107 protein-coding genes, 1 tRNA gene and 1 riboswitch are annotated in these 94,913 nt (G+C 64.8%); of the genes, 15 read left to right on the top strand and 93 right to left on the bottom strand.

The window, feature by feature from the left end; genetic code table 11:
• A partial coding sequence (locus BT264_RS31845; RefSeq protein WP_143156751.1) for a transposase occupies window positions 1-245 on the bottom strand: 245 nt, incomplete at its 3' end.
• Window positions 246-385: 140 nt separating this feature from the next.
• On the opposite strand from BT264_RS31845, the gene BT264_RS31840 reads away from it, so the two are divergent.
• A complete protein-coding gene (locus tag BT264_RS31840) occupies window positions 386-2,464 on the top strand; it encodes a hypothetical protein (protein ID WP_072443920.1) in 2,079 nt (692 codons plus the stop codon).
• Between the two features lie 82 nt (window positions 2,465-2,546).
• On the opposite strand, the gene BT264_RS31835 is transcribed toward BT264_RS31840, so the two are convergent.
• Window positions 2,547-3,122, bottom strand: coding sequence for a recombinase family protein (locus BT264_RS31835; RefSeq protein ID WP_072443930.1), 576 nt, complete (start codon window positions 3,120-3,122; stop codon window positions 2,547-2,549).
• A 199-nt stretch (window positions 3,123-3,321) separates the two neighbouring features.
• Here BT264_RS31835 and BT264_RS31830 point away from each other — a divergent pair, with 199 nt between their 5' ends.
• The 4 genes from BT264_RS31830 (at window position 3,322) to BT264_RS40200 (ending at window position 7,694) form a co-directional block, all read left to right on the top strand.
• Entirely contained in the window at window positions 3,322-3,822 is a 501-nt protein-coding gene (locus BT264_RS31830; protein ID WP_072443919.1) for a DUF4365 domain-containing protein, read from the top strand.
• Window positions 3,819-4,943, top strand: a complete 1,125-nt coding sequence (locus BT264_RS31825; protein WP_072443917.1) for a hypothetical protein — start codon at window positions 3,819-3,821, stop codon at window positions 4,941-4,943. The genes BT264_RS31830 and BT264_RS31825 overlap by 4 nt, the downstream gene beginning before the upstream one ends.
• 241 nt (window positions 4,944-5,184) lie before the next feature.
• Complete coding sequence (locus BT264_RS38695) at window positions 5,185-6,777, top strand: DUF6883 domain-containing protein (protein ID WP_143155786.1); 1,593 nt, start codon at window positions 5,185-5,187, stop codon at window positions 6,775-6,777.
• Between the two features lie 566 nt (window positions 6,778-7,343).
• Window positions 7,344-7,694: a helix-turn-helix transcriptional regulator gene (locus BT264_RS40200; RefSeq protein WP_256260745.1), complete on the top strand. Its 351-nt coding sequence runs from the start codon at window positions 7,344-7,346 to the stop codon at window positions 7,692-7,694.
• Between the two features lie 48 nt (window positions 7,695-7,742).
• Here BT264_RS40200 and BT264_RS31805 read toward each other — a convergent pair.
• From BT264_RS31805 to BT264_RS31775, 7 genes are all read right to left on the bottom strand, one after another.
• A tRNA-Thr gene (locus BT264_RS31805) sits at window positions 7,743-7,818 on the bottom strand.
• 19 nt (window positions 7,819-7,837) lie between these two features.
• Window positions 7,838-8,359: a ClpXP protease specificity-enhancing factor gene (locus BT264_RS31800; RefSeq protein WP_072443913.1), complete on the bottom strand. Its 522-nt coding sequence runs from the start codon at window positions 8,357-8,359 to the stop codon at window positions 7,838-7,840.
• A gap of 71 nt (window positions 8,360-8,430) precedes the next feature.
• Window positions 8,431-9,042 carry a glutathione S-transferase N-terminal domain-containing protein gene (locus BT264_RS31795; RefSeq protein ID WP_006400565.1) on the bottom strand — a complete coding sequence of 204 codons (612 nt, stop codon included), beginning with the start codon at window positions 9,040-9,042 and terminating at the stop codon, window positions 8,431-8,433.
• Window positions 9,043-9,136: 94 nt separating this feature from the next.
• On the bottom strand, window positions 9,137-9,895 hold the full coding sequence (locus BT264_RS31790; RefSeq protein ID WP_072443911.1) for a cytochrome c1: 759 nt from the start codon (window positions 9,893-9,895) through the stop codon (window positions 9,137-9,139).
• A 21-nt stretch (window positions 9,896-9,916) separates the two neighbouring features.
• Window positions 9,917-11,299, bottom strand: coding sequence for a cytochrome b (locus BT264_RS31785; RefSeq protein ID WP_072443909.1), 1,383 nt, complete (start codon window positions 11,297-11,299; stop codon window positions 9,917-9,919).
• Window positions 11,299-11,919 (bottom strand): ubiquinol-cytochrome c reductase iron-sulfur subunit, encoded by a 621-nt coding sequence (gene petA, locus BT264_RS31780; RefSeq protein WP_034183663.1) that lies wholly within the window; start codon window positions 11,917-11,919, stop codon window positions 11,299-11,301. The genes BT264_RS31785 and petA overlap by 1 nt, the downstream gene beginning before the upstream one ends.
• 218 nt (window positions 11,920-12,137) lie before the next feature.
• Complete coding sequence (locus BT264_RS31775) at window positions 12,138-12,884, bottom strand: Nif3-like dinuclear metal center hexameric protein (protein ID WP_072443907.1); 747 nt, start codon at window positions 12,882-12,884, stop codon at window positions 12,138-12,140.
• Between the two features lie 21 nt (window positions 12,885-12,905).
• Between BT264_RS31775 and BT264_RS31770 the strand changes: the two genes are divergently transcribed.
• Complete coding sequence (locus tag BT264_RS31770; RefSeq protein WP_072443905.1) at window positions 12,906-14,111, top strand: Do family serine endopeptidase; 1,206 nt, start codon at window positions 12,906-12,908, stop codon at window positions 14,109-14,111.
• 196 nt (window positions 14,112-14,307) lie between these two features.
• Here BT264_RS31770 and tatC read toward each other — a convergent pair whose 3' ends face one another.
• The 29 genes from tatC to BT264_RS31625 form a co-directional block, all read right to left on the bottom strand.
• Window positions 14,308-15,096: a twin-arginine translocase subunit TatC gene (tatC, locus tag BT264_RS31765; RefSeq protein ID WP_072443903.1), complete on the bottom strand. Its 789-nt coding sequence runs from the start codon at window positions 15,094-15,096 to the stop codon at window positions 14,308-14,310.
• Between the two features lie 41 nt (window positions 15,097-15,137).
• A complete protein-coding gene (tatB, locus tag BT264_RS31760; protein WP_072443901.1) occupies window positions 15,138-15,668 on the bottom strand; it encodes a Sec-independent protein translocase protein TatB in 531 nt (176 codons plus the stop codon).
• 26 nt (window positions 15,669-15,694) lie between these two features.
• Window positions 15,695-15,925 carry a Sec-independent protein translocase subunit TatA gene (tatA, locus tag BT264_RS31755; RefSeq protein WP_034183658.1) on the bottom strand — a complete coding sequence of 77 codons (231 nt, stop codon included), beginning with the start codon at window positions 15,923-15,925 and terminating at the stop codon, window positions 15,695-15,697.
• Window positions 15,926-16,019: 94 nt separating this feature from the next.
• Complete coding sequence (locus tag BT264_RS31750) at window positions 16,020-16,385, bottom strand: histidine triad nucleotide-binding protein (protein ID WP_072443899.1); 366 nt, start codon at window positions 16,383-16,385, stop codon at window positions 16,020-16,022.
• Window positions 16,386-16,416: 31 nt separating this feature from the next.
• A complete protein-coding gene (locus BT264_RS31745) occupies window positions 16,417-16,809 on the bottom strand; it encodes a DUF4870 family protein (RefSeq protein WP_072443897.1) in 393 nt (130 codons plus the stop codon).
• Window positions 16,810-16,880: 71 nt separating this feature from the next.
• A complete protein-coding gene (locus tag BT264_RS31740) occupies window positions 16,881-17,246 on the bottom strand; it encodes a phosphoribosyl-ATP diphosphatase (protein ID WP_006485344.1) in 366 nt (121 codons plus the stop codon).
• Window positions 17,243-17,659, bottom strand: a complete 417-nt coding sequence (gene hisI, locus BT264_RS31735) for a phosphoribosyl-AMP cyclohydrolase (RefSeq protein ID WP_072443895.1) — start codon at window positions 17,657-17,659, stop codon at window positions 17,243-17,245. The genes BT264_RS31740 and hisI overlap by 4 nt, the downstream gene beginning before the upstream one ends.
• Window positions 17,659-18,432 carry an imidazole glycerol phosphate synthase subunit HisF gene (hisF, locus tag BT264_RS31730; protein WP_034183654.1) on the bottom strand — a complete coding sequence of 258 codons (774 nt, stop codon included), beginning with the start codon at window positions 18,430-18,432 and terminating at the stop codon, window positions 17,659-17,661. The genes hisI and hisF overlap by 1 nt, the downstream gene beginning before the upstream one ends.
• A 107-nt stretch (window positions 18,433-18,539) precedes the next feature.
• Window positions 18,540-19,295 (bottom strand): 1-(5-phosphoribosyl)-5-[(5-phosphoribosylamino)methylideneamino]imidazole-4-carboxamide isomerase, encoded by a 756-nt coding sequence (hisA, locus tag BT264_RS31725; RefSeq protein WP_072443893.1) that lies wholly within the window; start codon window positions 19,293-19,295, stop codon window positions 18,540-18,542.
• A gap of 163 nt (window positions 19,296-19,458) precedes the next feature.
• Window positions 19,459-20,100, bottom strand: coding sequence for an imidazole glycerol phosphate synthase subunit HisH (hisH, locus tag BT264_RS31720; RefSeq protein ID WP_072443891.1), 642 nt, complete (start codon window positions 20,098-20,100; stop codon window positions 19,459-19,461).
• Window positions 20,097-20,717: a MarC family protein gene (locus tag BT264_RS31715; RefSeq protein WP_072443888.1), complete on the bottom strand. Its 621-nt coding sequence runs from the start codon at window positions 20,715-20,717 to the stop codon at window positions 20,097-20,099. The genes hisH and BT264_RS31715 overlap by 4 nt, the downstream gene beginning before the upstream one ends.
• 62 nt (window positions 20,718-20,779) lie before the next feature.
• Window positions 20,780-21,367: an imidazoleglycerol-phosphate dehydratase HisB gene (gene hisB / locus BT264_RS31710; RefSeq protein WP_011546606.1), complete on the bottom strand. Its 588-nt coding sequence runs from the start codon at window positions 21,365-21,367 to the stop codon at window positions 20,780-20,782.
• Window positions 21,368-21,432: 65 nt separating this feature from the next.
• The gene (gene hisC / locus BT264_RS31705; protein WP_072443886.1) at window positions 21,433-22,506 is read right to left on the bottom strand and encodes a histidinol-phosphate transaminase; all 1,074 of its coding nucleotides are present in this window, start codon (window positions 22,504-22,506) and stop codon (window positions 21,433-21,435) included.
• A gap of 130 nt (window positions 22,507-22,636) precedes the next feature.
• A complete protein-coding gene (hisD, locus tag BT264_RS31700) occupies window positions 22,637-23,953 on the bottom strand; it encodes a histidinol dehydrogenase (protein WP_072443884.1) in 1,317 nt (438 codons plus the stop codon).
• Between the two features lie 24 nt (window positions 23,954-23,977).
• Entirely contained in the window at window positions 23,978-24,631 is a 654-nt protein-coding gene (gene hisG, locus BT264_RS31695) for an ATP phosphoribosyltransferase (RefSeq protein ID WP_034183648.1), read from the bottom strand.
• Window positions 24,628-25,977: a UDP-N-acetylglucosamine 1-carboxyvinyltransferase gene (gene murA / locus BT264_RS31690; protein WP_072443882.1), complete on the bottom strand. Its 1,350-nt coding sequence runs from the start codon at window positions 25,975-25,977 to the stop codon at window positions 24,628-24,630. The genes hisG and murA overlap by 4 nt, the downstream gene beginning before the upstream one ends.
• A gap of 14 nt (window positions 25,978-25,991) precedes the next feature.
• The gene (locus tag BT264_RS31685) at window positions 25,992-26,231 is read right to left on the bottom strand and encodes a BolA family protein (protein WP_006477131.1); all 240 of its coding nucleotides are present in this window, start codon (window positions 26,229-26,231) and stop codon (window positions 25,992-25,994) included.
• 55 nt (window positions 26,232-26,286) lie between these two features.
• A complete protein-coding gene (locus BT264_RS31680) occupies window positions 26,287-27,126 on the bottom strand; it encodes an ABC transporter permease (RefSeq protein WP_239483364.1) in 840 nt (279 codons plus the stop codon).
• A complete protein-coding gene (locus BT264_RS31675) occupies window positions 27,123-28,049 on the bottom strand; it encodes an ABC transporter ATP-binding protein (RefSeq protein ID WP_072443878.1) in 927 nt (308 codons plus the stop codon). The genes BT264_RS31680 and BT264_RS31675 overlap by 4 nt, the downstream gene beginning before the upstream one ends.
• Before the next feature lie 192 nt (window positions 28,050-28,241).
• A complete protein-coding gene (locus tag BT264_RS31670) occupies window positions 28,242-28,517 on the bottom strand; it encodes an STAS domain-containing protein (RefSeq protein WP_072443876.1) in 276 nt (91 codons plus the stop codon).
• Window positions 28,514-29,143, bottom strand: coding sequence for an MlaC/ttg2D family ABC transporter substrate-binding protein (locus tag BT264_RS31665; RefSeq protein ID WP_072443928.1), 630 nt, complete (start codon window positions 29,141-29,143; stop codon window positions 28,514-28,516). The genes BT264_RS31670 and BT264_RS31665 overlap by 4 nt, the downstream gene beginning before the upstream one ends.
• 111 nt (window positions 29,144-29,254) lie before the next feature.
• Window positions 29,255-30,220: an MlaA family lipoprotein gene (locus tag BT264_RS31660; protein ID WP_072443926.1), complete on the bottom strand. Its 966-nt coding sequence runs from the start codon at window positions 30,218-30,220 to the stop codon at window positions 29,255-29,257.
• 31 nt (window positions 30,221-30,251) lie between these two features.
• Window positions 30,252-30,812, bottom strand: coding sequence for an outer membrane lipid asymmetry maintenance protein MlaD (gene mlaD, locus BT264_RS31655; protein WP_072443874.1), 561 nt, complete (start codon window positions 30,810-30,812; stop codon window positions 30,252-30,254).
• A 24-nt stretch (window positions 30,813-30,836) separates the two neighbouring features.
• Window positions 30,837-31,604: a lipid asymmetry maintenance ABC transporter permease subunit MlaE gene (gene mlaE, locus BT264_RS31650; protein WP_072443872.1), complete on the bottom strand. Its 768-nt coding sequence runs from the start codon at window positions 31,602-31,604 to the stop codon at window positions 30,837-30,839.
• Window positions 31,601-32,422 (bottom strand): ABC transporter ATP-binding protein, encoded by an 822-nt coding sequence (locus tag BT264_RS31645; RefSeq protein ID WP_006477138.1) that lies wholly within the window; start codon window positions 32,420-32,422, stop codon window positions 31,601-31,603. Before BT264_RS31645 ends, mlaE begins: the two co-directional genes overlap by 4 nt.
• Before the next feature lie 84 nt (window positions 32,423-32,506).
• Complete coding sequence (thiE, locus tag BT264_RS31640) at window positions 32,507-33,631, bottom strand: thiamine phosphate synthase (protein ID WP_072443870.1); 1,125 nt, start codon at window positions 33,629-33,631, stop codon at window positions 32,507-32,509.
• A complete protein-coding gene (locus tag BT264_RS31635) occupies window positions 33,628-34,443 on the bottom strand; it encodes a thiazole synthase (RefSeq protein WP_059232578.1) in 816 nt (271 codons plus the stop codon). Before BT264_RS31635 ends, thiE begins: the two co-directional genes overlap by 4 nt.
• Before the next feature lie 38 nt (window positions 34,444-34,481).
• Window positions 34,482-34,679 carry a sulfur carrier protein ThiS gene (thiS, locus tag BT264_RS31630; protein WP_027783340.1) on the bottom strand — a complete coding sequence of 66 codons (198 nt, stop codon included), beginning with the start codon at window positions 34,677-34,679 and terminating at the stop codon, window positions 34,482-34,484.
• Between the two features lie 32 nt (window positions 34,680-34,711).
• Complete coding sequence (locus BT264_RS31625) at window positions 34,712-35,857, bottom strand: FAD-dependent oxidoreductase (RefSeq protein WP_072443868.1); 1,146 nt, start codon at window positions 35,855-35,857, stop codon at window positions 34,712-34,714.
• Between the two features lie 233 nt (window positions 35,858-36,090).
• Window positions 36,091-36,213, bottom strand: a riboswitch (TPP riboswitch).
• 270 nt (window positions 36,214-36,483) lie between these two features.
• On the opposite strand from BT264_RS31625, the gene BT264_RS31615 reads away from it, so the two are divergent.
• The 4 genes from BT264_RS31615 to BT264_RS31600 all read left to right on the top strand — a co-directional run bounded on the left by BT264_RS31615 (window position 36,484) and on the right by BT264_RS31600 (window position 41,728).
• Window positions 36,484-38,256 carry an ABC transporter ATP-binding protein/permease gene (locus tag BT264_RS31615; RefSeq protein ID WP_072443866.1) on the top strand — a complete coding sequence of 591 codons (1,773 nt, stop codon included), beginning with the start codon at window positions 36,484-36,486 and terminating at the stop codon, window positions 38,254-38,256.
• Between the two features lie 18 nt (window positions 38,257-38,274).
• The gene (locus BT264_RS31610; protein WP_072443864.1) at window positions 38,275-39,021 is read left to right on the top strand and encodes an SDR family NAD(P)-dependent oxidoreductase; all 747 of its coding nucleotides are present in this window, start codon (window positions 38,275-38,277) and stop codon (window positions 39,019-39,021) included.
• Between the two features lie 135 nt (window positions 39,022-39,156).
• Complete coding sequence (locus tag BT264_RS31605) at window positions 39,157-40,419, top strand: MFS transporter (RefSeq protein ID WP_034183636.1); 1,263 nt, start codon at window positions 39,157-39,159, stop codon at window positions 40,417-40,419.
• 25 nt (window positions 40,420-40,444) lie between these two features.
• Window positions 40,445-41,728, top strand: a complete 1,284-nt coding sequence (locus tag BT264_RS31600) for a D-amino acid dehydrogenase (protein WP_072443862.1) — start codon at window positions 40,445-40,447, stop codon at window positions 41,726-41,728.
• Window positions 41,729-41,813: 85 nt separating this feature from the next.
• Here BT264_RS31600 and thpR read toward each other — a convergent pair whose 3' ends face one another.
• From thpR to BT264_RS31570, 5 genes are all read right to left on the bottom strand, one after another.
• Window positions 41,814-42,380, bottom strand: coding sequence for an RNA 2',3'-cyclic phosphodiesterase (thpR, locus tag BT264_RS31595; protein ID WP_072443860.1), 567 nt, complete (start codon window positions 42,378-42,380; stop codon window positions 41,814-41,816).
• Complete coding sequence (locus BT264_RS31590) at window positions 42,377-43,867, bottom strand: alanine/glycine:cation symporter family protein (RefSeq protein WP_072443858.1); 1,491 nt, start codon at window positions 43,865-43,867, stop codon at window positions 42,377-42,379. The genes thpR and BT264_RS31590 overlap by 4 nt, the downstream gene beginning before the upstream one ends.
• Window positions 43,868-44,186: 319 nt before the next feature.
• Window positions 44,187-45,653, bottom strand: a complete 1,467-nt coding sequence (locus BT264_RS31585) for a glutamate synthase subunit beta (RefSeq protein ID WP_072443856.1) — start codon at window positions 45,651-45,653, stop codon at window positions 44,187-44,189.
• A gap of 85 nt (window positions 45,654-45,738) precedes the next feature.
• The gene (locus BT264_RS31580; protein WP_072443854.1) at window positions 45,739-50,442 is read right to left on the bottom strand and encodes a glutamate synthase-related protein; all 4,704 of its coding nucleotides are present in this window, start codon (window positions 50,440-50,442) and stop codon (window positions 45,739-45,741) included.
• A 289-nt stretch (window positions 50,443-50,731) separates the two neighbouring features.
• Window positions 50,732-51,445 (bottom strand): transposase, encoded by a 714-nt coding sequence (locus tag BT264_RS31570; protein WP_027783329.1) that lies wholly within the window; start codon window positions 51,443-51,445, stop codon window positions 50,732-50,734.
• A 193-nt stretch (window positions 51,446-51,638) separates the two neighbouring features.
• On the opposite strand from BT264_RS31570, the gene BT264_RS31565 reads away from it, so the two are divergent.
• On the top strand, window positions 51,639-52,370 hold the full coding sequence (locus tag BT264_RS31565) for an OmpW/AlkL family protein (protein ID WP_072443852.1): 732 nt from the start codon (window positions 51,639-51,641) through the stop codon (window positions 52,368-52,370).
• A gap of 164 nt (window positions 52,371-52,534) precedes the next feature.
• Here BT264_RS31565 and ugpQ read toward each other — a convergent pair whose 3' ends face one another.
• The 12 genes from ugpQ to BT264_RS31505 all read right to left on the bottom strand — a co-directional run bounded on the left by ugpQ (window position 52,535) and on the right by BT264_RS31505 (window position 64,676).
• Window positions 52,535-53,299, bottom strand: coding sequence for a glycerophosphodiester phosphodiesterase (gene ugpQ, locus BT264_RS31560; protein WP_072443851.1), 765 nt, complete (start codon window positions 53,297-53,299; stop codon window positions 52,535-52,537).
• A gap of 28 nt (window positions 53,300-53,327) precedes the next feature.
• Entirely contained in the window at window positions 53,328-54,413 is a 1,086-nt protein-coding gene (locus BT264_RS31555) for a sn-glycerol-3-phosphate import ATP-binding protein UgpC (RefSeq protein ID WP_072443850.1), read from the bottom strand.
• A 32-nt stretch (window positions 54,414-54,445) separates the two neighbouring features.
• Entirely contained in the window at window positions 54,446-55,291 is an 846-nt protein-coding gene (gene ugpE / locus BT264_RS31550) for a sn-glycerol-3-phosphate ABC transporter permease UgpE (RefSeq protein ID WP_072443849.1), read from the bottom strand.
• Entirely contained in the window at window positions 55,288-56,172 is an 885-nt protein-coding gene (gene ugpA / locus BT264_RS31545; RefSeq protein WP_072443848.1) for a sn-glycerol-3-phosphate ABC transporter permease UgpA, read from the bottom strand. Before ugpA ends, ugpE begins: the two co-directional genes overlap by 4 nt.
• Before the next feature lie 96 nt (window positions 56,173-56,268).
• The gene (gene ugpB / locus BT264_RS31540) at window positions 56,269-57,603 is read right to left on the bottom strand and encodes a sn-glycerol-3-phosphate ABC transporter substrate-binding protein UgpB (RefSeq protein ID WP_072443847.1); all 1,335 of its coding nucleotides are present in this window, start codon (window positions 57,601-57,603) and stop codon (window positions 56,269-56,271) included.
• A gap of 90 nt (window positions 57,604-57,693) precedes the next feature.
• On the bottom strand, window positions 57,694-58,902 hold the full coding sequence (locus tag BT264_RS31535; RefSeq protein WP_072443846.1) for a deoxyguanosinetriphosphate triphosphohydrolase: 1,209 nt from the start codon (window positions 58,900-58,902) through the stop codon (window positions 57,694-57,696).
• A 41-nt stretch (window positions 58,903-58,943) separates the two neighbouring features.
• A complete protein-coding gene (aroB, locus tag BT264_RS31530; RefSeq protein ID WP_072443845.1) occupies window positions 58,944-60,023 on the bottom strand; it encodes a 3-dehydroquinate synthase in 1,080 nt (359 codons plus the stop codon).
• Window positions 60,020-60,574 carry a shikimate kinase AroK gene (gene aroK, locus BT264_RS31525; protein ID WP_072443844.1) on the bottom strand — a complete coding sequence of 185 codons (555 nt, stop codon included), beginning with the start codon at window positions 60,572-60,574 and terminating at the stop codon, window positions 60,020-60,022. The genes aroB and aroK overlap by 4 nt, the downstream gene beginning before the upstream one ends.
• A gap of 40 nt (window positions 60,575-60,614) precedes the next feature.
• Window positions 60,615-62,249, bottom strand: coding sequence for a type IV pilus secretin PilQ (locus BT264_RS31520; protein ID WP_072443843.1), 1,635 nt, complete (start codon window positions 62,247-62,249; stop codon window positions 60,615-60,617).
• Complete coding sequence (locus BT264_RS31515; RefSeq protein ID WP_072443842.1) at window positions 62,246-63,112, bottom strand: pilus assembly protein; 867 nt, start codon at window positions 63,110-63,112, stop codon at window positions 62,246-62,248. The genes BT264_RS31520 and BT264_RS31515 overlap by 4 nt, the downstream gene beginning before the upstream one ends.
• Window positions 63,109-63,741 carry a fimbrial protein gene (locus tag BT264_RS31510; protein WP_177318428.1) on the bottom strand — a complete coding sequence of 211 codons (633 nt, stop codon included), beginning with the start codon at window positions 63,739-63,741 and terminating at the stop codon, window positions 63,109-63,111. The genes BT264_RS31515 and BT264_RS31510 overlap by 4 nt, the downstream gene beginning before the upstream one ends.
• Before the next feature lie 11 nt (window positions 63,742-63,752).
• Window positions 63,753-64,676, bottom strand: a complete 924-nt coding sequence (locus BT264_RS31505) for a type IV pilus biogenesis protein PilM (protein ID WP_072443840.1) — start codon at window positions 64,674-64,676, stop codon at window positions 63,753-63,755.
• 226 nt (window positions 64,677-64,902) lie between these two features.
• Here BT264_RS31505 and BT264_RS31500 point away from each other — a divergent pair, with 226 nt between their 5' ends.
• Window positions 64,903-67,296: a penicillin-binding protein 1A gene (locus tag BT264_RS31500; RefSeq protein ID WP_083534274.1), complete on the top strand. Its 2,394-nt coding sequence runs from the start codon at window positions 64,903-64,905 to the stop codon at window positions 67,294-67,296.
• 92 nt (window positions 67,297-67,388) lie between these two features.
• Here BT264_RS31500 and cyaY read toward each other — a convergent pair whose 3' ends face one another.
• Window positions 67,389-67,715, bottom strand: a complete 327-nt coding sequence (cyaY, locus tag BT264_RS31495) for an iron donor protein CyaY (protein ID WP_047899594.1) — start codon at window positions 67,713-67,715, stop codon at window positions 67,389-67,391.
• 36 nt (window positions 67,716-67,751) lie between these two features.
• Here cyaY and BT264_RS31490 point away from each other — a divergent pair, with 36 nt between their 5' ends.
• Window positions 67,752-68,030, top strand: a complete 279-nt coding sequence (locus tag BT264_RS31490; protein ID WP_072443836.1) for an LPS translocon maturation chaperone LptM — start codon at window positions 67,752-67,754, stop codon at window positions 68,028-68,030.
• Window positions 68,031-68,105: 75 nt separating this feature from the next.
• On the opposite strand, the gene msrQ is transcribed toward BT264_RS31490, so the two are convergent.
• From msrQ to BT264_RS31460, 5 genes are all read right to left on the bottom strand, one after another.
• Window positions 68,106-68,792: a protein-methionine-sulfoxide reductase heme-binding subunit MsrQ gene (gene msrQ / locus BT264_RS31485; protein ID WP_072443834.1), complete on the bottom strand. Its 687-nt coding sequence runs from the start codon at window positions 68,790-68,792 to the stop codon at window positions 68,106-68,108.
• Between the two features lie 20 nt (window positions 68,793-68,812).
• Complete coding sequence (gene msrP / locus BT264_RS31480) at window positions 68,813-69,808, bottom strand: protein-methionine-sulfoxide reductase catalytic subunit MsrP (protein WP_072443922.1); 996 nt, start codon at window positions 69,806-69,808, stop codon at window positions 68,813-68,815.
• Window positions 69,809-69,967: 159 nt separating this feature from the next.
• Window positions 69,968-71,158, bottom strand: coding sequence for a c-type cytochrome biogenesis protein CcsB (gene ccsB, locus BT264_RS31475; protein ID WP_072443831.1), 1,191 nt, complete (start codon window positions 71,156-71,158; stop codon window positions 69,968-69,970).
• 4 nt (window positions 71,159-71,162) lie between these two features.
• On the bottom strand, window positions 71,163-73,379 hold the full coding sequence (locus BT264_RS31470; protein WP_072443828.1) for a cytochrome c biogenesis protein ResB: 2,217 nt from the start codon (window positions 73,377-73,379) through the stop codon (window positions 71,163-71,165).
• 122 nt (window positions 73,380-73,501) lie between these two features.
• Entirely contained in the window at window positions 73,502-74,155 is a 654-nt protein-coding gene (locus BT264_RS31460; protein WP_072443826.1) for a c-type cytochrome, read from the bottom strand.
• A gap of 214 nt (window positions 74,156-74,369) precedes the next feature.
• Between BT264_RS31460 and yihA the strand changes: the two genes are divergently transcribed.
• Window positions 74,370-75,029 (top strand): ribosome biogenesis GTP-binding protein YihA/YsxC, encoded by a 660-nt coding sequence (gene yihA / locus BT264_RS31455; RefSeq protein WP_034183610.1) that lies wholly within the window; start codon window positions 74,370-74,372, stop codon window positions 75,027-75,029.
• A gap of 253 nt (window positions 75,030-75,282) precedes the next feature.
• Complete coding sequence (gene hemB / locus BT264_RS31450) at window positions 75,283-76,281, top strand: porphobilinogen synthase (protein WP_034183609.1); 999 nt, start codon at window positions 75,283-75,285, stop codon at window positions 76,279-76,281.
• A gap of 153 nt (window positions 76,282-76,434) precedes the next feature.
• Here hemB and dsbD read toward each other — a convergent pair whose 3' ends face one another.
• The 32 genes from dsbD to tuf all read right to left on the bottom strand — a co-directional run.
• Entirely contained in the window at window positions 76,435-78,291 is a 1,857-nt protein-coding gene (dsbD, locus tag BT264_RS31445; protein WP_072443824.1) for a protein-disulfide reductase DsbD, read from the bottom strand.
• Window positions 78,284-78,610 (bottom strand): divalent-cation tolerance protein CutA, encoded by a 327-nt coding sequence (gene cutA / locus BT264_RS31440; RefSeq protein WP_072443822.1) that lies wholly within the window; start codon window positions 78,608-78,610, stop codon window positions 78,284-78,286. The genes dsbD and cutA overlap by 8 nt, the downstream gene beginning before the upstream one ends.
• A gap of 201 nt (window positions 78,611-78,811) precedes the next feature.
• A complete protein-coding gene (gene rplQ, locus BT264_RS31435; RefSeq protein WP_006477175.1) occupies window positions 78,812-79,207 on the bottom strand; it encodes a 50S ribosomal protein L17 in 396 nt (131 codons plus the stop codon).
• Window positions 79,208-79,344: 137 nt separating this feature from the next.
• Window positions 79,345-80,322 carry a DNA-directed RNA polymerase subunit alpha gene (gene rpoA, locus BT264_RS31430; RefSeq protein ID WP_006477176.1) on the bottom strand — a complete coding sequence of 326 codons (978 nt, stop codon included), beginning with the start codon at window positions 80,320-80,322 and terminating at the stop codon, window positions 79,345-79,347.
• 124 nt (window positions 80,323-80,446) lie between these two features.
• Window positions 80,447-81,070, bottom strand: coding sequence for a 30S ribosomal protein S4 (gene rpsD, locus BT264_RS31425; protein ID WP_012362893.1), 624 nt, complete (start codon window positions 81,068-81,070; stop codon window positions 80,447-80,449).
• 154 nt (window positions 81,071-81,224) lie between these two features.
• Window positions 81,225-81,626, bottom strand: coding sequence for a 30S ribosomal protein S11 (gene rpsK, locus BT264_RS31420; RefSeq protein WP_004197937.1), 402 nt, complete (start codon window positions 81,624-81,626; stop codon window positions 81,225-81,227).
• Between the two features lie 28 nt (window positions 81,627-81,654).
• Complete coding sequence (gene rpsM / locus BT264_RS31415; RefSeq protein WP_006477178.1) at window positions 81,655-82,020, bottom strand: 30S ribosomal protein S13; 366 nt, start codon at window positions 82,018-82,020, stop codon at window positions 81,655-81,657.
• 38 nt (window positions 82,021-82,058) lie between these two features.
• Entirely contained in the window at window positions 82,059-82,175 is a 117-nt protein-coding gene (gene rpmJ / locus BT264_RS31410) for a 50S ribosomal protein L36 (protein ID WP_004199844.1), read from the bottom strand.
• Between the two features lie 20 nt (window positions 82,176-82,195).
• The gene (gene infA / locus BT264_RS31405; RefSeq protein ID WP_004521905.1) at window positions 82,196-82,414 is read right to left on the bottom strand and encodes a translation initiation factor IF-1; all 219 of its coding nucleotides are present in this window, start codon (window positions 82,412-82,414) and stop codon (window positions 82,196-82,198) included.
• An 8-nt stretch (window positions 82,415-82,422) separates the two neighbouring features.
• Window positions 82,423-83,772, bottom strand: coding sequence for a preprotein translocase subunit SecY (gene secY, locus BT264_RS31400; RefSeq protein WP_072443819.1), 1,350 nt, complete (start codon window positions 83,770-83,772; stop codon window positions 82,423-82,425).
• A gap of 42 nt (window positions 83,773-83,814) precedes the next feature.
• Window positions 83,815-84,249 (bottom strand): 50S ribosomal protein L15, encoded by a 435-nt coding sequence (rplO, locus tag BT264_RS31395; protein ID WP_006482880.1) that lies wholly within the window; start codon window positions 84,247-84,249, stop codon window positions 83,815-83,817.
• Between the two features lie 26 nt (window positions 84,250-84,275).
• Window positions 84,276-84,458 (bottom strand): 50S ribosomal protein L30, encoded by a 183-nt coding sequence (gene rpmD, locus BT264_RS31390; RefSeq protein WP_006400644.1) that lies wholly within the window; start codon window positions 84,456-84,458, stop codon window positions 84,276-84,278.
• 15 nt (window positions 84,459-84,473) lie between these two features.
• Entirely contained in the window at window positions 84,474-84,992 is a 519-nt protein-coding gene (gene rpsE / locus BT264_RS31385) for a 30S ribosomal protein S5 (RefSeq protein ID WP_006482895.1), read from the bottom strand.
• Window positions 84,993-85,006: 14 nt separating this feature from the next.
• Window positions 85,007-85,372 (bottom strand): 50S ribosomal protein L18, encoded by a 366-nt coding sequence (gene rplR, locus BT264_RS31380; protein ID WP_006477183.1) that lies wholly within the window; start codon window positions 85,370-85,372, stop codon window positions 85,007-85,009.
• A 12-nt stretch (window positions 85,373-85,384) separates the two neighbouring features.
• Window positions 85,385-85,915: a 50S ribosomal protein L6 gene (gene rplF, locus BT264_RS31375; protein WP_006758786.1), complete on the bottom strand. Its 531-nt coding sequence runs from the start codon at window positions 85,913-85,915 to the stop codon at window positions 85,385-85,387.
• 18 nt (window positions 85,916-85,933) lie between these two features.
• Window positions 85,934-86,329: a 30S ribosomal protein S8 gene (rpsH, locus tag BT264_RS31370; RefSeq protein ID WP_034183605.1), complete on the bottom strand. Its 396-nt coding sequence runs from the start codon at window positions 86,327-86,329 to the stop codon at window positions 85,934-85,936.
• 14 nt (window positions 86,330-86,343) lie between these two features.
• Entirely contained in the window at window positions 86,344-86,649 is a 306-nt protein-coding gene (rpsN, locus tag BT264_RS31365; protein ID WP_006482884.1) for a 30S ribosomal protein S14, read from the bottom strand.
• A gap of 7 nt (window positions 86,650-86,656) precedes the next feature.
• Window positions 86,657-87,196 carry a 50S ribosomal protein L5 gene (rplE, locus tag BT264_RS31360; RefSeq protein WP_006482882.1) on the bottom strand — a complete coding sequence of 180 codons (540 nt, stop codon included), beginning with the start codon at window positions 87,194-87,196 and terminating at the stop codon, window positions 86,657-86,659.
• 16 nt (window positions 87,197-87,212) lie between these two features.
• Window positions 87,213-87,521 (bottom strand): 50S ribosomal protein L24, encoded by a 309-nt coding sequence (gene rplX / locus BT264_RS31355; RefSeq protein ID WP_006477187.1) that lies wholly within the window; start codon window positions 87,519-87,521, stop codon window positions 87,213-87,215.
• 9 nt (window positions 87,522-87,530) lie between these two features.
• A complete protein-coding gene (gene rplN, locus BT264_RS31350) occupies window positions 87,531-87,899 on the bottom strand; it encodes a 50S ribosomal protein L14 (RefSeq protein WP_006482918.1) in 369 nt (122 codons plus the stop codon).
• A 309-nt stretch (window positions 87,900-88,208) separates the two neighbouring features.
• A complete protein-coding gene (rpsQ, locus tag BT264_RS31345) occupies window positions 88,209-88,481 on the bottom strand; it encodes a 30S ribosomal protein S17 (RefSeq protein WP_006752928.1) in 273 nt (90 codons plus the stop codon).
• Window positions 88,478-88,672 (bottom strand): 50S ribosomal protein L29, encoded by a 195-nt coding sequence (gene rpmC / locus BT264_RS31340; protein ID WP_006400652.1) that lies wholly within the window; start codon window positions 88,670-88,672, stop codon window positions 88,478-88,480. The genes rpsQ and rpmC overlap by 4 nt, the downstream gene beginning before the upstream one ends.
• 9 nt (window positions 88,673-88,681) lie before the next feature.
• Window positions 88,682-89,098 carry a 50S ribosomal protein L16 gene (rplP, locus tag BT264_RS31335; RefSeq protein WP_006482873.1) on the bottom strand — a complete coding sequence of 139 codons (417 nt, stop codon included), beginning with the start codon at window positions 89,096-89,098 and terminating at the stop codon, window positions 88,682-88,684.
• Between the two features lie 2 nt (window positions 89,099-89,100).
• Window positions 89,101-89,901 (bottom strand): 30S ribosomal protein S3, encoded by an 801-nt coding sequence (gene rpsC, locus BT264_RS31330; protein WP_006482899.1) that lies wholly within the window; start codon window positions 89,899-89,901, stop codon window positions 89,101-89,103.
• Window positions 89,902-89,912: 11 nt separating this feature from the next.
• Window positions 89,913-90,242, bottom strand: coding sequence for a 50S ribosomal protein L22 (rplV, locus tag BT264_RS31325; protein ID WP_004199272.1), 330 nt, complete (start codon window positions 90,240-90,242; stop codon window positions 89,913-89,915).
• A 12-nt stretch (window positions 90,243-90,254) separates the two neighbouring features.
• Window positions 90,255-90,530 carry a 30S ribosomal protein S19 gene (rpsS, locus tag BT264_RS31320; RefSeq protein ID WP_004199273.1) on the bottom strand — a complete coding sequence of 92 codons (276 nt, stop codon included), beginning with the start codon at window positions 90,528-90,530 and terminating at the stop codon, window positions 90,255-90,257.
• Window positions 90,531-90,540: 10 nt separating this feature from the next.
• Complete coding sequence (rplB, locus tag BT264_RS31315; protein ID WP_006482900.1) at window positions 90,541-91,368, bottom strand: 50S ribosomal protein L2; 828 nt, start codon at window positions 91,366-91,368, stop codon at window positions 90,541-90,543.
• A gap of 2 nt (window positions 91,369-91,370) precedes the next feature.
• The gene (gene rplW, locus BT264_RS31310) at window positions 91,371-91,685 is read right to left on the bottom strand and encodes a 50S ribosomal protein L23 (protein WP_004199275.1); all 315 of its coding nucleotides are present in this window, start codon (window positions 91,683-91,685) and stop codon (window positions 91,371-91,373) included.
• Window positions 91,682-92,302, bottom strand: coding sequence for a 50S ribosomal protein L4 (rplD, locus tag BT264_RS31305; RefSeq protein WP_040143046.1), 621 nt, complete (start codon window positions 92,300-92,302; stop codon window positions 91,682-91,684). The genes rplW and rplD overlap by 4 nt, the downstream gene beginning before the upstream one ends.
• The gene (rplC, locus tag BT264_RS31300) at window positions 92,302-92,952 is read right to left on the bottom strand and encodes a 50S ribosomal protein L3 (RefSeq protein ID WP_006482922.1); all 651 of its coding nucleotides are present in this window, start codon (window positions 92,950-92,952) and stop codon (window positions 92,302-92,304) included. The genes rplD and rplC overlap by 1 nt, the downstream gene beginning before the upstream one ends.
• Window positions 92,953-93,130: 178 nt before the next feature.
• The gene (gene rpsJ, locus BT264_RS31295) at window positions 93,131-93,442 is read right to left on the bottom strand and encodes a 30S ribosomal protein S10 (RefSeq protein WP_004199280.1); all 312 of its coding nucleotides are present in this window, start codon (window positions 93,440-93,442) and stop codon (window positions 93,131-93,133) included.
• Window positions 93,443-93,728: 286 nt separating this feature from the next.
• Window positions 93,729-94,913 (bottom strand): elongation factor Tu (gene tuf / locus BT264_RS31290; RefSeq protein ID WP_256260743.1); only part of this gene is annotated, 1,185 nt, incomplete at its 5' end.

Below are 94,913 nucleotides of genomic sequence, written 5' to 3'. Positions count from 1 at the left end.
TCCCACACGCCTGCAGCCTGCCAATCGCGTAGCCGTCGCCAACACGTCACGCCCGAGCCGCATCCCATCTCGGCGGGCAGGTCGCGCCAGCGAAGTCCGGTCTTGAGAACGAACAAGATACCGGTCAGCGCGGCGCGATTCGAAACAGGCAGGCGGCCCGGATTCTTCTCGCGCCGCGGCTTGGCTGGCGGCAGTAACGGCTCGATCAGTGTCCACAATTCATCGTCGATGATCGGCTTGCCCATCTCCTCGGCCTCGGTTGTTCCGATGCCTGAGGTTAACAGCTCGCCGCACAAGTTAACAGCCCCAAACAGCCTTTTTGAAACCGTCTCTAAGTTCGCATTGCAATTGCGCGCACTGCTAGATAAGCAAGGAAGCAAACGATATGGCCGGCAAGCGCCAACACTATGTCCCCCGGTTTTTGCAACGAGGTTTTTTGAATGACCCACTTGACGAAGCTCAGCGCACATGGCTGCATCGACGTGGCGCAAAAGAGCGTCTAGTCGGAATTCGCGATGTTGGCGTCGGCGAATATTTCTACTCGAAGCTCAGCACCGACGGCACGGCAACTTTGGATGATCTGATTACGGAGGTCGAAGGCGATCTTGACCGCGAGCTTTCCATCCTAAAAGGCGCTCAGCTTGGAGAACGCATCGACCCATGTGTCGCAGCGCGCCTGACAGCGCACCTTATGATGAGAACCGCACACGTGCGATCAGTTTTTGAGCTCGGTGCGACACTGATCATTGACTCAGCCAGGTCTCTGTATGGCGACCCGAGCTCTGCGCGAAGCCAATTAGGTGTGGACGGAGTCGGAACGGCCTTCGAGAAAGAAATGGAGAGTGCCCTGGAAGCACGCTCTACGGCGGCACTGCCCGTCCCGCGCCCGCTCGTGCGCAGAATGACCTCCTTCTTGGCTCGCGAGCGCTTCGATGCGCTTCATGAGGAACTTGCCTCGACGATCACGCATGTGCTGAATGAAATCACTAGGAAGCTCTCTTCGTCGATTCGGGAAGCTCACAACAAAGCATTAGAAAGCGCTCGGCAAAGTCACTGGGAAGAAGAGCTAGCGCAGCTGTCGTGGCAAACACAAGCCGTCTCCGGTGCGATTCTGCCCGACTGTATCGCGCTAGTGCGCGTGAGAGGCCAAGAGTTCGCCCCACTATTATTGCGCGAGCAGGATCAGGTTGAGCTTGTTGTCCTCCCCATTGCGCATGATCGATTGCTGATCGGTTCCAGTAGCATCGAAGCGACCATTGACGTGGCGTCTCTTAATGCAGCAAGTGCTGCTTGCAGCAGCAGCTTTTTTATCTCGGCCAACGCCGCCGACGGCATCGGGCTTTCTGATTCGATTGGACAGAGGTCCGCGCAGGTGATCGACAACAGCGTCAGAGACGTGCTGTCGACCTTGCGGCAGCCGGTCGGCAACGATATGAACCGACCACATGTCGAGCCGACTGTTACTGAATTGGAAACGCTGCCGTCGTTCTCTTTCTCACTTACATGCTCCGGCTTTGCCGACAACGAATTGGCGGAGAGGCTAGGAAAAATCGTCGCTACCATAGTGCGAGAGGCAGGCCGCGATCTGCCCATCTCAATCCTAGACGGCATCACCTTTGCGGCTGACTATCCCGCAGCCCTCAAGGGTCTCGATAGAGGCGACCCCGCCTTTGGTATCGCTCAAACCCAGCCCCGCGAGTATGGGCGACCCGTCGCCCAGGCGGTCGACGTCATTCGCGAAGGGAAAGCAAAATGTCATATCGTTATAGATGCTGACATCGCAATCGGATTGCTCTCAGAAGATGTGGATTGCAGAGCCCAATCGACGCACATGATCCTCAGCATGTTGGCGAACTTATCGCACGCCATGCGTTATGAGACCGGCCTTAACGAGCATCGACCTGTAACAGCCGACGCGATTAATACAATGCTCCACCCGTGTGTTTCCGGTGCTCCTAGCGGTTACTACTGCGCGAGGGAGAGCGCCTTCTCGGATCCGAGCGCCGGGCAACGATACTCAGATTTGGTCAAAGATAGTTTGGCAGGGGCGCAAGAAGCGATTCTGAAGGCAAGGTTGGCCTATCGAACCCACAATGATCTGGACACGTTGCTTGGCGTTGCTTTGCCGCGCATCTCGTTTGTATTGAGGCACGTCGCCGAATGGCTGGGCCATCGAGACGGCCTGCCCCCACAAGACACATTCCCGGGCTCGAAACTACCGGCGGAATTGAAGGCGCATGGCCTGGATCTATGGTTGGAACTGTTTGGTCGAGACCTTCGGAATCTATATGATGCGGAGGGTCAATTCACGGCAGGCAACATCTTCGCGCTCGACAGACATGTAGAACGCCTTCTTTGGACGGTCAACATTTGCCCGTGGCCAATGGAAGATGGTCGCGTCTATGTCAGCGTGCCCGGCAACGACGAGGCACTATTGATGGAAAATCCGTCGAGGAATGCATGACGGCCGGGGCAGCGCTCCCCGGATTCACGTGTAGCCTTCGATCAAGTTTCGTGTCGCGCTGCTGACTTCCGTAAGCAGCGAATTAGACTGACGCACGTATCCGCATGATGGTCTGACGACTTGTACTGTACCGTTTCGCGAGTCCCGCAACACTCGCTCCTTGGTCCAGCTCGCGGCGAACCTCGGCCCGCTGTTGCATCGTCAGCGCAGACGGACGACCCAGTGCTTTCCCTTCCGCCTTTGCTCGCGCGATACCGGCTTGCGTCCGCTCGATCAATAGGTCTCGCTCAAACTCAGCAACGGCGTTCAACACCTGCATCGTCATTCGGCCAGCCGTACTAGTTAGATCGACTCCGCCAAGCGCAAGACAATGAATCCTGATGCCACGATTTGCCAGCATATCAACGGTTGCACGCACATCCATCGCGTTTCGGCCAAGACGGTCAAGCTTCGTCACAATGAGCACATCGCCCTCTTCCATCCTCAGGAGCAGCTCTGCGAATCCAGGTCGCTGGTCCGCACTTACGCTACCAGAGATGCTTTCTGTCACGACGCGACGTTTGTCGACCGCAAAGCCGGCCGCTTCTATCTCACGCAGCTGGTTCGCTGCGGTCTGATCCGTTGTGCTGACGCGTGCGTATGCGAAGGTCCTGGACATGCTGGGCTCCATATATGTCCGAAAAGCATGTCCGAATTATAAGGTATGTACGAAACAAAAAAAGCTTACTTTCGTACACACCTACAGCACCATGTCCGTAAGGGATCGGTTTTGGACAGGCGCATTGGATTGGAGGCCGATTTCGGCGGCGGGAAACCATGCTACTGTGCGACCATATAAAAAATGAATACACACGCGCATGGACCCGCAGAAGCAGAAGGAGGAGTTCAACTACGCCTACGTATGCGCGCTCGCCGCGCATGCAGGACTGAACCGTACCTCGTCATCCGTTGACGACGACAGCATTGATGTTGCTTTCAGGAGTAAGGGGTACCACGGGCACCTCGTTCGCAGCCCTCAAATCGAGTTTCAGCTCAAGTGCACCTCGCAAGATTTTGTCGATGGTGAAGTGATCAAGTTCCCACTTCCCCGCAAGAACTACGACGACCTCCGGGGCTCTGACTTCGCCTCCCCGCGCTATCTCGCGGTGCTGCTTGTACCTGAAGATGTTGAGCACTGGATCGGCCACAACGACGAACACATAGAGCTTCACAAAAACTGCTACTGGCTTTCGCTGCGCGACTACGAGCCGACCGACAACATGTACACGGTGACGGTCTCGATTCCGTTGAATCAACGGCTAACGACCGAGACCCTAAAGGCTATGATGGATCGCGCTAGCGAGGGGGAGTGGCTATGACTAGCTCCGATCGCCGCCTAGACCGTGAGGTGTCCTCCTACCAGCTAAGGGCATACCTAGAACACAAGCAGTGGTTCGAAGACGGGAAGATTCGCAACGTCGCAACGACCTGGCACCGGCAGGACAATGAAGACGCCGAGGTGGTCCTGCCGTTCTCGTACGTCAAGGACTACCGTCAGCGGATTCGGGACGCTCTCGCGTCGATCGCGTCCTTTGAAGGACGCGCAGTCCATGAGGTCCTGAACGAAGTCAAACGGCTGTTCGCGAATGTCATCACTATTCGTGTGGTGCATGACGACACGAACGACGGAACGATCCCCATCAACGACGGCGTTCTCCTGATCGCAAAGGCTAAGGATCTTTTGTCTGCGGCAGCGCGGTCGCTTTACGCGAAGCGGAAGCAATTCACCCGAGGTGCTCCAAAGGAGGCGAAGGAATACCTTGAGACGCTGTTGCTAGGGCAGACCGAGATTGGTAGTTACGTCGTCAATGTTATCGCTCCAGTGCAGATGGTTGGCGATGGGTCAAATAACGTGACCACGATCCCGCTCGCGCAAGCAATCACTTCGAACCTAGTCGCCGGCCTGAGTGCTCTAGAGAAGGCGACTGCGACCTACGAAGAGAAGGGCGACCTCGGCGCTTTTGACGAGGCTGTTCTCGCTGGTGCAAGTTCTAACATGTGCGATGCGTTGCTAGGCTTCAGCGGTGAAAAGCACAACCGGAACTTCGAGATCACAGTGACGGCAGCTCCAAGCCCACTCTTCGAGACCGAGCCAGCAAAGTTTATGTTCAATGGCAGGTACGTTGAGGCGTTGGAAAAGGCGACGGGCTACTACAAGGGCGATTACATCCTTCCCGAGCGCAGGCTGACTGGCTACATCACGAAGCTGAGCAGGCCGAAGGACGAAACGTCAGGCACGATCACCATCGACTCAACCGTTGGTGACGTCGAGCGCAAGGTGCAAGTCGAGCTGATGGGCGATGACTATCATCAGGCAGTCGTGGCGCACGACAACTCGAAGATGGTTCGGGTTGAAGGTGACGTGCACATCAAGAGCAAGTCCGCCCAATTGTTGAACCCGAAGAACTTTGGGGTTATCGAGATCGAGGACCTCCTATAGGCGAGCGCCGGCAAGCGTTCATCGACGTAGCCTCAGCCCGCGCCTAATTCTCTGCGCCGGAGTGTCCGCTTGTTTACCGCAAGCCGCCAGACGACTGCGAGGCTCAACCATCTGAGCTCAGCCTGAAAGCAGTTCCTCGTGCAAATGCACCGGCCGACCGCTCATGGCCGCCAGCGTCGGCCAACGAAACCTTCTTCATTGGAGGTCATCGGAATGAACACTATGTCGCGGACGAGCGAATATGACCGAGAGCAATACGAACTACCTCGCACGGAATACTGGAGAACAACAGAAATTGGAGGCAGCTAGCCAGTTTGCGTGCTTGCTTTTTGCTGCTGATCATCCAAACCTTGCGCACGGCAATTACGCGTCGCCATGCGAGCAGCAACTGCTAGACGCGTTGGCAAAAAACAATAGTGCTGTTACGTATCCAATCCGCATTCTCCGAGGAGACCTTCTTCCACACTCCCTTGCTAGTCGCGTAGTCGCGGTCGACATTCCCGTCCGGGATGCCACGAAGAGGTCATACACTCATTCTCAAACTAAACAAGTCAATATCCGTTCGCTTGCGACGGTTATAGGTGATCTATGCGATTCGCTTAAGGACGGCCCGACAACAGCCAACTTGGTCGAACTGGCCGACCTCCTCGGACGCGCAAATATCTTTTGCCTCACACTCAATCCGTTGAGCGCCGGGGACATCAATTTCCTTGACCGCCATCTCCGTCAGTTCCCGCCATATCTTGGTGCTGTAGCGCTCGACCCCGGAAATCCTTTACACATCGAACTGTTCTCAGAAAAGTTGCTCGATTGTGTTTGGATCGAAAATGGATTAATACACGTATCCCGATGGGACACCGACGAAGGTGTGTATGAGTTTGGCCTGAAGCCGGAACTACAATTTAGAGTAATCGAAGTACCGTGGTATGAGTTTCAGAAGACCGCACCGCCGCGCCCACGACTGATTACGCCGACGAGGAGGGGCGCGATTTCTGCTCAGCGTCTACACGCGGCAACTGCGCCATCACATTTTGAACAAGTGGCTGCTCATCTAACGATGCAGACCCTACGAAGCTCACCGACGTTACCCATTGAGCTAAAGATTGTATTGCCTGCGGAAGATCAAATGTTAATTCCCGTGGCAAAGCTCATCGACTATGCGTTGAATGATCAGCACGACACGGGAAAGCACAAGGCCAAGTTGTTTTCGGAAGTCATGGCCATCGGAAAGGATGAATGGCGTTTTTTGGCGTACCAAATTAGGAATGAGCTTGATCATTCGCGACTTGAAAGAATTGAGGCGACCCAGTACGGCATTCAATACCGGGCACAGATGGAAGTCGTGGGCCTTAATGGTCGCATAGTGACCCTTGAAACGCGTTGGATCATTAGACAAGATGAGCCCGCGCAGCTTTCAACCGTCTTTGTGGCCGACAAAGCGAAACAACGGGGCGGCGTTGTAGAGCCCCCACCATGGGTTCCAGTTGCGGTTAAAGGTGAAGAGCGCTGGAACGCGATCGTTCATCTGGCGCTGAAGGCCGGAGAATTTGCCGCTGACCAGTGTGTGCCGATGCCAATGAAGATTGAAGGTTACCCAGTGATTATGGAGGGGGCCTGCGGAAGTGCGTACGTTTGCTTAGATGGGCGGCTTGCGTTCTCCCGGTGGCTTCGTGCGAACAACTACGCTGCGAACGCATATCCAAGTGGTATCGCTATAAGAGCTCGAATCGATAGCCAGTCGGTTGACCGCGCAAAAGCCTATTGCGAAGCATTTGCTCGCGTCCTTTGGCTGAACGGAATTGACGGCGCGAAAGTGGAGGTATACCTCAGCTGACGGTAGGGTTGTTATGGGCGCTGCACAGCCCTCGTTAGCCTGAGTCGGAAAGCCGTCATTCGCAGAAATTTGGCGCGAAACTAGTCGGTCCACTTTTGTCCGAACAGTGACACCATGTATTGCGGTCTTGGATAATCCGAGACGAATCTTTTATGGGGGCGGACCTTTCGATATAATTGCGATACTTGTTGGCACCTAATCGAACACGGCTCTAGGAATCTGTGGGCGATGCAAGGAAAAAAGGCGGGGAATGCTCAATCGTTGAGCATATTTCGTCGAGCTGACGAGAGGGTGCCGGGGGTGTGCTACCAACACATCCCACCGGCGATTTTTGGCTTGGCTGCCTGTTCCATAATTGGAGGAACGACAAGAGCCACCGCGCCTAGGAAACGCATAGCTCTTGTTAGGACGAATGATACCGCGCGCGGCGCGCCGTGCAAAGTAACTTTGCAGGATTACTTTGTGCCTCTTCCTCAACTTCATTGCGCCCGTACTTTGATAGTACGGCGCGGTTTATTGCCGCCGCTTTCCTCCTTCTTGCGGAACAGGCCATTTCTGAACAGAAAATGGCTCTTAAGATTCTTCGACTTATTGGTGTGCTGGATTGCGTCGGCGTCAAGAAAACAACGCTGTATCGCTGGATTCGCGAAGGCAAGTTTCCAGCGCCGGTCCAGTTAGGGGCCAGGAGCGTCGGCTGGCGCGCGACAGACGTCCAGCAATGGCTCGAATCCCGTCAGTCCACGCGGGGCAGGCATGAGCGCGCATGCCCCGCTGAGAGGTTTGGTTTTCATTGTTCGCCGGGGGTACGGCATACCCCCAAATCCGGGAAGTCATACCCCGAATCTTACCCCCAAATTTCCGGGATGCCCCGGTTCCACTCGGCACTTCCAGAAACAAAAAACCCGCGTCAGCGCTAGGCTGGACGCGGGTTTTGGGACTTCCGGGTACTACTTGAAACTAGTGTTTGGTGCCGGCTGCAGGACTCGAACCCGCCACCTGATGATTACAAATCAACTGCTCTACCAGATGAGCTAAGCCGGCGTAAGCGCGAGATTCTACCTCATTTCACGATCTTGAGGCGAGGTCTGGAGCCGCCTTTCGAGCCGTCGCCGTCGGTTTTCGGCGGTTCGTCGGCACCTTCGGAGGGTTCCTCGTTCGCGCCTCGCTCCGCAACCGGCGTCAGTGCGGCAGGCGACTCGTCGCGCTGCACGTCATCCGCCTGCGCGGCTTCTTCGTCGAACGTGCCCGAATCCTCACCTTCGCCCGCGACCGCATCGACCTGGAACGCCATCCCCTGCCCGTTCTCGCGCGCATAGATCGCGAGCACGTTGGCAACCGGAATCTCGATCTTGTGCGCCTTCCCGGAGAACCGGGCGGTGAACTCGATCCACTCGTTGCCCATCTGCAACTGGCTCGTCGCCTCGAAGCTGATGTTGAGCACGATCTCGCCGTCACGCACGAACTGACGCGGCACGCGCGTCGAGTTGTCGACCCTCACCGCGATATGCGGCGTGTAACCGTTATCGGTGCACCACTCGTACAACGCGCGCAGCAGATAAGGCTTCGTTGAAATCTCTTGCATCACAATCCTCGAACCCGGAGCGGGCGCGCGGCACGCCGCGCCGCCCTCTCCGTCTTGCCTTCATTGCATCATCAACGACGCATGACCTTTTCGGACGGCGTCAGTGCTTCGATATAGGCCGGACGGCTGAAGATCCGTTCGGCGTACTTCATCAGCGGCGCAGCGTTCTTCGACAGCTCGATGCCGTAGTGATCCAGACGCCACAGCAGCGGCGCGATCGCGACGTCGAGCATCGAGAACTCCTCGCCGAGCATGTACTTGTTCTTCACGAAGATCGGCGCGAGCTGCGTCAGGCGATCGCGGATCGCGAGGCGTGCCTTCTCGTGATTCTTCTCCGCTGCCTTGCCCTTCTCGTTCTCGAGCGTGCTGACGTGAACGAACAGTTCCTTCTCGAAGTTGAGCAGGAACAGGCGCGCGCGTGCGCGCTGCACGGGGTCGGCCGGCATCAGTTGCGGATGCGGGAAGCGCTCGTCGATGTACTCGTTGATGATGTTCGATTCGTACAGGATCAGGTCACGCTCGACCAGGATCGGCACCTGACCATACGGGTTCATCACCGAAATGTCTTCCGGCTTGTTGAACAGGTCGACGTCACGGATTTCGAAGTCCATGCCCTTCTCGAACAGCACCAGCCGGCAACGCTGGGAGAACGGGCAAGTTGTGCCGGAATACAGAACCATCATATTTGCGTTTCCTCAAAAAAGCCGAGGGCCGGCACGCGGCGAAACCCCTTTCACGGGTTCCGCGTTGCGCCGGCCCCACGCCGGTCAGGCGTGTTTACTTGATGTCTTTCCAGTACGCGGCATTGAGCCGCCAGGCCAGGAAAGTCAGGACACCGAGAAAGACCAGCACCCACACGCCGAGGCGCTTGCGGGTATGCTGGGCCGGCTCGGACATCCATGTCATATAGGCCACCAGGTCGGCAACCGCAGCATCATAGTCCGGTGACGACAACGTCCCCGGCGTGACCTGCTGGAAGCCGACGAGCGTGTGGACCTTCTCGCCCGTCTCCTCGTCCGTCTTGTCTTCGAATTTGGCGATGCGCTGCCCCTGCAGCTGCCACAACACATGGGGCATGCCGACGTTCTCGAACACCGCGTTGTTCCAGCCGGACGGCCGCGTATCGTCGCGGTAGAAACTCCGCAGATACGTGTACAGCCAATCGCGGCCGCGCGCGCGCTCCTCGACCGACAGGTCGGGCGGCGAGGTGCCGAGCCAATTCTTCGCGTCTTCGGGCCGCATCGCGACGGACATCGTGTTTCCGACCTTGTCGGTCGTGAACAGGAGATTCGTTTCGATCTCCTTCTGGGATATGCCCAGATCCGTCAGACGGTTGTAGCGCATCAGGTTCGCGCTGTGGCAGTTCAGGCAATAGTTTACAAACAATTGCGCGCCGTGCTGAAGCGAAACGAGATTTTCCGTGTTATCGGGCGCCCGGTCGAGCGGAAAATTACCTTCCGCCCGCACGGCCGGCGCCACCAGCAGCGCACACGCGGTCGCCCCGATCAGCGCGAGTGTCGAAAGCAGTTTCTTCATGTCGTTCTCTCCTCGCTCACGTTAATGGGGCTTGAAGCGCACCCGCTCCGGCGGCTTCTTGAACGTGCCAAGCGGCGTCCAGACGGGCATGCCGAGGAAGAACGCGAAGTAGATCAGCGCGCAGGCCTGCGCGATCAGCGTCGCAGCCGGCGATGGCGGCCGCGTGCCGAGGAACGCGAGGGTCAGGAACGCCGCGACGAAGATCCCGAGGAACACCTTGTGAAACAGCGGCCGGTAGCGGATCGACTTCACCGGGCTGCGGTCGAGCCACGGCAGGAAGAACAGCGTGATCACCGCCGAGCCCATCACGACGACGCCCCAGAACTTCGACTCCGTCAGGTACATGAACACGACGATCGCCGCGGCCAGCACGGGCAGCCCGACCTTCCACTTGCCGCGTGCGCGGATCAGCGCAAGCACGCCGAGCACCGCGATCGCGATCATCAGCACGATCTTGAACGGGTCGGTGGTCGCGCGCAGCATCGCGTAGAACGCGGTGAAGTACCAGACCGGCGCGATCTCGGGCGGCGTCTGCAGCGGGTTCGCCGGGACGAAGTTGTTCGCCTCGAGGAAGTAGCCGCCCATCTCCGGCGAGAAGAACACGATCAGCGCGAAGACCATCAGGAACACGCACACGCCGAGGAAATCGTGCACCGAGTAGTACGGATGGAACGGGATGCCGTCGAGCGGAATGCCGTTCTCGTCCTTCTTCGCCTTGATCTCGATGCCGTCCGGATTATTCGACCCCACTTCGTGCAGCGCGACGAGGTGCGCGATCACGAGGCCGACCAGCACCAGCGGAATCGCGATCACGTGGAACGCGAAGAAGCGGTTCAGCGTGACGTCGGACACGACGTAGTCGCCGCGAATCCACAGCGACAGGTCCGGGCCGACGAACGGGATCGCCGAGAACAGGTTCACGATCACCTGCGCACCCCAGAACGACATCTGGCCCCACGGCAGCAGATAGCCGAAGAACGCCTCGGCCATCAGGCACAGGAAGATCGCGCAGCCGAAGATCCACACGAGCTCGCGCGGCTTGCGATACGACCCGTACAGCAGCCCGCGGAACATGTGCAGGTAGACGACCACGAAGAACATCGATGCACCGGTCGAGTGCATGTAGCGGATCAGCCAGCCCCACGGCACCTCGCGCATGATGTACTCGACCGACGCGAACGCGAGCGTCGAGTCGGGCTTGTAGTTCATCGTCAGGAAGATGCCCGTGACGATCTGGTTGACGAGCACGAGCAGCGCGAGGGAACCAAAGAAGTACCAGAAGTTGAAGTTCTTCGGCGCGTAGTACTCGGAAACGTGCTTCTTCCACGTGGACGTGAGCGGGAAGCGCTGGTCGATCCAGCCGGTGAGACCTGTCGTGGAGACTTCCTTGTTGTCGGCGGCCATCACGCTTCTCCTTTCTCGTCCTTGCCGATCACGAGGGTCGTCGCCGACGTGAACATGTAGGGCGGGATGTCGAGATTCTGAGGCGCCGGCTTGTTCTTGAACACACGGCCGGCGAGGTCGTAGGTCGAACCGTGGCACGGGCACAGGAAACCGCCCGGCCAGTCGTCCGGCAGGTTCGGCTGCGGCCCCGGCGTGAAGCGTTGGCTAGGCGTGCAGCCGAGGTGCGTACATACGGCCATCACGACGAGAATGTTCTTGCGATCGGTCCGCGCGCGATATTCGTTCGCGCAATACGCGGGCAACGGCATCGAATACGGGGACTTCGTGGTCGGATCGGCCACTTCCTTGTCGGCCTTGACCACGTCGGCCAGCATCGAATCGGTGCGATTCAGGATCCAGACGGGCTTGCCGCGCCACGGCACGGTGACCATCTCGCCGGGCTTCAGGCTGCTGATGTCGACCTCGACCGGTGCACCGGCCGCTTTCGCTTTCGCGGACGGCGCAAGCGACGCCGCGAAAGGTATGACGGTGGCTACGCCTCCTACGCCACCTGCTACGGATGTCGCAATCAGCCAGGTACGGCGGCCGCTGTCGACGCGTTTCTCTTCCTTGTCTCGCATCACACGCCCCACTTCTGAGTTGGATTTTCCGTCACGACTTTCCATTCCGCCGCTAGTTTGCTCGAATGGAGTCGTCATTTACAAGGCCCGAAGATGAAAATCCCTTCGAAGTGATTGATAGTTAAGGGTTATCCCCCACTATCGGAGCGATTAAATCATTTCTCTTTTAAGCGCCTGCTACATTTCGGAATTTCGATGCGCTGCCGCAAATCCGGCGTTCAGACCGGATTATGAATATCGATAAAAAGGTGTTCGAGATCGAATTCTTCCGACAAGTGGGTCCCAAGCGCCTGGATTCCGTAGCGTTCGGTCGCATGGTGCCCTGCCGCAACGAACGCGACACCGCTCTCGGCGGCCGTGTGCGTCACGTATTCGGACACCTCGCCCGTCAGGTATACGTCCGCGCCGGCGTCGATCGCCGCGTCGAAATAGCTCTGCGCGGCGCCCGTGCACCACGCGATGCGGCGCAATTGCATGTCCGGATCGCCGAGCACGAGCGGCGTGCGGCCGAGCGTGCGCTCGACCTTCGCGACGAAGTGCTCGAGCGTGACGGGCATCGGCAGCGTCGCCATCCAGCCGAGGTCGCCGTCGCCGAAACGCTGCTCGCCGATCAGCCCGAGCTTCTCGCCGAGCTGCGCGTTGTTGCCGAACCGGGGGTGCGCGTCGAGCGGCAGGTGGAACGCGAACAGGTTCAGGTCGTTCGCGAGCAGCAGCTTCAGGCGCTGATACTTGCGGCCCGTGATCTGCGGCGCCTCGTTGCGCCAGAAATAGCCGTGATGAACGAGCACGGCATCCGCCCCCCATTCGAGCGCGGCTTCGAGGAACGCGAGCGACGCCGTCACGCCGGTGGCGATCTTCTCGATCTTGCGGCGCCCCTCGACCTGGAGGCCGTTCGGGCAATAGTCCTTGAAGCGCGCGGTTTCAAGGGTATTGTTCAAGTACAATTCAAGTTCGATCCGATCCATATAAACCTCTAATCCATTCAGATGCTTAGACGCTTCTGGCTGTTCTTCGCGCAGGCGGTTACCGTGCTGCTCGCGCTGATGTTCATCGTCGTGACGCTCAAGCCGCAATGGCTGCAACGGCAAGGACAGCTCGGCAAGCAGCTCGCGACGCCGATCGTTGCGCTGCGGGAAGTCGCGCCGGGCATCGGCGGTGCACCGGCGACCACGTCGTACGCCGACGCCGCGCAGAAGGCGATGCCGGCCGTCGTCAACGTATTCTCCAGCAAGGACGGCTCGCTGCCGCCCGACCCGCGCGCGAAAGATCCGCTGTTCCGCTACTTCTTCGGCGACCGCAACGCCCGCAAGCAGCAGGACGAACCGGCAGCCAACCTTGGCTCGGGCGTTATCGTGAGCCCTGAAGGTTACATTCTAACGAACCAGCACGTCGTGGACGGCGCGGACCAGATCGAGGTCGCGCTCGCCGACGGGCGCACGGCCACCGCGAAGGTGATCGGCAGCGATCCCGAGACCGACCTCGCCGTGCTGAAGATCAACATGACGAACCTGCCGACGATCACGCTCGGCCGCTCCGACCAGTCGCGGGTCGGCGACGTCGTGCTCGCGATCGGCAACCCGTTCGGGGTCGGCCAGACGGTTACGATGGGGATCATCAGCGCGCTCGGCCGCAACCACCTCGGCATCAACACGTTCGAGAACTTCATCCAGACCGACGCGCCGATCAACCCCGGCAACTCGGGCGGCGCGCTGGTCGACGTGAACGGCAACCTGCTCGGCATCAACACGGCGATCTACTCGCGCTCGGGCGGCTCGCTCGGCATCGGCTTCGCGATTCCGGTATCGACCGCGCGCACCGTGCTCGAAAGCATCATCACGACGGGTTCGGTCACGCGCGGCTGGATCGGCGTCGAGCCGCAGGACGTCACGCCGGAGATCGCCGAGTCGTTCGGGCTCCAGCAGAAATCGGGCGCGATCGTTGCGGGCGTGCTGCAGGGCGGCCCGGCCGACAAGGCCGGCATCAAGCCGGGCGACATCCTGGTCACGGTCAACGGCGAGGAAATCACCGATACGACGAAGCTGCTGAACGTCGTCGCGCAGATCAAGCCGGGCACGCCGACCAAGGTGCACGTCGTGCGCAAGGGCAAGGAGTTCGACGTGAACGTCGTGATCGGCAAGCGCCCGCCGCCGCCGAAGCAGACGCTCGACGAACAGGACAGCGATACCGAATGACGTTCACGGTTGGCGTGCCGACCGTGAACGGAAACGCAAAAGGGCAGCCGATGGCTGCCCTTTTGCTTTGCGTCGAAGACCGTGTTGCCGCGGATGTGACCTCAACGCCCACTTTGCTTTGCTCCCCAACGCCACCGGGCCGCACAGGCATGGCCGAAAGAAGGCCACCCGCCGCGCGCCGCCCGGCGCACCGTCGTCAACTCGCGGCTTCGCCGTTCTCCGCCTCACCCTCTTCGGCCGGCTTCTTCGGTACGAAGAACCGCGCGGCCAGGATCCCGGCCTCGTACAGCACGATCAGCGGCAGCGCGAGCATCAGCTGCGAGAACACGTCCGGCGGCGTGACGACCGCGGCGACGACGAACGCGCCGACGATCACGTACGGCCGGATCTCCTTCAGCTTCTTCACCGTCAGCACGCCCATCCGGACGAGCAGCACGACGACGATCGGCACCTCGAACGTGACCCCGAACGCGACGAACATCCCGAGCACGAAGCTCAGGTAGTTGTCGATGTCGGTCGTCATCTCGGCGCCGAGCGGCGCGTTGTAATGCGCCATCACGCGGAAGATCGTCGGGAACACGAAGAAGTACGCGAACGCCATCCCGCACAGGAACAGGAAGTAGCTGCTGCCGACGAGCGGCACGACGAGCTTCTTCTCGTGCTGGTACAGCCCCGGCGCGACGAATGCCCAGATCTGGTACAGCACGACCGGCAGCGCGATCACGAGCGCGACGAGCATCGTGACCTTCATCGGCACGAAGAACGAGCCCGTGACGTCCGTGACGATCATCTTGCCGTCCTTCGGCAGGTTCTGCATCAACGGCCGCGCGAGCAGCTTGAAGATGTCGGGCGCCCAGTAGACGAGCCCGAGGAACACGACGATCACGGCCAGCCCCGCGCGAATGATGCGATCGCGAAGCTCGACGAGATGGGAAATGAAGGTTTCTTCCGGGGCGTCGCCCGGGTTCTGCTGGGGGTCGCTCACACCGGCCCTCGGTAGGATTGACGAGCGAGCATGCGCTCGACTCAGAAGAAGCGCGTCGGCCGGCGCAGGCTGGCCGGCTGGTGGCGCGCGACACGCGCGGCGCCCGACTGCACGTGCGTGCGGCGAGTAATCGCGCGCTTGTACCAGACAGGCGTCGCCGCCTGCTTGACACGCCAGTTGCGGCGCTTCGGCGCGAGCGCGGCCGTACTGCCGCGCCACGACGGCGCCGCCGGCGTGTCGGAACCGTACGACCCGGCATCGCCCGAAGCTTCGTTAAGGCCCCCGACTGCGGAATGCCACGTGTCGTTCAGTTCCTTCTCGTGCTCGCGCAGGTTGTCGTGAATCGTCGTCTCGACATTGCGCGCGGCCGACTCGAAATCAGTCTTCATCGTCCGCAGCGCGTCGAGTTCGATTTCGCGCGAGACCTCGGCCTTCACGTCGTTGATGTACCGCTGCGCGCGGCCGAACAACGCGCCTGCCGTACGCGCGACGCGCGGCAGGCGCTCGGGGCCGAGCACCACGAGCGCGACGACGCCGATCAGCGCCATCTTCGAAAGACCGAGATCCAGCATCGAGAATGCCTGTCAGCGTGCCGGCGTTACGCCTTGTTCGAATCGGAACGCGTCGTTTCCTTCGCGTTGACGTCGACCGAGCCCGAGCGCGGCAGTTGCTGCGCGTCGGCCGGCGTTTCGCCTTCCTTCATGCCGTCCTTGAAGCCCTTCACCGCGCTGCCGAGATCGTTGCCGATGTTGCGCAGCTTCTTCGTACCGAAAACCAGCGCGACGATCAGCAGCACGATCAGCCAGTGCCAAATGCTCAATCCACCCATGATGAAACCTCTCCTCAACCACGCCGCTGCGCGGCGCAAATCGCCGGCGACGCGCCGGCTTCGACTATCGATGCGGGGAAAACGCCCCGCGCCGTCAACCCATCCGATGCCACGGACGCGGGCCGGCCAGGATATGCGCGTGCAGGTGGTAAACCTCCTGCCCGCCGCCGGGGCCCGTGTTGATCACCGTGCGAAAACCGGTTTCGCCTCCTGTATACGCGACGCCGAGCTGGTCGGCGAGGCGCGCGACGAGCAGCATCAGCCGGCCGAGCATCGGCGCATCGCCGTCGCCCACCGCCGACAGCGTCGGCAGGTGCCGGCGCGGAATCACGAGCACGTGCGTCTCGGCCGCCGGGCGGATGTCGCGGAACGCGACGAATTCGTCGTCCTCATGCACCTTCGTGCTCGGGATCTCGCCTGCCGCGATCTTGCAGAACAGGCAATTCGGATCGTGACTCATGTTGCTCCTGCGAAACGCCCGCCGCGGCCGGTCAGAACCACGCCTGCGGATCGAGCGTCTTGTTGTCGTTCAGGTACAGCCAACCCTTGATGATACGGTACAGCGTCCAGATCCATGTGACAAACATCACTGCGAATCCGACCACCACGAACATCAGCGCGAACCCGATCACGTAGGCGATCAGCGCGCGCCAGAACGTGCGGATCTGCCACTCGAAGTGATCGGCGTACGGCGTGCCGGCCACGTCGCCGCGCTTCACGTAGTTGATGATGATCGCGATGATGCCCGTGACGCCGCCCGTCAGCCAATGAAACGCATAGAGGCCATAGAGCACGTGAGTCAGCGTGCGCAACCCGTTCAGGCGTTCGGCGTCCGCGGCCCCCGGCACCGACGGCGGCGGAAACTGGCTTGGCGTATCGGTCATGATGCTACCCCCGTTAGATGACAATTCTTACAGCTTACCGCACTGTCGCCACCGCGGCGGGCCGATGCGTGTCACCCGCCGTTTTCCTCGCGCTCGCGGCGCTTGCGCAGCGCCTTCTCCTCGATGCCCGACAACCCTTCGCGACGCTCGAGCTCGGCGATCACGTCGGCCGGGCTCAAGTCGAAGTGCGACAGCATCACGAGGCAGTGGAACCACAGGTCGGCCACCTCGCCGACGAGCGCGGTCGGCGCGCCGCCCTGGCGCACGTCCTTCGCGGCCAGCACGACTTCCGTCGCCTCTTCGCCGATTTTCTTCAGCACCGCGTCGTCGCCCTTGTGGAACAGGCGCGATACGTACGATTGATCGGGATCGCCGCCCTTGCGGCTATCGATCACCGCCGCGAGGCGCAGCAGCGTGTCTTCGGTCGATTGCGTCATTTGTAGATGTGTTCGGGATCTTTCAGCACCGGTTCGACCGCGACCCAGTCGCCGTTATCGACGGTGCCCTCGAATTTCTGGAAGAAGCACGAATGCCGGCCGGTGTGGCACGCGATGCCCGACACCTGCTCGACCTTCAGCAGCACGACGTCCTCGTCGCAGTCGAGCCGCACCTCGTGCACGTGCTGCACGTGGCCCGACTCCTCGCCCTTGAACCACAGGCGCTTGCGCGAGCGCGAATAGTAGACCGCGCGCTGCGTCTCGATCGTCTTCGCCAGCGCCTCGCGGTTCATCCAAGCGAACATCAGCACGTCGTTCGTCAATGCTTCCTGCGCGATCACCGGCACGAGGCCGTTGTCGTCCCAGCGGACCTTGTCGAGCCACGCGGGCAGGGATTTCGTTTCCGTATTCATCACAGCCTCACCGGAATGCCCTGGTCGGCCATGAAGCGCTTCGCCTCGCCGACCGTGTGCTCGCCGTAGTGGAAGATGCTCGCGGCCAGCACCGCGTCGGCGCGGCCGTCCTTGATGCCGTCCGCGAGATCCTGCAGCGAGCCGACGCCGCCCGACGCGATCACCGGCACCGGCACCGCGTCCGACACGCCGCGCGTGAGCGCGAGGTCGAAACCCGACTTCGTGCCGTCGCGGTCCATGCTCGTGAGCAGGATCTCGCCCGCGCCGAGCTCGGCCATCTTGCGCGCCCATTCGATCGCGTCGAGGCCCGTGCCCTTGCGGCCGCCGTGCGTGAACACTTCCCAGCGCGGCGTCTCGCCGTCGGCCGACACGCGCTTCGCGTCGATCGCGACGACGATGCACTGCGAGCCGTACTTGTCGGCCGCGTCGCGCACGAGCTGCGGGTTCGCGACCGCCGACGAATTCATGCTGACCTTGTCCGCGCCCGCGTTCAGCAGGCGCCGCACGTCCTCGACGGCGCGCACGCCGCCGCCGACGGTCAGCGGAATGAACACCTGCGACGCAACCGCCTCGATGATCGGCAGGATCAGGTCGCGCTGGTCGGACGTCGCGGTGATGTCGAGGAACGTCAGTTCGTCGGCGCCCTGGTCGTCGTAACGGCGGGCGATTTCGACGGGGTCGCCCGCGTCGCGCAGCTCGACGAAATTGACGCCCTTGACGACACGCCCGGCGGTCACGTCCAGGCAGGGGATGATGCGTTTAGCTAGAGCCATGATGTTGCGCCAAATGCCGCGATGGGACGGCCGGTTACGGAAGCCTCGCGCGAGGCTTCCGGTCGGGGCCGCCCTGCGGGCAGCCCCGGCGAACGGGACAACCGCGCTTACGCGTTGTCGAGCTCGCCGTTCAGTTCGTCCGCGAGTTTTTGCGCGGCCGCGAAATCGAGATCGCCGGAGTAGATCGCACGGCCGCAGATCACGCCTTCGACGCCGTGCTCTTCCACTTCGCACAGATTCTCGATGTCCGTGAGGTTCGACAGGCCGCCGCTCGCGATCACCGGAATGCCGACCGCCTGCGCGAGCTTCACGGTCGCCTCGATGTTGATGCCCTGCAGCATCCCGTCGCGGCCGATGTCCGTGTAGACGATCGATTCGACGCCGTAATCCTCGAACTTCTGCGCGAGATCGATCACTTCGTGGCCCGTCAGCTTGCTCCAGCCGTCGGTCGCGACCTTGCCGTCCTTCGCGTCCAGCCCGACGATGATGTTGCCGGCGAACGCGGTGCACGCATCCTGCAGGAAGCCCGGATCCTTCACGGCCGCCGTGCCGATGATCACGTAGGACAGGCCCGCGTCGAGATACTTCTCGATCGTCTCGAGGCTGCGGATGCCGCCGCCGAGCTGTACGGGGATTTCATCGCCGACTTCGTCGAGGATCGCTTCGATCGCCTCGAGATTCTTCGGCTTGCCGGCGAACGCGCCGTTCAGGTCGACCAGATGCAGCCGCCGGGCGCCGAGATCGACCCACTTGCGGGCCATCGCCGCCGGGTCCTCGGAGAAAATCGTGGCCTGGTCCATATCGCCCTGTTTCAGGCGCACACACTGACCGTCTTTGAGATCGATGGCCGGAATCAGCAACATAGCAATCGGGTATCGTCGTGGAAGAAGAAAAGAATCCGGCGCGTACCGGCCAATCCGGTACCGCGCCGTCTCGCTAGTTTAGTACAACTCTTTCGGCGCATTGGCGCGCGAGCCCCGCAAGACGGGCCTCTCCGGCCCGCCGATTGTGGCACGCACGCGACGTTCACGGTTTCCAGTGTACGAAGTTGCGATACAGACGCAACCCGACCTCCGCGCTTTTCTCGGGGTGAAATTGGGTCGCGAAGAGGTTATCCCGCGCGACCGCGGACGTAAACGGCGCGCCGTAGGCCGTTTCGCCGACCGTATGCGCCGGGTTGTCCGGGCACACGTAATAGCTGTGCACGAAGTAGAAATACGCGTCGTCGGGTACGCCGTCCCACAACGGGTGCGGCTGCGACTGGCGCACGCGGTTCCAGCCCATCTGCGGCACCTTGAAGCGCGAGCCGTCGTCCTGCAACCGGCCGTCGAGCTCGAAACGCACGACCTTGCCCGGCAGCAGGCCGAGGCCCTTCGTGTCGCCTTCCGCGCTCCAGTCGAACAGCATCTGCTCGCCGACGCATACGCCGAGCAGCGGCTTCGTGCGCGACGCCTCGATCACGGCCTCCTGCAGGCCCGATTCGCCGAGGCAGCGCATGCAGTCGGGCATCGCGCCCTGGCCAGGCAGCACGACGCGGTCGGCCGCGCGAATCGCGGCCGGCGTGTCGACGATCGCCACGTCGGCGGCCGGTTCGGCCTTCTTGAGCGCCTGCGCGACCGAGCGCAGGTTGCCCATCCCATAATCCACAATCGCAATCGAAGTTTTCATCTCAGTGCAGGCAGTAGCGCCCTCAGTCCATTGACGATGAATTCCACCGCCAGCGCCGACAGCATCAGACCCATCAGCCGCGTGGCGATGTTGATGCCCGTGCGGCCGATCCAGTTCGCGATCGGCTCGGCGAGCCGCATCGCGACGAAACACAGCAAAGCCAGGACCGCGCCGATCGCGACCAGCCCGGCCCGCTCATACCAGTGACGCGAGTTCGCCGCATAGATGATCACCGTGCTGATCGAGCCAGGGCCCGTGAGCAGCGGAATCGCCAGCGGCACGACCGCGATGTTGTCCTTCAGCTCGGCCTCGTGGCGCTCCTCCGGCGTCGATCGCGTGTTGCCGATCTGCGCGTTCAGCATGTTGATCGCCATCAGCAGCATGATGATCCCGCCGCCCACTTCGAGCGAACCGACCGAAATGCCGAAGAAGTCGATGATCTGCTGCCCGAGCAGCGTCGTCACCGTCATCACGCAGAACACCGACACCGACGCGATCCGGATCGTGCGGCGCCGCTCGATGTCCGTCTGCTGCGCCGTCAGGCTCAGGAAGAACGGCACCGCGCCGATCGGATTGATCAGCGCAAGCAGCGAAATGAACGATTTGAGCAGATCCATCGCAAGCCGGCGCCGCGCGCCGAAGCCGTGAGGTTGTCCTTAGCGTCCGTCCGTTCGGAAGTTCAGAGGCTGCCCTTCGTCGACGGGATCTGCCCCGCCGCACGCTCGTCCAGCTCCACCGCCGCGCGCAGCGCACGGCCGAAAGCCTTGAACACCGTCTCGAGCTGATGGTGCGCGTTGATCCCGCGCAGGTTGTCGATGTGCAGCGTGACGCCCGCGTGGTTTACGAAACCGCGGAAGAACTCGATCGACAGGTCGACGTCGAACGTGCCGATCCGCGCACGCGTGAACGGCACGTGGAATTCGAGGCCCGGCCGGCCCGAGAAGTCGATCACGACGCGCGACAGCGCCTCGTCGAGCGGCACGTACGAATGACCGTAGCGGCGGATGCCCTTGCGGTCGCCGATCGCCTTCGCGACGGCCTGCCCGAGCGTGATGCCGACATCCTCGACCGTGTGGTGGTCGTCGATATGCGTGTCGCCATGCGCTTCGACCTCGAGATCGACCAGACCGTGTCGCGCGATCTGGTCGAGCATATGGTCGAGAAACGGCACGCCGGTGGCCAGCTTCTGCCGGCCGGTGCCGTCGAGATCGAGCTTCACACGGATCTGCGTTTCGCTGGTATTGCGAACGACTTCCGCCACACGCATGGCAATTCCTTGATTGAGTCTGATGTAAATGGGGATTGATCGTCGCGCGCCGCCGCGCCCTGGGCTCAACCGGGCAGCGCGAGTTTCAAAGCGGCCAGCAGGCGGGCGTTTTCGTCGGGAGAACCGACGGTCAGCCGCACGCATTCGGCCAGTAACGGATGCATTTTACTCACGTTTTTGACCAGCACCCGCTCGGTGAGCAGCGCGTCGAACACGGCGGCCGCGTCCGGCACGCGCACCAGCAGGAAATTGCCGGCGCTCGGGAACACCGTCGCGCCCGGCAGCGCGGCCACGGCCTGCGCGAGGCGCGCGCGCTCCGCGCGCAGTTCGGCCGCCTGCGCGTCGAGCACGTCGAGGTGGTCGAGCAGGAAATCGGCGGTCGCCTGGGTCAGCACGTTGATGTTGTAAGGCGGGCGCACCTTGTCGAATTCGGTCAGCCACGCGTGCCGCCCGACGAGATAACCGAGGCGGATGCCGGCGAGACCGAGCTTCGACACCGTGCGCATCACGACGACGTTGTCGAACTCGGCAGCGCGCGGCAGCCACGAGCGCTCGGCGAACGGCTGGTACGCCTCGTCGATCACGATCAGGCTGTGCCGCGCGGCCGCGACGATCCGCTCGACGTCGGCATCGTCGTACAGCGTGCCGGTCGGGTTGTTCGGGTACGCGAGATAGACGATCGCCGGGCGGTGCTCTGCGATCGCCGCGAGCATCGCGTCGACGTCGAGCGTCAGGTCGGCCTTCAGCGGCACGCCGACGAATTCGAGCTGCGCGAGCTTCGCGGACAGTTCATACATCACGAAGCCCGGCACCGGCGCGAGCACCTTCGCGCCCGGCTGCGCGCACGCGACCGAGATCATGCTGATGATTTCGTCCGACCCGTTGCCGAGCAGCACGTCGCATGCGGCCGGCACGCCCATCGCGTGGCGCAGCTTGTCGAGCAGCGCGGCCGGGCGCGGCGCCGGATAGCGGTTCAGCGCGACCTGCGCGAGACGCTCGCCGAGCGCCGCGGCGAGCGGTTCGGGCAGCGGATACGGGTTCTCCATCGCGTCGAGCTTCACGAATCCGCTCGCGTCCGGCACCGGGTAGCTCGTCATCGCGAGCACGTCGCGGCGGATGATGTCTTGTGGCGTCGTCATGGTTTCAAGCCGGCGTGCGTCGCGCCGGCATCAAATGGTCGGCAAGGCGGCGGCTGCCGCCCTGCGCTGCGTCTCCTCAACCGGGGGCGGCGCGTCAGCGCCCGCCCCGGCCCCGCGCGGAGCGCGCGGGTTACCCCTTCATCCGGAACTCGGCGCTCTTCGCGTGCGCCTGCAGCCCCTCGCCGTACGCGAGTTCGGACGCGATCTCGCCGAGCGTCTGCGCGCCTTCGGCGCTGACCTCGATCAGGCTCGAGCGCTTGATGAAGTCGTACACGCCGAGCGGCGACGAGAAGCGCGCTGTGCGCGACGTCGGCAGCACGTGGTTCGGGCCCGCGCAGTAGTCGCCGAGGCTCTCGCTCGTGTAGCGGCCGAGGAAGATCGCGCCCGCGTGGCGGATCTGCTGGCCCCATTGCTGCGGCTCCAGTGCCGAGATTTCCAGGTGCTCGGGCGCGATGTCGTTCGCGATCCGGCATGCCTCGGCCATGTCGCGCACCTTGATCAGCGCGCCGCGGCCTTCGAGCGACGCGCGGATCACGTCCTGGCGCGGCATCGACGGCAGCAGCTCGTTGATCGCCTTCTCGACGCGCTCGAGGAACGCGGCGTCCGGGCACAGCAGGATCGACTGCGCGAGTTCGTCGTGCTCGGCCTGCGAAAACAGGTCCATCGCGACCCAGTTCGGATCGGTCGTGCCGTCGCACAGCACGAGGATTTCCGACGGCCCCGCGATCATGTCGATGCCGACCGTGCCGAACACGCGGCGCTTCGCCGACGCGACGTATGCATTGCCGGGCCCGCAGATCTTGTCGACGGGCGGCACCGTTGCCGTGCCGTACGCGAGCGCGCCGACGGCCTGCGCGCCGCCGATCGTGAACACGCGATCGACGCCGCCGAGCAGCGCCGCGGCGAGCACGAGATCGTTCTTCACGCCGTCCGGCGTCGGCACGACCATCACGATCTCGCCGACGCCCGCGACGCGCGCGGGAATCGCGTTCATCAGCACCGACGACGGATACGCGGCCTTGCCGCCCGGCACGTACAGACCGACGCGGTCGAGCGGCGTGACCTTCTGGCCGAGCACCGTGCCGTCGCTTTCCGTGTACTGCCAGCTATGCGTGCCGCACTCGATCTTCTGCTTCTCGTGGTACGCACGCACGCGCGCCGCGGCCGCTTCCAGCGCCGCGCGCGCCTTCGGCGCGAGGCCGTCGAGCGCCGTCTGCAGCGCATCCTGCGGCAGTTCGAGCGCGGCGACGCTGTCCGCGTTCAGCCGGTCGAAACGGTTCGTGTACTCGAGCACCGCGGCGTCGCCGCGCGATTTCACGTCGGCGAGAATCTGCGCGACCGATTGCTCGATCGCCTCGTCTTCGCTCGCTTCGAATGCGAGCACCGCACGCAGCGCGGCGTCGAAGCCGTCGCTCGTCGAATCGAGTTTGCGGATGGTGATGGCCATGGGAGTTCCGTTACGGTGATGCGCTCAACCGCCATTCTGCGACGCGCGTTCGAACGCGTCGAGGATCGGCTTGAGCGCCGCGCGCTTCAACTTCAGCGCAGCCTGGTTCACGACGAGGCGCGACGAGATCGCCATGATCTCCTCGACCTCGACCAGATTGTTCGCCTTCAGCGTGCCGCCCGAGCTGACGAGGTCGACGATCGCGTCGGCCAGGCCGACCAGCGGCGCGAGTTCCATCGAGCCGTACAGCTTGATCAGGTCGACGTGCACGCCCTTCGCCGCGAAATGCTCGCGTGCCGTTTCGACGTACTTCGTCGCGACCCGCAGGCGCGCGCCCTGGCGCACCGCGTTCGCGTAGTCGAAGCCGGCCGGCACCGCCACCGACATCCGGCAGCGCGCAATGTTCAGATCGATCGGCTGGTACAGGCCCGAGCCGCCGTGCTCGACCAGCACGTCCTTGCCGGCCACGCCGAAATCGGCCGCGCCGTATTCGACATAGGTCGGCACGTCGCTCGCGCGCACGATGATCACGCGCAGGTTCGGGTCGGTCGTCGGCAGGATCAGCTTGCGCGACGTTTCCGGATCCTCGGCCACCTGCACGCCGGCTGCGGCGAGCAGCGGCAGGGTTTCCTCGAAAATCCGGCCCTTCGACAGGGCGAGGGTCAGCGGCACGCTCATGCTTGGCTCCCGGAGAGGCGGCGCACGTTCGCGCCGACGGCGGTCAGTTTGGCTTCCATGCGGTCGTAGCCGCGGTCCAGGTGATAGATGCGGTCGACGATCGTTTCGCCGTCGGCACGCAGCCCGGCGATCACGAGGCTCGCCGACGCGCGCAGGTCGGTCGCCATCACGTTCGCGCCCGACAGTTTCTCGACGCCCGTCACGAGCGCCGTGTTGCCGTCGATCGTGATGTTCGCGCCGAGCCGGTTCAGCTCCTGCACGTGCATGAAACGGTTCTCGAAGATCGTCTCGACGACCTGCGCGGTGCCCGTCGCGACCGTATTGAGGGCCATGAACTGCGCCTGCATGTCGGTCGGGAACGCCGGATATTCCGACGTGCGGATCATCACCGCCGACGGCCGGCGGTCCATCTTCACGCGCAGCCAGCTGTCGCCTTCCTCGATCGATACGCCGGCTTCGCGCAGCTTGTCGATCACCGCGTCGAGGATGTGCGGGCGCACGCCCGTCAACATCACGTCGCCGCCCGCCGCCGCGACCGCGCACAGGAACGTGCCGGCCTCGATGCGGTCGGGAATCACCGAATGGCGCGCGCCGTGCAGCCGCTCGACGCCCTGGATCACGAGGCGATCGGTGCCGATGCCGTCGATTTTCGCGCCCATCTCGACCAGCAAGTGTGCGAGATCGCTCACTTCCGGTTCGCGGGCCGCGTTTTCGATCACCGTTTCGCCGTCGGCGAGCGTCGCGGCCATCAGCAGGTTTTCCGTCCCCGTCACCGTGATCATGTCGGTCACGATGCGCGCGCCCTTCAGGCGCTTCGCGCGCGCTTCGATGAAGCCGTGCTCGATGCTGATCTCGGCGCCCATCGCCTGCAGGCCCTTGATGTGCTGGTCGACCGGACGCGCGCCGATCGCGCAGCCGCCCGGCAGCGACACCTTCGCCTCGCCGAAGCGCGCGAGCAGCGGCCCGAGCACGAGGATCGACGCGCGCATCGTCTTCACGAGCTCATACGGCGCCACGAGGTTGTCGACGCGCGACGCATCGAGCTGCACGCGGCAGCCGTCGGTCTCGCTCTTCACGCCCATCTGGTTCAGCACCTTCAGCGTGGTGCGCACGTCCTTGAGGTTCGGCACGTTGTCGAGCTCGACCGGATCGGCGGTGAGCAGCCCCGCGCACAGGATCGGCAGCGCGGCGTTCTTCGCGCCCGACACGACGATCTCGCCGGACAGGCGGCGGCCGCCCTCGATCGCGAGCTTGTCCATCCCATGTCCGTGCGATTCCCCGTTGGCGGCCGGGTGTGCCGTGGCGACGCTCTGGACGGCGTCGCGCTCGTTGACGGTGACTTGCACTCAGTGATTTCCGGTTATGCGTTCTGCCATTCGGCGGGCGTCAGCGTCTTCATGCTGAGCGCGTGAATTTCCTGCTTCATGCGATCGCCGAGCGCCGCATAGACGAGCTGGTGCCGCTGGATCGGCCGCTTGCCTTCGAAGGCCGCCGACACGATCGTCGCGAAGAAATGCTGGCCGTCGCCTTCGACTTCCAGATGCGTGCAGGCGAGACCGCCGGCGATGTATTGCTTGACCTGTTCGGGAGTCGGCAACATGGTGTAAGGCTCCTGTCGGCGCGCGCCGCCCCGGGGCGGCCGCTGCCTGTCGATATCAATGACGCAGTTTGTAGCCGGTCGCGAGCAGCCGCATCGCGACCATCGCGAGCAGCACGAAGAAACCGGCGACGATCGCGAGGCTCGCGAACGGGTTGATGTCGGACGCGCCGAAGAACCCGAAGCGGAAGCCGTCGATCATGTAGAAAAACGGATTGAGACGCGAGATCTCGCGCCACACGGGCGGCAGCGAGTGCGTCGAATAGAACACGCCGGACAGGAACGTCAGCGGCATGATCAGGAAGTTCTGGAACGCGGCGAGCTGGTCGAACTTCTCGGCCCAGATCCCGGCGATCAAGCCGAGCGTGCCGAGGATCGCCGAGCCGAGCAGCGCGAACGCAATGATGAACAGCGGCGCCGCGAAATGCATCGGGATAAACCAGATCGTCACGACGAATACGCCCGCGCCGACCGCGAGCCCGCGCACGACGGACGCGAGCACGTACGCGCCGAAGATGTCGCGGTACGACAGCGGCGGCAGCAGCATGAACACCAGGTTGCCGGTGATCTTCGACTGGATCAGCGACGACGAGCTGTTCGCGAACGCGTTCTGCAGCACGCTCATCATCACGAGGCCCGGCACGAGAAAGCTCACGTACTCGACGCCCGGATACACCTCGACGCGGCCCGACAGCGCGTGGCCGAAGATCGTCAGATACAGCAGCGCCGTCACGATCGGCGCGCACACCGTCTGGAACGACACCTTCCAGAAGCGCAGCAGTTCCTTGTAGAACAGCGTTTGAAAACCGCTTCCCGACACTCGCCGGGCCGCCCCAAGAGTGCCGGGCGCCCCCTCGGGGGGTAGCGAACGCAGAGAGCGTGGGGGTTCTTGTTTCATGCCAATCCCTCGATCACCTCGGCCCCGTTCATCACCTGGACGAACACATCCTCGAGGTCGGCCTTGCGGACCTCGATCTCGTCGAACGTGCCGCCCGCCGCGCGACACTGCGCGAGGATGCGTTCGACATCGTCGTAGCTCGTGAGGCGCAGCAGGTGCTCGCCCGGCGCGCGTGCGGCCGGATCGGTCTCCAGCCCGCGCAGCTCGGCCGGCAGCGCGCCGGTCGCCAAGCGCAGGTAGAGCTGCAGCCCCGCGAAGCGGCGCAGCAGCGCGTCGGTGCGGTCGAGCGCGACCACTTCGCCACGGCGCAGCATCGCGATGCGGTCGCACAGCGACTCGGCTTCCTCGAGGTAATGGGTAGTCAGCACGATTGTGTGACCCTCGCGGTTCAGGCGCGAGATGAATTTCCACAGCGTCTGGCGCAATTCGACATCGACACCGGCGGTCGGCTCGTCGAGCACGATCACGGGCGGCCGGTGCACGAGCGCCTGCGCGACGAGCACGCGGCGCTTCATCCCGCCCGACAGCGCGCGCATGTTCGCGTCGGCCTTCTCGGTGAGGTCGAGATTGGCCATCACTTCATCGATCCAGTCGTCGTTGCGGCGCAGCCCGAAATAGCCGGACTGGATGCGCAGCGTCTCGCGGACGGTGAAGAACGGGTCGAAAACGAGTTCCTGAGGCACGACGCCGAGTGCGCGGCGCGCACCACGGAAGTCCTTGACGACGTCGTGGCCGCGCACCGAGATACTGCCTTCGTCGGCCCGGGCAAGCCCGGCGAGGATGCTGATGAGCGTGGTCTTGCCTGCGCCGTTGGGGCCGAGCAGACCGAAAAACTCGCCTTCCTCGACCGACAGGCTGACGCCCTTGAGCGCCTGAAGCGACTTGTAGCGCTTCTTGACGTGACGGATTTCTATGGCTGACATGACTGTGCGCGACGCAACGGCCGCGACGCCTATTCTGTGCTTGCTGCGAAAGAAAATGGGGGCCGGACGCCGATTGGCTGCCCCGCAAAACGCTTGATTATAGGGCAAACCGGCTAGCGGAGCCGGCGCGGAAGGCGCGCGGCCTGAAGCTTGCGCGCGCCGGCTGGCGCGGCAGGCTCCGGTCGGACAGGGTCAATGTCGCTCGGCGCCTTCGATGAGTGCGTCGACGCCATAGGCGCGCGCGAGGCTGGCGAGCTTCGGGGGGAGATTGAGGATGTCGAGGGGCGCGCCGCGCGATTTGGCGGCACGTTGCCATGCAAGCAGCACGGCGAGCGCGGACGAATCGAACTGCGTCAGCGCCGCGCAATCGACGGCGGTCGCACCCGCGACGATGCGCGCCAGACCGTCCGCGAGCGCGGACTTCGCGCTCGCGACGGTCAGCGAGGAGCCGGCTTCGAAGCCGCTCACGACGCTTGCTTGCCGGAGGCAAGCTGCTGGTTGCGCTGCGTCAGGAACTGGATCAGGCCGTCCACGCCGCTTTGCTGGATCTTCTCGTTGAACTGCTGCTGGTACGTCTGGATCAGCCATGCGCCGAGCACGTTCAGGTCATACACCTTCCAGCCGCTCGCCGACTTGTACAGGCGGTAATCGATCTGGACCGGCTGGCCGTTGTTCATCGCGACCGTCTTGACCACGACGTCGGTATCGGCCGGATCCGCGCGGAACGGCGGGTACTGGATCTGCTGGTCCGGCTTCAGCTGCGCGAGCGCGCCCGAATACGTGCGGATCAGCAGCAGCTTGAACTGCTCCTGAATCTGCTGCTGCTGCTCGGCCGTCGCCGTGCGCCAGTTGCGGCCCATCGCGAGCTGCGTGGTACGACGGAAATCGGTGTACGGCAGGATGTCCTTGTTGACGATCGTAATGATGCGATTGGTGTCGCCCTGCTTGATCGTCTGCTGCTTGACTTCGTCGAGCACTTGCTGCGTCGCCGTCTTGATCAGCGCCTGCGGGTTCGACTGGTCGACTTGCGCGTGAGCTGCGCCGCCGAACGAGAACAGCGCCGCGAAAACGGGGATCAGGAACAGTTTTTTCATCATAGTGACCTGCATGAATGAGTCGATGCGAAGATTGGAGCAGGTAGCTTACGCGCAAGTTCGCGTGCGCTACCGACTGAATCGTTTCCGGCTGTAACGAATGTAATTCCGTCAGTGCAGCCGGATGCTCGGGAAGCGGAACCCGCCCGGAGACGGCGGCGCCACCTGCATCGCCGGCACGTTCGTTTCGCTGGCCGGGTTCGGCGAAACGGCCGTGCCCGATGCCGGGGCAGCAACCGCCGTGCCCGATGCGCCCGCCGGTGCCACCGCACCACCCACCGCCGCTGCACCCGCTGAACCGGCCGCGCCGGCGGCCGCCGGCGCCGCGCCGTCGTCCGGCAGGTCGTACTTCGGCAGCGCATCGTTGCTTGCCGTCGAGCCTGCCTCGCCGCGCGCGTTGTCGATCAGCATCTGGCGGCGCTGCAGGTATGCGTTGCGCACGAACGAATACTTGTCGAGCGCCGCGGCATCCAGCACGTCGCCCGCGCCGAGCAGGTTCGAGCGCGTGTTGACGAGATTCACGCCGAACAGGCCCCAGCTCAGGCCATCCGGCTTCACATAGGTCAGCGGGTTGCCGACGTAGTCGACACCGAGGCCGGCCGTGTCGCGCACCGTGCTCGGGCCGAGCAGCGGCAGCACGAGATACGGGCCCGACGGCACGCCGTAGCGGCCCATCGTGACCCCGAAGTCGGCGGTGTGTTTCGGCAGCTTCGCGATCGTCGCGACGTCGAACAGGCCGCCGACGCCGAACACCGTGTTGATCACGACGCGCATGATGTCGCCGACGCCGTCCGCGATCCGCAACTGCACGATGTTGTTCGCCGCAACGTAAACGTCGCCGATGTTCGAGAAGAAGTTCGTCACGCTGTCGCGCACCGGCTGCGGCACGACCTTCTGGTAACCCTGCGCGACCGGCTTCAGCGCGTACGTGTCGACCGTGTCGTTGAACTTGTACATCGTCCGGTTGAAGCCTTCGAGCGGATCGCCCTTGGTCGGCGTCTGCACGGTCGCGCAACCGCTCAACGCGGCGACTGCCGCCACCGCGAGCGCGGCGTGCCTGATGCGGATCGTCTGCATGGTCATTCCCCTCTTGTATTCTCTCGTGTGGTTATTGCGCTGCCGAACCGGGCGCGGCGGACACGGCGGACGCCGGCACCGCCACCGGTGCGGGTGCGGCCGGCGCGCCGGCCGCCGGCTTCGCGCCGCCCGCATCGGCGGCCTTGCTGTACAGGAACTGGCCGATCAGGTTCTCGAGCACGATCGCCGACTGCGTCATCGTGATCGTGTCGCCTGCCTTCAGCATTTCGGTGTCGCCGCCCGGATCGAGACCGATATATTGCTCGCCGAGCAGGCCCGACGTCAGGATCTTCGCCGACGAATCCTTCGGGAACTGATACTGGCCGTCGACATCGATCGTCACGAGCGCCTGGTAGGTGTTCGTGTCGAAGCCGATCGACTTCACGCGGCCGACCACGACGCCGGCACTCTTCACGGCCGCGCGCGGCTTCAGCCCGCCGATATTGTCGAATTTCATCCTCACCGCATAGGTCGGCTGAAACGACAGCGAGCTCATGTTGCCGACCTTCAGCGCCAGGAACAGCACCGCAAGGAAGCCCACCACCACGAACAGGCCGACCCAGAAGTCGAGAGCAGTCTTTTTCATCGTCATCCCAAAATATGGCTTGGCTGAGGCCTAGCTGAACATCAGCGCGGTCAGCAGGAAATCGAGGCCGAGTACGGCGAGCGACGCGAACACGACCGTCTTGGTGGTCGCGCGCGACACGCCTTCGGGCGTGGGCTTCGCTTCATACCCCTGGTACAGCGCAATGAAGGTCACGGCGAACCCGAACACGATGCTCTTCAGCACGCCGTTGCCGACGTCGGCCCAGACCTCGACCCCGCCCTGCATCTGCGACCAGAACGCGCCCGGATCGACGCCGATCAGCAGGACGCCGACGACGTAGCCGCCGAGCACGCCCACCGCGTTGAAGATCGCGGCCAGGAGCGGCATCGCGATGATGCCCGCCCACATGCGCGGCGCGATCACCGTCTTGATCGGGTCGACCGCCATCATCTCGAGCGCGGTGAGCTGCTCGCCGGCCTTCATCAGGCCGATCTCGGCCGTGAGCGACGTGCCTGCGCGGCCCGCGAACAGCAGCGCGGTGACGACGGGCCCAAGCTCGCGCACGAGCGACAGCGCGACCAGGAGGCCGAGCGCCTGCTCGGACCCGTAGCGGTTCAGCGTGTAATACCCCTGCAGGCCGAGCACGAAGCCGACGAACAGCCCCGACACGGCAATGATCACGAACGAATAGTTGCCGAGGAAGTGGATCTGCTTCGTGACGAGCCGCGGCCGGCGCAGCAGCGGGAAGAATTCCAGCACGAGGCGCACGAACAGGCGCGTGCCGTAGCCCGTGCGCTCGAGGCCGCCGATGACGTAACGTCCGATCGCGCTGATCATGCGCGCCCTCCGCCGAGCCCGAAATCCGCTGCAAGCGGCGGGCTCGTGTAATGAAATTTGAACGGGCCGTCCGGCGCGCCGTCGATGAACTGCCGCACGCTCGGGTCGGTCGACGCGCGCAGCTCGTCGGGCGTGCCCTGCGCGAGCACACCGCCGTTGGCCAGGAAATACACGTAGTCGGCGATCGCGAACGATTCCGGCACGTCGTGCGTGACGAGGATCGACGTCGCGCCGAGCGCCTGGTTCAGCGTGCGGATCAGGTTCGCGGTGATGCCCAGCGAGATCGGATCGAGGCCCGCGAACGGTTCGTCGTACATGATGAGCTGCGGATCGAGCGCGATCGCGCGCGCCAGTGCGATGCGGCGCGCCATCCCGCCCGACACCTCGGACGGCATCAGGTCGCGCGCGCCGCGCAGGCCGACCGCGTTGAGCTTCATCAGCACGAGGTCGCGGATCAGGTCTTCGGGCAGGTCGGTGTGCTCGCGCAGCGCGAACGCGACGTTCTCGAACACCGACATGTCGGTGAACAACGCACCGAACTGGAACAGCATGCCCATCTTGCGGCGCAGCGCATACAGGCCGTCGCGCGTTTGCGCGCCGACATCGGCGCCGTCGAACAGCACCTGGCCGCGGCGCGCGCGCACGAGGCCGCCGATCAGGCGCAGCACGGTCGTCTTGCCGCAACCCGACCCGCCCATGACCGCGACGACCTGCCCGCGCCCGAAGCGCAGGTTCAGGTTGGACAGGACGAGGCGGTCGCCGTAGCCAAAGTCGACGTCGCGAAGTTCCAGCAGGGTCTCGGTAGGAGTGGGGCTCACGGAGCGGACAGTCCTTTTACGCAGAACGCCGAATTATAGGGCCTGCATTGGAATGATGTCGTGACGCTGTTCCGGGCCCTGCGGTCAATGATTGTCAAATTGTCCGGGAAAACATTGCTGCAATGCAATAAGCGCGGTCCGATAGTCGGCTGCTCCTGTGACCGCACTGACCACCGCGACGCTGCCGACACCCGTCGCCAGCACGTCCGGCAGCGTATCGAGCCCCACCCCGCCGATCGCGACGAGCGGCGCCCGCGCGCCCGCAAAGCGCGCGTAGCGGGCGATCCGCGCGAGGCCCTGCGGCGGTGCGGCAACGGCCTTGGTCGCGGTCGCATACACGGGGCCGAGCGCGAGATAGCTCGGGCGCTCATGCAGCGCCCGCAACATTTCGTAATAACCATGGCTCGACAGCCCGAGCCGCAGGCCCGCACGCGCGATCGCGGCCAGATCGGCCGTTTCGAGATCTTCCTGGCCCAGATGAACGCCGTATGCACCTTCATCTGCAGCGATCTGCCAGTGATCGTTGATGAACACGCGCGCATCGAGATAACGACGCCCGGCCGCGACCGCACGCGCGATTTCCCGGCGCAACGCGTCCGGCGCCGCGCCTTTCACGCGCAGTTGCACGGTCCGCACGCCGCAATCGAGCACGCGTTCGACCCATTCGGCGTCCGGCACGACCGGATACAGGCCGAGCTGCGCCGGGCACGGCGCGAACGCGGGCTCGGGCGCGGCCGGCAGCCCGGCGACGCGCGGGAACCGCGCGGCGTCGACCGGCCATGCGTCGACCGCACGCGTCTCGTCGCCGTCGCGCCACGCCAGCGCGAGCACCAGCGCGTCGACCGGCGCGAAGCCGCAATCGAGAAATGCGGCGAGCGCTGCGATCCAGTCGTCCGCGAGCGGATGCGCGGCGTCGAGCGCGTAGCGCGCGCCCGCCGCATGCAGCACCGCGCCCTGCTCGCCGAATTCGATCGCGACCGCATCCGGCGACGCCGGCCGCGACGCGGCCGACGCGCGCGCCTGCGCGGTGCGGTCGCCGGCCGACACGATCAGCACGTCGCCGTCGGCCGGCACATCGGGCGCCGCCACGCAAAGCCGCCACGGCGCCGCCGTACCCGGCCAGTCGCCGAGCCGTGCGCGAATCCGCTCGGTCGCTTCGGCCAGTTCATCGGCCGGCGGCCAGAATGTGTCGGCGAAGCGCGCGCTCATGCGCCGCCCCCGTCCTGGTGCCAGAACGGCATCCCGACGACCGGCGTGCTCGCGTGCGCGGTCTCGCGCGCGTCCATCGGCCCGGCGAGATACGCGGCGCGGCCGGCCTCGACGCCCTGCGCAAAGGCGCGCGCCATGATCTCGGGGTGCGTGGCCTGCGACACCGCCGTGTTCAGCAGCACGCCGTCGAAGCCCCACTCCATCACCTGGCACGCGTGCGACGGCACGCCGAGCCCCGCGTCGACGATCAGCGGCACGTCGGGCAGCCGCTCGCGCAGCACGCGCAAGCCGTACGGGTTCACGACGCCCTTGCCCGTGCCGATCGGCGCGCCCCACGGCATCAGCGCCTCGCAGCCGGCGTCGAGCAGGCGCCGGCCGATCACGAGATCCTCGGTGCAGTACGGAAGCACCTTGAAACCGTCCTTCACCAGTTGCGCGGCGGCCTCGATCAGCCCGACCGGGTCGGGCTGCAGCGTGTAGTCGTCGCCGATCAGCTCGAGCTTGATCCAGTCGGTGCCGAACACCTCGCGCGCCATGTGCGCGGTCGTCACGGCCTCGGCGACGGTCTGGCAGCCGGCCGTGTTCGGCAGCAGCGGCACCGCGTGGCGCTTGAGCAGGTCGAAGAAGCCGGCTTCGGCCGTGCCGCCCGTCATCTGGCGGCGCAGCGCGACCGTCACCATCCCCGGCCGCGACGCGGCGATCGAATCGGACAGCGACTGCAGCGACGGATAGCGCGACGTGCCGAGCAGCACGCGGCTCGCGAAGGTTTCGCCATACAGCGTCAGCGCGTCGGCGGATGTGAGGGACGTCATGTCGTTTTCCTGGAAGTGCGGGGACGAACCGGCGGCGCTCAGCCGCCCGCGACGGGGTGCACGACGTCGAGCTTGTCGCCCGCCGCGAGCGCGCGCGCCGCATGCTGCGTGCGCGCGACGAAGTTGCCGTTCAGCGCGACCGCGTACGGCGGACGCGCGCCGTACGCGGCGAGCGCGTCGGCCACCGTCGCGCCGTCGGGCAGCGTCAGGGTCTGTTGGTTGATCTGGATATCCATGATGCTTCGTCGGATTCGGTCGGCGGCGCGCGTCAGGCCGGCTGGCGCGCGTCGTTGCGGTGGTGAAGGAGCGTCGGCCAACGCGCGGCGGCGCGCCACGCGGCGAACGCGTCGGCATCGCCGAACGCGCCGCCGAGCGCGGCTTCGGCGAACGCCGCCGCCGCGTGCGCGACTTCCGGCGCGATCATGAAGCCGTGCCGGTACAGGCCGTTGACGGCGAGCGTCGACGCGCCGTCCCAGATCACCGCCGGGCGATGATCGGGCAGCGTCGGCCGGCACTGCGCATTGAGTTCGAGGATGCGCGCCTCGCCGAACGCCGGATGCACGGAGAACGCCGCGCTCAGCAGTTCGAGCGCGGAGCGCACGCTGACGGGCGACATGTCCTCGCCCTCCACCTCGGTCGCGCCGATTACGTAGAGATCGTCCTGCTTCGGCGCGATATACAGCGGATAGCGCGGATGCAGCAGCCGCACGGGCCGGGTGAGCCCGATGCCGGGCGCATGCACGCGCGCGACTTCGCCGCGGATGCCGCGCAGCGCGGGCAGCGCGGATTTCGCGCCGAGCCCGCGGCAATCGATCGTGAAATGCGCGGCGGGAAGGTTCGCATCGTCGATCGCGACGTGCCAGTGCAGGTCGACGCCGCGTTCGGCGAGGCCCGCCGCGAGCGCGCGCAGCGCCTGACGGTTGTCGAGCTGGCCTTCGCGCGGCAGCAACAGGCCGCGCGCGAAGCGGCCCGCGAGCGCGGGTTCGGCCGCATCGACCTGCGCACCCGCGAGCGTGACGAAGCCGCCGTCGAACAGGTCGGCCGGCGCGTTCGCGCGCACGCGCCGCTCGAACAGCGGCGCCTCCGCGCGGTCCGCGTGATGCCAGACGACGAGCGTCCCGCGATGCTGGAAGAATACGGGTTCGGGCAGCTCGGCGAGCCACTGGGGCCAGCGCGCGAGCGACGCGACGCCGAGCTCGGTGATCAGCAGTTCCGCGCTCGCCGCTTCCGCGAGCGGCGCGAGCATCGCGGCCGCGATCCACGCGGCCGACTGCTCGCCGTCCGGGCCGCCGCGCTCGTAGAGCGCGACGCGATGCCCGTCGCCCGCGAGCCGCCATGCAATCAGGCGGCCGACGAGGCCGCCGCCGAGCACCGCGAAATCGGGCCGTGCGGGCCGTGAATCCTGGACGTTCATCGCGCACGCTCCTCGCGAACCGCGCGGGCGCGCACGACGAACGTCGACGCGCACGCGCCGTCCCGTGCGAACGCACGCGACATCGGGCCGGGAGCCATGCAAAAGACTGAAGATTGTGCGGTCATCATTCCTTCCGTAACGCGCATACGCGTACCCAAAAGGACGAAACCGGCAGCAAAGGCCGGCCGGGCGGGACTCGGGCGCTGACCATGTGGGATGGCAGCCAGCGCGGCCCGGCGGGATCAGAAACTTCCCTCGCCGGTATTACCCGGATCGGGTGCGAAGGGTCTTTCTCAGCCTCGCCGCACCGCGCTGAACTTCCGCCGGCCGCATGCAAAGCACCCCTGTTTCGTCGTCGGCCATTAGACCATAAAAGCGGAAAGCGCCGCAAACTGTCCCCCTGCGGCAAATTCGCCGGCGCGCTGCGCCGCTCTGGCACAATGCCCGCAGGCCGGCCGCACGAGCTGCCGGTTGCCGCGTCACCGCCGGCCCTTAAGCGCCGTTTAAGACGCGCGGGCGACCATCCGCAACGCCCGCCGTCAGTCGGCGCCTCGCCCCGGCATGCCGTATCGCGGCGCGCGCCCGGCCTCGCCCGGCCCGCGCGCCGGCTACTCATCAGGAAGCACATGACCCAATCGATCGACCCCGTCCGCTCCGCCGCCTCCGACGCGCCGCAGGACGAGCGCCCGGTATCCGCATGGAGCCTCATCAAGCCCTACTGGGTATCGTCCGAATGGAAAGTCGCGTGGGGGCTGCTGGTCACGATCATCGCGATCAACCTCTGCGTGGTGTGGATCAACGTCCGGCTGAACAAGTGGAACGCCGAGTTCTACAACGCGCTGCAGTCGAAGGACGTCCACGACTTCCCGCACCTGCTGATGCAGTTCTCCGCGCTCGCGTTCGCGTTCATCATCCTCGCGGTGTACGGCCGCTACCTGCGGCAGATGCTCGGCTTCCGCTGGCGCCAGTGGCTCACCGACCGTTTTCTCGGCCAGTGGCTCGGCGATCGCGCGTTCTACCGGATCGAACGCGACCGCCTCGCGGACAACCCCGACCAGCGGATCACCGACGACCTCCAGTCGTTCTCGACCACGACGCTCGCACTGTCGCTCGACCTGCTGTCGACGGTCGTCACGCTCGTGTCGTTCATCACGATCCTGTGGTCGCTCGCCGGTGCGCTGACGTTCACGCTCGGCGCCACGCCGATCTCGATTCCCGGCTACATGGTGTGGGCGGCCGCGCTGTACGCGGTGGTCGGCTCGCTGATCATCCAGAAGGTCGGCCATCCGCTCGTGTCGATCAACTACCAGCAGCAGCGCGTCGAGGCCGATTTCCGCTTCGGGCTGATCCGCGTGCGCGAGAACGCCGAGCAGATCGCGTTCTACGACGGCGAGAAAACCGAGACCGGCAACGCGCAAAACCTCTTCATGCGCATCCGCGACAACTGGTGGCGCGTGATGAAGTACACGAAGCGGCTCACGTTCGTGCTGAGCTTCTACGGGCAGATCGCGATCATCTTCCCGCTCGTCGTCGCCGCGCCGCGGTACTTCGCGGGCGCGTTCTCGTTCGGCGTGCTGATGCAGATCTCGTCCGCGTTCGGCACCGTCAGCGATTCGTTCTCGTGGTTCATCAACAGCTACTCGACCCTCGTCGAATGGCGCGCCACCGTCAACCGTCTGCGCGAATTCAAGCGCGTGATGGGCACGTCGCACCTGAAGGAAAGCCTGTCGCCCGCGACCGAGCACGGCGGCATCAACCTGCACTACGTCGACGCGGCGAAGCTGTCGACGTCGTCGCTCAAGCTCGCGCTGCCGAACGGCAACGCGCTCGCGGAGATCGGCAACGTGACGATCGAGCCGGGTTCGCGCTGGCTCGTGATCGGCAAGTCGGGTTCCGGCAAGAGCACGTTCATGCGCGCGCTCGCGGGCCTCTGGCCGTTCGGCGACGGCGCGATCGACGCGCCGGTCGGCGCGCGGATGATGTTCGTGCCGCAGACGAGCTATTTGCCGATCGGCACGCTGAAGGCCGCGCTCACCTATCCGGCGACGCCCGACACGTTCAGCGACGACGCGTGCCGCGACGCGCTGCGCGCATGCCGCCTCGAGGATTACGTCGAGCGCCTCGACGAAACCGCGCACTGGACGCGCGTGCTGTCGCCGGGCGAGCAGCAGCGCCTTGCCGGCGCACGCGTGCTGCTGCACAAGCCCGACTTCCTGTTCCTCGACGAAGCGACCAGCGCGCTCGACACCGACAACGAGGCACGCCTGTACCACCTGTTCGCCGAACGGCTGCCGAAGGCCGCGATCGTCAGCATCGCGCATCGCGAGTCGCTGGCCGCGTTCCACGTCGGCACGATCAACGTCGAGCGCGTGAACGCCGGCGACAAGGTGGCTGCGTGAGCCGCACGCGCCGCGCGCATCGTGCTGATCACCGGCGCAGGCTCGGGGATCGGCGCGGCGCTCGCGCGACGGCTCGCGGCGCCCGGCATCGCGCTGGCACTGCACGCGCGCGGCGCGGACGATGCGGCGCGGGCCCGGCTCGCCGAAGTCGGGCGCGCCTGCACGGCGGCCGGCGCGCAATGCATCACGCTCACCGGCGATCTCGCCGCGCCGGGCGTCGCCGCCACGCTCGTCGACGCAACCGCCACGCGCTTCGGCGGGCTCGACCAGCTCGTCGCGAACGCCGGCTTCGCCGCGCGGCAGGCCTTTTCCGATCTTTCCGCGGACACGCTCGCGTCCGCCTTCGCGGCGATGCCCGGCGCGTTCTCCGCGCTCGCGGGCCGCGCGCGGCCGCTGCTCGAAGCGTCGGCCGCGCCGCGGATCGTCGCGCTCAGTTCGTTCGTCGCGCACCGCTACCGTGCCGATGCGCCGTTCGCGGCCACCGCCGCCGCGAAAGCCGCGCTTGAATCGCTGGTGCGCACCGCGGCCGCCGAATTCGCCGCGCGCGGCATCACCGTCAACGCGGTCGCGCCCGGCTTCACACGCAAGGACCACGGGCCGAGCGCCGGCAACGCCGCCACGTGGGCGCAGGCCGAACAGGCGACACCGCTCGGCCGGATCGCCGAACCCGACGACGTCGCCGCATTGATCGCGTTCCTGCTGTCGGACGCGGCGCGGCAGATCACCGGCCAGGTCATCCACGTCGACGGCGGCCTGACGCTCTGAAGCGGCATCGCCCCCTCCTTCCCGCATACCCGCTTTCCCGCACGAACCTGCATCGGCCTTTTTGGCCGGCCGCATCGCGACCGTAAAATAACCGTCACGCGGCAGCGCGATACGAGACGAGAGAGGGCGGCAAGCATGCAGGCATTCCAGTGGTTCAACGAATTGTCGTCGCGCGAGCGCAAGACGCTGTACGCCGGATTCGGCGGCTACGCGGTCGATGCGTTCGACTTCATGATCTACTCGTTCCTGATCCCGACGCTGATCGCCACGTGGGGAATGACGAAGAGCGAGGCCGGGATGATCGCGACGAGTTCGCTGATCTCGTCGGCAGTCGGCGGCTGGGCCGCCGGCATCCTCGCCGACCGCTACGGCCGCGTGCGCGTGCTGCAGTGGACGATCGCGACGTTCGCGCTGTTCACGTGCCTGTCCGGTTTCACGCATTCGTTCTGGCAGCTGCTCGCGACGCGCACGCTGCAGGGCTTCGGTTTCGGCGGCGAATGGTCGGTCGTGACGATCATGATGGCCGAGACGATCCGCTCGCCCGAGCATCGCGCGAAGGCCGTCGGCACCGTGCAAAGCAGCTGGTCGTTCGGCTGGGCCGCGGCCGCGATCCTGTACTGGGCGTTCTTCGCGCTGCTGCCCGAGCAGGTCGCGTGGCGCGCGTGCTTCTGGATCGGCATCGTGCCCGCGCTGTGGATCCTGTACATCCGCCGCAACGTCAGCGATCCCGACATCTACACGGCCACGCGCCGCGCGCGCGACGAAGGCCGCGTGTCGGGCCACTTCCTCGAGATCTTCTCGCCGCCGCACCTGCGCGCGACGCTGTTCGGCAGCGCGCTGTGCACCGGGATGCTCGGCGGCTACTACGCGATCACGACGTGGCTGCCCACCTACCTGAAAACCGTCCGCCACCTGTCCGTGTTCAACACGAGCGGTTATCTCGTCGTGCTGATCGTCGGCTCGTTCGTCGGCTACGTGGTCGGCGCGATCCTGTCCGACCGGCTCGGCCGCCGCGCGTCGTTCATCCTGTTCGCGATCGGCTCGTTCTCGCTCGGCATGGCGTACACGATGCTGCCGATCACCGATACCGCGATGCTGCTGCTCGGCTTCCCGCTCGGCATCGTCGTGCAGGGGATCTTCGCGGGCGTCGGCGCGTATCTGTCGGAGCTGTATCCGGGCGCGATCCGCGGCTCGGGCCAGGGCTTCTGCTACAACCTCGGCCGCGGGCTCGGCTCGTTCTTCCCGATTCTCGTCGGCTCGCTGTCGCAATCGATGTCGCTCGTGAAGGCGATCGGCCTCGTCGCGGGCGGCGGCTACCTGCTCGTGATCGTCGCCGCGCTCGTGCTGCCGGAAACGCGCGGCAAGTCGCTCGTCGACGATCCGGCCGTCGCGTCGTGAGCGCCCTTTTCATTCCGGAAACCGCATGCACGTGATCGTTCTCGGCGCCGGCGTGATCGGCGTCACCACCGCGTGGCACCTGCGCGAAGCAGGCTGCGACGTCACCGTGATCGAACGCGAGGCCGACGTCGCGCAGGCGACGAGCCTCGGCAACGCGGGCGTGATCGCGCCCGGCTACGTGACGCCGTGGGCCGCGCCCGGGATGCCCGGCAAGATCCTCAAGTACCTGTTCAAGCCCGCGTCGCCGCTGATCTTCCGGCCGACGCTCGACACGGCGCAGTGGCGCTGGATCGCGCGCTGGCTGCGCGAATGCGAGTTCGAGCGGTTCCGCGTGAACAAGCAGCGCATGCAGCGCATCGCGTATTACAGCCGCGCGTGCCTGCATGCGTTTCGCGACCGTTATCCGTTCGACTACGGCGCGAGCCGCGGCTACCTGCAACTGTTGCGCGGCGCATTCGACGTCGAGATGGTGCAGCCCGCGCTGAAGGTGCTGCGCGATGCCGGCATCGCGTTTCGCGAACTCGACGCAGCCGGCTGCACGGCGATCGAGCCGGGCCTGCGCTGGGCCCGGCAGGCGCCCGTCGGCGGCATCTACCTGCCCGACGACGAAGCCGGCGATTGCGCACGCTTCACGCGCGAATTGCGTGCGCTGTGCGAGTCGAACGGCGTGACGTTCCGCTTTCGCACCGCGATCCGCACGCTCGACGTCGCGGGTGGCAAGGTGCGCGGCGTGCGGATCGATTCACCGGACGAAGGCGCCGCCGCACGAAGTGACGCCCCGCTCGCCGCCGACGCGATCGTCGTCGCGCTCGGCGTCGACAGCGCCGGCCTGCTGCGGCCGCACGGCATCGACGTGCCGCTGTATCCGGTGAAAGGCTACTCGGCGACGCTCGCGGTCGTCGACGATGCAAAGGCGCCGCGCGCCGCGCTGATGGACGAATCGCTTAAGACGGCGATCACGCGCTTCGGCCCGACGCTGCGCGTCGCGGGCACCGCGGAGCTCGGCAACCGGCACGCGGCGCTGCGGCAGCAGGCGCTCGATACGCTGATGAAGGTGCTCGACGACTGGTTCCCGCACGCGGCCGATCGCGCGTCGGCGCGCTTCTGGGTCGGCCGCCGGCCGATGACGCCCGACGGGCCGCCGCTGCTCGGCGCGAGCGGAATCGACGGGCTCTGGCTCAACGTCGGCCACGGCTCGACGGGCTGGGCGATGTCGATGGGTTCGGGCAAGGTGGTGGCGGATCTCGTTACCGGACGCGAGCCGGAGATCGACCTGTCGGGCCTGACGCTCGCGCGCTACGGACGGTAGACCCAGCGCCGGTCGACACCGTCGATGCGATGCACTGGCGCGATGCGCGCGGCACGCGGCCATCGCCATGCATCGTGAATGCCGCTCACCGCACCGCCCGGCCGTCCGCCCATGCGATCGGCGCCGATACGATCGGCCGATGCGACACGCCCTCGTGCGACAACCTGCTTTCGAACAGCGTCAGCGCTTCGATGCGCAGCACGACCGGCCGCCCGGGCGCGCCGCCGTGCGCGGGCTGTCCGACCGCGTCGCGCGGCAGCCGCGCGAGCGTCACGTGCGGCCGGAACGGCCGCCGGTCGACCGGGACGCCGAGTTCAGCCAGCAGCGCCATCAGCCCGGCATTCAGCGCGACGCAGGCCGGATCGGCCTCGAGTTCCGCGACGATCAGCCTCGCGCGCGGCAGGCTCGGCCACCACGCGATCCGCTCGACCGGCAGCAGCGGCAGAGCATGCGCGGCTGCGAGCGCGGGCAGGTGCGCGGCCAGCGCGTCGCACCGTTCCCGTTCGATCGCGCCGATGAACGCGAGCGTCAGGTGCAGTTGCGCGGGCAGCGTGCGCCGTGCACCGCGGGTGACCGGCAACGCATGCAGCGCATCGCGCGAGGCCGCATCGGGCATCAGCGCGACGAACGCACGGAGCCGGTCGCCGGTCATGACTCGCTCACCGCGGCACGCGGCGCGCTCGCCGCTTCGGCGGAAACCGGACGCTGCGGCAGCGGGCCGTGCTCGCCCCACACGTCGGCCGGCAGCACGCGCGCGAGTTCCGGGATCGTGTTGCGCGTGAACACTGGATCGGCGATGCCTGCCGCGCGCTGGCGGCGATAGTCGGCCCACGCGGCGTGCGCATACTTGCCGAGCGCGAGGATCGCGATCAGGTTGATGATCGCCATCAGCCCCATGCTCGTATCGGCCATCGCCCACACGAGCGGCAGTTGCCCGACGCTGCCGAACATCACCATCCCGAGCACCGCGACGCGGAACAGCGGCAGCACGCCGCGCCGCTTCGTGATGAATTCGACGTTGCCTTCCGCATACGCGTAGTTGCCGATCACCGACGAGAACGCGAGGAAGAAGATCGCGACGGCCATGTAGATGCCGCCCCAGTCGCCGACGTGGCTCGAGATCGCGCGCTGCGTGAGCGCCGCGCCCTCCATGCCGGTGCCGAGCTCGTACTGGCCCGACAGCAGGATCACGAACGCGGTCGCGCTGCAGATCACGATCGTGTCGACGAACACGCCGAGCATCTGGATCAGCCCCTGCGTGACGGGGTGCCGCGTGCTCGCGGTCGCGGCCGCGTTCGGCGCGCTGCCCATCCCTGCTTCGTTCGAGAACAGCCCGCGCTTCACGCCGATCGCGATCGCCTGGCTGACCGCATAGCCCGTCAGGCCGCCCGCCGCCTGCTCGAGGCCGAACGCACTCTTCACGATCAGTGCGATCACGCCCGGCACCAATGCGATGTGCGTGGCGACCGCGTAGACCGCGAGCGCGAGATAGCCGATCGCCATCAGCGGCACGATCACCTGCGCGACCTTCGCGATGCGACGGATGCCGCCGAAGATGATCGGCGCGCTCAGCAGCACGAGACCGAGGCCGACCGTCTCGCGGCTCCAGCCGAACGACGTATGGAACGCGTCGGCGATCGCGTTGGCCTGCACCGCGTTGAACACGAAGCCGAACGCGAGGATCAGCGACAGCGAGAACAGCACGCCGAAGCCGCGCGAACGCAGGCCGGTCTGGATGTAGTACGCGGGGCCGCCGCGATAGCTGCCGTCCGGGTGCGACACCTTGAAGATCTGCGCGAGCGTCGCCTCGACGAACGCGGACGACATCCCGACGAGCGCCGTCATCCACATCCAGAAGATCGCGCCCGGCCCGCCGACCGTCAGCGCGACCGCGACGCCGGCGATGTTGCCGGTGCCGACGCGGCTCGCGAGCCCGGTCGCGAACGCCTGGAACGACGAGATGCTGCCCGGTTCGCCCTTGCTGCCGACCAGTTTCATGCTGAGGAACAGCGCCTTCAACTGGATCATCCGGAACCGCAACGTGAACCACGCACCGGCGCCGAGCAGCAGCGCGATCAGCACGTAGTTCCACAACACGCCGTTGACGGCGTCGATCAGCCCATGCAGGAGTGCTTCCATCCAGAGTCCTTGTAAATAGGGTCGGTCACATGCGACCATCGCGAATGCGGCCCGAGGGGCGACATGATATGACAGTTTTCAAGGATTATTACAAAACGAAAGGAATGGAGATGATGGAAAATCGGCGACGGATGTGATCAGATTAGGCGACGCTTCGCGAAAATGGCGAGCGCAGCGCAGCGACGCGGCCGGATCGAACGGCGTCGGGGGAACGCGCGGTACCGGCTGACCGATGGGCATCGGCGCGCGCCAGCGACAAAAAAACCGGGCGCCCTTTCGGACGCCCGGTTTTCATCGAAACCCGCTCGCGCTATTCAGCTCAGCGCGGCAGTTCCGAATGCCCCATCAGGTACGCATCGACCGAGCGCGCGCACTGGCGGCCTTCGCGAATCGCCCACACCACCAGCGACTGGCCGCGACGCATGTCGCCTGCCGCGAACACCTTGTCGACCGACGTGTAGTACGAACGATCGCCTTCGGTCGCCGCACGCGCATTGCCGCGCGCGTCCTTCGCGACGCCGAACGCGTCGAGCACAGGCGCCGCCGGCTGCGTGAAGCCCATCGCGAGCAGCACGAGATCGGCCTTCATCTCGAACTCGGAGCCCGGCACTTCCTGCATCTTGCCGTCCTTCCACTCGACGCGCACCGCGATCAGCTTCTCGACCTTGCCGTTCTTGCCTTCGAGACGCTTCGTCGCGACCGCCCAGTCGCGCTCGCAGCCTTCCTCGTGCGACGACGACGTGCGCAGCTTGATCGGCCAGTACGGCCACACGAGCGGCTTGTTTTCCTCTTCCGGCGGCTGCGGCAGCAGCTCGAACTGCGTGACCTGCTTCGCGCCGTGACGGTTCGACGTGCCGACGCAGTCCGAACCCGTATCGCCGCCGCCGATCACGATCACGTGCTTGCCCTTCGCGAGCAGCTGGTCGACGAGCTTGTCACCCGCGTTCACGCGGTTCTGCTGCGGCAGGAAGTCCATCGCGAAATGAACACCCGCGAGTTCGCGGCCCGGCACCGGCAGATCGCGCGGCGTTTCCGAACCGCCGGCGATCACGACCGCGTCGAATTCTTCCTTCAGCGTGTCCGGCGAAATGGTTTCCTTCGCGAGACTGCCGATCGACTCGGGCAGCGGATCCTTGCCGATGAACACGCCGGTGCGGAACGTCACGCCTTCCGCTTCCATCTGGCGCATGCGGCGGTCGATCAGCCACTTCTCGAGCTTGAAGTCGGGAATCCCGTAGCGCAGCAGGCCGCCGACACGATCGTTCTTCTCGAACACCGTCACGTCGTGGCCCGCGCGCGCGAGCTGCTGCGCGGCGGCGAGGCCCGCAGGGCCCGAGCCGACGACGGCAACCTTCTTGCCCGTCTTGTGCGCAGCCGGCTCAGGCTTCACCCAGCCTTCCGCCCAGGCCTTGTCGATGATCGCGTGCTCGATCGACTTGATGCCGACCGGGTCTTCGTTGATCCCGAGCGTACACGCGGCCTCGCACGGCGCCGGGCAGATGCGGCCCGTGAATTCCGGGAAGTTGTTGGTCGAGTGCAGGACTTCGATCGCCTGCTGCCAGTCCTGGCGGTAAACGAGATCGTTGAAGTCCGGGATGATGTTGTTGACCGGGCAGCCGTTGTTGCAGAATGGGATGCCGCAATCCATGCAGCGCGCGCCCTGGACCTTCGCGTCCGCGTCGGTCAGTGCCGCGACGAATTCCTTGTAGTGCTTCACGCGCGTGAGCGGTGCTTCGTACGCCTCGTGGCGGCGTTCGAACTCCAGAAAACCGGTTGCCTTGCCCATAAGGTGCTCTTCTGTTCGGTGTATCGGGTGGGGGAGCCGCGCGCGGCAATCATGCGCGCGCGGCATTCGCTATGTCGTTCGTCGCTCAGGCGGCCAGCACTTCCTTCGCCGCCTTCTTCGCACCGATCTCGCCCAGCGCGCGCTTGTATTCGTGCGGGAACACCTTCACGAACTGGCGGCGCGCCGCGTCCCAGTTTTCCAGCAGCGACTTCGCGCGCGGCGAACCCGTGAACTGGAAATGACGCTCGACGAGCCCCTTGAGCAGCGCTTCGTCCGTCGTGCCCGCGTGCCAGAGTGCGCGATCGACCGTGCGCTCCTGCTCGGCCTGCTGCAGCACCGGCTCGAGCGCGACCATCGACTTGTTGCACTTCGCCGCGAACATGCCTTCCGGATCGTAGATGTACGCGAGGCCGCCCGACATGCCGGCCGCGAAGTTGCGCCCCGTCTCGCCGAGCACGACGACCGTGCCACCCGTCATGTATTCGCAGCCGTGGTCGCCCGTGCCTTCGACGACCGCCGTCGCGCCCGAGTTGCGCACGCAGAAGCGCTCGCCCGCGACGCCGCGGAAGAACGCTTCGCCTTCGATCGCGCCGTACATCACCGTGTTGCCGCAGATGATGTTTTCCTCGGACTTGCCGCGGAAGTCGTTGGTCGGGCGAATAATGATCCGGCCGCCCGACAGGCCCTTGCCGACGTAGTCGTTGCCGTCGCCGACGAGGTCGAGCGTCACGCCCTTCGCGAGGAACGCGCCGAAGCTCTGGCCGGCCGTGCCCTTCAGCTGGATGTGCACCGCGTCGTCGGCCAGGCCGTCATGGCCGTGCTTCTTCGCGATCACGCCCGACAGCATCGCGCCGACCGTACGGTTCACGTTGCGCACCGGCTGGATGAACGACACATGCTCGCCGTTCTCGATCGCGGCTTTCGCCTTCTCGATCAGCACGTGGTCGAGCGCACGCTCGAGGCCGTGATCCTGCACGTCGACGTGACGCGGCGCGACGTCCTCGCATTCTTCCGGCTGGTAGAACACGCGCGAGAAGTCGAGGCCCTTCGCCTTCCAGTGCTCGACGCCCTTGCGCGTATCGAGCAGGTCGGCACGGCCGATCAGGTCGTCGAACTTCGCGATGCCGAGCTGCGCCATGATCTCGCGCACTTCCTCGGCGACGAAGAAGAAGTAGTTCACGACGTGCTCGGGCTGGCCCTTGAACTTCGCACGCAGCACCGGATCCTGCGTCGCGACGCCGACCGGGCACGTGTTCAGGTGGCACTTGCGCATCATGATGCAGCCTTCGACGACGAGCGGTGCCGTCGCGAAGCCGAATTCGTCCGCGCCGAGCAGCGCGCCGATCACGACGTCGCGGCCCGTCTTCATCTGGCCGTCGGCCTGCACGCGGATGCGGCCGCGCAGGCGGTTCAGCACCAGCGTCTGCTGCGTTTCGGCGAGGCCGAGTTCCCACGGCGTGCCCGCGTGCTTGACCGACGACAGCGGCGATGCGCCCGTGCCGCCGTCATGGCCGGCGATCACGACGTGATCGGCCTTCGCCTTCGCGACACCGGCCGCGACCGTGCCGACGCCCACTTCCGATACGAGCTTCACCGAGATGCTCGAGCTCGGGTTCACGTTCTTCAGGTCGTGGATCAGCTGCGCCAGATCCTCGATCGAGTAGATGTCGTGGTGCGGCGGCGGCGAGATCAGGCCGACGCCCGGCACCGAGTAGCGCAGCTTGCCGATGTATTCGGACACCTTGTGGCCCGGCAGCTGGCCGCCTTCGCCCGGCTTCGCGCCCTGCGCCATCTTGATCTGGATCTGGTCGGCCGACGCGAGGTACTCGGCGGTGACGCCGAAGCGGCCCGACGCGACCTGCTTGATCTTCGAGCGCAGCGAATCGCCGTCCTTCAGCGGAATGTCGCTGACGATCTCGTCGCCGATCACCGACTTCAGCGTCTCGCCCGACTTGATCGGAATGCCGCGCAGCTCGTTGCGGTAGCGCTTTTCGTCCTCGCCGCCTTCGCCGGTGTTCGACTTGCCGCCGATCCGGTTCATCGCGATCGCGAGCGTCGCGTGCGCTTCGGTGCTGATCGAGCCGAGCGACATCGCGCCCGTCGCAAAGCGCTTGACGATGTCCTTCGCCGGTTCGACTTCGTCGATCGAAATCGCCTTCGCCGGCGACACCTTGAACTCGAACAGGCCGCGGAACGTCATGTGACGCTTGGTCTGGTCGTTGATCAGGTGCGCGTATTCCTTGTACGTCTGGTACGAGTTGCTGCGCGTCGCGTGCTGCAGCTTCGCGATCGAATCCGGCGTCCACATGTGGTCTTCGCCGCGCACGCGGTACGCGTACTCGCCGCCCGCGTCGAGCATGTCGCGCAGGACCGGATTGTCGCCGAACGCGTCGCGGTGCAGGCGGATCGCCTCTTCCGCGACTTCGAACAGGCCGATGCCGCCGACCTTCGACGCCGTGCCCTTGAAGTACTTCTCGACGAGGTCGCTCGACAGGCCGAGCGCTTCGAAGATCTGCGCGCCCGTGTACGACATGTACGTCGAGATGCCCATCTTCGACATCACCTTCTGCAGGCCCTTGCCGACCGCCTTCGTGAAGTTGTAGACGGCCTTCTCCGGCGACAGGTCGCCCGACAGGCCCTCTGCCATCTTCGCGAGCGTTTCCATCGCGAGGTACGGGTGCACGGCTTCCGCGCCGTAGCCCGCGAGCAGCGCGAAGTGATGCGTTTCACGCGCGGAGCCCGTTTCGACGACGAGGCCCGTGCTCGTGCGCAGCCCTTGCTGCACGAGGTGCGTGTGGATCGCCGACGTGGCGAGCAGCGCCGGAATCGCGACGTGCTCGGCGTCCGTCTTGCGGTCCGACACGATCAGCATGTTGTAGCCCGACTTCACCGCGTCGACGGCTTCCGCGCACAGCGACGCGAGGCGCGCCTCGATGCCTTCCTTGCCCCAGGCGACCGGGTAGCAGATGTTCAGTTCGTACGCGCTGAACTTGCCGCCCGTGTACTGGTCGATCGCGCGGATCTTCGCGATGTCCTTGAAGTCGAGCACCGGCTGCGACACTTCGAGACGCATCGGCGGGTTGATGTTGTTCGTGTCGAGCAGGTTCGGCTTCGGGCCGATGAACGACACGAGCGACATGACCATGTTCTCGCGGATCGGGTCGATCGGCGGGTTCGTGACCTGCGCGAACAGCTGCTTGAAGTAGTGATAGAGCGTCTTGTTCTTGTTCGACATCACCGCCAGCGGCGAGTCGTTGCCCATCGAACCGACCGCCTCTTCGCCCTGCTGCGCCATCGGCGCCATCAGGAACTTCAGGTCTTCCTGCGTATAGCCGAACGCCTGCTGGCGGTCGAGCAGCGCGGCGCCCTGCGTGCGGCCGGCCGCGACTTCCTCGGCCTTCGGCTCGATCTCGTCGAGCTTGATGCGCACGGCGTCGATCCAGCTCTTGTACGGCTTCGCGTTCGCGAGGTTGTCCTTCAGTTCCTTGTCGTCGATGATGCGGCCGTGTTCCATGTCGATCAGGAACATCTTGCCCGGCTGCAGGCGCCACTTCTTGACGATCTTCGATTCGGGAATCGGCAGCGTGCCGGCTTCCGACGCCATGATGACGAGGTCGTCGTCCGTGACGATGTAGCGCGCCGGGCGCAGGCCGTTACGGTCGAGCGTCGCGCCGATCTGGCGGCCGTCGGTGAACGCGATCGCGGCCGGGCCGTCCCACGGCTCCATCATCGCGGCGTGGTATTCGTAGAACGCGCGGCGGTTGTCGTCCATCAGCGTGTGCTGTTCCCACGCTTCCGGGATCATCATCATCACCGCGTGCACGAGCGGGTAGCCGGCCATCACCAGCAGCTCGAGGCAGTTGTCGAACGATGCGGTGTCCGACTGGCCCGGGTAGATCAGCGGCCACAGCTTCGGCAGGTCGTCGGCGAGCACGTGCGACGCGATCGCGCCGGTACGCGCGTTCAGCCAGTTCACATTGCCCTTCACGGTGTTGATCTCGCCGTTGTGCGCGATCATCCGGTACGGGTGGGCCAGTTCCCACGCCGGGAACGTGTTGGTCGAGAAGCGCTGGTGCACGAGCGCGAGCGCCGACACGACGCGCGCGTCCTGCAGGTCGCGGTAATACACGCCGACCTGGCCCGCGAGCAGCAGCCCCTTGTAGACGACCGTGCGCGCCGACATCGACGGCACGAAGTATTCCTTGCCGTGCTTGAGCTTCAGCGCCTGGATGCGGTGGCTCGCCGTCTTGCGGATCACGTACAGCTTCCGCTCGAGCGCGTCCGTCACCATGATGTCCTTGCCGCGGCCGATGAAGATCTGGCGGATCAGCGGTTCGCTCGCCTTCACGGTCGGCGAAATCGGCATCGCATGGTCGACCGGCACGTCGCGCCAGCCGAGCACGACCTGGCCTTCGGCCTTCACCGTGCGCTCGAGCTCCTGCTCGCACGCGAGACGCGACGCGTTTTCCTTCGGCAGGAAGATCATCCCGACCCCGTATTCGCCGGCGGGCGGCAGCATCACGCCCTGCTTCGACATTTCTTCGCGATAGAACGCGTCCGGAATCTGGATCAGGATGCCCGCGCCGTCGCCCATCAGCGGATCGGCGCCGACCGCACCGCGGTGATCGAGGTTCTCGAGGATCTTCAGACCCTGCTGGATGATCTCGTGGCTCTTCTTGCCCTTGATGTGAGCGACGAAGCCGACGCCACAGGCGTCGTGTTCGTTTTGCGGGTCGTACAGACCTTGTGCGGCGGGCACCGCGGCGAGCGGCTGCTGGTGGTCGTTCATGGGGACACCGTCGTAAAGGGGGCCTGGAGGGCCGTTGAACCGTTTTGTTGTTGCCGTCGATCCCGCTCCCGACGGGAGACGGCGCGGCCGACAGTGGGTGGGCATGCTTCGCCCGGGCCACCGGAATTCGGAATATACGCGACGAATCAAAGGAATAGCAACAAAAACCGCTTGATAGAACCCCAATTAAATGGATGCTTTGATCTGGTGCTGTTTTATTGGGGCCGTATCGTTTTGGTGCAAAAAGAAGCGGCGCCCGCAGCGCCGCTTCCCGGCTGCCGTTCCCGCGTTACTGCTGGATCGGCGGCGTGTTCTCACGCACCTTTCTGGGGCGTCCACGCGGCAGCGGCGACACGCGCCGGTTCGCGGTGCGCGCCGCCCACTCGCGGTAGTTCTCGCCGCCGAGCACCCAGCCCTTCAGCGTCGCCTGCTGCAACTGGTCGGCCTGCCGCTCGTCAAGCGGCTGCTCGCACAGCTCCTTGTACGCACGCTGGCGGTCGAACGGCGTGTTGCCAAGCGCCCAGTAGAGCGGATGGTCGGTGATCAGGCTGTCGACGGTGAGCCCGACGTGATGCCGGTAGCTCGACCAGCGATAGGCTTCGGGCGTCGCGACGAGTTGCGAGCGCACCGGGCTCATCTCGACCACGCGGCTCGCGAGCAGGAAATAGCGCTCGCCTTCGATCACGGTCGCGCGATAGCGGCCTTCCCACAGGGTGCCGCGCCGCGAATAGCGCCGGTTGAAATGCGCGACGTAGCGGCGACCGACGGCCTGCATCGCTTTCGGCAGGCTCGCCTCGTCGCTCGGCGTCACGAGGAGTTGCACCTGGCGCGGCAGCAGCACATAGGCATGCACCGACAGGTGATGATCGCGCGCGGCGGCCTTCAGGCAATCGATGAAGAGTTCGTAGTCCTGGTCGTCGACGAACGCGGGTTGCTGATCCAGGCCGCGCAGTATCACGTGCTGCGGCTGGTCGGGAACGTAGAGTCGTGCTAGCCGTGCCATGCTGAATGTCCGTTTGAACGCGTTAGGAAATACCCGGAGGTCCGAAAATGCACACCTGCGTAGAATGCCCGCCCTGTCGGTGCGCGGATACGTACGGTCGTACTAATCCTAGGGTGAAAACTCTAACTTACGAGCTTGTTTGGTTTTAAACGCAGTCGTCATAATGAGCACGCCTTTGATCGGAGGAGACACAATGAAACGAAAACTGGCCATTACGGGGGCCGCAGCGCTCGCATTCACGTTTGCGGGCGGTACGGCACATGCACAATCCGCAGGTGATTTCTACGTCAGTACCGGCTGGTTCCATCTGGCCCCGCAGGACAGCAGCGACCCGCTGTTCGTGTACGGCGTCGGCGGCACGCCCATCAACCAATCGATTCCCAACACGGGCGCCGGCATCAACGACGCCGACACGCTTGGACTCGCAACTGGCTACTTCGTCACCGACCACATCTCCACCGAGCTCGTCATGGGGATACCGCCGAAGTTCGACATTACAGGCAAGGGTCAGTTCGAAAAGTTCGGCGTACTCGGCCGTGCGTATCAGTGGAGCCCCGCCGTATTGCTTCGCTACCACTTCAACGACGCCAACGCGAAGTTCCGTCCGTATGTCGGCGTCGGCGCGACGTATATCTGGTTCACCGGCGCAAAGATCACGAACGGCACGTTCGAGAACGGCGTGCTCGGCGGCCCGACCAGCGCAACGACCAGCAACCAGTGGGCGCCCGTCTTCAACGCCGGCTTCACGTACAACTTCACGAAACACTGGTTCGCGGGCCTGTCGATCTCGTACATCCCGGTCAGCGTGACCGCAACCTTCACGACGGCCCGCCGGACGCCGGTCGGCACCCTGACCGAAACGTCGAAAGCGAAGATCTCGCTCAATCCGATCGTTACGTACCTGAACGTCGGCTACCGCTTCTAAGCGTAGTCGAATATTTGGGGAATGGTTAATCCTGCTGCAATTTGTAGCGGAATTTTCGTGACGTAACGTCTCCACAATGCAAAACGCCCCGGCGGGATTCCCGCCGGGGCGTCGTTTTTTTGCCTCAGGGTCTTCCCGCACCCACCGTCGCGCGGGACCGACCGCTACGCGATGTCGTCCAGCGCATCGGGGGCGATCAGGTCGATCCGGTCCGTGCAGACCGCATCGACACCCCAGCGCGCGAGTTCGCGCGCCCGTTCGAGGTCGTTCACCGTGTACACCAGGATGCGCAGCCCGGCCGCCTTGATCGCACGCACGAGCGGTTCGTCGAGCCGTTTGTGGTCTGCATGCAACGATACGCAGCCGAGCGCGCCGACGACCTGCGCATGCCAGTCGTCCGGCACGGCCTCGTAAAGCATCCCGCGCGGCAGCGCCGGCACGGTCGCGCGCGCCTGCTGCAGCGCATCGAACGAGAACGACGACAGCAGCGGCGGCACTTCGGCATCGCGCCAGTACGCGGCCGCATCGGCCGCCACGCGCTGCCCCGTCTCGCGCTCGCGCCCCGGGCACGGCTTGATCTCGACATTCGCGGCCAGTCCGTGCGCGATGCAGCGCGCCGCCGCCGCCTCGAGCGTCGGCATCCGCTCGCCCGCGAAGCGCGCGTCGAGCCACGCGCCCGCGTCGAGCGCGGCCAGCGCCGCATAACGCATGCCCGCCGCCGCCCCCTGGCCGTTCGAGGTCCGATCGACCGTGTCGTCGTGCAGCAGGAACGTTACGTCGTCAGCCGAAAGCTTCGCGTCGAACTCGACCATCCGGTGACCGCGTCGCGCCCCCTCGTCGAGCGCGGCGAGCGTGTTCTCCGGCGCGAGCGTGCCGCCGCCGCGATGGGCGACGACGCGAGGATAAGGCCAGTCGGTACGGGAAGTCATCGTCGGTCTCTCGGCAAATGCAGCAGGTTCAGCCGGCACGCTTGCCGGTTTCGGGATCGAAGAAATGCAGCCGATGCGCGGGCAGCGCGGCCGCCAGCGCCGTGCCGCGCGCCGGACGGTCCGCGTGCGGCAGGCGCACCGCGACGTCGTGATTGCCCCAGCGGCCGTGCGCGAGATTGTCCGCGCCGAGCAGCTCGCACGAGTCGACGGGCAGCGTCGCCTGCGCGACGCCCGGCTGCGGTGTCATGTGTTCGGGGCGCACGCCGAGCACCCAGTCGCGCCCGGTGGCGATCGCGGCGCCGATACCGGGCGCGCCGGCGACCGGCAGCGCGGGGCCGCCGCCCGCGACCGTGAAGGTCGCGCCGTCGTCCGACAGCCGGCCGTGCATCAGGTTCATCGCGGGGGAACCGATGAAACCCGCGACGAACACCGTCGCCGGCTTCTCGTACACGTCGACCGGCGCGCCGATCTGCTCCGCGTAGCCGCGATTCATCACGATCACGCGCTGCGCGAGCGTCATCGCCTCGATCTGGTCGTGCGTCACGTAGACGCTCGTCGTCGCGAGCCGCGCATGCAGCCGCTGGATCTCGAGCCGCATCTGCACGCGCAGCTTCGCGTCGAGGTTCGACAACGGTTCGTCGAACAGGAACACCGACGGCTCGCGCACGATCGCGCGCCCCATCGCGACGCGCTGCCGCTGGCCGCCCGACAGCTCGCGCGGCCGCCGCGCGAGCAGCGGCTCGAGCTCGAGGATCTTCGCGGCCGCGGCCACCCGCGAGTCGATCGCCGCACGCTCGATCCCGCGGATCTTCAGCCCGTAGCCCATGTTCTGCGCGACCGTCATGTGCGGGTACAGCGCATAGTTCTGGAACACCATCGCGATATCGCGATCCTTCGGCTCCAGCGCGTTGACGACCCGGTCGCCGATCGCGATCTCGCCATCCGTCACGCTCTCGAGCCCCGCGATCATCCGCAGCAACGTCGATTTGCCGCAGCCCGACGGGCCGACCAGCACGATGAATTCGCCGTCGGCGATCTCGACGTCGATGCCATGCAGCACATGCTGCTTGCCGTCGTAGGATTTCCTGACGCCCTTCAAGCTCAGCGCAGCCATACTTGGTCTTTCTCCCGGTTGCCGTCCGTCATTTATTTCTCGGAATCGACGAGGCCGCGCACGAACCAGCGCTGCATCGCCAGCACGACGACGAGCGGCGGCATCATCGCCAGCAGCGTCGCCGCCATCACGTATTGCCATTCGGTCGCGGCGTCGCCGCTCGCGATCATCGTCTTGATGCCCACCACCGCCGTCGACAGCGACGCCTCCGTCGTGATCAGGATCGGCCACAGATACTGGTTCCAGCCGTAGATGAACGTGATCACGAACAGCGACGCGATGCTCGTCTTCGACAGCGGCAGCACGACGTCCCAGAAGAAGCGCAGCGCGCCCGCGCCGTCGATGCGCGCGGCGTCCATCAACTCGTCGGGCAGCGTCATGAAGAACTGGCGGAACAGGAACGTCGCGGTCGCCGATGCGATCAGCGGCAGCGTGAGCCCCGCGTAGGTGTTCGTCAGGTGCAGCGTCGACACGACCTGCACGGTCGGGAAGATCCGCACTTCCACCGGCAGCATCAGCGTGACGAAGATCAGCCAGAACGCCGTGTTGCGAAACGGGAAGCGGAAATAGACGATCGCGTACGCGGACAGGATCGACATCGCGATCTTGCCGACCGCGATGCCGAGCGCCATCGCGAAGCTGTTCACGAGCAGCCGGCCGAACGGCGCCGTCGTGCCGCCGCTGCCGTGCCCCCATATGTATGCGATGTTCTCGAACAGATGCGTGCTCGGCACGAGCGACAGCGGCACCGTGAACACTTCCTGCGCATTCATCGTCGCCGCGCAGAACGCGACGTAGACAGGAAACACGATCAGCACGATGCCCGCGACCAGCACCGCGTGGCAGAACAGGTCGAAACCCTTGCGATTTTCGATCATGCGTATTGCACCCTGCGTTCGACGAAGCGGAACTGGATCACCGTGAGCCCGACGACGATGATCATCAGCACGACCGACTGTGCGCCCGAGCTGCCGATGTCGAGCCCCTGGAAGCCCTCCGCGAAGATCTTGTAGATCAGCGTCTTCGTGCTCTGCGCCGGGCCGCCGCCGGTGGCCGCGTCGATCACCGGGAACGTGTCGAAGAACGCGTAGACGAGGTTCACGACCAGCAGGAAGAAACTCGTCGGCGACAGCAGCGGCAGCACGATGTGGAAGAAACGCCGCACCGGCCCCGCGCCGTCGATCGCCGCCGCCTCGATCAGCGAGCGCGGGATCGCCTGCAGGCCCGCGTAGAAGAACAGGAAGTTGTAGCTCACCTGCTTCCACACCGACGCGAGCACGACGAGGAACATCGCCTGCCCGCCGTTCAGCGCGTGGTTCCACACGATGCCGCCCTTCGCGAGCGCATACGTAATGAGCCCGATGCTCGGGTTGAACAGGAACGCCCACAGCACGGCCGCGATCGTCGGTGCGACCGCGTACGGCCAGATCAGCAGCGTGCGATACGCGCGCGCGCCGCGGGTCACGCGGTCGGCGCACGCGGCGAGCAACAGCGACACGACGAGCCCGCTCACCGTGACGAGCAAGCTGAACACGAGCGTCGTGCGGAACGAATCGAGATACAGCGGATCGGCGAACAGGTGCGTGAAGTTCGCGAAGCCGACGAATTCGCTCGACGTGCCGAACGCGTCCTGCATCTGCGTCGACTGCCACAGCGCGACGCCGGCCGGCCACAGGAAGAACACGGCGGTGATCGCGAGCTGCGGCGCGATCAGCAGGTACGGCACCAGGCTCGTACCGAAGCGGGAATGGGATTGCATCGCGGATATCCGGTCAGGCGAAACGGAAAGGAAACCGCGCCGCCGGACCGCACGCGCGTAAGCGCGGCGCGGCCGGCGGCACGAAGCGATGCGTGCTCAGCCGCCCGACTTCTCGAAGCGGCGCAGCAGCTCGTCGCCACGCGAGGCCGCCGAATCGAGCGCGTCCTTCGGCGACTTCTTCTGCGCCCAGACCTGTTCGAACTCCTCGTCGACGATCGTGCGGATCTGCGGCATGTTGCCCAGACGCAGCCCCTTCGTGTACGGCAGCGGCGGCTTGTTCAGCATCTGCTTGATCGCGGTTTCGGCGCTCGGGTTCTTCGCGTAGAAGCCCTGCTGGCGCGTGAGGTCGTACGCGGCCGTCGTGACCGGCAGGTAGCCCGTGTCCTGGTGCCACTTCGCGGCGACGGCCGGCGATGCCAGGTACGCGAGGAATTTCGCGACGCCCTTGTAGGTCGCCGGATCCTTGCCGGCCAGCACCCACAGGCTCGCGCCGCCGATGATCGCGTTCTGCGGCGCGCCCTTCACGCTCGCGTCGTACGGCATCATGCCCGTGCCGTAGCTGAACTTCGCGAATTTCTGCACGTTCGCGAGTGCGCCCGACGACGTCGTCAGGATCCCGCAGTCGCCGCTGTAGAACTTCGCCGACGCTTCATCCTTGCGGCCCGCGTACGTGAACGTGCCGTCCTTCGCCATCTGCTGCAGGAACGCGATGTGCGCGATCTGCTGCGGCTTGTTGAATTCGAGCACGGCGTCGGTGCCGTCGAAGCCGTTGTTGCGGCTCGCGAACGGCAGCCCGTGCCATGCGCTGTAGTTCTCGAGCTGGATCCAGCCCTGCCAGCCGGTCGTGAAGCCGCACGCCATCCCCGACTTGCGCAGCTTCTCGGCATCGGCCTGCACGTCGGCCCACGTCTTCGGCGGCTGGTTCGGGTCGAGCCCGGCCTTCTTGAACGCATCCTTGTTGTAGTACAGCACCGGCGTCGAACTGTTGAACGGCATCGACACGAGGTGGCCCGTCTTCGCGTCGCTGTAATAGCTCGAGATGGTCGGCACGAACGCCTTTTCGTCGAGCGGCACGCCGGCCTGCTTGAACACGTCGTAGACGGGCACGACGGCCTTCTTCGCCTGCATCATCGTGGCCGTGCCGACTTCATAGACCTGGAGGATCGCCGGCGCGTTGCCGCTGCGATAGGCGGCGATGCCGGCCGCGAGCGCCTGGTCGTAGGTGCCCTTGAAGACCGGCACGATCTTGTAGTCGCTCTGCGACGCGTTGAACTGCTCGGCAATCGCGTTGACCCGCTCGCCGAGCGCGGCCTCCATCGCATGCCAGAACTGGATCTCCGTCGCGGCGAGCGCCACGTGCTGCACTCCGAACATCAGCGCGCCGCCGAGCGCGATCGAACGAACCATGGTCCCCGCAGGCTTCTTCTTCATCGACCTCTCTCCTATGAAAACGTTACCAACAGCGTATGCAACATTCCCGTCGCCATTGAACCGGCGAAGTCTAGTGATCGTTTGTGACAGTCAGTTGTCGTTGATGACGAACAGGCGCTGGTATTCCTTCAGCGCGAAGCGGTCGGTCATTCCGGCGATGTAGTGCGCGACGAGACGCGGCTGCTGCGCTGCGTCGTCCGACTGGTACGGCGGCGGCAGCAGGCGCGGATCGTCGATGAACGCGTCGAACAGCCCCGTGACGACGCGCTGCGCCTTGCTCGCCATGCGCATCACCTTGTAGTGGCGATACAGGTTCTTGAAAAGGAAACGCTTGAGCGCGGCCGCCTGCGCGGCGACCGTCGCGCTGTGCGACACGAGCGGCGGCGCGGCGCGAACGTCGTCGAGCGACGCGGGCGCGACGCGCGCGAGATTGCGCGTCGTCTCGTCGATCAGGTCGACGATCAGCGTGTTGATGATGCGGCGCACCGTCTCGTGCACGAGGCGGCGGCCTTCGAGGTGCGGGAATTCGGCGAGCGCCGCCTCGTAGTGGCGCTGCCACAGCTCGACTTCCGCGAGCTGCTCGATCGTGATCAGGCCGGAACGCAGGCCGTCGTCGACATCATGGTTGTTGTAGGCAATTTCGTCCGCGATGTTCGCGAGCTGCGCTTCGAGCGACGGCTGGCGGCCCTGCAGGAAGCGCTCGCCGAGCGCGCCGAGCTTGCGCGCATTCTCGCGCGAGCAGTGCTTCAGAATGCCTTCGCGCGTCTCGAAGCACAGGTTCAGCCCGTTGAACGCGCCGTAGTGCTCCTCGAGCTCGTCGACGACGGCAAGGCTCTGCAGGTTGTGCTCGAAGCCGCCGTGCTCGCGCATGCACGCATTCAGCGCGTCCTGCCCGGCATGGCCGAACGGCGTATGGCCGAGATCGTGCGCGAGCGAGATCGCTTCGACGAGATCCTCGTTCAGGCGCAGGTTGCGCGCGACCGAGCGCGCGATCTGCGCGACTTCGAGGCTGTGCGTGAGGCGCGTGCGGAACAGGTCGCCTTCATGATTGACGAAGACCTGCGTCTTGTATTCGAGCCGGCGAAACGCGGTCGAATGGACGATGCGGTCGCGATCGCGCTGGAATTCGGTGCGCGCCGCCGGCGGCGTTTCCGGATGGCGGCGGCCGCGCGACTGCGACGCGTGTGCGGCATACGGAGCGAGATGGGCTTCCAGCGCCGCCAGCGTCGGCGGCTCGGCCACCGGCGCAGCGGATGCGCGGCCGGCTTCGGGCAGTGTGCTGCTGGATGTCTCGCTCACGTCTCCTCCATGTCAGGGGCGCCGGGGCATCCGGGCCGCCGTTACCGGGTTGTCTGCGCCAGTGTAGCGAATACGGCTTCGTCCGGCGCCTGCGTGATCAGCGTATCGCCGAATCGCTTCAGCAGGATGAACTTGATCGCGCCGGCCTCGGCCTTCTTGTCGACGCGCATCAAATCCATGTAGCGCGCGTCGCCGAGCGCGGGCCCGCGGGTCGGCAGATGCGCGGCCGCGATCACCGCGTCGAGCCGCTGCCGCGACGCTTCGTCGAGCAGGCCGAGCCGCACCGACAGGTCGCCCGCCATCACCATCCCGCAGCCGACGGCCTCGCCGTGCAGCCACTCGCCGTAGCCGAGCCCGGCCTCGATTGCATGGCCGAACGTGTGGCCGAAGTTCAGGATCGCGCGCAGGCCGCCTTCGCGCTCGTCGGCCGCGACCACGCTCGCCTTGATCTCGCACGAGCGCTTCACGGCGTGCGCAAGCGCTGCCGGCTCGCGACGGTTCAGCGCGTCGACGTTCGCCTCGATCCAGTCGAAGAATTCCGCATCGGCGATCGCGCCGGTCTTGATGATCTCGGCGACACCGGCCGCCAGTTCGCGATCGGGCAGCGTCGCCAGCGCGCCGATGTCCGCGATCACGGCTTGCGGCTGGTAGAACGCGCCGATCATGTTCTTGCCTAGCGGGTGGTTGATGCCCGTCTTGCCGCCGACCGACGAATCGACCTGCGACAGCAGCGTCGTCGGTACCTGGATGAACGGCACGCCGCGCATGTAGCACGCGGCGGCAAAGCCCGTCATGTCGCCGACCACGCCGCCGCCGAGTGCGACGAGCGTCGTCTTGCGATCCGCGCGCCCGGTCAGCAGGCCGTCGAAGATCAGGTTCAGCGTTTCCCAGTTCTTGTACGCCTCGCCGTCCGGCAGCACGACCGTCGACACATGCTTGCCAAGCGGCGCGAGCGCCGCGCGCAGCGTGTCGCCGTAAAGCGGATCGACCGTCGTGTTCGTGACGATCGTGGCGGACGAACCCTTGATGTGAGGCGCGAACAGCTCGGCGCGGCCGATCAGGCCGGCGCCAATATGAATCGGATAGGCGCGGTCGCCCAGATCGACGTTGACAGTAATCATGCTTGTAGCGGCTTGGCGATGACGCCCGCCAGTTCGAGTTGCATCAGCACCATGTTGACGAGACCGTTGACCGACGGACGGCCGGTCTCGATGACGAAATCCGCGCATTCGCGGTACAGCGGGTCGCGCACTTCGTAGAGCGCTTCGAGACGCCCCTTCGGATCCTCGGTCTGCAGCAGCGGGCGGTTCTTGTCCTTGCGCGTGCGCAGCCACAGATCGTGCGGATTGGCACGCAGATAGACGACGATGCCATTGCTTTTCAGGCAGTCGCGATTTTCCGGGCGCAGCACCGCGCCGCCGCCCGTCGCAAGCACGATGTTCTCGCGCTGCGTGAGCTCGGCGATCACCTGCGTTTCGCGATCGCGAAACCCGGTCTCGCCCTCCAGCTCGAAGATCACCGGAATGCGCGCGCCCGTGCGGGCCTCGATTTCGTGGTCGGAGTCGAAGAACGTCCTGTCGAGACGACGCGCGACCGCACGGCCCACGGTGGTCTTACCCGCTCCCATAAGGCCGACGAAAAATACGTTTGCATGTGGGTCCCGCGCTTGCAACGGCTTCCTCTGCTTCAATCTTGCTGGTGTGTGGCGCAGCTTACTGGCAAAGCGGCTGCCTTGTCGAGCCTGCGCCGGCGGCTTCCGGCCCCGTTTTGTCGTGATCCGCGCCAGCCGCGCCGCGCGCATCGCAGCGCGCATCGACGACGGTCGGCGTGATGAAGACGACCAGTTCGCTGCGCTGGTCGCGCTGCGCGCGGTGCCGGAAAAGCGCGCCCAGAATCGGTATTTTGCCCAAGAGCGGCACGCGCGTCACATCGTTCCGGCGCAGCTGCTCGTAGATCCCGCCGATCGCGACCGTCCCGCCGTCCTCGACCTCGACGCGCGTCTGCACGTGCTTCGTATGGATAGCCGGGCCGGCCGCCGTCGGCTCGCCGACGCTGTCCTTCGTCACGTCCAGGTCGAGCACGACACGCCCGTCGGGCGTGATCTGCGGCTCGACCTCGAGCTTGAGCGTCGCGCGGCGGAACTGCACGCCGCTCACGCCGTTGCCGACCTTCGCCTGGTACGGCAGCTCCGAACCCTGCTCGACGATGGCCTTGACGCGATCGGCGGTCACCACGCGCGGACGCGAAACGATCTGTCCCCGCCCTTGCGCTTCGAGTGCGCTCAGTTCGATGTCGAGTACGCGGCTGAGCGGCGCGGCAAACAGCGTGAAGCCGGCGGTTGCCGCCTCGAAACCGCCGAGCGGCCGCGCGGCAAGGTCGAGCGCGTTGCGCGCGTCCGCCGTGAACGTGGTGCCGTCGCCCGACGGCGGGCGCCCCTGCGCACGCAGCGCGACGCGTGCGCCGAGGTTGCGCGAGAAGCCCTGTTCGCCCTCGACGATGCGCGCCTCGATCCGGACCTGCCGCGATGGCCGGTCGATCGCATCGATCAGGCCCGCGATCTGCACGATACGCGGTTCGAGATCGGTGACGAACAACAGGTTCGTGCGCGGATCGGCCGCCGCGGCGCCGCGCTTCGACAGCAGGCGCTGGCCGGTCGCGCCGGTCAGCAGCCGTTGCACGTCCTGCGCGCGCGGGTAATGCAGCGCGAACGTACGGCTCGCGAGCGGCTCCAGATCGGCGGCCCGCGCATGCATCTCGAAGCGCTCGCGTTCGCGCGCGGCCAGTTCGGCCGCCGGCGTGACCCATATCACGTTGCCGCGCCGCGACATCGCGAGCCCGTGCGTGTCGAGCAGCGTGTCGAATGCATCGCGCCAGCGAACATTGTTCAGACGTAACGTGACGGTGCCGCGCACCTGCTCGCCGACGACGATATTGAGGCCCGTGAACCGGGCGAACGCGTCGAATGCAGCTGCGAGACCGACGCCCTGCAGATTCAGCGAGATTCGACGCGCGTCGTTCGCATCTCCCGGTTGCCGTGCCGCGTCGTCGCTCATCCGGGCCGGCGGCGCCAACGGGATCGGCGGCCCCTCCAGCCGGAGAGCCGGAGCGGCGGTTTCTGCCTGACGCGCCGCGTGAGCCGCGTGATCGAACCGTTGCGGGCCGCCCCCCGCCGACACGGCATCATCCACGCCGTCGGCCAAGCCTCCGGGCGGCGGCAGGCCCGGCACCTGCGCATCCATCGCCGCTGCTGGCCAGACGGCCGGCAGCGGTGGCAATGACGCGCTTGCCCCGGCCGCCGTCAATCCGGCCCAGACGACGGCGAGTGCCCGACATCCGTACTTCATCATGGCCGGCCTCCGTCATCGAGGACGAGCCGGTGCGCCCCGTCCGCCGTCGCGAGCGTCACGGCCGCGGGCTCGACACGCACCACGCGCGCAGCCCCGAGCGCTTCGCCGGGCACCACGGCGGTGAACGTGCCGTCGCCGCCGTCGAACAGCGCGAGACCGGCGCGCGCGTCGCGAATCGTGCCGGCCAGGCGGGCAGCCTGACCATCCGCTGCGGACAAACCAGCCGTGTCGAACGGGTCCTCGTCGAGCGCCGCTGCCGGAACCGCCACCGTGCCGCCAGCGCCCGTTGCAGCCGGCAGCGCCGGAAAAACGTCGACGGACATTTCCACGCGCGCCGCCTGCAATCCTCGCTCGACAGACAGCGCCGACGGCACCGCCAGCACCGGGAAGCTCGCCAGCCCGCCGACCACGTGCAACAACGCGCGAAAACCGCCATCCGCGACGACACGCACCGTGCGCCGGCCGTCCGGCGCCGCGCCGCCGGCTTGCTGCGGTTCGATCGATACGCGACGCAGCCCGCTCGACGCTGCGAGATCGGCCAGTTCGAGCATCAGCGCGCCCCATTCCGGCACCGGCGACAAGCGGTCATCGCGCGCTGGTGCCGGACCTGCATCGCGCCGCTGCCCGGCGGCCGCAAGCACGCGCCGTGCATCGGCCTCACGCACCTGCGCCTCTGCCAGCAACGTGCGACTGTGCGCGAGCCCGCTCCAGTCGGCGGTATTCGCCAGATGAATTCCCCCTGCCAGCACGGCTGCGAACGCCAGCGCGCAGCCGGCCGCATGGGCAGCCTCGGGCGACACGCGCCGCATGCCGCGCAGCCATGCTTCGCCGCGCGGCGCAGGCCGATGCGCGATCGCCATCATGCTCCGCCTCCCGCCGCCTTCCGCGACGACATCGCATCGCGCCAGCGCAGTTGGACCGAGAACCGGAACGGCATCCCCGTCGACGCGACCGGTGCATCCGAAGCAGGCTTCAACGCGTCGATATCGATCCGCCAGCCCCGCTGCTCGCGCGCCATCCCGGCGAGCCATCGCTCGGCCGCCCGGTAACTCGTGGCGCGCACATCGAGCTCGGCACCCGTCGGTGTCGTGCGCAGCGTGTCGAGCCGAACCGCGTCGTCTCGCACCTGCGCCAGCGTCGCCAGCAGCGCTGCGACGCGCCGGTAAGGCGCGGCGAGTTCGGCTGCCTGCGCGCCGCGCCGAGCGGCGGCGGCGGCTGCACTGGCGGCGCGCGTCGCAACTTCCACCCGCGGCTGCAACTGCCGCAGCCGCGTCTCCACGCTTACGTGCTCGGCGTCCACACGCCACCGCAGCCATGCGGCAGCGCCCGTCCACAGACCGGCGCCGAGCACGCCGAGCAGGATTGCCGTCCCGCACTGCGCGGCCCGGCGACGTCGCAACGCCTGCGCCAGCCGCTCGCGGTACGGCAGCAGGTTGAAACCGCCGAGCCCAGCACGAACGACCTCAGCCGGCCTGGACGCGCGTGCCGGCATGCGACCGGTCATCATTCCCACACCCCGCGCAACGCCAGCCCGAACGCGACGGCGAATGCAGGGCCGCCCGGCATGCCGGCGGGCGGGCACGGCTGCCCATCCCAGCCCGTGCAGTCGAACGGCACCGCAACCGCGCCGAGCACGTCGCCGATATCGGCGACGGACGTCCCGAAGCGGGCGATGCACCGCTCGTCCCCGGCCACGAGTACGCAACGCACGGCCCCGAGCACGCGCTGGCGCAATGCGTCGGTGAACGCCTCCGGCGCCCCGCCTGACAGCGCGAGCACCTGCGCGGCCAGCGCACCGTCGACCCGCCACGCTCGCACGCCCGAGTCGCTGAACCAGAGCGCGGCATAGGGACCATGCGCGTCGAGCTCGAACTGCGCCGCATAACGCAACGCGCGCAGCGCGGCCGCCGACTCGCCGTCGACGGCCGTCAGGTCGACACCGGCCTGGGCGGCCACGTCGATCCGCCGTTCGAGCAGCGCCAGCGGGGCCACCGCGACCTCGATCTCGCCAGACTGCGCGCCGCCATCCTGCCGCCAGTCGAACGCGAGGCTGTCCGGCGCCAGCCCCGAAATGCGCTCGGCCGCCTGCCGAGCGGCATCCTCGACGTCGCCACGCCCGGCCAGGTCGAGCGTCGCGGTACGGATCTCTTCATCGCACAGCGCCATCACGCCGCACGCCTCGCACCGCACACCCGCCGCCGACAGCCGCGACACGGCCGCCGCCAGCGAGCGCGCGACCGCCGCCCAGCGCGCGTCTTCCGGCCCGCCCGCCAACCCGACCGGCTCCCGCTCGAGCCCCTCGACGCGCACATCGACAGCACGGGCGCGCCGGCTCAGCGCGACCACCCTCACCTCGTCCGCACCGACGTCGATTCCCGTCGCCCCGTGCCTGCCCTGCGCGAACCGCGCCCCCCATCGTCCCGCCATCCCGGCCTCCCGCGATCGTCGCGGCCCACGCCGCGTTTCCGAGACCTGATTCTGCAAAGCGGCGCGTTCGGCCGACAGTCGGCCGAACGGCCAGCATCGGCTCGGAACAGCCGTGCGCGGGCTATGCTGAAGACACGTCAACCCGCGGCTTTCCGGCGGGCAGCCCCCGTGTCAGGACCGGTCTTACCGGGCAGCTATAATCGCGAGACTGTTTTCCGGTATGCCTATGCAATCCACGACTCCTACGTCCCCGCCTCCCGCCCCGGAGCCGAAGAAGCGTCCCTGGTGGCAAAAAGTCCTGCTCGGCTTCGCCGCGATGTGCGTGGCCCTCGTCGTGGCCGGCGGCCTCGTGCTCGGCTACGCGCTCGTCGTCGCGTGGCCGAACATGCCGTCGCTCGACGCGCTGACCGACTACCGCCCGAAGGTGCCGCTGCGCATCTATACGTCCGATCACGTGCTGATCGGCGAATTCGGCGAAGAGCGCCGCGACGTCGTCCATTTCAAGGACGTGCCCGACTCGCTGAAGAAGGCGATCCTCGCGATCGAGGACGCACGCTTCTACGATCACGGCGGCGTCGACCTCACCGGCATCATCCGCGCCGGCTTCGTCGCGCTGACGAACGGTCATGCATCGCAGGGCGCGAGCACGATCACGATGCAGGTCGCGCGCAACTTCTTCCTGTCGAGCGAGAAGACCTACACGCGCAAGATCTACGAGATGCTGCTCGCGTACCGGATCGAGCGCGCGCTGACGAAGGATCAGATTCTCGAGGTCTACATGAATCAGATCTATCTCGGCCAGCGCGCGTACGGCTTCGCGAGCGCCGCGCGGGTCTATTTCGGCAAGGACCTGAAGGACATCACGCTCGCGGAGGCGGCGATGCTCGCGGGGCTGCCGAAGGCGCCGTCCGCGTATAACCCGGTCGTGAACCCGAAGCGCGCGAAGGTGCGCCAGGAATACATCCTGCAGCGGATGCTCGAGCTGAACTTCATCACGCGCGAGCAGTACGACGAGGCCGTCGCGCAGCCGCTCGTCGTCAAGGGCCCGGGCCGCGATTTCAGCGTGCACGCCGAGTACGTCGCGGAAATGGTCAGACAGATGATGTACGCGCAGTACCGCGAGGAAACCTACACGCGCGGCTTCAACGTCGTCACGACGATCGACTCCGCTGACCAGCAGGTCGCGTACACCGCGCTGCGCAAGGGCATCATGGATTACGAGCGCCGGCACGGCTATCGCGGGCCGGAAGGCTTCATCGAGCTGCCGGCCGGTGCGGACGACCGCGAACAGGCGATCGACGACGCGCTGCTCGAGCACCCCGACAACGGCGAACTGATAGCCGCGGTCGTCACGGCCGCGAGCCCGCGCCAGATCACGGTCGCGTTCATCGACGGCAGCACTGCGACGATCGAAGGCGACAACCTGCGCTTCGCGTCGGGCGCGCTGTCGACCAACGCGCAGCCGAACCGCCGCATCCGCCCGGGCGCGATCGTCCGCGTCGTGAAGAGCGACACCGGCAAATGGTCGATCACGCAGTTGCCGCAGGTCGAAGGCGCGTTCCTGTCGATCATCCCGCAGGACGGCGCGATCCGCTCGCTCGTCGGCGGCTTCGACTACAACAAGAACAAGTTCAACCACGTCACGCAGGCGTGGCGGCAGCCGGGTTCGTCGTTCAAGCCGTTCATCTACTCGGCGTCGCTCGACAAGGGCCTCGGGCCGGCAACCGTGATCAACGACGGCCCGCTATATTTCAGCGCCGCCGAAACGGGCGGCCAGCCGTGGGAGCCGAAGAACTACGGCGGCGGCTTCGAAGGCCCGATGTCGATGCGCACCGCGCTGCAGCGCTCGCGCAACCTCGTGTCGATCCGGATCCTGAACCACATCGGCACGAAGTACGCGCAGCAGTACATCACGCGCTTCGGCTTCGACGCCGAGCGCCATCCGGCCTACCTGCCGATGGCGCTCGGCGCGGGCCAGGTCACGCCGCTGCAGATGGCCGGCGCGTACTCGGTCTTCGCGAACGGCGGCTACCGCGTCAATCCGTACCTGATCGCCGAAGTCACCGATCCGAACGGCGCGATCGTCGCACGCGCGCAACCGCTCGTCGCCGAGCAGAACGCGCCGCGCGCGATCGACGCGCGCAACGCATACGTGATGAACAGCCTGCTGCAGAGCGTCGCGCAGCGCGGCACGGGCGCGCGGACCAACATCCTGAAGCGCACCGACCTCGCGGGCAAGACCGGCACGACGAACGATTCGCACGACGCGTGGTTCGCCGGCTACCAGCACACGCTCGCCGCGATCGCGTGGATCGGCTACGACAACCCGCGCAGCCTCGGCGATCGCGAAACCGGCGGCGGCCTGTCGCTGCCCGTCTGGATCGACTACATGGGCGCGGCGCTGAAGGGCGTGCCGGAGTTCAAGCCGCCGGTGCCGGACGGCGTCGAGTCGCTCGGCAGCGAGCTGTACTTCACCGACTTCACGCCGGGGCACGGTTTCGTGTCGACGGTCGGTGTGCCGCAGGCGCCGGCCGCGCAGAACGTCGACGAAGCGGCGCCGGCGCCGCACGTCGACGAGCAGGAAAAGCAGGACATCATGAACCTGTTCCGCGGCCACTGACCGCAGCCACGGACATGAAAAAAGCGCCCCGTGAATGAACTGCGGGGCGCTTTTTCTTTTGGTACGACATCCGGGGCCCGGCGCCCCGGCCGTCACGCGCTGAACGTGATCGGCAGGCCGGCCTGCTGCGTCGCGTATTCGGTGAGCGCCGCGTAGAACTCGGTGCCCGTGCGCGTATCGCGCCATTCGCCATCAACGAAACGGTAGTGGAATCCGCCCGCCTTCGCGGCGATCCACACTTCCTTCATCGGCGGCTGCAGGTTGACGATGATCTTCGAGCCATTCTCGAACGTCAGCGTCAGGACGCTGCCGTTGCGCTCCAGATCGATGTCGTGGTCGCCGTCGTTCGCGGTGTCGACGGTACGCTCGACGGCCGTCAGCACGGCCTCGGCACGGGTCAGGTATTCGGTATCGGACATGCTAAACTCTATCGGTTCAATTGTTCAGGGACGATCATGCGAGTCGTTTTCCGGATGAGCGCGATTGTAGCGGCTTTGGCGATTCTTGCCGGCTGCGGTCAAAGCGGCCCGCTCTATCTGCCTACCGTGCCTCCGCTGCCCAAGCCGATCCAGCAGCAGGACACGCCGCCGTCGGACGTGAAGCCGACCGATGAAAACGCGTCATCCGACAGTGTGCCCGATTCGTCCGGCACGCCGCTCACGCTGACGCCCGAACTGTCGAGCGACGCATCGAAAATGCCCGCACCGGCGTCGGGCTCGGCCGTCACGCAGTAACGACGCGCCCGCGCAGCTCGCGAAACAAGGCGATGACTTCCCGGTCATCGCCTTTTGTTTTTGCAGGCCGTGCCGTCACGCGCGCACGCGCCGCCATCCCCATGCGGCCAGCCGCCAGCCGAGCAGCGCGGCGACGATCGCCGCGTAAAGCTTCGGCTGCGCGAGATCGTGCTTGCCGGCTCTCATCCACCAGAAGTGCAGCACGCCGAACAGCGCGATCGCGTAGATCGCGCAGTGCAGCGTCGCCCAGTGGCGGCCGAGCCGGCGCACCATCGCGCGCGGCGACGTCGCTGCGAGCGGGATCAGCAGCACGAACGCGGCAAAGCCGACCGTGATGAACGGGCGCTTGCCGACGTCCTTCAGGATCGCGACGACGTCGAACCACTTGTCGAACCACAGGTAGGTCGTGAAATGCAGCGTCGCGTAAAAGAACGCAAACAGCCCGATCATCCGGCGAAAGCGCAGCAGCGTCGCGAAGCCCGTCATGCGCCGCAGCGGCGTGACAGCAAGCGTGATGCACAGCATCACGAGCGTCCACAGGCCGGTCGAGCGCGTGATGAATTCGATCGGGTTCGCGCCGAGCCGGTCAGTCAGCCCGAACAGCACGAGACGCGCAAGCGGATAGAGGCCGGCCGCGAAAACCAGCACCTTGGCCGGCACGAGCCAGCGCGGCGCGCCGGTACGGATCGCACCGGCCCGGGCCGCGCGTGCGGTCGATCCGCTGCCGGCTGCGCGCGCGGGTGTCAGCGTCGAAGGAGGCATGTCGTTTCTCACCGTCGCGCTCAGAAGTTCTTTTTCAGGTCCATGCCCTGATACATCGACGCAACCAGATCGCCGTAGCCGTTGAACATCAGCGTCTTGCGCTTCGGCGTGAAGAAGCCGTCCTCGCCGATGCGCCGCTCGGTCGCCTGACTCCAGCGCGGATGATCGACGTTCGGGTTCACGTTCGAATAAAAGCCGTATTCGTTCGCTGCGTACGTGTTCCAGCTCGTCTTCGGCTGCTGGTCGACGAAGCGGATCTTCACGAGCGACTTCGCGCTCTTGAAGCCGTACTTCCACGGCACGACGATTCGCACCGGCGCGCCGTTCTGGTTCGGCAGCACCTGCCCGTAGACACCCATCGTCAGCAGCGTCAGCGGATTCATCGCCTCGTCCATCCGCAGCCCTTCCGAATACGGCCAGTCGAGCACGGGTGTCGAGAGGCCCGGCATCTGCGACGGATCGGCCAGCGTGATGAACTGCACGTATTTCGCATTGCCGGTCGGCTGCACACGCTTGATCAGCTCGGACAGCGGCACGCCGATCCACGGGATCACCATCGACCAGCCTTCGACGCAGCGCAGCCGGTACACGCGCTCCTCGAGCGGTGCGAGCTTCAGCAGTTCGTCGAGATCGAACACTTTCGGGTGCAGCACCTCGCCCTCGACGCTCACGCGCCACGGGCGCGGCCGCAGCGTGCCGGCGTTCTGCGCCGGGTCGCTCTTGTCGGTGCCGAATTCGTAGAAGTTGTTGTAGGACGTGATGTCCTTGAACGGCGTCACCTTGTCGGCCGCGACGAACTTCGGGTTCGTTTTCGCCGCGAGCTTCGCCGCCCGCGCGTCGGGCGACGCATACGCGGCAAATGCCGCATCGCTGCCGCCGAGCAACCCGCCCGCCGCCGCGAGGCCGGCCGCCTGCAAGACGCGCCGCCGGTTCTCGAACACCGCGCGCGGCGTGATCTCGCTGTGCGCGATATCGGCGCCGGTCAGTACGTTCCGCAAAGGGCGTTTGATCCACATCGTGCTGCTCCTCCTGCATGCGCCGCGCGCACGCTTCATGAGCGTTCGACCCGGCCCGTCATGCGCCGTTCGACGCCCGGATCGCCCGCCCGTTACAAAAGAAAACCGCCGGGCACGCAGTGCACCGGCGGTCTTATAGTCGGACGAGCGGCCGAAATCTTACAGCTTGCCGTAGCTATGCAGCCCGGACAGGAACATGTTGACGCCGAGGAACGCGAACGTCGTGACGAGCAGGCCCGTGAGTGCCCACCAGGCGGCAACCGCGCCGCGCAGGCCCTTCATCAGCCGCATGTGCAGCCACGCCGCGTAGTTGAGCCACACGATCAGCGCCCAGGTTTCCTTCGGGTCCCAGCTCCAGTAGCCGCCCCATGCCTCAGCCGCCCACAGCGCGCCGAGGATCGTCGCGATCGTGAAGAACGCGAAACCGACCGCGATCGACTTGTACATCACGTCGTCGAGCACCTCGAGCGTCGGCAGGCGATCGGCGAGCACGCCGCGCTCCTTCATCAGGTACGCGACCGACACCATCGCCGACAGCGCGAAGCTGCCGTAGCCGATGAAGTTCGCCGGCACGTGGATCTTCATCCACCAGCTCTGCAGCGCAGGCACGAGCGGCTGGATCTGCTGCGCATCGCGCGCGACCGAGTACCACATCAGGAAGCCGACCGCCGCGCTGATGACCAGCAGCACGAACGCGCCGAGCGAACGCGTGCCGTAGTGGCCTTCGTAATACAGATAGAGCAGCGCGGTGATCAGGCTGAACAGGACGAACACCTCGTAGAGGTTCGATACCGGGATATGCCCGACGTCGGCGCCGATCAGGTAGGACTCGTACCAGCGCACCATCAGCCCCGTGAAGCCCATCAGCACGGCGACCCACGTGAGCTTCTGGCCGATCGCGGCGCCCGTTTCCGAGCGCGCGAGCAAGCCGATCCAGTAGAAGATCGTCGCGAGCACGAACAACGCGCTCATCCACAGGATCGCCGACTGGCTCGACAGGAAGTACTTGAGGAAGAACGCCGAATCGGCGCGCGCGAGATCGCCCTGGTAGATCTGGATCGACAGCAGCGACAGCACGGCGATCGACGCCATCATCAGCCGGGCCGGCTTCCAGCGCCAGCCGAGCGCGACGAGCGCCGGCACGGTGCCGATCATCACCGCCTTGTCGTAGTAATCCATGTGCGCGTTGTAGTGCACGAGCGCATAACCCGCGCCCGCCACGAGCGCCAGTGCGAACAGCCAGTCGATCAGCGACAGGCGCGCGAGGAACGGACGATCGTCGAACAGCGGCGCCGAAACCGGGGCCTGGGCCGACGCCCGACGGGAAGAGGAGACTTGCGTGAGATCCATGATGTTACCGGGTGGAATTCTCGGAATCGGAACCGCCGCCGGCAGGCGGGCGGGCCGTCGATGCCGCACCGGCGGGCGCGGCATCGCGAGGTACGGCGCGCAAGGCGGCGCCGGCCGCGTCGCGCGTCTGCACGAATTCTTTCTCGAAATCGAAGGTCTTGCGGGCCGTGGACATCGCCATCACCACCTCGACACCCGGGCCGGCATCCTTGAGCCAGAACCAGAGGCGCCGTTCGCGCACGTAGAACATCGAGAAGATGCCGGCGACCAGCAGCAGGCTGCCAAGATACACCAGATTCTTGCCGGGTGCGCGCGTCAGCTGAAATACCGAAGCTTGCACCTGCTTGAATGAGTCTAGCTGCAGATAGACGGGCGATCCATACAGAAAGCTGTCGGATAGCGCATTGATCGCGTTCTGCACGAATCGGATCGTGTCGGTGCCCTGCTGGGCGGCCGGCTGGCCGGCGCGCTCGCGCGCGATCTGCCAGACCTCCCACATCGAGCCCTCGAGCATCCGCAGCAGCAGGCTCGCGGCCTTCTCCTGCTCGGCCTTGGGCACCGAGCGATCGATGAACGTCGCCACGGCCTGGAAGCCGCCGATCGGCTGGCCGTCGGCGCCGCGGCCGACGCTGTCGTCGCTGGCGGCAAACAGGGTCAGTACCTTCGATGCGCTGTCCTGCAGGCGGACGCGCAGCGATGCGTCGGTGCCCGGCAGCGAACGCTGCGCGAAGCGCGCGGCGGCTTCGGCACGCACGGCCGGATCCTCGAGCGCGGCGCGCAGGTGCATCCATTCGCCGATCGAATCCTGGCTGTCGGCCGGAATCCGCATGTAGCGGAACGGGTCGTTCGGGCTCGCGCGCACGCCGGCGAGAAACACGCGCACGCCGTTCATGTCGACGGGTAGCATGTAGTTGTTGAATTCGCGCGCCTGGCCGTCCTTGCCGCGGATCTTGTACTGCACGGACGGGCCTATGTTGTGGAGCTGCATCGGCTTCGACGTCTTCGCGCCGGAGCCGAGCCGTTCGTCGAACGCCTCCTTCAGCGACGCCGTCTTCGCGACGCCGCGCACGTCCGGCTTGCCGTTCGCGTCGACCATGTTCTCGACGTTGATCGCGCGGAAATCGGAGAACTCGATCGTATCGCCGTCGGCGCCCGGCATCTGCAGCGGTGCCGAACTGCCGATCGTGCCCTGCACGGGGAAGGTCTTCGCGTTGCCGCCCGTCATCGGGTAGGCCGTCATCTGCATCTGCGAGCCGCCGTCCTGGAAGCTCGACTGGTAGATCGACACGCCCTTGTACGTGAACGGCTTGTTGACCTCGACGCGCGCCGGGATCTTCTGGCCGGTCTCGCGATCGATCACGACGATGTCGCTCGCGAACAGCTTCGGCATGCCCGTCGTGTAGTAGTCGACGATGAACTTGTTGAGCTGGATCGAGAACGGCAGGTCCTGGATCAGCGAGCCGCTCGGCTGGTTCAGGATCGCCGTCGACACGAACTGGCCCTCGGGCACCCACGCATAACCGCGGAACGTCGGGTTCGACGCGGACAGGCGATGGTCGGGAGAAATCTCGCTGATCGTCGCGCTCGTGTTGACCGGGCTCTTGCCGAACATCCACATCTGGAATTTGATCGGCAGGTTGCTGTCGAGCAGGCCGCCGATACAGATCACGACGATCGCGACGTGCGCTGAGATGTAGCCCCACTTGGTCATCGCACCGCGCTTCGCGGAGATCAGCGTTGCGCCGTCGGTTTCACGCACGACGTGCTTGTAGCCGGCCTTGGTGACGAACGTGGCGAGTGTCGCCGCAACGGTCGCGCGCGTGCCGGAAGCCGTGTACTCGGCCTTGTGGTGGAACGCGCGCAGGCTGCCTTCGCGGACCTTGTCCTTCCAGCTCTTCGCATCGGCGAGCATCTTCGGCGCGTTGCGGATCACGCACAGCGAGATCGACACGACGAGGAAGATCAGGATCAGCATGAACCACCACGCGCTGTACACGTTGTACAGGCCGAGCGAGCGGAAGATGTCCGCCCAGAACGGCCCGAACTGGTTCACGTAATTCGGATACGGATCGTCCTGGGTCAGGACCGTGCCGACGATGCTCGCGATCGACAGCACCACCAGCAGCGCGATCGCGAAACGCATCGAACTCAGCAGTTCGACCGCGCGCTTCGACGCACCCTGACCCGACTTCGACTGCAACCCCGACGTGGTAACGCTCATTCAAACTCCGACTGACAACAAAAAAGGGCAAGGCGACCGCAACGGTGCGGCGCCCCACCCTTTTCTTGTTCTGACTCCGGACGCCCTTCGGGCGCCCGGTCATTCCATTCGCGACCGACCGCTCAACGCAGGCCCGCGATGTAATCCGCGACGGCCTTGATCTCGTTGTCCGACAGGCGCGTCGCGATCTGATGCATCGCGTCGTTGTTGTTGCGCGCGCCAACTCCCTGCTGGAACGCGGTCAACTGCGCGACCGTGTAATCGGCCCACTGCCCCGACAGACGCGGGTACTGGACCGGAAGCCCCTGCCCGGTCGGCCCGTGGCAGCTCGCGCAGGCGGGCACGCCCTTCTCCGCGATGCCGCCGCGATAGATCTTCTGGCCGATCGGCACGGTCGCCGCATCGCGTGCGGTACCGAGCTTCGTCGTCTGCGACCCGTAGTACGCGGCGACGTTGCGCATGTCGTCCGCGCTCAGCGCACTCGCGAATCCGACCATCACCGCGTTGGTACGCACCGGCCCCTTCGCGCCCGGCTGCGTCTTGAAGTCGTTCAACTGCTTGACCAGATACTCGGGATGCTGGCCGGCAAGCTTCGGGAAACTGCCCGACGCGCTATTGCCGTCGGCGCCGTGACACGACGCGCAGACCTGCCCGGCAATCGCCTTGCCGCGGTCGAGATCCGGCTTTGCCGCATCCGCCGCGTTTGCCTCCGCTACGAAACCTACGAACCCTGCTGCAACCTGAAGCACCATCAGAGACTTGCACAGTCGATTCATTCGCACACCCTGTTTCGTCTTGTGGGAATTTGAGGTTCTGCAAAAAACGACGGCGACCAGTCTACCGCAGAAGCCACATAAAAGCGCGAGGCAGGCGCCCGGTGGCCTTCGGCAAAACCGCCGTATTGTACAATATCGTGTTGAAAGCTCCCGCGCCTATCGGGGCTACCCCGCCTCCACCAAGCGGCTCGCGCCGCCCGTCCTTCCGGTTCCCATGGCCTTTCTGCTCCATCAAGCCCGCTTCTACACGACCGTCAACCATCTGCGCGACCTGCCGCCGACGGTACAGCCGGAAATCGCGTTCGCGGGCCGCTCGAACGCCGGCAAGTCGACGGCGATCAACGTGCTGTGCAACCAGAAGCGGCTGGCCTTCGCATCGAAGACGCCCGGCCGCACGCAGCATATCAACTACTTCTCCGTCGGCCCGGCCGCCGAGCCCGTCGCGAACCTCGTCGACCTGCCCGGCTACGGCTACGCGGAAGTGCCGGGCGCCGCGAAGGCGCACTGGGAAATGCTGCTGTCGTCCTACCTCGCGACCCGCTCGCAGCTCTGCGGCCTGATCCTGATGATGGATTCGCGCCGTCCGCTCACCGACCTCGATCGCCGCATGATCGAGTGGTTCACGCCGACCGGCAAGCCGATCCACACGCTGCTGACGAAGTGCGACAAATTGACGCGGCAGGAAAGCATCAACGCGCTGCGGACCACGCAAAAGGGGCTGGATGCGTATCGCGACCAGGGCGTCCAGGGCAAGCTGACGGTCCAGCTGTTCTCCGCGCTGAAGCGCACGGGGCTCGACGAGGCGCATGAGCTGATCGAGAGCTGGGTGCGGCCGTCCGTCGCCGACGAAAAAAGCGAGCCTGTAGCACAATGATCGGGCAACGCGCGGCCGGGATCGGCGGCGCGCACCTGACGGCGCCTGCGGATTCGGCCGGCTCATAAAAAAACCCGCCGTTTAACGGCGGGTCAAACAGCCTAATCGAAAAACGACAGGCACCCGCTCAGGGAGGAGAAGCGGGGAGTTGCACGCGACGCGTGCCGCTCGATCGCTATCATATACCAACGCTCCCGAAAATGACCTAAGGGTTCCGTAAGGTTCTTACTGCCCTGATTTCTGCCCAACCGACATGAGCTTCCATCCGCTTCATCGTCCGCGCCGGATGCGCCGCGACGACTTCTCCCGGCGCCTGATGCGCGAAAACCGCCTGACCACCGACGATCTGATCTATCCGGTGTTCGTCGTCGACGGCACCAACGAACGGCAGCCGGTGCCGTCGATGCCCGGCGTCGAGCGCGTGTCCGTCGATCTGCTGATGCATGTCGCCGAGCAATGCGTCGAACTCGGCGTGCCCGTGCTGTCGCTGTTCCCGGCCATCGAGCCGTCGCTGAAAACGCCTGACGGCCGCGAGGCAGCCAATCCGGAAGGCCTGATCCCGCGTGCGGTGCGCGAACTGAAGAAGCGCTTCCCCGAGCTCGGCGTGCTGACCGACGTCGCACTCGATCCGTACACGAGCCACGGCCAGGACGGCGTGCTCGACGAGAACGGCTACGTGATCAACGACGACACGATCGAGATCCTGGTCGATCAGGCGCGTGCGCAGGCCGAAGCAGGCGTCGACATCGTCGCGCCGTCGGACATGATGGACGGCCGCATCGGCGCGGTCCGCGAGATGCTGGAAAGCGACGGCCATATCCATACGCGCATCATGGCCTACTCGGCCAAGTTCGCGTCGGCGTTCTACGGCCCGTTCCGCGACGCGGTCGGCTCGGCATCCAACCTGGGCAAGGGCAACAAGATGACCTACCAGATGGATCCGGCGAACAGTGACGAAGCGCTGCGCGAAGTGCGCCTCGACATCGACGAAGGCGCCGACATGGTGATGGTCAAGCCCGGCATGCCGTACCTCGACATCGTGCGTCGCGTGAAGGACGAGTTCCGCTTCCCGACCTACGTGTACCAGGTGAGCGGCGAATACGCGATGCTGAAGGCTGCCGCGATGAACGGCTGGCTCGACCACGACAAGGTCGTGCTCGAATCGCTGCTCGCGTTCAAGCGTGCAGGCGCCGACGGCGTGCTCACGTACTTCGCGCTCGACGCCGCGCGTCTGCTGAAAGCGCAACGCTGATCGCGCGCCGGCAGGCGTAAGGAAAAACGGCGGGACACCTCGGTGTTCCGCCGTTTTTTTTGCCGCCGATCGAAGCCACCTGCCTGCCGACGTCGCATCGTCAGCTGATGCCGAGCGAGCGCCCCGGTTCACCGCCGCCCCCAGTGGGCAGCGTCATACCGTCGGGACAGCGGCCCGATCGAGGCTGCGCAGGAACGTCTCGGCCGCCTGATAGCCGACCACGCGCCCGATTTCGTTGCCGCTGCGATCGAAAAAGATGATGCCCGGCGGCCCGAACAGGTTGAAGCGCTTGAGCAGCGCCTGATCGTCCGGGTTGTTCGCGGTGACATCCGCGCGCACGAGGTGAAGCTTCGCGAGCCGCGCCTGCACGCGCGCGTCGGTAAACGTCAGATGCTCCATCTCCTTGCAGCTCACGCACCAGTCGGCGTAGAAGTCGAGCATCACTGGCCGGCCCGACGTCTTCAGCAACACGTCGAGCTCGCTGCTGGAGCGCACCGATGCGAACGCGGGCCCGTCCTGCGCAGCTGCCGTGCCCGCCGCCGCACCGCCCGACGCAACCGTGCGAGCCGCAAGCACAGCCAGCGGCTTGACGGGATCGGTCGACCCTGCAGCCAGGCCGACGAGCAGCGTCGCTGCCCAGATCGCGAGCGCGGCGCCCACGCCGCGGCCCAGGCGGCGCCAGATCGACGCGGCGCCGGCATTCGGCGTGAACAACCCGAGTGCCGCGGCCGCGATGAGCAGCCACAACGCGGCGAGCACCATCTTCAGACCGCCCGCGAGCACGGGCCACACGATCCACAGCGCGGCCGCGAGCAGCACGATGCCGAAGAACACCTTCACGCCATCCATCCATTCGCCCGCACGCGGCAGCACCGTCCCGGCACCGACGCCGACAACCAGCAGCGGCACGCCGAGCCCCAGCCCCATCGCGAACAGCGCCGCACCGCCGAGCAGCGCATTGCCGGTGTGCGCGATGAACGCGAGCACGGCAAACAGCGGCGCCGTCATGCATGCGCCGACGACCAGCGCCGACAATGCGCCCATCGCGGCGACCGCGGCGAAATGGCCGCCCCGGCGCGCGCTCGATGCCTCGGCCGCGCCGTTCTGCCAGCGCTCGGGCAGCGCGATGTCCTTGCCCGAAATCAGCGATACGGCGAACGCGGTGAGCAGCACGCCGAACGCGCCGAGCACCCACGGGTTCTGCAGCCACGCGCCGAGACTCTGGCCGACCAGCGCCGCGGCGATGCCGAGCACCGTATAGACCAGCGCCATGCCGACCACGTAGGTCAGCGACAGCGCGAAGCCGCGCGCATGCGTCGCGCGCGTGCCCTGGCCGATGATGATCGCGGACACGATCGGAATCATCGGGTACGAACAGGGCAGGAGGCTCAGAACGACGCCAGCGACGAAGTACAGCGCGACGATCGTGAAGAAGCCGTGCCCTTCGAGCAGCGACTGCGCGAAATCGGCGCTCGTGACCTTGTCGAACCAGCTGCCCGCGGCAGCCGTTTCGCCGGACGACGATGCGGCTGCGCCCAGCGCGGCGCCGTCGATCTTCACGACGTGCTCCGCCGGCGGATAGCAGATCCCTTCGTCCGCGCACCCCTGCGACGTCACCGCGAGCTCGAACGGCCCCGACGCCTGCTTGACCGGCACGTGCACCACGACTTCGTCACGATAGGTCTCGACGTCCTTCTGGAACGTCTGGTCGAACTTCACGTGGCCGGCCGGCAATTGGGGCTCGCCGAGCGTCGCCTGCCCGCTCTTCACTGCGAATGAGAACCGCTCGCGATACAGGTAATAGCCGTTGGCGACCTTGAAGCGGACGTCCACCTGTCCCGGCGATTCGCTCGCGCTGAACTTGAACGCAACCGACGGATCGAGGAAATCGTCGGCCGCGCGCGCAACCGACAGCCCGCCCAGCCCGCCCAGCACGAGCACGCACGACAACAGAACTGCAAGAAACCGCAGCGCGCGCACGCGCACGGGAAGCGCCATACCGTTAAACATGAAATAGACGTTGAGTTTCGCTGGTCACCCACTGGCCGTACGCGGCCGATGCCGTCGCCTGCCACGAGACGATTTCCGGCGTCTCGTACGGATGATGCGCAAGAATAAATCGCTCCAGTTCGAGCGCCCGCACGGGGCTCGTCTTGAACAGCAACTGGATCTCGTCGGCCGTTTCGACCTTGCCCTGCCAGTGATAGCGCGACTTGATCGTGCCGAGCTCCGACACGCACGCGGCAAGCCGCGCGTCGAGCGCGCCGTCGGCGAGCGCCGCGGCCGTCGCCGCGTCGGGCACCGTCGTCAGCATCAGCACCACTATCATCCGCGTCCTCCTGGCTGGTCTACCGGCTCCTGCCGGCGCTGCAACCCACCCTGGGAGCACGCTGGCTGCCCCGTATCGTAGCGCAGCCCGCGCAACGCTGCCGGGGCCGGCCTGCGACAATCGATCGCAGCCGGCGCCTCAAAAACAAAAAGGGCCAAGCAATCGCTCGGCCCCTTTCAGATACTGCTGCGTACTGGAAGCTTATTCAGCTTCTTGCACGTTTTCCGTTTCGTCGACTTCCGGACGGTCGAGCAGCTCGACCAGTGCCATCGGTGCGTTGTCGCCGACGCGGAAGCCGAACTTCAGCACGCGCAGGTAGCCGCCCGGACGGTTCGCGAAACGCGGACCGAGCACGTCGAACAGCTTCGCCACCGAGTCACGATCGCGCAGGCGGTTGAACGCCAGGCGACGGTTTGCCAGCGACGGCTTCTTGCCGAGCGTGATCAGCGGCTCGACGACTTTACGGAGTTCCTTCGCCTTCGGCAGCGTCGTCTTGATGACTTCGTGCTCGATCAGCGAGTTGGACATGTTACGGAGCATAGCCAGACGGTGGCTGCTCGTGCGGTTCAGTTTCCGCAGACCATGACGATGGCGCATTTCAGTTTCCTTGATTCAAAGTTTTGATCCAGCTCTTCTATCGCACCTCGAAGGGTGCACGGGCCGGTAACGAAAAAAGCAAGATGCGGATTTTAAAGGAAAATCCGCATCTTTGCCAACTGCAGCAACAACCGGGCTTACTTGTCGAGACCAGCCGGCGGCCAGTTCTCGAGCTTCATGCCCAGCGTGAGACCGCGCGAAGCGAGCACTTCCTTGATCTCGTTGAGCGACTTGCGACCGAGGTTCGGCGTCTTCAGCAGCTCGTTTTCCGTGCGCTGGATCAGATCGCCGATGTAGTAGATGTTCTCGGCCTTCAGGCAGTTCGCCGAACGAACCGTCAGCTCGAGATCGTCCACCGGACGCAGCAGGATCGGGTCGATCTGCGGTGCGCGCGACGGTGCCTCGGCAGCCGTTTCCGTGCCTTCCAGCGCCGCGAACACGGACAGCTGGTCGACCAGGATGCGGGCCGATTGACGGATCGCTTCTTCCGGCGTGATCACGCCGCTCGTCTCGATGTTCATCACGAGCTTGTCGAGGTCGGTACGCTGCTCGACACGTGCGCTTTCGACAGCGTAGCTCACGCGGCGAACCGGCGAGAACGATGCGTCGAGGACGATACGGCCGATGATCTTGGCCGTGTCTTCACCGTAGCGACGGACGTTGCCGGGCACATAGCCGCGGCCCTTCTCGATCTTGATCTGAACGTCGAGCTTGCCGCCCTTCGACAGGTGCGCGATCACGTGATTCGGGTTGATGACTTCGCAATCGTGAGCCAGCTCGATATCGCCGGCCGTGACGACGCCTTCGCCTTCCTTGCGCAGCGTAACCGTCACTTCGTCACGGTTATGCAGCTTGAACACCACACCCTTCAGGTTCAGCAGCAGGTTGACGACGTCTTCTTGCACGCCATCAAGCGTCGAGTACTCGTGCACCACGCCCGCGATCGTGACTTCGGTCGGCGCGTAGCCAACCATCGACGACAGCAGCACGCGGCGAAGCGCATTGCCCAAGGTATGGCCGTAACCGCGTTCGAACGGCTCCATGACCACCCTCGCGTGGTTCTCGCCAAGCGATTCCACGGCGATGATCTTGGGTTTCAGCAAACTGGTTTGCATGGGCTTTCCTTTTCAATACCCTCGGCTCGTTACACCGATAAGGCTGACCGGTAACAACCAGAAAATAAACAGCCGAGGCCCTTCCTTGCGCAACGCAATCAGGGTACCTCGGCCGTCAATCGGATTAACGCGAATACAATTCGACGATCAGGCTTTCGTTGATGTCGCCTGCGATGTCAGCGCGTTCCGGCATTTGCTTGAACGTGCCTTCGAACTTCTTCGCATCGACTGCAACCCAGCTCGGCATGCCGCCTTGCTCGGCCAGCGACAGTGCTTCGACGATACGCGCCTGCTTCTTCGCCTTTTCGCGGATCGCGACGACGTCACCCGCCTTCACTTGCTGCGACGGGACGTTCGCGACGACGCCGTTCACCGTGATCGACTTGTGGCTCACGAGCTGACGCGCTTCGGCGCGGGTCGAGCCGAAGCCCATGCGATACACGACGTTGTCGAGGCGCGACTCGAGCAGTTGCAGCAGGTTTTCACCCGTGTTGCCCTTGCGGCGGTCGGCTTCAGCGAAGTAGCGGCGGAACTGACGCTCCAGCACGCCGTAGATACGCTTGACCTTCTGCTTTTCGCGCAGCTGCGTACCGTAGTCGGACGTACGTGCGCCCGAGGTACGGCCGTGCTGACCCGGCTTGCTGTCGAGCTTGCACTTGTCGGCGAGCGAGCGGCGCGCGCTCTTCAGGAACAGGTCGGTGCCTTCACGGCGGGACAGCTTGGCTTTGGGGCCGATATAACGTGCCACTTTGCATTCCTTTATCAATCAGTCACGCGGATCGAAATCCGCGCTAGTCCGCTCCCTTTGGGGCGAACGGTGGGCTTAGTCAATCAAAAAAGCAACGCCCGTCGACGCTGAGCGGCGACAGGCAATGCGCTAGCACGAACGTGCCAGCGCATTCTTAGATACGACGACGCTTCGGCGGGCGGCAGCCGTTGTGCGGAATCGGGGTGACGTCCGAAATCGCGGTGATCTTGATGCCGAGGCCGTGCAGTGCACGCACTGCCGACTCGCGACCCGGGCCCGGGCCCTTGATCCGCACTTCCAGATTCTTCACGCCGTATTCCATCGCGACACGGCCGGCCGACTCGGCTGCGACCTGTGCAGCGAACGGCGTCGACTTGCGCGAGCCCTTGAAGCCCTGGCCGCCCGACGTCGCCCACGCCAGCGCGTTGCCTTGGCGATCGGTGATCGTGATGATCGTGTTGTTGAACGACGCGTGGACGTGAACCACACCTTCAGCGACGTTCTTCTTAACCTTTTTGCGAACGCGTTGCGCCGCGGTGTTCGAAGCCTTAGCCATTACGTTTTCCTGTAACTGTCAGTTCCGCTTACTTCTTCAGCGCTTGCGCTGCACGACGCGGACCCTTGCGGGTACGTGCGTTCGTACGCGTACGCTGACCGCGCATCGGCAGGCCCTTGCGATGACGGACGCCACGGTAGCAACCGAGGTCCATCAGGCGCTTGATGTTCATCGTCACTTCACGGCGCAGATCGCCTTCGACGACAAACTTGCCCACTTCTTCACGCAGCTTTTCCAAGTCTGCGTCGGTCAGGTCCTTGACCTTCTTCGAAAAATCGACGCCAGCTGCCACGCAGATGCTGCGCGAACGGGTGCGGCCGACACCGAAGATAGCCGTCAGGCCGATCTCGGTGTGCTGGTGATTCGGGATGTTAACCCCTGCGATACGAGCCATTGTTTTTCCTCAAACAAAAAGCGCAAACAAACGCGCGGTCAGCCTTGGCGCTGCTTGTGGCGCGGATCCGAGCTGCAGATCACGCGAACGACGCCTTTGCGCTTGATGATCTTGCAATTGCGGCAAATGCGCTTAACCGATGCCATCACTTTCATGATAATACCCTTTTTTCAAATCACTTCGCCCGGAACACGATCCGCGCACGAGACAGATCGTAAGGCGTCAACTCAACCGTCACCTTGTCGCCGGGCAGAATGCGGATGTAGTGCATCCGCATCTTTCCGGAAATATGCCCCAACACGACATGGCCGTTTTCCAGCTTCACACGGAAGGTCGCATTCGGGAGGTTTTCGATCACCTCACCCTGCATCTGGATTACATCGTCTTTGGCCATAGTCCTTATTAACGCGTTGGGATGTTGCCGCCCTTGAAGTTGGCCTTCTTGAGCAGCGACTCATACTGTTGCGACATAACGTACGACTGCACCTGCGCCATAAAGTCCATCGTGACGACGACAATGATCAGCAGCGACGTTCCACCAAAATAAAACGGCACGTTCCAGCGCAGCACCAGGAATTCCGGCAGCAGACACACGAAGACGATGTAGATCGCACCGGCCAGCGTCAGACGCGTGAGGATGCGGTCGATATATCGTGCAGTCTGATCGCCCGGACGGATGCCCGGAACAAACGCGCCGCTCTTCTTCAGGTTGTCCGCGGTTTCCCTGCTGTTGAACACCAGTGCGGTGTAGAAGAAGCAGAAAAACACGATTGCCAGCGTGTACAGCAGCACATAGACCGGCTGGCCCGGCTTCAGCGCTTCCGCAACGTTATGCAACGTATTGGAAATCCAGCTTCCCGTCGGCTGACCGGTACTGAACCAGCCGAGAATCGTCGCCGGGAACAGGATGATCGACGATGCGAAGATCGGCGGAATCACGCCCGACATGTTCAGCTTCAGCGGCAGGTGCGACGACTGTCCGCCGTAGATCTTGTTGCCGACCTGGCGCTTCGCGTAGTTCACGAGGATCTTGCGCTGACCGCGTTCGATGAACACGACCAGGTAAGTCACCGCGGCAATCAGAACGACGATGATGATCGCCGAAATGATGCTCATCGAACCCGTACGCACCAGCTCGAACAGCCCACCGACGGCATTCGGGAACCCTGCTGCGATCCCGCCGAAGATGATGATCGAGATACCGTTGCCCAGACCACGCTCGGTAATCTGCTCGCCGAGCCACATCAGGAACATCGTGCCGGTAACTAGCGTCACGACCGTCGTCAGACGGAACAGCATGCCGGGATCGGTGACGAGGCCCGGCTGGTTTTCCAGCGCCGCCGCGATACCGAACGCCTGGAAGGTCGCGAGCACCACGGTGAAATACCGCGTGTACTGCGTGATCTTCCGTTGCCCTGCCTGCCCTTCCTTCTTCAGCGCCTCGAGTTGCGGCGAAACGATCGCCAGCAACTGCATGATGATCGACGCCGAAATGTACGGCATGATCCCCAGCGCAAAGATCGTGAAGCGGGAAAGTGCGCCACCCGAGAACATGTTGAACATGCCCAGGATGCCACCCGCCTGGCTCTGGAACAGCTTGGCCAGTTGATCCGGATCGATGCCCGGCACGGGAATGTGCGCGCCGATGCGATAGACGATCAGCGCCAGGAGCAGGAACATCGCTCGCCGACGCAGATCGCCGAATTTCGCCGTGCTTCGACCGGGTTTTGCAAGACTCGGGCTGTTAGCCAAGTACCTTCTCCGATGAATGCAAGTGACGACGCGCTACGCGTGTCACTCGGCGAACGAACCGCCAGCCGCTTCGATCGCAGCGCGCGCACCCTTGGTGGCACCGAGACCCTTCACGACGATCTTGCGCTTCAGTTCACCCGTCGCGATGATCTTTGCGCTCTTCGTCAGCTCGCCGACCAGGCCGGCTTGCTTCAGTGCGAGCAGATCGATCTCGTCGACCGGCAGCTTCTCGAGGTCGCCCAGGCGCACTTCACCGACGAATTCCTTCGTCAGCGACGTGAAGCCGCGCTTCGGCAGACGACGTTGCAGCGGCATCTGACCGCCTTCGAAACCGACTTTGTGGAAGCCGCCCGAACGCGATTTCTGACCCTTGTGACCACGGCCAGCCGTCTTGCCGAGGCCCGAACCGATGCCACGGCCGACGCGACGCTTGGCGTGCTTGGCGCCAGCTGCCGGCTTCAGGTTATTCAATTCCATATCAACTCCTTGATCCGTAGGGCCGCTTACGCGATGACCTTAACGAGGTACGAGACCTTGTTGATCATGCCGCGGACCGCCGGCGTGTCCTGCAGCTCGCTGACCGAGTTGAGTCGGCGCAGGCCCAGGCCACGCACGGTCGCGCGGTGCGATTCGCGGGTCCCGATCAGGCTCTTAACGAGCTGAACCTTGACAGTTTTTTCAGACATGGTGACCACCCGGGCTTAGCCCAAAATTTCTTCGACGGACTTGCCGCGCTTCGCCGCGATGTCTGCCGGGGTGGACTGCTTGCGCAGGCCGTCCAGCGTGGCGCGAACGAGGTTGTACGGGTTCGTCGAACCGTGGCTCTTCGCCACAACGTTCTGAACGCCCATCACGTCGAACACTGCGCGCATCGGGCCGCCGGCGATCACGCCCGTACCTGCCTTCGCCGGAGCGAGGAGGACGGCCGATGCGCCGTGCTTGCCGTGCACTTCGTGCTGCAGCGTGCCGTTCTTGAGCGGCACCTTGAACATGTTGCGGCGAGCTTGTTCCATTGCCTTCTGGACAGCGACCGGCACTTCCTTCGCCTTGCCCTTGCCCATACCGATGCGGCCATCACCATCGCCAACCACGGTCAGTGCGGCGAAGCCGAGAATACGGCCACCCTTCACGACCTTGGTCACGCGATTGACCGAAATCATCTTTTCACGAAGGCCGTCGTCGCGCTCGTCAGCCTGAACTTTCGCTTGCATCTTTGCCATGACGAATTCCTTCCTTAGAACTTGAGCCCAGCTTCGCGAGCTGCCTCAGCCAGCGCTTTAACGCGGCCGTGGTAGCGGAAGCCCGAGCGGTCGAAGGCGACGGATTCGATGCCGGCGGCCTTTGCCTTCTCGGCAATACGCTTGCCGATCAGCGTCGCGGCGTTAACGTTGCCGCCCTTGCCCGACTTGTCGGCGAGCTCGGCGCGCACTTCTGCCTCGAGCGTCGACGCGCTGGCCAGCACCTTGGTGCCGCACGGCGAGAACACTTGAGCGTAGATGTGCGTGTTCGTGCGATGCACGGCGAGACGCGCGACCTGCAGCTCAGCGATCTTGATACGCGTCTGGCGAGCGCGGCGCAGGCGAGATTGAGTCTTATCCATGATTGCGCACCCTTACTTCTTCTTCGTTTCTTTGAGGATCACAACCTCGTCGGAATAGCGCACGCCCTTGCCCTTGTAGGGCTCCGGCGGACGGTAACCGCGAACTTCCGCAGCTACTTGACCGACTTGTTGCTTGTTGATCCCCTTGATCACGATTTCGGTTTGCGTCGGGGTTTCAGCCTTGACGCCTTCCGGCATCTGGTGCACCACCGGGTGCGAGAAACCCAGCGACAGGTTCAGCTTGTCGCCTTGCGCTTGCGCACGGTAACCGACGCCAACCAGCGTCAGCTTGCGCTCGAAACCCTTGGTCACGCCGTGCACGGCATTCGCGATAATCGCGCGCATCGTGCCCGACAGTGCGTTTGCTTCGCGGCTTTCGTCGACCGGCGACAGATTCAGCGTGCCGTCGTTGTTCGCCACGTTCACGAGCGGATTGATCGCTTGCGTGATGGTGCCCAGCGGGCCCTTGACGGTGATTGCACCGTCGGCCAGCTTGACTTCCGCGCCTTGCAGCGCGATCGGGCTCTTACCTACTCGAGACATGTTTCTCTCTCCTCGGCTTTAAGCGACGTAGCAGATGACTTCGCCGCCGACGCCGGTAGCGCGCGCCTTGCGGTCGGTCATCACGCCCTTCGGCGTCGACACGATTGCCACGCCGAGGCCATTCATGACCTGCGGAATGTCGTTACGACCGCGGTAGACGCGCAGGCCAGGCTTCGACACGCGCTCGAGGCGTTCGATGACCGGACGGCCAGCGTAGTACTTCAGCGCGATGTTCAGTTCTGCCTTCGCGCCTTCAGCCTTCACCGCGAAATCGTCGATATAACCTTCGTCCTTCAGGACTTGCGCGATTGCAACCTTGACCTTCGACGAGGGCATCGCGACCGATACCTTCTCGACCATCTGCGCGTTGCGGATGCGAGTCAGCATATCGGCGATAGGATCACTCATGCTCATTTACGTTTCTCCTATTACCAGCTCGCCTTGGTCAGGCCAGGAATCTCGCCACGGAATGCGATTTCACGAATCTTGTTACGCGCGAGGCCGAATTTACGGAACGTGCCACGCGGACGGCCCGTGATCGCGCAGCGGTTACGCTGGCGGGTCGGGTTTGCGTTGCGGGGCAGTTGCTGCAGCTCCAGGCGTGCTTCGTAGCGCTCTTCTTCCGACTTGCTTTGGTCTTCGACGATCGCCTTCAGCGCTTCGCGCTTTGCTGCGAACTTCGCGACCAGGCGGGCGCGCTTCTTTTCACGTTCGATCAGTGCCAGTTTAGCCACGGTAACCTCAGTTTCTGAACGGGAACTTGAAGCTGGCGAGCAGAGCCTTTGCTTCGTCGTCGGTCTTCGCAGTCGTCGTGATGCTGATGTTCAGCCCACGCAGTGCGTCGATCTTGTCGTAATCGATTTCGGGGAAAATGATCTGCTCTTTCACACCGATGTTGTAGTTGCCACGGCCATCGAAAGCACGACCCGACACGCCGCGGAAGTCACGCACGCGGGGCAGGGCGACGGTCACGAAACGGTCGAGGAATTCATACATCGCACGACCACGCAGCGTCACCATCGCGCCGATGGGATAACCCTGGCGGATCTTGAAGCCTGCGATTGCCTTGCGCGCCTTCGTCACGACCGGCTTCTGACCAGCGATCTTCGTGAGGTCGCCAACGGCGTTCTCGATGATCTTCTTGTCAGCGATCGCCTCGCCAAGACCCATGTTCAGCGTGATCTTGGTGATGCGCGGCACTTCCATGACCGACTTGTAACCGAACTTCTCGATCAGGCCGGGCACAACCTTTTCTTTGTAAAACTCTTGAAAACGAGCCATTTTTTACTCCGCTGCGTCAGGCGCTCAGTACGGCACCGGTCGTCTTCAGGAAGCGAACCTTCTTGCCTTCCTCGACCTTGATGCCAACACGCGACGCCTTGCCATTCGCGTCGACCAGTGCGACGTTCGAAATATGCAGGGGCATCGTCTTCGCTTCCACGCCGCCCGTCGTACCCTTCATCGGGTTCGGCTTCACATGCTTCTTGACGAGGTTGATACCTTCAACCGTCACATGCTCAGCACCGACAGCCAGCACGACGCCGCGCTTGCCCTTGTCCTTGCCGGTAACGACGATCACTTCGTCACCCTTGCGAATCTTGTTCATCGCGACTCCTTACAGCACTTCCGGCGCCAGCGAAACGATCTTCATGAATCGTTCGCTACGCAGCTCACGCGTCACCGGCCCGAAGATACGGGTGCCGATCGGCTCGAGCTTGTTATTCAAAAGCACAGCGGCGTTGCCGTCGAACTTGATCAGCGAGCCGTCTTGACGGCGCACACCCTTGGCGGTGCGGACCACCACGGCGTTGTAAATTTCGCCTTTCTTCACGCGCCCGCGCGGCGTTGCCTCTTTGACGCTCACCTTGATGATGTCGCCAATGCCGGCATAACGACGCTTCGAGCCGCCGAGCACCTTGATGCACAGGACTTCACGTGCACCCGTGTTGTCGGCTACTTCGAGCCGAGATTCGGTCTGGATCATGGTTTGTCTTTCCCAACTTAATCCGGATGCACCACCATGATGCATTCGGTCAGTCTTGGTCCCGTCAGCCAATCGGCTGCTTGGGTTGGAACAGCAGCGACGGCAAACGAAACCCGCCATCGCAATTCGGTGAATCTTTCGGACAGGCTGGCGCCAGTCCGCTTCCCCCACCAACTTCGCCCGCGACGGGGCTCCCATAAAGAGGGAAGACCAGGATTATAACAAATAACCCTGGTCACGCAAGCAAAAACTTTGCGATTTCAAGCACTTCGTGGAGAAGTGCCTGTTACTGCCTACCGCACGGCCCGCTTAGATGACGCGAGCTGCTTCGACGAGGCGCGACACCGTCCAGGCCTTCGTCTTCGAAACAGGACGAGTTTCCTGGATTTCGACGAGATCGCCTTCGTTGCAGGTGTTCGCTTCATCGTGCGCGTGGTACTTCTTCGAGCGCACGACATACTTGCCGTAGATCGGGTGCTTGACGCGGTGCTCGATCAGCACGGTGACGGTCTTGTCCATCTTGTTGCTGACGACCCGACCGACCAGCGTCCGCTTCAGCGAGGTTTTCACGCTATCGTTCATTTCTGGTTCGCCTTCTGAGTCATGACGGTCCGCACACGTGCGATGTCGCGACGAACCTTCTTCAGCTGGCTCGTGTTCGTGAGCTGCTGGGTCGCGAGTTGCATGCGCAGGCCGAATTGCGCCTTCAGCAGGTCCGCCAGCTCCTTGTTGAGCGCGGCCTGGTCTTTCTGGAGAAGTTCGGAAGCCTTCATGTTTTCTCCTTAGGCGCCGAGCTGGCGCACGATGAATGCCGTCTTCAGCGGCAGCTTGGCTGCAGCCAGACGGAACGCTTCGCGTGCCAGTTCTTCGGTTACGCCGTCCATTTCATAGAGCATCTTGCCCGGCTGAATCTCGGCGACGTAGTACTCCGGGTTACCCTTACCGTTACCCATACGCACTTCGGCCGGCTTCTGCGAAATCGGCTTGTCCGGGAAGATCCGGATCCAGATGCGGCCGCCACGCTTGATGTGACGCGTCATTGCACGACGCGCCGCTTCAATTTGACGTGCGGTCAGACGACCGCGACCGATCGCCTTCAGGCCGAATTCACCGAACGACACTGCGTTGCCGCGCGTCGCCTTGCCGGTGTTACGACCCTTCTGCTCTTTACGATACTTTCTGCGTTTCGGTTGCAGCATCGTTATTCTCCAGTCTTGCCGTCTTCGGGCTTGCCGGCGCCACGGCGCGGTGCGCCACGGCGAGCACCCGGAGCGCCGCCTTCGCCGTCACGGCGCGGACGACGATCGCCCGGACGCGCATTGCGACGCGGACGCTTGTCTTCGGCTACTTCTTCCACCACCGGTGCGTCATTGCGGCCGAGCGTGTCGCCCTTGTACACCCACACCTTGACGCCGATGATCCCGTAGGTCGTCTTCGCTTCCGAAGTCGCGTAGTCGATATCGGCACGCAGCGTGTGAAGGGGCACGCGACCTTCGCGATACCACTCCGTACGAGCGATTTCGATACCGTTCAGACGGCCAGCGCTCATGATCTTGATGCCCTGGGCACCCAGACGCATCGCGTTCTGCATCGCACGCTTCATCGCGCGACGGAACATGATCCGGCGCTCGAGCTGTTGCGTGATCGAGTCAGCGATCAGTTGCGCATCGGTTTCCGGCTTGCGGATTTCTTCGATGTTGACGTGGACCGGAACGCCCATGCGGCGTTGCAGTTCCGTCTTCAGCTGTTCGATATCCTCGCCCTTCTTGCCGATGACCACGCCCGGACGCGAGCTGTAAATCGTGATGCGCGCGTTCTTCGCCGGACGCTCGATGACGACCCGACCGACCGAAGCGTTCTTCAGCTTCTTCTTCAGGTATTCACGAACACCGATGTCTTCCTGCAGCATCGCCGCGAAATTGTTGTTGTTCGCGTACCAACGCGAAGCCCAATTACGGCTGACAGCCAGGCGGAAGCCAGTCGGATGAATTTTCTGTCCCATCGTATGGCTCCTTAATTCCCGACCGTCACAGTGATGTGACAGGATTGCTTCTCGATGCGGTTACCGCGGCCCTTGGCGCGCGCGGTGAAACGCTTGAGCGATGCAGCCTTGTCGACGTAGATGCTCTTGATCTTGAGCTCGTCGATATCGGCGCCTTCGTTGTGCTCCGCATTCGCGATTGCCGACAGCACAACCTTCTTCACGATGCCAGCCGCCTTCTTCGGCGAGAACGTCAGAACGTTCAGCGCCTTGTCGACCGGCAAACCGCGGATCTGGTCAGCCACAAGGCGCGTTTTTTGCGCCGAGATGCGGGCACCGCGATGAATTGCTTTCACTTCCATCTTGATTGCCCCTTATTTCTTGGCCTTCTTGTCGGCTGCGTGACCCTTGAACGTACGGGTCAGTGCGAACTCGCCAAGCTTGTGGCCGACCATGTTTTCCGAGATGTACACCGGAACGTGTTGACGGCCGTTGTGAACAGCGATCGTCAGGCCGATGAAATCCGGCAGAATCGTCGAGCGACGCGACCAGGTCTTGATCGGCTTTTTGTCGCGCGAAGCTGCAGCCGCCTCAACTTTCTTCAGCAAATGGGCGTCGCAGAACGGACCTTTTTTAACAGAACGTGCCATTGCCTACTCCTTAACGCTTGTGACGGCGCTGGACGATCATCGTCGTCGTGCGCTTGTTGCTGCGGGTGCGGTAACCCTTAGCCGGCGTACCCCACGGGCTCACCGGGTCGCGACCTGCAGCCGTCTTGCCCTCACCACCACCGTGCGGGTGATCGACCGGGTTCATCGCAACGCCACGCACCGTCGGGCGGATACCGCGCCAGCGGTTCGCGCCAGCCTTGCCGATCTGGCGCAGGCTATGCTCTTCGTTGCCGACTTCACCGATCGTTGCACGGCACTCGATGTGCACGCGGCGGATTTCGCCCGAACGCAGGCGAACCTGCGCGTAGACGCCTTCGCGCGCCAGCAGCATGGCCGACGTGCCAGCCGAACGCGCCATTTGCGCGCCCTTGCCCGGCAGCATCTCGATGCAGTGGATCGTCGTACCGACCGGAATGTTGCGGATCGGCAGCGTGTTGCCTGCACGGATCGGCGCTTCCGAACCCGACATCAGCTGTTGGCCGACGGTCAGGCCCTTCGGGGCGATGATGTAGCGACGCTCGCCGTCTGCGTAGAGCACCAGCGCGATGTTCGCGCTGCGGTTCGGGTCGTACTCGAGACGCTCGACCTTTGCCGGGATGCCATCCTTCGTGCGACGGAAATCGACGATACGATAGTGCTGCTTGTGACCACCGCCCTTGTGGCGCGTGGTGATGCGACCGTTGTTGTTACGGCCGGCGGTCGAGCTCTGCGAATCGAGCAGTGCCGCGAACGGCTTGCCCTGGTGCAGGTTCTTGTTGACCACCTTGACCATCGCGCGGCGACCCGGCGAAGTCGGTTTAACTTTCACGATTGCCATGATTACTTGGCCTCCGCTTCAAAGTTGATTTCCTGGCCGGGCTTCAGGCAAACGTACGCCTTCTTCACGTCCTTGCGGCGGCCCATCGAACGGCCAAAGCGCTTCTGCTTGCCCTTCTGAACCAGCACGTTGACGGAATCAACTTCCACCTTGAACAGCAGCTCGACAGCCGCCTTCACTTCCTGCTTCGTGGCATCCGGTGCGACTTCGAACACGACTTGCTCGTTCTTGTCGGCAACCAGCGTCGCCTTTTCCGAGATCACCGGTGCGAGCAGGACCTGCATCAAACGATGATCGTTCTTGCGAATCTCGCTCATGACAGCAACTCCTCGATCTGGGCGACCGCAGCCTTCGTGACCAGCACTTTCTTGAAGTAGATCAGCGACAGCGGGTCAGCGTAGCGCGGCTCGACAATTGCCACGTGCGGCAGGTTGCGCGAAGCCAGGTACAGGTTTTCGTCAACCGTGTCGGTGATGATCAGCACGGAGTCGAGACCCATGGTCTTGAATTTGTCGGCCAGCAGCTTGGTCTTCGGCGCTTCGAGGACGATGTCCTCGACGACCGACAGACGGCCTTCACGGGCCAGCTGCGAGAAGATCGAGCAGAGACCTGCGCGATGCATCTTCTTGTTGACCTTGTGCGAGAAGTTTTCTTCCGGCGAGTTCGGGAAGATACGACCACCGCCACGCCACAGCGGGCTCGACGACATACCGGCACGAGCACGGCCCGTACCCTTCTGGCGCCACGGCTTCTTGGTGGTGTGCTTGACCTGCTCGCGGTCCTTCTGCGCGCGGTTACCCTGGCGAGCATTCGCCTGGTAAGCGACGACGACCTGGTGGATCAGCGCTTCGTTGTAGTCACGACCGAACACGACGTCCGATGCGTTGACCACTGCACCTTCCTGACCATTTTCGTTCAGGAGCTTGAGTTCCATTATTTCGCCCCCTTGGTCTTGACGGCCGGCGTGACAAAAACCTTGCCACCCTTCGCGCCCGGAATCGCACCCTTGACGAGCAGCAGCTTGCGCTCTGCGTCGATACGAGCGATTTCGAGGTTCTGCACCGTCACGGTCACGTCACCCATGTGACCCGTCATGCGTTTACCCGGGAACACGCGACCCGGATCCTGCGCCATACCGATCGAGCCCGGCACGTTGTGCGAGCGCGAGTTACCGTGCGTGGCACGGCCGGAGGAGAAGTTGTAACGCTTGATCGTACCGGCGTAGCCCTTACCGATCGACACGCCTTGCACGTCGACCTTCTGGCCCACTTCGAAAAGATCTGCACCGACCACGGCGCCATTCGACAGCTCGGCTGCCTTGGCCGCGTCAATGCGGAATTCCTTGAGGATTTCACCGGCTTCGACACCGGCTTTGGCGAGATGACCTGCCAGCGGCTTCGTCACGCGCGAGGCGCGGCGGGAGCCAAATGCAACCTGCACGGCCGTGTAGCCGTCGGTTTCAACAGTCTTGATCTGCGTCACGCGGTTGTCCGACACGTCCAGCACGGTGACGGGAATCGAATCCCCTTCAGCCGTGAAGATACGGGTCATGCCAACCTTGCGACCTACGAGTCCAAGGCTCATCATTTTCTCCATTCCCGACTGCGATTGGTCGGGGCTGATTTACAAAATGCCGGGCACGCAAGGCCCAACTTTTTTACGCGAATACGCGAAAAGCCAAGCAGTATAGCCCGACCTCTCGTTTTCCGCAAGCAATACAAAGACTTAGCGCCGCCCGGCAAGCCGATCGGCGCTGGAAGCCTTACTGCAGCTTGATTTCCACGTCGACGCCAGCCGGCAGATCGAGCTTCATCAGCGCGTCAACCGTCTTGTCGGTCGGATCGACGATGTCCATCAGGCGCTGGTGGGTGCGGATTTCGAGCTGATCGCGCGACGTCTTGTTGACGTGCGGCGAACGCAGGATGTCAAAACGCTGAATGCGCGTCGGCAGCGGCACCGGGCCACGGACGATTGCGCCAGTCCGCTTCGCGGTATCGACGATCTCGGCAGCCGATTGATCGATCAGACGATAGTCGAAAGCCTTCAGGCGAATGCGGATTTTCTGTTGCTGCATGACGATTCCTTGAAAAGAGCGAGGCGATGTTGCATCGCCGGACACTAAAAGAACGTGAAACATGACGCCTGCGGGGAGCGAGACATCAGGTTCCGGACAGTACTTCCACTGCTAAGCCCGCGATTCTACACGAAATTGTGGAGCGGTGGTGCGGGTTTCTCGGCCCATGCAACGGAGCACCGGAAAAACAAAACCGGGTGCCAGCGCAAGCTGGGCACCCGGTTTCGACGGTACGACTGCCTACCGCGGAATCGCGGACCCCGTCGGGATCCGCGGATCGTCGATGTTACTCGATGATCTTGGCGACGACGCCGGCGCCGACGGTACGGCCGCCTTCGCGGATTGCGAAGCGCAGACCTTCTTCCATCGCGATCGGAGCGATCAGCTTCACCGTGATCGACACGTTGTCGCCCGGCATCACCATTTCCTTGTCCTTCGGCAGCTCGATCGAGCCCGTCACGTCCGTCGTACGGAAGTAGAACTGCGGACGGTAGTTGTTGAAGAACGGCGTGTGACGGCCGCCTTCGTCCTTGCTCAGCACGTACACTTCAGCCGTGAAGTGCGTGTGCGGCGTGATCGAACCCGGCTTCGCCAGAACCTGGCCACGCTCCACGTCTTCACGCTTCGTGCCGCGCAGCAGGATACCGACGTTGTCGCCTGCCTGACCTTGGTCCAGCAGCTTGCGGAACATTTCAACGCCCGTGCAGGTCGTCTTCACCGTCGGCTTGATACCGACGATTTCGATTTCCTCGCCGACCTTCACGATGCCGCGCTCGACACGACCCGTCACCACCGTACCACGGCCCGAGATCGAGAACACGTCTTCCACCGGCATCAGGAACGCGCCGTCAACTGCACGCTCCGGCGTCGGGATGTACGTGTCCAGCGCGTCGGCCAGGCTCATGATCGCCACTTCGCCCAGCTCGCCCGTGTCGCCTTCCAGCGCCAGCTTCGCCGAACCCTTCACGATCGGCGTGTCGTCGCCCGGGAAGTCGTACTTCGACAGGAGTTCGCGAACTTCCATCTCGACCAGCTCGAGCAGTTCAGCGTCGTCCACCATGTCGCACTTGTTCAGGAACACGATGATGTACGGAACGCCAACCTGACGCGCCAGCAGGATGTGCTCACGCGTTTGCGGCATCGGGCCGTCTGCTGCCGAGCAAACCAGGATCGCGCCGTCCATCTGCGCCGCGCCCGTGATCATGTTCTTCACATAGTCAGCGTGGCCCGGGCAGTCGACGTGTGCGTAGTGGCGGTTAGCCGTTTCGTACTCGACGTGTGCCGTGTTGATCGTGATGCCGCGCGCCTTTTCTTCCGGTGCCGCGTCGATCTGGTCGTATGCCTTCGCTTCGCCGCCGAACTTCTTCGTCAGAACCGTCGTGATCGCTGCCGTCAGCGTCGTCTTGCCGTGGTCAACGTGACCAATCGTACCAACGTTCACGTGCGGCTTGGTCCGCTCAAACTTTTCCTT

It is taken from the genome of Burkholderia sp. NFPP32 (assembly GCF_900119325.1).
Lineage (GTDB): Bacteria > Pseudomonadota > Gammaproteobacteria > Burkholderiales > Burkholderiaceae > Burkholderia > Burkholderia pyrrocinia_C.
Note: the sequence above shows the minus strand (reverse complement) of the source record. Positions and strands in the feature narration are given on the sequence as shown.

Coding starts and splice junctions, on each gene's coding strand:
- BT264_RS31840 (WP_072443920.1), top strand. CDS start 386: ATGGCCGGCAAGCGCCAACACTATGTCCCCCGGTTTTTGCAACGAGGT.
- BT264_RS31835 (WP_072443930.1), bottom strand. CDS start 3,122: ATGTCCAGGACCTTCGCATACGCACGCGTCAGCACAACGGATCAGACC.
- BT264_RS31830 (WP_072443919.1), top strand. CDS start 3,322: ATGGACCCGCAGAAGCAGAAGGAGGAGTTCAACTACGCCTACGTATGC.
- BT264_RS31825 (WP_072443917.1), top strand. CDS start 3,819: ATGACTAGCTCCGATCGCCGCCTAGACCGTGAGGTGTCCTCCTACCAG.
- BT264_RS38695 (WP_143155786.1), top strand. CDS start 5,185: ATGACCGAGAGCAATACGAACTACCTCGCACGGAATACTGGAGAACAA.
- BT264_RS40200 (WP_256260745.1), top strand. CDS start 7,344: ATGGCTCTTAAGATTCTTCGACTTATTGGTGTGCTGGATTGCGTCGGC.
- BT264_RS31800 (WP_072443913.1), bottom strand. CDS start 8,359: ATGCAAGAGATTTCAACGAAGCCTTATCTGCTGCGCGCGTTGTACGAG.
- BT264_RS31795 (WP_006400565.1), bottom strand. CDS start 9,042: ATGATGGTTCTGTATTCCGGCACAACTTGCCCGTTCTCCCAGCGTTGC.
- BT264_RS31790 (WP_072443911.1), bottom strand. CDS start 9,895: ATGAAGAAACTGCTTTCGACACTCGCGCTGATCGGGGCGACCGCGTGT.
- BT264_RS31785 (WP_072443909.1), bottom strand. CDS start 11,299: ATGGCCGCCGACAACAAGGAAGTCTCCACGACAGGTCTCACCGGCTGG.
- petA (WP_034183663.1), bottom strand. CDS start 11,919: ATGCGAGACAAGGAAGAGAAACGCGTCGACAGCGGCCGCCGTACCTGG.
- BT264_RS31775 (WP_072443907.1), bottom strand. CDS start 12,884: ATGGATCGGATCGAACTTGAATTGTACTTGAACAATACCCTTGAAACC.
- BT264_RS31770 (WP_072443905.1), top strand. CDS start 12,906: ATGCTTAGACGCTTCTGGCTGTTCTTCGCGCAGGCGGTTACCGTGCTG.
- tatB (WP_072443901.1), bottom strand. CDS start 15,668: ATGCTGGATCTCGGTCTTTCGAAGATGGCGCTGATCGGCGTCGTCGCG.
- tatA (WP_034183658.1), bottom strand. CDS start 15,925: ATGGGTGGATTGAGCATTTGGCACTGGCTGATCGTGCTGCTGATCGTC.
- BT264_RS31750 (WP_072443899.1), bottom strand. CDS start 16,385: ATGAGTCACGATCCGAATTGCCTGTTCTGCAAGATCGCGGCAGGCGAG.
- BT264_RS31745 (WP_072443897.1), bottom strand. CDS start 16,809: ATGACCGATACGCCAAGCCAGTTTCCGCCGCCGTCGGTGCCGGGGGCC.
- BT264_RS31740 (WP_006485344.1), bottom strand. CDS start 17,246: ATGACGCAATCGACCGAAGACACGCTGCTGCGCCTCGCGGCGGTGATC.
- hisI (WP_072443895.1), bottom strand. CDS start 17,659: ATGAATACGGAAACGAAATCCCTGCCCGCGTGGCTCGACAAGGTCCGC.
- hisF (WP_034183654.1), bottom strand. CDS start 18,432: ATGGCTCTAGCTAAACGCATCATCCCCTGCCTGGACGTGACCGCCGGG.
- hisA (WP_072443893.1), bottom strand. CDS start 19,295: ATGTTGCTGATTCCGGCCATCGATCTCAAAGACGGTCAGTGTGTGCGC.
- hisH (WP_072443891.1), bottom strand. CDS start 20,100: ATGAAAACTTCGATTGCGATTGTGGATTATGGGATGGGCAACCTGCGC.
- BT264_RS31715 (WP_072443888.1), bottom strand. CDS start 20,717: ATGGATCTGCTCAAATCGTTCATTTCGCTGCTTGCGCTGATCAATCCG.
- hisB (WP_011546606.1), bottom strand. CDS start 21,367: ATGCGTGTGGCGGAAGTCGTTCGCAATACCAGCGAAACGCAGATCCGT.
- hisC (WP_072443886.1), bottom strand. CDS start 22,506: ATGACGACGCCACAAGACATCATCCGCCGCGACGTGCTCGCGATGACG.
- hisD (WP_072443884.1), bottom strand. CDS start 23,953: ATGGCCATCACCATCCGCAAACTCGATTCGACGAGCGACGGCTTCGAC.
- hisG (WP_034183648.1), bottom strand. CDS start 24,631: ATGAGCGTGCCGCTGACCCTCGCCCTGTCGAAGGGCCGGATTTTCGAG.
- BT264_RS31685 (WP_006477131.1), bottom strand. CDS start 26,231: ATGTTGCCGACTCCCGAACAGGTCAAGCAATACATCGCCGGCGGTCTC.
- BT264_RS31680 (WP_239483364.1), bottom strand. CDS start 27,126: ATGAAACAAGAACCCCCACGCTCTCTGCGTTCGCTACCCCCCGAGGGG.
- BT264_RS31675 (WP_072443878.1), bottom strand. CDS start 28,049: ATGTCAGCCATAGAAATCCGTCACGTCAAGAAGCGCTACAAGTCGCTT.
- BT264_RS31665 (WP_072443928.1), bottom strand. CDS start 29,143: ATGAAAAAACTGTTCCTGATCCCCGTTTTCGCGGCGCTGTTCTCGTTC.
- BT264_RS31660 (WP_072443926.1), bottom strand. CDS start 30,220: ATGCAGACGATCCGCATCAGGCACGCCGCGCTCGCGGTGGCGGCAGTC.
- mlaD (WP_072443874.1), bottom strand. CDS start 30,812: ATGACGATGAAAAAGACTGCTCTCGACTTCTGGGTCGGCCTGTTCGTG.
- mlaE (WP_072443872.1), bottom strand. CDS start 31,604: ATGATCAGCGCGATCGGACGTTACGTCATCGGCGGCCTCGAGCGCACG.
- thiE (WP_072443870.1), bottom strand. CDS start 33,631: ATGAGCGCGCGCTTCGCCGACACATTCTGGCCGCCGGCCGATGAACTG.
- BT264_RS31635 (WP_059232578.1), bottom strand. CDS start 34,443: ATGACGTCCCTCACATCCGCCGACGCGCTGACGCTGTATGGCGAAACC.
- thiS (WP_027783340.1), bottom strand. CDS start 34,679: ATGGATATCCAGATCAACCAACAGACCCTGACGCTGCCCGACGGCGCG.
- BT264_RS31625 (WP_072443868.1), bottom strand. CDS start 35,857: ATGAACGTCCAGGATTCACGGCCCGCACGGCCCGATTTCGCGGTGCTC.
- BT264_RS31615 (WP_072443866.1), top strand. CDS start 36,484: ATGACCCAATCGATCGACCCCGTCCGCTCCGCCGCCTCCGACGCGCCG.
- BT264_RS31605 (WP_034183636.1), top strand. CDS start 39,157: ATGCAGGCATTCCAGTGGTTCAACGAATTGTCGTCGCGCGAGCGCAAG.
- BT264_RS31600 (WP_072443862.1), top strand. CDS start 40,445: ATGCACGTGATCGTTCTCGGCGCCGGCGTGATCGGCGTCACCACCGCG.
- thpR (WP_072443860.1), bottom strand. CDS start 42,380: ATGACCGGCGACCGGCTCCGTGCGTTCGTCGCGCTGATGCCCGATGCG.
- BT264_RS31590 (WP_072443858.1), bottom strand. CDS start 43,867: ATGGAAGCACTCCTGCATGGGCTGATCGACGCCGTCAACGGCGTGTTG.
- BT264_RS31585 (WP_072443856.1), bottom strand. CDS start 45,653: ATGGGCAAGGCAACCGGTTTTCTGGAGTTCGAACGCCGCCACGAGGCG.
- BT264_RS31580 (WP_072443854.1), bottom strand. CDS start 50,442: ATGAACGACCACCAGCAGCCGCTCGCCGCGGTGCCCGCCGCACAAGGT.
- BT264_RS31570 (WP_027783329.1), bottom strand. CDS start 51,445: ATGGCACGGCTAGCACGACTCTACGTTCCCGACCAGCCGCAGCACGTG.
- BT264_RS31565 (WP_072443852.1), top strand. CDS start 51,639: ATGAAACGAAAACTGGCCATTACGGGGGCCGCAGCGCTCGCATTCACG.
- ugpQ (WP_072443851.1), bottom strand. CDS start 53,299: ATGACTTCCCGTACCGACTGGCCTTATCCTCGCGTCGTCGCCCATCGC.
- BT264_RS31555 (WP_072443850.1), bottom strand. CDS start 54,413: ATGGCTGCGCTGAGCTTGAAGGGCGTCAGGAAATCCTACGACGGCAAG.
- ugpE (WP_072443849.1), bottom strand. CDS start 55,291: ATGATCGAAAATCGCAAGGGTTTCGACCTGTTCTGCCACGCGGTGCTG.
- ugpA (WP_072443848.1), bottom strand. CDS start 56,172: ATGCAATCCCATTCCCGCTTCGGTACGAGCCTGGTGCCGTACCTGCTG.
- ugpB (WP_072443847.1), bottom strand. CDS start 57,603: ATGAAGAAGAAGCCTGCGGGGACCATGGTTCGTTCGATCGCGCTCGGC.
- aroB (WP_072443845.1), bottom strand. CDS start 60,023: ATGATTACTGTCAACGTCGATCTGGGCGACCGCGCCTATCCGATTCAT.
- BT264_RS31520 (WP_072443843.1), bottom strand. CDS start 62,249: ATGATGAAGTACGGATGTCGGGCACTCGCCGTCGTCTGGGCCGGATTG.
- BT264_RS31515 (WP_072443842.1), bottom strand. CDS start 63,112: ATGATGGCGATCGCGCATCGGCCTGCGCCGCGCGGCGAAGCATGGCTG.
- BT264_RS31510 (WP_177318428.1), bottom strand. CDS start 63,741: ATGCCGGCACGCGCGTCCAGGCCGGCTGAGGTCGTTCGTGCTGGGCTC.
- BT264_RS31505 (WP_072443840.1), bottom strand. CDS start 64,676: ATGGCGGGACGATGGGGGGCGCGGTTCGCGCAGGGCAGGCACGGGGCG.
- BT264_RS31500 (WP_083534274.1), top strand. CDS start 64,903: ATGCAATCCACGACTCCTACGTCCCCGCCTCCCGCCCCGGAGCCGAAG.
- cyaY (WP_047899594.1), bottom strand. CDS start 67,715: ATGTCCGATACCGAATACCTGACCCGTGCCGAGGCCGTGCTGACGGCC.
- BT264_RS31490 (WP_072443836.1), top strand. CDS start 67,752: ATGCGAGTCGTTTTCCGGATGAGCGCGATTGTAGCGGCTTTGGCGATT.
- msrQ (WP_072443834.1), bottom strand. CDS start 68,792: ATGCCTCCTTCGACGCTGACACCCGCGCGCGCAGCCGGCAGCGGATCG.
- msrP (WP_072443922.1), bottom strand. CDS start 69,808: ATGTGGATCAAACGCCCTTTGCGGAACGTACTGACCGGCGCCGATATC.
- ccsB (WP_072443831.1), bottom strand. CDS start 71,158: ATGGATCTCACGCAAGTCTCCTCTTCCCGTCGGGCGTCGGCCCAGGCC.
- BT264_RS31470 (WP_072443828.1), bottom strand. CDS start 73,379: ATGAGCGTTACCACGTCGGGGTTGCAGTCGAAGTCGGGTCAGGGTGCG.
- BT264_RS31460 (WP_072443826.1), bottom strand. CDS start 74,155: ATGAATCGACTGTGCAAGTCTCTGATGGTGCTTCAGGTTGCAGCAGGG.
- yihA (WP_034183610.1), top strand. CDS start 74,370: ATGGCCTTTCTGCTCCATCAAGCCCGCTTCTACACGACCGTCAACCAT.
- hemB (WP_034183609.1), top strand. CDS start 75,283: ATGAGCTTCCATCCGCTTCATCGTCCGCGCCGGATGCGCCGCGACGAC.
- dsbD (WP_072443824.1), bottom strand. CDS start 78,291: ATGTTTAACGGTATGGCGCTTCCCGTGCGCGTGCGCGCGCTGCGGTTT.
- cutA (WP_072443822.1), bottom strand. CDS start 78,610: ATGATAGTGGTGCTGATGCTGACGACGGTGCCCGACGCGGCGACGGCC.
- rplQ (WP_006477175.1), bottom strand. CDS start 79,207: ATGCGCCATCGTCATGGTCTGCGGAAACTGAACCGCACGAGCAGCCAC.
- rpoA (WP_006477176.1), bottom strand. CDS start 80,322: ATGCAAACCAGTTTGCTGAAACCCAAGATCATCGCCGTGGAATCGCTT.
- rpsK (WP_004197937.1), bottom strand. CDS start 81,626: ATGGCTAAGGCTTCGAACACCGCGGCGCAACGCGTTCGCAAAAAGGTT.
- rpsM (WP_006477178.1), bottom strand. CDS start 82,020: ATGGCTCGTATCGCAGGGGTTAACATCCCGAATCACCAGCACACCGAG.
- rpmJ (WP_004199844.1), bottom strand. CDS start 82,175: ATGAAAGTGATGGCATCGGTTAAGCGCATTTGCCGCAATTGCAAGATC.
- infA (WP_004521905.1), bottom strand. CDS start 82,414: ATGGCCAAAGACGATGTAATCCAGATGCAGGGTGAGGTGATCGAAAAC.
- rplO (WP_006482880.1), bottom strand. CDS start 84,249: ATGGAATTGAATAACCTGAAGCCGGCAGCTGGCGCCAAGCACGCCAAG.
- rpmD (WP_006400644.1), bottom strand. CDS start 84,458: ATGTCTGAAAAAACTGTCAAGGTTCAGCTCGTTAAGAGCCTGATCGGG.
- rpsE (WP_006482895.1), bottom strand. CDS start 84,992: ATGGCAAAGATGCAAGCGAAAGTTCAGGCTGACGAGCGCGACGACGGC.
- rplR (WP_006477183.1), bottom strand. CDS start 85,372: ATGGATAAGACTCAATCTCGCCTGCGCCGCGCTCGCCAGACGCGTATC.
- rplF (WP_006758786.1), bottom strand. CDS start 85,915: ATGTCTCGAGTAGGTAAGAGCCCGATCGCGCTGCAAGGCGCGGAAGTC.
- rpsH (WP_034183605.1), bottom strand. CDS start 86,329: ATGAGCATGAGTGATCCTATCGCCGATATGCTGACTCGCATCCGCAAC.
- rplE (WP_006482882.1), bottom strand. CDS start 87,196: ATGGCTCGTTTTCAAGAGTTTTACAAAGAAAAGGTTGTGCCCGGCCTG.
- rplX (WP_006477187.1), bottom strand. CDS start 87,521: ATGAACAAGATTCGCAAGGGTGACGAAGTGATCGTCGTTACCGGCAAG.
- rplN (WP_006482918.1), bottom strand. CDS start 87,899: ATGATCCAGACCGAATCTCGGCTCGAAGTAGCCGACAACACGGGTGCA.
- rpsQ (WP_006752928.1), bottom strand. CDS start 88,481: ATGAACGATAGCGTGAAAACCTCGCTGAAGCGGACGCTGGTCGGTCGG.
- rpmC (WP_006400652.1), bottom strand. CDS start 88,672: ATGAAGGCTTCCGAACTTCTCCAGAAAGACCAGGCCGCGCTCAACAAG.
- rplP (WP_006482873.1), bottom strand. CDS start 89,098: ATGCTGCAACCGAAACGCAGAAAGTATCGTAAAGAGCAGAAGGGTCGT.
- rpsC (WP_006482899.1), bottom strand. CDS start 89,901: ATGGGACAGAAAATTCATCCGACTGGCTTCCGCCTGGCTGTCAGCCGT.
- rplV (WP_004199272.1), bottom strand. CDS start 90,242: ATGGAAGTGAAAGCAATTCATCGCGGTGCCCGCATCTCGGCGCAAAAA.
- rpsS (WP_004199273.1), bottom strand. CDS start 90,530: ATGGCACGTTCTGTTAAAAAAGGTCCGTTCTGCGACGCCCATTTGCTG.
- rplB (WP_006482900.1), bottom strand. CDS start 91,368: ATGGCAATCGTGAAAGTTAAACCGACTTCGCCGGGTCGCCGCGCGATG.
- rplW (WP_004199275.1), bottom strand. CDS start 91,685: ATGAGCGAGATTCGCAAGAACGATCATCGTTTGATGCAGGTCCTGCTC.
- rplD (WP_040143046.1), bottom strand. CDS start 92,302: ATGGAACTCAAGCTCCTGAACGAAAATGGTCAGGAAGGTGCAGTGGTC.
- rplC (WP_006482922.1), bottom strand. CDS start 92,952: ATGAGCCTTGGACTCGTAGGTCGCAAGGTTGGCATGACCCGTATCTTC.
- rpsJ (WP_004199280.1), bottom strand. CDS start 93,442: ATGCAGCAACAGAAAATCCGCATTCGCCTGAAGGCTTTCGACTATCGT.